Source organism: Bradyrhizobium sp. GW821-FHT13H05 (assembly GCF_058804065.1).
Genome location: NZ_JBXAPO010000001.1, coordinates 569505 through 682416, shown reverse-complemented (window position 1 = coordinate 682416; position 112912 = coordinate 569505). Strand labels below are relative to the sequence as shown.

The following is a 112912-nucleotide window of genomic DNA, read 5'->3' as shown; positions in this document are numbered from 1 at the left end:
CGCGATCACGAACAGCGCATGCTCGAACAAATTGGCATTGCGCGCCCCGTCGGTGACGTTTTTGGCGTAGTCGGCGTCCATGAAAATATAGGAGCCGGCCTGCAATTCGTTCCAGATGCCGCTCGCGCCTTCGAGTTCGAACGTCCCGGTTCCCGCGCCTCCAATCGTCCGGCATTGAAAGCCTGCTTCCTTGAGGACGCGAAGTGTCTCCATGGTCGCGTTCGCGGCGCTGGCGATGGCAGCGCGCCGCTCCTCCGGCGTGCGCAGGTGTTGGGCGGAGCCGTGGTAGGCCTGCAAGCCGCCGAACGACAGGAAGCGTGACCCCGCCACCTGCCGCGCCAGGCCGGCTGCGGCTGGCCCCGGCTTGACGCCGCAGCGACCGGCGCCGACGTCGACCTCGACCAGGACTTCGATCTGCGCGCCGGCCCGTTCCGCGGCGCGTGCCAGTTGCTCAAGCGCGATCGAATCGTCGACGCAAACGCTGATGCGCGCGTGGCGCGCAAGGGACGCGAGCCGTTCCAGCTTCCGCAGACCCACGACCTCATTGCTGACGAGGACGTCACGCACCCCGCCCGCCACCAGGATCTCGGCCTCGGCAACCTTCTGGCAACACATGCCAACCGCGCCGCGCGCGATCTGCTTGGCCGCGATGATCGGCGACTTATGGGTCTTCGCATGCGGACGCAACCGAACGCCGAGCTTGCCGACCGCTGCCGCCATCGTGTCGAGATTGCGCTCGAAGGCATCGAGGTCGATGATCAGCGCCGGTGTATCGATCTCGGAAAGCGGCGCGCCGATTTGGGTGGGTGGAAGGGACATCGAAAACCAACTGATTGTGTTCGGGCTCGCGCCCCGAACGTGCGGCGGCCTTTCTATGGCAACAACGGCCGCCACACCAGTGCCGGCGGCAGCCCTTCCCCGCAAGTGCGATTTCGGAATATTAGTATTCTACCCCTGTTTTGCCCGACGGGTCAAGGGTTCGTCAGGCGCTTGCGTGCGATGAGGCATAAGCCGTTGATTCCGCACGCCCCGGCTACTGTGCATGGGGTTGTTTTCGAAATTTTGATGTGAGGGCTGCCGGGAGCGCCGTCAGCTCTGCCGGAATCCCATCCGGAAGGCGCCCCAGTGCTTGCCGCGGACCATGACCGGCGAGGACAGGTCCTTCATCAGCACGAACTGTCCGCCGCCCATGTCGCGGCGGTAGGTCTGGAGCAGGAACGGCTTGGTGCTGCCTGCGACCTTCTTCACCGTGCGATCGGTGAAGAGGCGGCGGTTGCGGCAATTGGCGTTGTTCCAGACCGGGTCCTTGCCCTGCGGCAGGCGGTAGTTCGGATTGTGGGTCGGCAGATAGCCGCTCCTGGCCCAGGCGACGCAGTAGACGATGCGCGGATCCGATTTCTGGAGCGGGTCCTGGATCGCGGGCAGCACGCGGTCGGTGAAGTCGACGTAGTTGGTGAGGTACTGCTTTGGATCGGTGCCGGGAATTTCGCGATAGGTCTCGTCCATGAGCTGGTCGAGCGTCATCTCGCCGCGATCGATGGCCGCCTCGAACTCGGCCGAGATCCGCTTGGCGGTGTCGACCACGATTCGGATCAGCGGCGTGTCCGACGTCTCCACGCCGCTGTCGGCGATCAGTGCGATCAGGCCTTCGGAGGTGTCGAGCAGCTTCGTCACCCGCTGATCGGCGCTCTTGAGATCGCGCGAGGAGAGGTCGACGCCCTTGGCGAGCTCGCTGAGCTCGCTGATGACGGTGTCGCAATGGCCGAGATTGGAGGTCGCGGCGCGCGTGACGCTGTCGATCTCCGCCTCCACCGAGGCAAAGCCCTGCTGGACGCGCGAGATGATGCCGGAGATCGCTTGCGCGCCTTCGCCGGCGGTCTTGGCACGCTGCGAGGCGTCGCTGCTCTCGCCGATCAGGCCTTCGATCTGGCCGTCGAGATCGCGCACGGTGTCGGAGATCTGATGCGTGGCCTGGCGGGTTGCTTCCGCGAGGTTCTTGACCTCGCTGGCCACCACCGCGAAGCCGCGGCCTGCGTTGCCGGCGCGTGCGGCTTCGATGGTTGCGTTCAGGGCGAGCAGATTGGTCTGTTTCGCGATCGCCTCGATCGAGCCGGACACCTTTGCCACCTGCGCCAGCGCCGAGCCGACGGCGGAGAGGCGCGCCTCGATCCGCTCCACGGCCGCGACAAGCTCGGAGATGTGGCTGACCGCGGCATCGACCGCGCCGCGTGACTGCGCGATCTCGCCGACCGCGGCGGACGTGGTCGTCTGCACCGCCTGCGAGGCGTTGGCGATGTCGTGGTTGGCCGAGACCATCGTCTCGGCCGTCTTCTGGAGGTGATGGAACCGTTCCGACTGGTTGGCGACGCGGCTTGCGACTTCCTGGACGTTACCGGCAATGTCGGCGAGCTCCACGCCAAGACCGCCGATGCGGTCGGCGAGCTGGTCGATCAGCCGCTCGGCCAGCGTCCGGTTCGATCCGGTATCCAGGACTGCAAGTTGTGCGAGGGACATGTACGGGTTTTCTCCAGTCAGAGCCGTCGATCGGCTCTCCGCGGCATTCCCAGTCCAATTTCGACCTTAGAGGATGATTCGCGCCGGGCGTCTTGCCTGAGCGTGCACTAGAGCTTGTACGCGGTGCGGAATCCGCCCCAGTGCCGGCCCTGCACGCGGATCGGGACGTCGATCTCGCGCATCATCACGGTATTCCCGTTGCCCATGTCGCGCGCATAGCTCTGAACCAGGTACGAGCGCAGGTTGCGTGCGGCAGCCAGCCCCGCCGGATCGTTGAAGATGCGCCGGTTGCGGCTGTTGGCGGTATTCCAGGCGACGTCGCCCGGCCGCTGCGCATGCGAATAGATCTTGTTGTGCACCGGCAAAAAGCCGTTGCGGTCGACCATGGCGCAGAACGCCATGCGCGATTCCCTGGCGAGAAAGGCTTCCTGGAACGGCGGCAGCGCGCGGTCGGCCCAGTCGAGATATCTGGTGCGGTACTGCTGCGGGTTGGTGCCGGCGATCTCCGCATAATCAGTGTCGAAGAGGTCGTCGATCTTGATCTCGCCGCGCGCGACCGCCTGTTCGAAGATCGCGGTCAGCGCGCTGCCCGCTTCCATGGCGCGGGTGACGAACTCGGTATTCTCCTCGTGGATCGACCACAGCCTGTCCTCGATCTTCTCGCGGAGCTCGGCATTGGGACTGGCGAATTGCGCGCGGGCGCCGGCCTTGGACTGCTCGACAACGCGCAGGCGGCAGGCGCCGACCTGTTCGAGCGTGCCTTCGATCATCGCTTGTGGTGCAAGCCGGCCTGCGTCCGCGCCGCCGATCAGCACGCCGTCCATCGCGATCTCGTAGACCGGCATCACGCCGCGCGCGGTCTCGAATTTGAGATGGCAGGGCAGCCGCTCGGTCTTGCGGCGGTCGTCGTGCTCGCTCTGCTTGAGGAGCACGGCGCAGCGCGACTTCAGCTTCCGGGCGAAGGTGGTGACGGCCTTGCCGGCGCTGGCGACGTTGTCGCCATGGGTCTCGGCCGCCTTGGTCGCGGCATCGATCTCGGCGGCGCTCTCGCCGACCGAGATGATGAAGTCCGAGGCGCTGGCCGCGTTGCCGGAGATTTCGCTGGTGGTGGCGTTCTGCTCGGCGACCGCGCCGTTGACGGTCTCGAATACCGGGCGGATCGCCTCGATCGCCTGCGAGATGCGGTGCACGGCATCGGCGGAGCCGGCGGCATCGCGCTGCAGCGCGTCGATCTTCCTGGTGATCTCTTCGGTGGCGCCCTGGGTCTGCACCGCGAGGGCCTTGACCTCGGTGGCGACCACCGCGAAGCCCTTGCCCGCGGCGCCCGCACGCGCGGCCTCGATGGTCGAGTTGAGCGCGAGCAGCGTCGTCTGCCGCGCGATCTGCGCGATCAGGTTGACGACGTTGCCGATGGCGGCGGAGGATTCGCGCAGGCGGTCGACATTGGCGCGGGCTTCCTGCGCCGCGGCGCTGGCCTCGTCGGCGAGCTTGCCGGCGGCGCGGACCTGCGCCCCGATGCCCAGCGCGGATTGGGTGAACTTGTCGGCGGCATGGGCGAAGGTGGACGCGGTCGACTGTGCGGCGTTGGTGCGGCCGGTGAGGGCGTCGGTGCGGTCGCGAATGGCGGCAAGCGTGGTGGCGGTCGCCTCGGCGCCGCCGGCCACCGAATTGGCGGCACGCTCGAGCTGGCGAATCATCGCGCCGAGCTCGAGTTCCAGCAGCTCCAGGATTTCCCTGGCGGAATCGCTCTCCGCGGCCGGGGCAGGCGCGGAATCGGCCGGCGACTGCGCAGGCTGCGGCGCTGCGGCGGGCGCAGGCACGTCCGGCAGACGCTTCCGAAATAGTCCGAACGCCATCAGGTCTCTCTTGTGGGGGAACCGTCGGGCGTTATTTTCGCAGGCTGGAATGAAATCAGGGTTAACGGTGCCTGACATCTAGGCACGGGCCGTTACGGTGGCTACCTTTACAGTGCTACCTTAACGCGGCATGGCCCTTTGATTCCGGTGGGTTGGCAGCCTATAAGGCCGCGCTTCCCACGCTCACCTCATGGCAGACGATTCCCTAGAGAAGACCACGCATGGCCGGACATTCCCAATTCAAGAACATCATGCACCGCAAGGGGCGGCAGGATGCCCAGAAGTCGAAATTGTTCGGCAAGCTGGCGCGGGAAATCACCGTCGCCGCCAAGCTGGGGGCGCCCGACCCCAACATGAACCCGCGCCTGCGCGCGGCGATCATCGCGGCGCGCCAGGAGAACATGCCGAAGGACAATATCGAGCGCGCCGTCAAGAAAGCGCTCGGCAATGAGGGCGAGAACTATGACGAGATCCGCTACGAGGGCTACGGCCCCGGCGGCGTCGCCGTCATCGTCGAGGCACTGACCGACAACCGCAATCGCGCCGCCTCCGACATCCGCTCCTTCTTCACCAAGTCCGGCGGCAATCTCGGCGAAACCGGCTCGGTCTCCTTCATGTTCGACCGCACCGGCATCATCGAATATGACCGCAGCGTCGCCGATGACGACGCGGTGCTCGATGCCGCGATCGAGGCCGGTGCCGACGACGTGATCTCCAGCGAAGGCGGCCACGAGATCTACGCCTCGACCGAAGGCTATCGCGACGTCGCCAAGGCGCTGGAAGCCAGGTTCGGCGAGCCGCGCAAGGCCGCGCTGATCTGGAAGCCGCAGAACACGGTCGCCGTCGACGACGAGACCGGCGAGAAGCTGCTCAAGCTGATGGACCTGCTCAACGAGCATGACGACGTCCAGCAGGTCTACGCCAATTTCGAGGTGTCGGACGCGCTGATGGCGAAGATGGGCGGCTGAGGCCGCCCTCGTGTCCCGGACGCGCTGCAGCGTGAAACGCTGCTGCGCAGAGCCGGGACCCATGGCGCCTCAAGTGCCGGCGGCGACATGGGCCCCGGTTCTGCAACGCATCACTTCGTGCTGCGCCGCGCCCGGGGCACGAGACCGCCTTTCTTCGGGGACTTCCGTTCTGTTTCTGTTTCCCCCACGGCGGCCAGCCGCTATCACTGGCCCATGACCGTGCTCCCGATTCGTGGCCCCGTTCGCATCATCGGCATCGACCCCGGCCTGCGCCGCACCGGCTGGGGCGTGATCGAGGCCGACGGCAATCGCCTGATCTATGTCGCCTGCGGCTCGGTGGAACCGCCGGACGATCTGCCGCTGGCGAGCCGGCTGCTCGCGATCCATGAGGGGCTCGCGGCCGTTCTGTCCGATCACAAGCCAATGGAAGCCGCGGTCGAGCAGACCTTTGTTAACAAGGACGGCGTTGCGACGCTGAAGCTCGGCCAGGCCCGCGGCGTCGCCATGCTGGCGCCCGCAATGTTCGGCATCAGTGTCGCCGAGTATGCGCCGAACCAGGTCAAGAAGACCGTGGTCGGCGCGGGTCACGCCGACAAGCACCAGATCGCGATGATGCTGAAGATCTTGCTGCCGAAAGCCGAGCCGCCGTCCGCGGACGCTGCCGACGCGCTCGCCATCGCCATCACCCACGCCCATCACCGCCAGAGCACGGCACTGCGGCTGAAGGTGGTCGGAATATGATCGGCAAGCTCAAGGGCCTGATCGATTCCTACGGCGAGGATTATGTCCTCCTCGACGTTGGCGGCGTCGGCTACCAGGTGCATTGCTCGGCCCGCACGCTGCAGCATCTGCCCTCGCCCGGCGAAGCTGCCGTACTGTCGATCGAGACTTACGTCCGCGAGGACCAGATCAAACTGTTCGGCTTCCGCACCGACCAGGAGCGTGAATGGTTTCGCCTGCTCCAGACCGTGCAGGGCGTCGGCGCCAAGGTCGCGCTCGCGGTGCTCGGCACGCTGGCGCCCTCCGATCTCGCCAATGCCATCGCGCTGCGCGACAAGGCCGCGGTGGCGCGCACGCCCGGTGTCGGTCCCAAGGTCGCCGAACGCATCGTCACCGAATTGAAGGACAAGGCGCCGGCCTTCGCCAATGTCGATCCTGCGGTGGTGCATCTCGCCGGCGCCATCGACGACCAGCGCGCGCCGCGCCCGGTCGCGGATGCGATCTCCGCGCTGGTCAATCTCGGTTACGGCCAGCCGCAGGCCGCTGCGGCCATCGCATCGGCCTCGCGCAGTGCGGGTGAGAATGCCGAGACGGCGCAGCTGATCCGGCTCGGGCTGAAGGAGCTCGCGAAGTGAGCGATCCCAAGGCCAATCGCATGGTGTCGCCCGAGCGCCGCAGCGACGATGTCGGCGATACTGCGCTACGCCCGCAATCGCTGTCCGACTTCGTCGGCCAGCAGCAGGCGCGCAAGAACCTGTCGATCTTCATCGAGGCGGCGCGCAAGCGCGGCGAGGCGCTGGATCACGTGCTGTTCGTCGGGCCCCCCGGCCTGGGCAAGACCACGCTGGCGCAAATCGTGGCCAAAGAGCTCGGCGTCGGCTTTCGCGCCACCTCAGGTCCCGTGATCGCCAAGGCCGGCGACCTCGCCGCCCTTCTCACCAATCTCGAAGAGCGCGACGTGCTCTTTATCGACGAGATCCACCGCCTGAGCCCCGCGGTGGAAGAAGTGCTCTATCCCGCGATGGAGGATTTTCAGCTCGACCTCATCATCGGCGAGGGCCCGGCGGCGCGGTCGGTGAAGATCGAGTTGTCGAAATTCACCCTGGTCGGCGCCACCACCCGCGCCGGCCTGCTCACCAATCCCCTGCGCGACCGCTTCGGCATTCCGGTGCGGCTGAATTTCTACACCATCGAAGAGCTGGAAAGCATCGTCAGCCGCGGCGCGCGCGTGCTCAATGTCGGCATGAGCGCGGACGGCGCCAACGAGATCGCGCGCCGCGCCCGCGGCACGCCGCGCATCGCCGGCCGCCTGCTGCGGCGTGTACGCGATTTCGCCTCGGCGGCGGATGCCGACACGATCGATCGCAAGATCGCCGATCATGCACTGAGTGCGCTCGAGGTCGACGCCGCGGGCCTCGATGCCATGGATCGCCGCTATCTCTCGACCATCGCGCTCAACTATGGCGGCGGACCCGTCGGTGTCGAGACCATGGCCGCCGCGCTCTCCGAGCCGCGCGATGCGATCGAGGACATCATCGAGCCCTATCTGATCCAGTGCGGTTATCTCCAGCGCACCCCGCGCGGCCGTCTGCTCACCTCGCACGCCTTCCGCCATCTCGGCCTCGCCGAGCCCTCGCGCGATGCGGCGACACAGTTCGGCCTGTTCGGCACCGACGAGAGCGACGACTGAGCTGCGCGACTGCAAAGCGCTCCGGCCGTCATGAACTTCCGGTAATCTCCGTGCTAACCATCTGCACGGAGATGCAGACGGTCTGCACGAGCGCACCCCAATTCCGCTCCAATCGGGCCGCATCAAGAAAGCACATCACCATCGGACTTCCATGATCACGCGCCGTCATCTCATCCGTTCCATCAGCGGCCTGTCCGTCCTGGGCGTCTCGACCGCTGCCTACGGAGTCGGCATCGAGCCGCAGCGGCTACGCGTCACCCGCTATCATCCGACCCCGCGGCAATGGCCGGCGGATTTTTCGCTCAAGATCGCCGTCGTCGCCGACATTCACGCCTGCGATCCCTGGATGTCGCTGGAGCGGATCGAGGGCATCGTCGACCGCACCAATGCGCTCAAGCCTGATATCATCGTGCTGCTCGGCGATTATGTCGCCGGTGTTCACCAGGTCACGCGCATCATTCCGTCGAGCGAATGGGCCAGGGTGCTCGCGGGCCTCAAGGCGCCACTCGGCGTCCATGCCGTCATGGGCAATCACGACTATTGGGTCGACAGGGCCGTGCAGCTGGCCGGGCACGGGCCGACGGTGGCGCATCGCGCGCTGGAGGCGGCCGGTATTCCGGTTTACGAGAACGACGCCGTGCGCCTCACCAAGGACGGACGCTCCTTCTGGCTCGCCGGTCTCGGCGACCAGCTCGCCTTTCTGCCGGCGCGACGCTTCCGGAGCACGGGCCGCTTCGGTGCCGACGATCTCACTGCGACGCTCGCCAAGGTGACCGACGATGCGCCTGTGATCCTGCTCGCACACGAGCCCAACATCGCGCCGCTCGTACCCGCGCGGGTCGCGCTGCAACTGTCCGGCCACACCCATGGCGGCCAGGTTCGCCTGCTCGGCTGGTCGCCGGCCGTCTCGGCCAAGCACGGGCTGCGCCTCGCCTACGGTCATTTCCGGCTGAAATGCGACCTCATCGTTTCCGGCGGCCTCGGTTGCAGCCTCATGCCGATCCGCGTCGGCGTACCGCCGGAGATCGTCGAGGTGACGCTGGGAAGGACGCCAGCCGTTGCATAACCCGCGCTTGCGCGGCTGGCCGTTTTTGCGCAAAACGGGCCGGTTGCAAAAAGCGAAGAGGCTCGCGACGTGACTGCCCATCTCGACGGCGAGATCCGCGACGGCCGCCACCACATGCAGGTCCGCGTCTATTACGAGGACACGGATTTCTCCGGCATCGTCTATCACGCCAACTATCTGCGCTACATGGAGCGCGGGCGCACCAATCATTTGCGGTTGATGGGCGCCGAGCAGCAGGCCCTGTTCGAACAGGTCGAAACGGAGGGCGCGGGCTTTGCTTTCGTCGTGCGCTCGATGCACCTCGACTTCCTGAGACCCGCGCGCATGGATGACGTGCTCGATGTCGTGACCTGGCCGGTCGCGGTGAAGGGCGCCTCGATCATGCTGGCGCAGGAGGTGCGGCGCGGCGAGGATGTGCTGGTGAAAGCCGAAGTGCGCGTCGCCTTCATCAGCGGCGGCCGTGCCCAGCCGATCCCGAAATCGATCCGTACGCTGATGAAGGCCGATCTGATTTCGTGATCGCCCGATAGGGGATCGCCTCTCGACTCCGCGGCATGCAGCGGTAGATTGCGGCCTCAATTAATCGATGAGGCCACCATGTCGCGCCCGCCGCTTCCGCCCTTCACCCGTGAGACCGCTGCGCAGAAAGCGCGCATGGCCGAGGACGCGTGGAATTCACGCGATCCGGTGCGCGTTTCGCTCGCCTATACCGAGGACAGCCGCTGGCGCAATCGCTCGGAAGTGTTCCAGGGCCGCGAGGCCATCGTCGCCTTCCTCACCCGCAAATGGGAGAAGGAGCAGGAGTATCGCCTGATCAAGGATCTCTGGGCCTTCGACGGCAACCACATCGCGGTGCGCTTCCAGTACGAATGGCACGATGCCGGGGGCCAGTGGTATCGCTCCTACGGCAACGAGCAGTGGGAATTTGACGAACACGGCCTGATGAAGCGGCGCGAGGCGTCGATCAACGACATCATGATTGCGGAGAAGGATCGCCGGTTTCACTGGGCAGCGCCCGGGCCGCGGCCGGCGGATGTGCAGGGGCTGGGGACGGATCCGTTCTGAGCCGAGGAAGTGACTCTCCCCCTCATGGTGAGGAGCCGCGAAGCGGCGTCTCGAACCATGCAGGCCCCGCTGCTGCATCCGGGCCTCTATCCTTCGAGACGCGCGCGAGAGCGCGCTCCTCAGGATGAGGGGATGGATTTGCGCGCCAGAAACCGCGTAATCGCCCCACCGAGCTTCGCATTGTCCAGCGGCTGCGCGAGAGAATCCCGCGCCGTCGCGACGACATTCTCCGGCGCCTTGCCGTCGCGCAGCTCGCAGCACACTTGCGCAAACTCCACGTCGAACTCCGGATGCGGCTGCACGGTCAGCGTCGCCCCGTTGGCGTAGAGCAGGCCGGCATGCGGGGTGAATTCGGACGAGAGGATCGTCAGCGCATCACTGGGCGCCTCGATCACCTGGTCCTGATGCGAGCAGGCGATGGCGACCGCTTCACCATCGACGACGCCGTTCTCCGGCAGCACCTGATAGACGTGGCGGCCGATGCCCCAACCCTTCTCAGATTTGCGCACGGTGCCGCCCAATGCCTGCGCGATCAACTGATGGCCGAAGCAGATTCCGACCATGGGCGTCTTGTTCGCATAGGCGGTGCGGACGAAATCTTCCAGCGGTGCAATCCAGTCGAGCCCGTCATAGACACCGGCGGCGGCTCCCGTGATCAGCACGGCTTCGAGCTTGCCCGGATCGGGAAGCGCGTCGCCATTCGGGATGCTGACGACGTCCACCGTGGCCGTCGGGTCCTCGGCGCGAACCATGCGTTCGAACATGTCGGGAAACGAGCCGTGCTGCTCGCGGTATTTTTGCGGGACCTTTCCGGTCTCGATGATGGTGATGCGTGCCATGTGCTCCCCGGTCAAAAGGTTGCGACGCTAGTCGCTTTCTGCCCCATGTTGCTGGTGTGGCGCTGTGCGCTCCAGCAGCGCGCTTTCCTTGCGCACCTCGTTGAGGAAGGCTTTTGCCAGACGCGACAGCGGCTCGGCTTCCGACCATAGCATATAGGCGACAGCGCGAGTCGTTGGCGTGAACGGCCGGACGACGAGGCCGTGGCCGCCATTCTGGCGCGGCGAGAAGGGGTCGACCACCGCGGCGCCGACGCCGGCACTTGCGAGCACGCAGGCCGTGTTGCAGTAGCGCACCTCGACGGTCGGCCGGAACGGCGCGCCCGCGCGGGCAAAGCTGTCGCGTACGGCCTCGCCGAGCCGGGTGCCGCGCTCGAGCCCGATAAAGGGCAGGCCGGAGAGATCGGCGGCCGAGATGACCGGCCGATCTGCGAGCGGGTGCTTCGGCGGCAGCACGCAGACCATCTCGCCGGTATGCACGACTTCATGCGCGATGCCGGGATGATGCGTCAGCCCGAGCGCGAAGCCGAGCTCGGCGACGCGGCTCAGCACGCCCTCGATGATGCCCTCATAGCGCCGCACGTCGAAGAACACGCGCGTCTCCGGGCGGCGGCGCAGGAAGCCTGATAGTGCCGAAGGAATGATGCTGTAAGCGAGCGGTGGTGTCGCCACGAGCGCGAGATGGCCGGAGCGGTTCTCGCGCAGATCGCGGACGCGGTTCTCGAGCTTGGCGTGCAGCGCGAAGATCGCCTCGCTCTCCTTGTAGAGTGCCATCGCCTCCGCGGTCGGAAACAGCCGGTTGTTGACGCGCTCGAACAGCGCAAAGCCCGCCTGCGCCTCCATCGTCTTCAGCGCGTTGCTGACCGCGGGCTGCGACAGCGCCAGCTCGTCGGCCGCCGCCACCGTGGTGCGGTGGCGGATGACGGCGCGCAGGATCTCGAGCTGACGCAGGTTCATATCACTGTCGATTATACTCAGGGCCAAAACATCATAGCAGAACGAATTGATTTTGCAGCCCCGCTTCCGCGTAATGGCAGCGGATTTGCGCGTCGCTTCAAAGGGTTCATTCGCCCATTGAGGCAGCACTGCGCACAGATTGGAGGCAATCTTGGTTCGTGTCCTTCGCGCCGCCGCCGCCCAGATGGGGCCGACGCAAAAAGCCGATACGCGTGAGCATACGCTGGCGCGGATGCTCGACATGCTGGAGGAGGCCGCCGGCCGCGGCGCCAGCCTCGTGGTGTTTCCGGAGCTGGCCTTCACCACCTTCTTCCCGCGCTGGCTGCTCGAAGGCGCCGAACTCGACCATTATTTCGAGCGCGGCATGCCAAACCCGGCGGTGGCAAAACTGTTCGATCGTGCGCGCGCGTTGCGCGTCGGCTTCTATGTCGGCTATGCCGAGCTGACGCCGGACGGCCGCCGATTCAATTGCGCCATCCTGGTCGATCGCGACGGTGAGATTCTCGGCCGCTATCGCAAGGTGCATCTGCCGGGCTCGGTCGAGCCGCGGCCGGGCGCGCGCTACCAGCAGTTGGAGAAGCGCTATTTCGAATATGGCGACCTCGGCTTTCCCGCCTTCCGCGCCGGATCGGCCTGGGCGCACGCCATCATGGGCATGATGATCTGCAACGACCGCCGCTGGCCGGAATCCTGGCGCGTGCTCGGCCTGCAAGGCGTTGAGCTCGTCTGCATCGGCTACAATTCGGCGGCCTATGATCCCAATGGCGGCACGACGGAAGACGGCGCGCTCCGCACCTTCCACTCGACGCTGGTGACGCAGGCCAACGCCTACATGAACGCGACTTGGGCGATCTCGGTGGCGAAGGCGGGCGAGGAGGACGGCTCCGGGCTGATCGGCGGCTCCTGCATCGTCGATCCCAATGGCCGCATCGTCGCGCAAGCGCAGACGCTCGCGGACGAGGTGATCGTCGCGGACATCGATCTCGACCTTTGCCGCCAGGGCAAGGACAAGATGTTCAACTTCGCCGCCCATCGGCGGCCGGAGCAATACAGGGTGATCACCGAGCGCGCCGGCATCATCGAGCCGGCGGTTCTCGACGCCGACTAGCTAAGTGGCACGGCGCTGGCAAGCGTCGTCAAAGGGAAAAGATCGGCAAAGGAAAAAGGTTGGAGCTGACATGACACGCCTCTCGCTTTCTCTCGGCCTTGCCGCGCTGGCCGCAATCGCCTCCGCACAAGCCGCCGAACTGCCGGCGGAGATCAAGCAGGCGGGCGCGTTGAAGCTCACGGTCAACTCCACCTACGCACCGATGGAATATCGCGATCCCGCCACCAACGAGCTGGTCGGCCTCGATATCGATCTGGCCAACGAGCTCGCCAAGCGGCTCGGCGGCCTCAAGATCGTCTGGAGCGAGACGCCGTTTGCCGAGCTGATCCCTTCGCTCCAGACCAAGCGCGCCGATTTCATCATTAGCGGCATCTCCGACCGCGCCTCGCGGCGCGAGACTGCCGATTTCGTCGATTACCTCGCAACCGGCCCGCAGTTCTTCGTGATGGCGGAGAGCGAAGCCAAGGCCGCGATCGATCTCTGCGGCAAGAAGGTCGGCACCACCCGCAGCACCAGCTTCCCGGTCGAGATCGAGAAGTGGAGCAAGCAGAATTGCGAGACGGCCGGCAAGCCGGCGATCCAGTACGTCCCGGGTGAGAACTCGATCGACGTCCGCAACCAGCTCAAGCAGGGCCGTATCGACGCCGCCGTGCAGGGCAGCGAGACGCTGCCTTATGCGCAGACCCAGGAGCCCGGAAAATACCGCGTCGTCGGTGAGGCCTTCGCCAGGGGCTACCAGGGCATCATGTTCCGCAAGGACGATACGGTCCTGCGCGAGGTCGTGACCGAGAAGCTCACCGCCATGATCGCCGACGGCTCCTACAAGGCCGTTCTCGACAAATGGGGCCTCGGCGCCAACGCGGTCGCACAGCCCATGCTGAACGCGGCGCCGCAATGAAGCCGGCGCCGGCACTCGCGGAGGGTTTCCCTGATCTGTCGGGGATGCGGATCGCGCGCGAGCCGCACTGGTTCCGCTGGCTCAGCGCGGCCCTGATCGTCCTCGTGCTGGCGGCGATTGTGCGCGCGTTTGCCAATGGTCAGATCGAATGGTCCTATGTCAGCCGCTTCCTGACCGTGAAGGTCATCCTCGAAGGCATCGTCAACACCATGGTGATGGCGGTGCTGGCGATGGCGCTCGGCATCTTCCTCGGCATCGTGGTTGCGGTCATGCGGCTGTCGCCCAATCCGGTGCTGAAGACGGTCGCGGCCGGCTACACCTGGCTATTCCGCGGCACGCCGCTGATCCTGCAATTGCTGTTGTGGTTCAATCTCGCGCTGGTGTTTCCGACCATCGGCATTCCCGGTCTGTGGAGTGGCCGCGCCGTCGATGTCATGACGCCGTTCCTCGCCGCGCTGCTCGGGCTCGGCATCAACCAGGGCGCCTATACCTCCGAGGTGATGCGCGCCGGCATGCTCTCGGTCGACATCGGGCAGTATGAGGCCGCGCAGGCGATCGGCATGGGACGGCTGCGCGCGTTGCGGAGGATCGTGCTGCCGCAGGCGATGCGCGTGGTGATTCCGCCGCTCGGCAACGAGTTCATCGGCATGGTGAAGGCGACCTCGCTCGCAAGCGTCATCCAGTATCCGGAATTGCTGCACAACGCCGAAAACATCTATTACGCCAATTCCCGCGTCATCGAGCTCTTGATCGTCGCCGGGCTCTGGTACCTGCTCGTCGTCTCGATCCTGACCCCGCTCCAGATGCTGCTCGAACGCCGTTTTGCACGCGGCACATTGCGGCTCGCGCGATGACAAAACCCCTCGTCGCGATCCGCTCCGTGAGCAAGAATTTTGGAGAGTTCCAGGCTCTCAAAAACGTCTCGCTCGACGTCTGGCCCGGCGAGGTGATGTGTCTGATCGGCGCCTCCGGCTCTGGCAAGACCACGCTGCTTCGTTGCATCAACCAACTGGCCGCGATCGACAGTGGTGGCATCTGGCTTGACGGCGAGCTGCTCGGCGTGCGCGAGCAAAGCGGACGGCTGCATCGCCTCAGCGAGGGCGAGATCGGACGGCAGCGGCTGAAGACCGGCATGGTGTTCCAGCGCTTCAATCTGTTTCCGCACAAGACCGCGCTCGAAAACATCACCGAAGGCCCAACCCAGGTTCAGGGGCGCAAAGCCGATGAGGTGCGCGCCGAGGCGCTCGAATTGCTCCGTCGCGTCGGACTTGCGGCCAAGGCGGACTCATATCCCGCGCAGCTTTCCGGCGGCCAGCAGCAGCGCGTGGCGATTGCGCGGGCGCTCGCCATGAAGCCGATGCTGATGCTGTTCGACGAGCCGACCAGCGCGCTCGATCCCGAGCTCGTCGGCGAGGTGCTCGCGGTCATGAAGGAGCTGGCGAAGAGCGGCATGACCATGATGGTTGTGACGCACGAGCTTGGCTTCGCGCGAGAGGTCGCCGACCGCGTCGTCTACATGGACCAGGGTGCAATCGTCGAACAGGGGCGCGCATCCGACGTGCTGGGCGCGCCGCGCGAGGAGCGCACAAAAGCATTTCTTTCGGCAGTAATCTGAAATTGGGGGCGTGTTGATGAAGAGACTTTGGGTTGCTGCGGCGCTGTTCGGCGCCATGACTGTTTCGGCTTTAAGTGTTCAGGCTTGGGCCATCGAGTTGCCGGCTGAAATCGCCAAGCGCGGCAGCATCAAGGTCGCGCTGGTGCCGAACTATCCGCCGATGGAGTTCCGCGATCCCGCCACCAACGCGCTGTCCGGCTTCGACATCGACCTCGGCGAGGCGATCGGACGCAAGCTCGGCATCAAGATCGAATGGCAGGAGACCAGCTTCGATCAGTTCATGCCGTCGATCTCGACAGGCCGTGTGGACGCGATCCTCTCGGGCTTTACGGACTATGCGAGCCGGCATGAGACGGCGAGCTTCGTCGACTATCTCAAGAGCGGTCCGAACTTCTTTGTGCAGCAGTCGCGTGCGGCCGAGTTCAAGGACCTGGTCTCGCTCTGCGGCAAGAAGGTCGGCGCCAGCCGCCGCACCAAGTTTCCGGTCGAGATCGCGGCCTGGAGCGAGAAGAACTGCGGCAGCAATCCGATCGTCTTCGTCGGCACCGACGGCTCGGGCGATGCCCGCACCCAGCTCAAGCAGGGCCGCATCGACGCCGCCGTGCAGGGCAACGAGACGCTGCCTTACATCATGGATCTCGAGCCCGGCGCGTATGCACCTGTTGGCACGCCCATCTCGCAGCAATTCACTGGCATCGCCCTGCCGGTCAAGGAAAAGGCACTTCAGCAGGCCATGCTGGAGGCCGTCGACGCGCTGATTGCCGACGGCACCTATCGTACCCTGCTCGCCAAATGGAAACTGAGCGACAACGCAATAGAGAAGGCGACCATCAATGCTGGACAGTAAGGCACTCAAGAGCATCCCGCTCGTTCCGGCCAACACCGCGGATCCCGCGCCCGAATATCCCTGGCCGAAGCCCTACAATTCGGCGATGTTCCTGTCGTTCGACGTGGACGCGGAGAGCGCCTGGACCAGCAAGGACGCGGTGCACGCGCAGCGGCTTATCACCATGAGCTATGGCGGCTATGAGGCGCGCGTCGGCACGCCGAAACTCCTGGAGCTGCTCGACCAGCTCGACCTCAAGGCGACCTTCTTTGTGACGGGGTGGTCGGTCGACGCGCATCCGGCGATGGCGGAGTCGATCCTCAAGGCTGGCCATGAGATCGGCCATCACGGTTATCACCACCTGTTGCCCGATCCCGGCGATCCCTGGATCGAGGAGGAGTTGGAGCGCGGTTTCGAGGCGCTGAAGCGCCGGCTCGGCGTCAAGCCGACCGGCTATCGCGCGCCTTACGGTGAGTTCACCGAGGAACTGCGCGTCGCGCTGGTGCGGCACGGCATCGTCTATACGTCTTCCTTCCGCGACGACGTTCGGCCCTATCGCCACCGCCTCGCCGACGGCAAGCCCGGCACGATCGAGCTGCCGGTGACGGCGAGCTACGACGACTGGATGCACGGCCTCTCTGCCCGCTTCAGCCCGCGCTCGATCTTCCCCAAGGAGCACGTGCTCTCGATCTGGAAGGACGAGCTCGACGAAACCAGAGACTGGGGCGCGATGGTGACGACCGTGCTGCATCCGCAATGCAGCGGCCGTCCGATGCGGCTGCGCCTGCTGCGCGAGTTCCTGACCTACGCAAAATCCTGCCCGGATGTGTGGATCACGACCGGCGAGAAGATCGCGGAAAATTTCCTGCGCCATGAGGCCGGTAACCGCTGAGTAGTACCATGACCCGCATCCTCGTCATCAACCCCAACTCTTCGGCGTCGGTGACCGCCGCGATCGACGACGCGGTTGCGCCGCTGCGGATATCAGGCGGACCTGATATCGAGGTGGTCGGTCTTGCCGAGGGACCGCCGGGCATCAGCTCGCAGCGCGATGCCGACAGCGTCGTGATGCCGCTGGTCAGCCGCGTGTCGCGCGACGATGCAGATGCCTTCGTGCTCGCCTGCTTCAGTGATCCCGGCCTGCATGCGGTGCGCGAGGCGGCCGGTGGCCGCCCGGTGATGGGTATCGCCGAATGCGGCATCTTTCGCGCGCTGATGCTCGGCGAACGCTTCGGCATCATCGCGCTGTCGCCGTCGAGCATCCGCCGCCAGCAGCGCATGGCGCGGGTGATGGGCGTTGACAGCCGCTACGCCGGAAGCTGGTCGGTCGGTGCGAGCGCGGCGGAAACGGCTGGCGCCGACATCCGGGGAAGGTTGATCGAAGCCGGTCGCGCCCTAGTCACCCAATGCCGCGCCGACGTCGTGGTGATGGGCTGCGCCGGCATGGCGTCGCATCGGTCGGCGATTGCGGATGCGATCGGCGTGCCTGTGGTCGAGCCGGCACAGCAGGCGGTGGCCGCGGCGATCGGCGCGGTCTTGTTGAACACATAAGAAGAAACGATTCAGGAGCCTCTTGTAATGCCTATCTCTCGCCGCTCGCTCCTTGGGGCTGCCGCAGCAATGCCGGCGCTGTCGTTTCCCGGCATCGTCCGCGCCGAATCCCAGACCACGCTGCGCTTCATTCCCGTGATCGACCTTGCCTTCGTCGATCCCATCTATTCGACCGCGCAGGTGTCGCGAAACCATGGCTTCATGGTCTATGACACGCTCTACGGCATGAGCTCATCGCTCCAGGTCTCGCCGCAGATGCTGTCGGGCCACGTCATCTCCGGCGACCAGCTGCAATGGGACCTCAGCTTGCGTGATGGCCTGTTCTGGCATGACGGCGAGCGCGTGCTCGCCCGCGACTGCGTCGCCAGCATCCGTCGCTGGGCGGCACGCGACGGTTTTGGCGGCGAGTTGATCGAGGCGACCGCCGAGTTGTCCGCTACTGACGATCGCACCATCCGTTTCCGCCTCAAGCGACCGTTCCCGTTGCTGCCGCAGGCCCTTGGCAAGGCCGCGATCAACCCCTGCTTCATGATGCCGGAGCGGCTGGCGAGCCAGGACCCGTTCAAGCCGCTGACCGAAGTCGTTGGCAGCGGTCCATTCCGCTATCTCGCCGACGAGCGCGTGCAGGGCGCCCGCAACGCCTATGCCAAATTCGACCGCTATCAGCCGCGCACCGACGGCAAGCCGGATTGGACCGCGGGTCCGAAGATCGTGCATTACGACCGCGTGGTCTGGACCACCACGCCCGATGCCGGCACCGGCGTCGCCGCGCTCCAGACCGGCGAGCAGGATTGGCAGGAGACCACGCCGCACGATCTGTTGCCGATCATCAAGGCCGCCGGCGATATCGAGACGCGCATCCTCGATCCCCGCGGCTACGCCTGCATGCTGCGACTCAATCATCTGCAGCCGCCGTTCGACAATCCCGCCATCCGCCGCGCGTTGCTGGGGGCGATTGATCAGTCTGCGTTCATGACGGCGGTGGCCGGCACTGATCCCGCCTTCCAGATGTCGCCGATCGGCTTCTTCGCGCCGGGCACGCCAATGGCGAGCGAGGTCGGTCTCGACGTGTTCCGCGGTCCGCGCAACTACGACAAGGTCAAGGCCGATCTGAAGGCCGCCGGGTACAACGGCGAGAAGATCGTGCTGCTCGTCCCCACCAACTCGCTGGCGCAAAAGCCGCTCGGCGAGATCGCTGCCGACACGCTGCGCAAGGCCGGCATGAACGTTGAATATGCCGGGCTCGATTTCGCCGTCGTGTTGCAGCGCCAGCTCAAGAAGGATCCGATCGGGCAGGGCGGCTGGAGCGCCGCGGTCGGCAATTGGCAGGGCATCGACTGGCTCAACCCGGCCGGCAACACCAACATCCGTGGCGAGGGCAAGGTCGCCGGCTGGTATGCGAGCACGAAGATGGGCGAGTTGCGCAGCCAGTGGCTGGCGGCCTCCGAACTCGCCGAGCAGCAGCGTATCTGCCGCGAGATCCAGGCGGTCGCGTTCGAGGAAATCCCCTATATTCCGATCGGGCTGTACAAGCAGCCGACCGCCTATCGCAAAGCCATCACCGGCATTCTCGACGGCACCGCCGTCTTCTGGAACGTACGCCCCGCATGAGCACCACGGCAATTTTCGGCAGCTATGTGCTGTCACGGAAAGACGGCGCGCAGGATGTGCTGCGCGACCATTGGGTTCTGGTCGAAGGCAAGAAGATCGCCGCGGTGACGCGCGACAGACCGAGTGCGGATCAGGTCTACGATCGTCCCGGCCGCTTCGTGCTGCCGGGCCTGCTGAACCTGCACAATCACTGCTTCTCTGAAGCCGTGGCGCGCAGCCACAGCGAGGACGGCAACGGCCGCAAGAACAGCCAGAGCATCGTCTATACGGTGCTGCTGCCGCTGACCAAGCGCGGTGCCGAAATCCTGTCAGCAGAGGAGCGGCTCGCGGTCGCCCGGCTCGGCATTCTCCAGCTCCTGAAGGGCGGCGCCACCACGGTGATGGAGCCGTTCCGCAACTCGATCCCGGAGATGTTCGACGCTGCGGAAGAGATGGGTATCCGCTTCTACGGCGCGCCCTATCTGTTCTCGACGTCGGATGCCAAGGCCGGCGCCGATGGCGTGGTCCGCTATTCCGGCGACGACGGCGCCGCCGACATGGCGACATGGGACGCGCTCTACCAGCGCTGGAACAATCGCGGCGATGGTCGCATCAGTCTTGCGATGAGCCCGCATGCGACCGACACTTGCGGTCCCGATCTCTTGAAGGCCTGCGCGACGCGCGCGCGCGAGCTCGGCGTACCCATCACGACGCACATGGCGCAGAGCCGCGGCGAGGTCGAGACCATCGGCAAGCGCTATGGCGGCCGCACGCCGGCGCAATATCTGGACTGGCTCGGGTTGCTCGCGCCCGATCTCATGGCGGCACATTGCATGTTCAGCTCGGACGATGACCTCAAGCTGATGGCCGCGCGCGGCATGACCGTGCTGAACTGCCCACGCGTGTTCGCGCGTGCGGGCATTACCGCAGCCTTCAGCCGGTTCGCCGAGCATGGCGTCCGCACCGTGGTCGGCACCGACGGTTACAACATGGACCTGCTCGGCGAGCTCAACGCGGCTTCGCTGATTTCCAAGGTCATTTCGGCGCGTGCCGATGTCGCCAACTCGCCCGAGCTGATCGAGGCGAATACGGCTGTTGCCGCCGACGTCATCAAGCGGCCGGATCTCGGCCGGATCGAGCCCGGCGCCACCGCCGACCTCACAATCGTCGATCTCACCCATCCCCATCTTCAGCCGCTGTTCGATCCGCGCCGCGCGCTGATCGCACTCGCCAACCGCGCCAATATCGATCAGGTCATGGTCGACGGCCGCATGCTGGTCGATGCCGGGCGTTATCTCGGCGCTGACGAGGCGGCGATCACCGCGGCTGGCACCGCGGCAATCGGCAAGATCTGGGACCTGCCGGAAGCACAGGCCGCGTTCAACGGCTGAGCGCCGCCTCGGGCAGATCGTCGAATTCGGCCAGCGCCTTGCGCATGGTCTCGACCAGATCCAGCGCCACCGGCGAGGGGCTGCGTTGCGCCGGAAACACCGCGGAGAATTCGAAGTCGATGCGCGGCAGGAAGCGACGCACGACGACGCCGCGGGTGGAGAACTCCTGCGCGGTGAAGGGATCGCAGATGGCGACCCCTAGTCCCGACGACACCATGCCGCACATGATCTCCGACAGCGTGGTTTCGACCCGGAGCACGCGGCGGACATCGTGGCGATGGAAGACCTGGTCGACGAGATGCCGGCTCGACGATCCCGCCGACAGCGAAATGAACGTCTCGCCCTCGAAGTCGCGCGGCTCCAGCACTTCCTTCTCCGCGAGACGGTGACCGGTCGGCAGCACCGCGACGCGGGCCGGCGCCGGCAGCCGCTGGCTTGGCAAGCCGGAATGCGCGATCGGCACCTCGGCAAAGCCGACGTCGCACTGGTTGTTCAACACCCAATCGACCACGATCGGCGAGATCACGCCGAAGAAGGCAAGGTTGAGGTTCGGCCGTTCTTTCAGAAATTGTCCGGTGAGTCGCGGCAGATAGCCGTTCGACAGCGCCGGCAGTGCTGCGATGCGCAGCGAGCCGGTGCGGCGTCCGCGGATTTCTTCCGCCGCCGCGGTGATGCGTTCGAGGCCGACGAAGGAGCGCTCCACTTCAGTATAGAGCGCCATCGCCGCAGCGGTCGGCACGAGGCCGGTGCCACGCCGCTCGAACAGCTCCATCTTGAGCAACGCCTGGAGGTCACGCAGCAACCGGCTGACCGCCGGCTGCGTCACCTTCATCAGCGCCGCCGCCTCGGTCACGCTGCCCGTGAGCATTGTCGCGCGGAAGGCCTCCACCTGCCGCGAATTGATCCGGGCCATATCCGATTCCATTCATAACATTTAGGCATGCAGAGGGTGCCATTATTCATTGGACGATGGAAGCCCGAGTTTGCGATCTTTTTCATCAGGACTGGAGACAGCCCGCTTTTTCGGCAGATTGGAGGGATTCGAACCTCCAGATCGCGCCAGAACCCGCCGAGCAGGGGCCGGAGCCCTGATCGGAGATGGGTTTGCGCGGAAGGAAATGCGGCAACGCGCTTCAGCCAGCGAGACTCGTCGGCACGTCACCTCATTCCGGTATTGGAGATCGGTCCATATGAAGACTCTTCGCCTTCTGACAGCGGTCAGCATCGCGGCACTCATTGCCGCCCCGTCGGTCGCATCGGCCCAGCAGAAAACGCTCTATGTCGCCGGCTACGGCGGCTCGTTCGAGAAGACCATCCGCGACGAGGTGATCCCGGCCTTCGAGAAGGAGAACGGCGTCAAGGTCGAGTACGTGGCTGGCAACTCCACCGACACGCTGGCCAAGCTCCAGGCGCAGAAGGGCAACCAGCAGATCGACGTCGCCATCGTCGACGACGGCCCGATGTACCAGGCGATCCAGCTCGGCTTCTGCGGCAAGCTCGACAGCCTCCCGGCCGATCTCTACGACACCGCCCGCTTCAAGGACGATCGCGCCGTCGCGATCGGCATCGTCGCGACAGGCCTGATGTACAACACCAAGGTGTTTGCGGAAAAAGGCTGGGCGCCACCGACCTCGTGGAACGACTTGAAGGACACGAAATACGCCAAGCAGCTCGTCATCCCGCCGATCAACAACACCTATGGCCTCGAAGCGCTGGTGATGCTGTCGAAGATGAACGGCGGCGGCGAGTCCAATGTCGATTCCGGCTTCAAGATCTTCAAGGAGCAGATCAATCCGAACGTGCTGGCCTACGAGCCGTCGCCGGGCAAGATGACCGAGCTGTTCCAGTCTGGCCAGGCCGTGATCGCGGTGTGGGGCACCGGCCGCGTGCAGAGCTTTGCCAATACCGGTTTTCCTGTCGACTTCGTCTATCCGAAAGAGGGCGCGGCGACGCTGCTGACGACCGCCTGTCCGATCACCAAGCCGAACGCCTCGCCACTCGCCTCCAGCTTCGTCAAGATGCTGCTCGAACCCAAGATCCAGCTCGTGATGCTCAAGGAATACGGCTACGGCCCGGTGCTGAAGTCGCTGGTGGTGCCGCCGGAGTTCGGCAAGATGGCCCCGATCGGCGAGCGCGCGGCAAAACTCTATAATCCGGACTGGACCGTCATCAACGAGAAGCGCGAGGAGTGGACCAAGCGCTGGAATCGCGAGGTCGAACGCTGATCGTTCGTAGCGGAGACAGCGTCATGGCCTATCTCGAGCTCGATCGGGTCGCAAAACAGTTCGGCGCGCAGACTGTGGTCGACGACTTCAGTCTGTCGGTGGGGAAGGGGGAGTTCATCTCCTTCCTCGGCCCGTCCGGCTGCGGCAAGACCACGACCCTCCAGATGATCGCGGGCTTCCTTGACCCCTCACGCGGCGCGATCCGCCTCGAGGGCAAGGACCTTGCCGCGATCCATCCGGCCAAACGCGGGCTCGGGATCGTGTTCCAGAGCTACGCGCTGTTTCCGCACATGACCGCGGCGGAGAACGTCGCCTTCGGCCTCGAGATGCGCAACGTGCCGCGCGGTGAGCGGGCCGAGCGCGTTCGCGCCGCGCTCGCGATGGTCGGCCTTGCCGGCTACGAGGGCCGCCATCCGCGCCGGATGTCCGGCGGTCAGCAACAGCGCGTCGCACTGGCGCGCGCATTGGTGATCAAGCCGAGCGTGCTGCTGCTTGACGAGCCGCTGTCGAACCTCGACGCAAAACTGCGCGAGGAGATGCAGATCGAGCTGCGCCAGATCCAGCGCACGATCGGCACCACCACGATCCTGGTCACCCACGATCAGAACGAGGCGATGTCGCTGTCCGACCGCATCGTGGTGATGAGCCAGGGCAAGATCGAGCAGATCGGCACGCCGCAGGAGACTTATGAGAAGCCGGCCTCGGCCTTCGTCTCGCAATTTTTGGGCAAGACCAACGACTTTGCCGCGACGATCGATCGGACCGCGGCGCCCGCGCGCGTGGTGGCGGGCTCCTGGAGCGCGCCGGCACCGGTTGGCCTCAGCGGTCCCGTGACCGTCAGTATTCGCCCTGAAAGGATCGGCTTTGGCGATGCCGGCCTCAGCGCGAAGATCGTCACCCGCATTTTCCAGGGCAATCACTGGCTGTTCCAGTGCGAGAGCGAATGTGGTCCTGCGATCGTGATCCGCCAGAACGACGGCCAGTCGCAGCCGACGGAAGGCGCGGCGGTCTATCTCGCCTGGCGGCCTGAAGACATGAGCGTGCGCACTGGGGCTGCCGCATGAGCGCGGTCGCAGACACGTCTCCGCAGGGGGCCGCCGATGCGCGAATTGCACGCGCGCCATGGCTGCTCTCGGCACCCGCCTTGATGCTGTTCGTCGGCGTGCTGCTGATTCCGCTGGCGATGACCGTGATGCTGTCGTTCCACGATTGGGGCCAGTACAAGGGCATCGAGCCGGTCTTCATCCTCAAGAACTGGCGCGAGATTGCGACCGATCCCTATTACGCGGAAATGTTCTGGCGGACGTTTCGCATCGCCATCCTGACCACGCTGCTCACCGCATTGCTCGGCGCGCCCGAAGCCTACATCCTCAACCGGATGGACGGCCGCTGGAAGAGTTTTTTCCTGCTGGTCATCCTCGGGCCGCTGCTGATCTCCGTCGTGGCGCGCACGCTCGGCTGGGCGCTGCTGTTCGGCGGCAACAACGGCCTCGTCAACAAGCTGCTGATGTCGGCCGGGCTGATCCGTTCTCCCATTCCCTTCATGTTCACCGAAACAGGCATGGTGATCGCGCTCGCGCATGTGATGATGCCGTTCATGGTGCTGTCGGTGTGGGCGGCGCTGCAGCGGCTCGATCCGCAGATCGAGAATGCCGCGATGTCGCTTGGCGCAGGCCCCGTGACCATCATCCGCCGCATCATCATGCCGCAGATCATGCCGGGCGTGCTGTCGGGCGCGATCATCGTTTTCTCGCTGTCGGCCAGCGCCTTCGCGACACCCGCGATCATCGGCGGCCGCCGACTCAAGGTCGCGGCGACACTCGCCTATGACGAGTTTCTCAACACGCTGGACTGGCCGCTGGGGGCCGCGGTCGCCACGCTCTTGCTGGTGGCGCTGGTCTTGATCGTCGTCGGCAGCAACGCGCTGATCGAACGCCGCTATGCGGAGGTGTTCCGATGAGACGGAACGGCCCGCTCGCGCTGATCTTCCACACTGTCTTCGTCATCGTCATGGTGGCGCCGATCCTGGTGGTCTGCCTCGTCGCCTTCACGCCCGAAGGCTTTTTGTCGCTGCCGACCAATGGCTTCTCGCTGCGCTGGTTCAGGGCGATCGGTAACTATCCCGAATTCATCCACGCCTTCTGGGTTAGCCTTGGGCTCGGCGCGCTGTCCTCCTTCGTGGCGCTGCTGTTCGCCGTGCCTGCGGCGCTTGCGCTCGCGCGCTATCGCTTCCGCGGGCGTGATGCGCTCGCGGCGCTGTTCCTGTCGCCGCTGATGATCCCGCATGTCGTGCTCGGCATCGCCTTCCTGCGCTTCTTCACCTCGGCGGGCCTCGGCGGCAGCTTTGCCGCGCTGATCATCGCCCATGTCATCATCGTGTTTCCGTTCGCGCTGCGGCTGACGCTGGCGGCCGCGACCGGCATGGACCTCTCGGTCGAAATGGCGGCGGTTTCGCTCGGCGCCAATGGCTGGACGCTGTTCCGCCGCGTGACCTTGCCGCTGATCCTGCCCGGCGTCATCAGCGGCTGGGCGCTCGCCTTCATCCAGTCCTTCGACGATCTCACCATGACCGTCTTCCTCGCGGCACCCGGCACCGAGACGTTGCCGGTACGCATGTTCCTTTATATCCAGGACAACATCGATCCGCTGGTGACGTCGGTCTCGGCCTGCGTGATCGCTGTTACCATGACCGCCCTCATTTTGCTCGATCGCTTCTACGGGCTCGACCGTGTGCTCGCCGGCAAGGGCGATACGGGACGATAGGAGAACTCATGTCAGGGGATTACGACGTCGCCGTCGTCGGCGGCGGATTGCTCGGCTCCGCCATTGCCTGGGGCCTTGGAAGGCTCGGCAAGAAGGTGGCCGTGCTCGACGAAGGTGACATCACCAAGCGCGCCTCGCGAGCGAATTTTGCGCTGGTCTGGGTCCAGAGCAAGGGGCTCGGCATGCCGGCCTATACGGTGTGGACCGTGCAGGCGTCGCAGGCGTGGGGCCGGCTTGCTTCCGAGCTGAAACAGCAGACTGGGCTCGACGTCAGCCTGCAGCAGAATGGCGGCTTCCATCTGACGCTTGGCGAGGACGAATTCGGCCAGCGCACCGAGCTGGTCAAGCGCATGCACAACCAGACGGGTGCGGCCGACTACAAGATGGAGATGCTCTCCGCGTCCGAGGTGAAGAAGTCGCTGCCGCTGATCGGGCCAGAGGTCTCCGGCGGCAGCTATTGCCCGCTCGACGGCCACGTCAATTCGCTACGCACGTTCCGAGCCTTCCACACCGGCTTCAAGGAATTCGGCATCGACTATTTCCCGGAGCGTCCGGTCTCGGCGATCAGCAAGAGTGGCGGCGAGTTCCGCCTGACCACGCCGAAGGGCGAGCTGCGCGCTGCCAAGATCGTGCTCGCCGCCGGCAATGCCAACCAGACGCTGGCGCCGATGGTCGGCCTCTACGCGCCAATGGGCCCGACCCGCGGCCAGATCGTGGTGACCGAGCGTACCATGCCGTTCCTGCCGCATCCCCTGACCACGATCCGCCAGACCGACGAAGGCACGGTGATGATCGGCGACAGCAAGGAGGACGAGCTGGATGATCGCACGCTCAAGCATTCGATCAGCGCCGTGATGACCGATCGTGCCCAGCGCATGTTCCCGCATCTGTCGCGGCTCAACGTGGTCAGAAGCTGGGCCGGCATCCGCGTCATGCCGCAGGACGGCTTTCCGATCTACGACCAGTCGGAGACGCATCCCGGCGCCTTCGTCGCCTGCTGCCATTCCGGCGTGACGCTCGCTTCCAACCACGCTTTCGAGATCGCCCGCATGGTTGCGCAAGGCGCGCTCGAGCCCGAGCTGGTCGGTGCGTTCTCGGCCAGTCGCTTTGGCGGTGCGGGCGCGGCGAACACCAGCGGCTATTAGAGATATCAAGGAGCCAAGAGGCATCCCATGTTTAGACGATCCGAACAGGATAAACGGCCGCAAGTGCAGATCTTCGTCGACGGCGTCGCCGTCCCGGCGCGGCAGGGTGACACCGTCTCCGCTGCGCTGCTGGCCTCGAGTTGCGACGCACGCCGTTCCACCGCGGTGAGCGGCGCGCCGCGGCTGCCCTATTGCATGATGGGCGTGTGCTTTGACTGCCTCGTCACCATCGACGGCGTCGGCAACCGCCAGGGCTGCCTCGTGCCCGTCGCCGAGGGCATGCAGATCGAAATCCAGAAGGGCAAGCGGGAGATCGGAAAATGACTGTGGCTCCCAAGCGCGAAGACTACGACGTCGTGGTGATCGGCGCCGGCCCCGCGGGCCTCGCTGCCGCCGCGACATCTGCCGAAGCCGGCCTGTCCACGCTGCTGCTCGACGAGAACGTCGGCCCCGGCGGCCAGGTGTTTCGCGCCATCGCTTCGACGCCGGTAACTGAACGCAGCCAGCTCGGTGCTGACTATTGGGTCGGTGCCGATCTCGTGCAGGCGCTGCGTGCGAGCAATGCCGAAATCATCCATCGCGCCACGGTCTGGAGTCTCGATCGCAATCTCGACATCGCGGTCTCCGTCGGCGGAGCCTCTGCCTTCGTCAAGGCCAAGCGCGTGATCCTCGCGACCGGTGCGCTGGAGCGGCCGTTCCCGATTCCCGGCTGGACCTTGCCGGGCGTGATGACCGCGGGCGCCGCGCAGACGATGTTGAAATCATCGGCGCTGGTGCCCGATGGCCGCACGGTGATCGCGGGGCAGGGGCCACTGCTCTGGCTGCTCGCCGCGCAGATCCTGCGTCTCGGCGGCCGCATCGATCGCATCCTCGATACCACCGAGCGCGGCAATTATTTCGCGGCGCTCCCGCACGCCTTCGCATTCTTGACCTCGCCCTATTTCGTCAAGGGCCTGTCGATGATGCGCGAGGTGAAGGCGAAGGTGCAGGTTGTCTCCGGCGTCACAGAACTCGCTGCGGCCGGTGATGGCCAGCTCGCGAGCGTCAGCTATGTCGCCGGTGGCAAGCGCGAGACCATTCCGGCCGATCTGCTGTTGCTGCATCAGGGCGTGGTGCCCAACGTGAACCTCGCGATGTCGGCGGGAATCGAGCATCGCTGGGACGAGCTGCAATTGTGCTGGTCGCCGGTGCTGGATGCGAGCGGCAATTCGTCGGTCGCGGGCATTGCGATCGCCGGTGACGGGGCCGGCATCGGCGGCGCGAACGCTGCCGTGGTGCGTGGCCGCATAGCGGCGCGTGCGGCGGTGGAAGCGCTGGCACCCGCAGCTGCGGCAAAACTTGCGTCGACGGCAACGCTCCGTGCCGATCTTGCCAAGGCCGAGCGTGGCCGTCTCTTCCTCGACACACTGTTTCGGCCCGCGCCGCAGTTCCGCATTCCCTCGGGCGACACCATCGTCTGCCGCTGCGAGGAAGTGACGGCAAAGGACGTTCTCGATTCCGTCGCGATCGGCGCGACCGGACCGAACCAGCTCAAGGCCTATCGCCGCACTGGCATGGGCCCGTGCCAGGGCCGGCTCTGCGGCCTCACCGTCACCGAGCTGATGGCGCAGGCGCGCGGGAAGACTCCGCAGGAGATCGGCTATTACCGGCTGCGCGCGCCGGTGAAGCCGATCACGCTCGCCGAGCTCGCCGCCGTCCCGAAGTCCGAGGCCGATATCAAGGCCGTGGTGCGCGGATGACCACAAACGTGGATGCGATCGTCATCGGCGGCGGCATCCACGGATGCTCGACCACGCTGCATCTGTGCCTCGCCGGCCTGAAGCCGTTGCTGATCGAGAAGGACTACGCCGGCCGCCATGCTTCCGGCGTCAACGCCGGCGGTGTCCGCCAGCTCGCGCGGCACATCCCCGAAATCCCGCTCTCGATCCGCTCGATGGGGATCTGGGAGAAGATTTCAGATCTTCTTGACGACGATTGCAGCTTCGAAAGCTACGGCCAGGTGCTGGTCGCCGAGAACGAGGAGGAGCTCGCGGTCTGCCGCGCACGTGTCGCCGAGCTCAACGCGCTCGGCTTCACCCATGAGGAGCTGATCGACGCCGCCGAGCTGCAACGGCTTGTACCTGCGGTCGCCGACACTTGCCCCGGCGGCGTGGTCTCGCGCCGTGACGGCGCCGCCAATCCGGCGCAGACGACGACGGCGTTCCGGCGCAAGGCCCAGCAGCTCGGCGCTACTGTGCGCGAAGGCGTAGCCGCCACCAACATCCGTTACATCAACGGCTTGTGGTACGTCGATGTCGGCAGCGAAACCTTTGCCGCACCGGTGCTCGTCAACGCCGCCGGCGCCTGGGCCGGCAAGATCGCAGCTGCGCTTGGCGAGCCCGTTCCGGTCGAGACCGTGGCGCCGATGCTGATGATCACCTCGCGCGTGCCGCATTTCATCGATCCCGTCGTGATCCTGCGCGGCCGCAAACTCTCCTTCAAGCAATTCAAGAACGGCACCGTGCTGATCGGCGGCGGCCATCTGGCGAGGCCCTATCAGGACCGCAACGAGACGGTGCTGGACTGGAAGAGCCTCGCGACCAGCGCCCGCACCGTGTTCGAGCTGTTTCCGGTGATGCGCAGCGCGACGATCGTTCGCGCCTGGGCCGGCATCGAGGCCAAGATGAAGGACGACATCCCGGTATTCGGGCCGAGCTCCCGCCACAGGGGCCTCTACCACCAGTTCGGCTTCTCGCTGCACGGCTTCCAGCTCGGCCCCGGCGCCGGCGCCGTGATGGCGGAGCTGATTGTCAATGGCGGTACCCAGACCCGCGTCAGCGATCTCGGCATCGACCGCTTCCATCCTTCCACGCTCTAGCAATACGAGGACATCATGAGCATCACCCGCAGCATCCGCACGCCCATCATGCATCGCGCCGTCGAAGCCAACGGCTTCGTCTTCGTCGGCGGCACCATCGCCGACGACACCTCGGTCTCGATGGGCGACCAGACCCGCAACATCCTCGGCAAGATCGCCGGCTATCTGAAGGAAGCCGGCACCGACAAGAGCCGCGTCGTCAGCGCCTCGATCTTCGTCACAGACCTCTCCAAGAAGAAGGAGATGGACGCGGCCTGGACCGAGTTCTTCGGCGACAATCTGCCGACCCGCGCCACCGTCGGCGTCGCCGATCTCGGCGGCGGCGCGCTGATCGAGGTCGTCGTCACAGCGCTCAAGGGCTGATAACGTCTTCGCTCTTCCACCTTGCCGGCGCCGGCGCGGGGGAGCGCTGCAACATGACGAAGATGTAATGGTTTGGAGCTGCCGCGGGACTTTGATCCGCGGCAGTTTCCTTTTATCGATAGGGCACTCGGCTGGAATGCCCAATGTCCTCGCAGACCAATAACAACAAGCTCGCGATCAAATTTCGCTGCCCCAGGGAGCTCGAAGGCCTGCTGCCACAGCCGGTCCCGGCCAATCTCGGCGTTCCTGAGTGGCTCAAGGCGATGCCGACGACGGCCTTCAGCGCTCTCAATCAGCAGGATGACGAGACGGTCAAACGCTGCCCGCCCTTCATTGACGCGATGACATGCGGATTCCTGATCCCGCTGATCTGCGACCTCAAGGTCGAGGATGGCGAGATGAGCTGGGACAACGATATCCCACCCGGCGGCGAGATCGATTTTCCGCGCTCGCCGGTCAGCTTCCATGATCAGGGCCAGCTCACCGGCTCACCGCTGTTCGAGGCCGACCGCTTCGTCATCAAGTTTCACAATCTCTGGACTATCGATGTGCCGGAAGGCTATTCGCTGTTCTTCACGCATCCGGTCAATCGCTTCGACCTGCCGTTCACCACGCTGAGCGGCCTCGTCGATTGCGATCGCTATCGCGACAACTGGATCCATTTTCCGGCGCATTGGCACAACACCGGCTTTCGCGGCGTGCTGCCCAAGGGCACGCCGATCGCGCAGTGCATTCCGGTCAAGCGCGAGGACTGGACGCGGCAGACCTCCGCCTTCACCGAGGACGAAGCGCAGAAGGTTCATGCCTTGCGCGCCGCGCTGAAGCGCGAGCCGGGCCTGTACCGGCGGAAATTCAGGGCGTAGCCGCCCGTTCGGGCTCGCGCTCCAGAAACTTCGCCGCCGCGCTCGGCCGGAAAAAGAAGCGGCCGTGCGACGACGCCGCCATCGCGAAGGCGGCGCGGCCGAGCATATGCGGCCGCCCGCGAAACACCGAACGCAGCGCGGCCTCGCCATTGTTGCGCTCGCCTATCTCCATGAGGCAGATCGCGAGATTGGCCCGGGAGAGCGTGTCGTCCGGGCGAAGCCCGAGCGCGTGGCGGTAGGTGTCGGCGGCTTCTGCATAGGCGCCGTCGAGGAGCTCCGCCCAGGCAAGTTCGGTCAGGATGTCGGCGCGCCCCGGCGCGGCTTTGCGCGCAGCAGTCAGGACGCGGCGCGCCTCGGCGCGGTTGTTGTTCCGTACATGCATGCGGCCGAGGTCGAGTTGCAGGTCGATGCTGGCAGGGGCGAGCGCGAGAGCGTCCTCGATGATTCCCACCGCCTCTCCGACCTCTCCGGCGTTCGCAAGCTGGCCGGCCAGCTCCTGAAAGGCCGGCAGATAGGCCGGTCGGCGTGCAGCGGTTCGGCGCAATTGCGCGAGGCCATCCACGATGCGCCTTGCGCCGCACAGGGCATGGCCCAGCAGCGTCTCGATTTCCGGATCGCCATTGCGCTTTGCGGCTTTCTCCAGCGGCCCGATCGCCTCCTGCGCGCGCTCCTGGCCGAGCAGGGCATGGGCCAGGATCAGCACGGCATTCCGGTCGGTGCGATTTGATTTCAGGGCTTCGGTCGCAAGCTGCCTTGCGATGTCGAACTGCTTGGCTCGCAGTGCCAGAAAAGCCTGCTGAAGCAGTTGGGCGACGTTGTTCGGCTTGCCGCTCACGGGGTGGCCTCTTCATTTGAGACACGTTGATTTTCCCGGTGCTTACCGCGTCCCCGTTGAAGCGTCCATCAACAGGTTCGTGAGGCGTCGGCAGCGGCGTCGCCCGGAATGCGGCCTTGATCTCATCGCCCAGCGGGATTATGAGCGAGACTTCAACCAGGAATTTCGCAGCCATGGATTTGACCCCGACCGCAACGCCCATCCGCCTTGCTCACGGGGAATTCCATGCCTGCATCGATCATCCTGTCGAACCTGTCGCTGTCCACGCCTGACGGCCGTCCTCTTCTTTCCAATCTCAACCTGACATTCGGCACTGAGCGGGCCGGTCTTGTCGGCCGCAATGGCGTCGGCAAGACAACGCTGCTCGCTGCGATCACGGGAGAGCATGTCCCTCAGTCGGGACGCGTTCTCATTGGCGGAACCTTGGGTCTGCTGCGCCAGGATGCCAGGCTCCCCGAGGGTGCCACGGTGATCGACCTGTTCGGCGCGCGTGCGGCGCTGGCGCTGCTTCGCCGCGCCGAGCGTGGCGATGCTTCGGCCGACGAGGTCGCCGACGTCGACTGGACGCTCGAAGCGCGGCTAGCGTCGGCGCTCGCGCGTGTCGGATTCGATCCTGGTCCCGACACGGAGCTGGATCATTTGTCGGGCGGACAGGTCACGCGGATCCGTCTTGCCGCGCTGGTCTTCGCCGAGCCGGATGTCCTGCTGCTGGACGAGCCCACCAATAATCTCGATCGGGATGGACGCGGTGCCGTGGTCGACTTGCTGGCGGGCTGGCGGCGCGGTGCGATCGTGGTCAGCCACGATCGGGATCTGCTCGAGACCATGGATGCTATCGTCGAGTTGACGTCGCTCGGGGCAAGACGATATGGCGGCAATTGGAGCAGGTACCGCGAGCAGAGGGCCGTTGAGCTCGCGGCTGTCAGGCACGACCTTGCGCATGCCGAGAAGCATCTCGCCGAGATCGACGGCAAGGCGCAGGAAGCCGCGGAGCGGAAGGCGCGCAAGGACAGCGGCGGCAGGAAGAAGGGCGCGAGGGGCGATATCCCGCGCATCCTGGCCGGTGCCCGCAAGGATCGCAGCGAGGACAGCGGCGGAAAGACCGCGCAGATCGCCGAAAGGCGCCGCGCGGAGGCCATCGATGCGCTCGACACGGCACGCCGGCGTATCGAGATTCTTCAGCCGTTGTCCGTGAAATTGCCCTCGACCAACCTGCCGGCGGGCAGGGAGGTGGTTTGGCTCGACCGGATCAGTGCCGGCTATCATCCGGAGCGCGCGATCCTGCGCGATCTGTCTTTGGCGATGGTCGGGCCCGAGCGCGTTGCCATCGTCGGGCCGAACGGCTCCGGCAAGACAACCCTGCTGAAACTCATTACGGGAGAAATCTGCCCTCTTGCGGGCACGTTGCGGGTCCGGCCCGACTTCGCGCTGTTCGACCAGAAGATCAGCCTGCTCGATCCCGCGGTCTCCATCCTGGATAATTTCAGGCGTCTCAATCCAAAGGCGGGCACGAACGAATGCCATGCCGCCCTGGCCCGTTTCATGTTTCGCGCCGACGCCGCCTTGCAGATCGTCGGAAGCCTGAGCGGCGGGCAGCTGCTTCGTGCCGGCCTTGCCTGCGTGTTTGGCGGCGCGACACCGCCGTCCCTGCTGATCCTGGATGAGCCGACCAATCATCTGGACATCGAGTCCATCGAAGCCGTCGAAGCGGGCTTGCGGGCCTATGACGGCGCGTTGCTCGTCGTCAGTCATGACGAGGCGTTCCTGCAGGCGATCGGGATCGCGCGGCGGCTCGATCTTGGCGCCAGGGTGCAACGCGGGCATGGCGGGATCATCTGATCCCGCCTCGCGGTTCGGCGTGACAACAGGTCTTGGCAGAGATTTTCAAAAACCCGACGCCCTGCCCCCAGCGCGTCGGGTGGAAAGAAATGAGTATCAATCGGTGATCCCAACGCATGTGTTGTGACGCGTACCTCACCGATTTACCATTCCGGGAAACTACCGCGTCGGAACCGGGTTGCTCGTGGTGTCGATGCGCGCGGCGTTACGCGCCGCCGCCCGGTTCCAGCGACTCGCCGATCTCCAGCGGATGCGCCATGGTCTCGTGCAGCGCCTCGCGGTCGAGCTCGCCTTCGGAGATGCTGATGACGACGCAGGCGACGCCGTTGCCGATCAGGTTGGTCAGCGCGCGGCACTCGCTCATGAACTTGTCGATGCCGACCAGGATCGCGATCGACTGGATCGGGATGTCGGGCACGATCGAGAGCGTCGCGGCGAGTGTGATGAAGCCGGCGCCCGTGACGCCCGAAGCCCCCTTCGAGGTGATCATGGCGATGCCCAGGATGCCGAGCTCCTGCCAGATCGTCAGATGCGTGTTGGTGGCCTGCGCCAGGAACAGCGTCGCCAGCGTCATGTAGATGTTGGTGCCGTCGAGATTGAAGCTGTAGCCGGTCGGAATGACGAGGCCGACCACCGAGCGCGAGGCGCCGAGATGCTCCATCTTCTGGATCATCTGCGGCAGCACCGTCTCCGACGACGAGGTGCCGAGCACGATCAGGAGCTCGTCCTTGATGTAGGCGATGAAACGCAGGATCGAGAAGCCGGCGAGCCGCGCGATCGAGCCCAGCACGATCAGCACGAACAGGATGCTGGTGAGATAGAACGTGCCGATCAGGGCGGCGAGGTTGAGCAGCGAGCCGAGACCGTAGGCGCCGACGGTGAACGCCATGGCGCCGAATGCGCCGATCGGCGCGACGCGCACGATGATGCGGATGATGCCGAAGAACATCTTTGCGGCCTTGTCGATCGCCTCCGCGATCGGCTCGCCGGCCTTGCCGAGGAAGGCGATGGCAAAGCCCGAGAGGATCGAGACCAGCAGCACCTGCAACAGGTCGCCGCGCGCGATCGCGCCCACATAGCTGTCGGGGATGATCGCCATCAGATGGGCGACGATGCCTTCCTCCTTGGCCTTGGTGACATAGGTCGCGACCGACTTCGGGTCGATGGTGGCGGGATCGATGTTGAAGCCGTGGCCGGGCTGGAGAATCTCGCCGACCAAAAGGCCGATGGCGAGCGCGACGGTCGAGACCGTCTCGAAATAGATCAGCGACTTCAGCCCGACCCGGCCGACGCGCTTGAGGTCGCCCATCGAGGAGATGCCGTGCACCACGGTGCAGAAGATCACCGGTGCGATCATCATCTTGATCAGCGCGATGAAGCCGTCGCCGAGCGGCTTCAGGGCCTTGCCAAGATCGGGATAGACATAGCCGATCAGCACCCCCAATGCGATCGCGATCAGCACCTGGACGTAGAGGATCTTGTACCAGGGCTGATGCCGGCGATGGATGGCTGGCTGGATCGCAATCTGTGTCATAGTCTCGGCCCCGGAACGCATTGATCTGGCAAAGCAAGATTCGAATATTGCAAGCGTTGAATCTTGTATGTGTTCCATCATGTGATGGCCGCCGCAGAAGCGACAATCACATTTTTGTCGGATCGCACGAAGATCAATCGCTGCACCGCAACGGGGGGAACATGACGATCTCGACAGGCTCGGGCGAGCAGGCACAGGACCGTTCTTCGCAAGGCTATTTTCCGCGTTGGACACTCAAGACCTCGGGCGTGATCATGCCGGAGGAGCGGCTGTCATGGGGCCAGACCGTCGTCTCCGGTCTTCAGCATTGCGTCGCAATGTCGGGTTCGACGATCATCGCGCCGCTGCTGATGGGGTTCGATCCCAATGTTGCAGTCCTGTTCTCCGGCATCGGCACGCTGATCTTTTTCGTCATCGTCGCGGGGCGTGTGCCGAGCTATCTCGGCTCGAGCTTCGCGTTCATCGCCGTCGTCCTCGCTGCCACCGGCTATGCCGGGCAGGGGCCGAATCCGAACTTGTCGGTTGCGCTCGGCGGCATCGTCGGAGCCGGGGTGCTGTACGGCCTGATAGCGCTGGTCGTGATGTGGTCGGGCATCGGTTGGGTCGAGCGCCTGATGCCACCGGCGGTCACCGGCGCTGTGGTCGCCGCCATCGGCCTCAACCTCGCGCCGGTCGCGGTCAAGGCGGTGAGCGCCAATGCGTTCGAGACCTGGATCGGGCTCGCGACCGTTCTGGTCATCGGCGTGGTTGCCGTCGCCGCACCTGGCCTGTGGCGCCGCCTGCCGATCATCCTCGGCGCGATCGGCGGATATCTTTTGTATTTTCTGTTCGCGAACGGCCTCGGCTTCGGCAAGCCGATCGACTTCACCCAGCTTGCGGCCGCGCCGTGGTTCGGCTTGCCGAACTTCACCACGCCGACCTTCCAGGCCGATGCGATCTTTCTGATCGCGCCGGTCGCGGTCATCCTCGTCGCCGAGAACCTCGGTCACATCAAGGCCGTCGGCGCCATGACGGGCCGCAGCCTCGACGGCTATCTCGGTCGCGCTTTGTTCGCCGACAGCCTCGCAACCATCGTGGCGGCCTGCGGCGGCGGCACCGGCGTCACGACCTATGCCGAGAACATCGGCGTCATGGCGGCGACCAAGGTCTATTCGACCTTGCTGTTCGCGTTCGCGGCCACCGTGTCGATCCTGCTCGGCTTCTCGCCGAAATTCGGCGCGCTGATCCTGTCTATTCCGGGTCCCGTCATCGGTGGCCTCTCGATCGTGCTGTTCGGATTGATCGCCGCGATGGCGGGCAGGATCTGGGTCGAGAACAAGGTCGACTTCGCCAATCCCGCGAACCTGATCACCGTCGCCGTCGCACTCACCGCGGGCGCGGGCGATCTCACGCTCAAATTCGGCGCATTCACGCTCGGCGGGATCGGCACGGCGACCTTCGGCGCCATCATCCTCTATCAGATCCTGACCTCGCCGCTGGCGTGCCGCGCGGAATGAATCCCAGCGATGCGCTGCGGGATGGAACAAAACACCGGTTCCATCCATGATGAAGCATCCCGGAGAAAGCTCATGCCACAGACCGATCGCTCGACCACATTTTCCTCGCGCCTCGTCGGCCAATATGCGCTGGTGACCGGTGCCTCCCAAGGCATCGGCCGCGCGGTCGCCGTCAGGCTGGCCCAGGAAGGCGCAACCGTCGCCATCAATTATGTCGATCACCCCGAGAAGGCCGAGGAAACACTTGCAGCTGCAAAAACGGGATCGAGCGATCGCGGTCATGGCAAGCTTGACCATGTCATCGTCAAGGCCGACGTCAGCAATGAGCAGGAGGTCGCTGCGATGTTCGAGACCATCCTGGCGCGCTGGAAGCGCCTCGACTGTCTCGTCAACAATGCCGGCTTCCAGCGGGAGTCGCCGAGCGAGGCGCTCGACATCGATACCTATCGCCGCATTATCGACGTCAATCTCAACGGTGCCGTGCTCTGCGCGCAGAAGGCGCTGGCGCATTTCGTCGCGCGTGGTGGAGGCGGCAGCATCATCAATTGCTCCAGCGTCCACCAGATCATTCCCAAACCTGGCTATCTCGCTTATTCGATCAGCAAAGGCGGCATCGCCAATCTGACGCGCACGCTGGCGCTGGAGTTCGGCGGCCGCGGCATTCGCGTCAATGCTGTCGGTCCCGGCGCGATCGACACGCCGATCAACGCGGCGTGGACCGGCGATCCGGAAAAGCGCGGCGTCGTCACCAGCCACATTCCGCTTGGCCGTGTCGGCACGCCGGAAGAGATCGCCGCCGTGTTCGCGTTCCTCGCCTCGGATGAAGCGGGCTACATCACGGGCCAAACCATTTATGCCTGCGGGGGCCTGACGCTATTCCCTGAGTTTCGCGAGAACTGGGCGAGCTAGAACCGTGGAGCCACGACCGAAACCACCAACTCATCACCCCCTGTGTCGACCGGTTCAAAAATCTGCTGCGAGCAGGTCGTAAGAGCCTCGGCTGCCGCGAACATACTTCCGGGCCGCGGTGGCACATATCAAGTCGCGGTTGGAATCGAATGCGATCAGAAATCCCGATTCGCTGGAATGGGTGCCCGGTTGAATCCGCTTCAATGCGCCTTCGTCTATGAAGAACGAGGCCTCGATGGCGCTGTCGTGCCCCCAGAACCGCACGGCATGCCGCGTCCGGTCATATGAGCGGCTGTGATTTGGGAAGTCGATCATGGTTGAGGCCGATCAGGTTGCAGGTGCCGCGCGTCGGCCTTTTCGCGGTTTGAGTCGGGGCACGCTGGGGGGCCGACGTTCGACCTGCGTATGTCAGGAACACGGACGCTTCGTCGAGACGGGTCGCGCCTTTTATGGAGATGATGATTTGGCAACAGGGTTACAACCCGGTTGGATGCCGGTCGCGACAAATAGTTCTCGGTAAGCCTCGCTATTCGGCGAAGGACTACTACATAGAGCCTATCACCGCTCGCCCCTCGGCTGTTATCGGTGACTGAGAGCATTGCGCTCCCGCCGGAACCACAGGCGGTAGGCATGTCGGATTCCCCAAGATTCAGTGCTCGTGAGTGGCTCGTGCCTCCGGTCTTGCTGCCGATCTTCTTCGTGCTGCTGGTCGCTGCATCGATGCTCATCCAATGGTAGTCGCTCTCGGCGTGCCTTCGCCGCCGGCTCAGGCAGGCGGCTCGTCAGAGCCAATCCAGGCCTCGTTGGCTTGCGAGTTGAGCTCCAGGGCGATCGACGCTCTCGATCGAGCCCGCGAGATGCCGTCGGGAGACAAGCGCATTGCGGCAATGCGCAAGGCAGCGATCCTCGGAAACGCTGCTGAAATCCTCGCGTATTTTTCGCCAGCGAAGGCGCCCAAGCAAGATCACGACGCCGCTGAAATCCCGCCCTTGTGACGTAACGTTCCACTGAAATCAGGTCCGGCAGCAACCCTCGTGACACAGTCGCCAATGCTCGAGATCGATCTCCGCGCGGGCCAGCAGCTCGGCGGCGGAGAATCGTATGAGGATGCTCTGGCGGCGGAGAATGTCAGCCTGCGGCTTCTCCTTGCCCAGGCCGAGATCAACACGAAGGGCCTGCTTGCCAGGGCGGGCATCGACGCCAGGGAGCGCGAGACGTCCGACAAGCTGCAAAAGCTGATCCTCGAAGAGCTGCATCACCGCATCAAGAACACGCTCGCGACCGTCTCCGGCATCGTCTCCCAGAGCTTGCGCGGCGAGCAGGGCGTGGCGCACGCACAGCAGGCCATCGCGGGCCGGCTGCTTGCGCTTGGCCGTGCGCACGATCTGCTCGTGCGGGCGAGTTGGTCGAGCGCCGATCTCGGGGCGGTCGTCCGCAGCGCCATCGAAGCTTTCGACGATCCCGCTGAATCGAAGTTTTCGATTTCGGGGCCCGATATCCGGATCAATTCCAGTACTGTGATCGCCATCGCGATGACGCTCAATGAGCTTTGCACCAACGCCACGAAATACGGTGCCTTTTCAGTTCCAAAGGGGCGCGTCGACCTCCGCTGGTCGATCGAGCAGCAGACGCAACGCTTGTGTTTGGCCTGGATCGAGAAGGATGGTCCGTTGATCCAGCGCCCTGCAAAGCGCAGCTTTGGAACGCGATTGATCGAAACGCTCGGGCGCCAGCTCCAGGGCGACGTTCAATTGACCTACGCGGAGAGTGGCTTCGCGTACATGTTCGACGCTCCACTGGCTTTTTTGACTGTCCCGACACTGGCCTAGCCGGCAAGTGGCAGGCTGAACACGCGGAGACTTTCGAAAAAAGGAGCCCGCATGTTCAAATTTCTTCAGTATCGTGCAAAGGCGGCCGCGTATGGCGAACTGGCGAGTAGCTCGCCGGGCAGGGCTGATACCCACAAACACTGCCGGCGAGACGGAGCGACTGCGTGGCGCAGCCCTCGCGGCGGAGGAAGAGCGCGTTTTGCGCTGCCTCGGCGCGGCCGTCATCATGCAATGGAATTCGTTGCCGACGACGCTTCAGCGGGAGATCTTCGACACCGCCGGATCGGTCGGAACATTGCTGGATCTCGCGGCCGTCGTGACGCGCGGTGACGTTCGCCGTCGCGGCACGTTCCGAGGCAATTCAGCAACAGTCTGCAAAAAGTAAAATCCCAGCGGCAGGTTCCCGGCCGACTTCAACCGAATGGTTGATGTTGGCCCTGGCGCCTTGGGTCACATTCGCGGCGGCCATCGCCAATGCCGGCGGCGGTATCGGCCACGAACGCAACGTTCCCGGTGGCCGCGGCTCCGTATCAATCCAGTGGTAGGTAGAATTCGCTCGCATGACGCTGCGATGGTTGAGTGCAGGCCTCGGGCTTCTGAACCTGGGCGCGGTGACGACATCCGCGCAGCAGACGCCGCCGCAACCGCACCCGGCATCGTCGTCGCAGCAGGCGGCGCCCAAGCTTGCCAGCATCGACCGCAACGGCGTGCTGATGCTGATCCGCTCGACGCTGCTCGCGCTCGACCACGCTAACAAGACCGGCAATTACACAGTGCTGCGCGATCTCGGTGCCCCCGGATTCCAGGTGAACACCGCAGCAGGGCTGGCGGAGATTTTTGCCGAGCAGCGCGGCGACAAGCTCGATCTGTCCGGCGTCGCGGTCATCGACCCGCAATTGTCGCTGTTGCCGCAGATCGAGCCGAACGGTCTGCTGCGCATGGCAGGATTTTTTCCGTCGGTGCCGACGCAGGTGAATTTCGAATTGCTGTTCGCGCCGGTCGAAGGACAATGGCGCGTGTTCGGTGTGTCCTTGTCGGTCGGTCAGTCCGCGCCGGTTGCACCCAGCGCGCCCGAGGCGTCGCCCGGCAAGGCGGTCGTCTCGCAGAAACAGGCCCCGCCGCCGAAACGGGTGTGCCTGCGAAATAGCCGGCCGCCCTCAACGCAACGATTGTCGAGCAAGATTGAACGCGGCTTGCTTAAGAACGGAGCATAGCAGTCGTCCCGTGATTCATGTCCGCGATCGCATGCCGCTTCGTCGCGCAACGCGCTTCTCAATATTCGTGCACGCGAAGTTTTGCGCTCGTCGCGAGCCCTGTGGTAGATTGCTTCTGGAGGCGCCAATGCCCCACATGTCGTTTGGGATGAAGAGTTGGTCGTGACGTCTGAAGCTGCTCTGCTGTCAGAGCTGATCGGCCTCGTTTATGACGCCGCGCTCGATCCCACTTTGTGGCCGCGTGCTCTTGAGCAGGCCTGCCTGTTCGTCGGCGGCTCCTCCGGAAACCTGTTCTGGCACGACGCGACAACCGGGCAATCCGCGGTGCTTCATCTCTTCAACGAAGAGCCGCAGTACACGAAGCTCTATTTCGAGAAATATCTTCCCTTGAATCCGTGCTTTCCGGCCGCGACCTTCTTCGATGCCGGCGTGGTCTACGGATCGACCGATCTCATTCCCTTCGAGGAAATGGTCGAGACCAGCTTCTATGACGGGTGGATGAAGCCGCAGGGCATCATCGATGGGCTGGCGGCAAATCTGGAGAGGAGCGCCACCAGCTCGTCAGTGATCAGCGTTCGCATGCACGAGAGGGACGGCCTCGTCGATGCCGACGATCGCCGACGGCTTGCGCTGATCGTTCCGCATTTCCAGCGCGCCGTCTCGATCGGACGACTGTTCGACCAGAGCAAGGCGACGCAGGCGGTGTTGACCCAGACGCTCGACAGCGTCGCGGCCGCCGTCTTCCTGGTTGGCCCGGGCGGTCGCCTGGTCTTCACCAATGTGCCGGGGCGCGCCATGCTGGACGAAGCCTCGCTGCTGACCGAGAGAAACGGCACGTTGGCCGCCGCCGCGCCGGAGGCGCAGCGGGCTTTGCGCGATGCGCTCGCGGCCGCTGAGAACGGCAATGCCTCGGCCGGCGGTGGCGGCCCGATTCCGCTTTCGGCGGCGCTGCCCGGCCGCTGGTTTGCCAATGTGCTGCCGCTGACCACGGGCGACCGGCAGCGCACCGGTGCATTGCATTCCGCCATTGCCGCGGTTTTCATCGGCAAGACCTCGCCGGCAAGTCCGCCGCCGCTGGAGGCGCTGGCAAAGCTCTACAAGCTCACGGCGAGCGAGATCCGCGTGATCGACGCCGTCATGAAGGTGAGCGGGGTGAAAGCCCTGGCCGACCTGCTCGGGTTGACCCAGGCCACCGTCAAGACGCATCTCCACAACGTCTTCCGCAAGACCGGAACCGCACGGCAGAGTGAGCTCGTCAAGCTGATTGCCGGCTTCGAGCCGCCTGCGCGGGAGTGATCTGGCAAAACCGGCCGGCGCAGACTACATCTGCGCCATGACAAGCTCTCCGGTGGCAAATTCCCCGCTCGAAGATTTCGTCGGCCGGCACGAACGTCTGTTCGTGCTGACCGGCGCCGGCTGTAGCACCAATTCGGGCATTCCCGACTATCGCGACAGCCATGGCAATTGGAAGCGGACCCAGCCGGTCAATTTCCAGGCCTTCATGTCGGAAGAGCATACGCGACAGCGCTATTGGGCGCGCAGCCTGATCGGCTGGCGGCGGTTCGGCCAGGCGAGGCCGAATGATGCACATCATGCGCTCGCCCGCCTCGAGGCGAGCGGGCGCTGCGAGATGCTGCTGACCCAGAATGTCGACCGGCTGCATCAATCCGCCGGCCATCGGCAGGTGATCGACCTGCATGGTCGGCTGGACCTCGTCCGCTGCATGGGCTGCGGAGCGAAGATTCCGCGCAACGAATTCCAGGATGCGCTCGGCCGCGCCAATGCAGAATGGCTCACGCTCGATGCCGCGGATGCGCCGGACGGCGACGCGGATCTTGAGCACGCGGATTTTTCGTCGTTCAAGGTGCCTTCTTGCGAAGCCTGCGGCGGCATCCTCAAGCCCGACGTCGTGTTCTTCGGCGAGAACGTGCCGCGCGAAATTGTCGCCACCGCGCAGGACCATCTGTCGCAGGCCGACGCGATGCTGATCGTCGGCTCCTCGCTGATGGTCTATTCCGGCTTTCGCTTCGTGCAGGCGGCCGCGCAGCGGCAGATTCCGATCGCTGCGGTCAATCTCGGACGCACCCGCGCCGACGATCTGCTCACGCTCAAGGTCGAGGAGCGCTGCGAAGCGGCGCTTGCATTCCTGCTCTGATCATACGGGCGGCGAACACGCCTTGCCTATTGCATGGGTGCCAAGCAGAATGGCGGGGCGCAGCATGCTTGGCACGCCTCATGGCACGGAAATTGCTGCGTTTTTGACGCCAATCCTGACGATCAGCCGGAGAATTTTGGAATGCTTGAGGGAGCCGAGGTACGGCTTGCCGTCGATATCGGTGGCACGTTCACCGACATCGTGCTGGACATGGGTTTGGAGCGCAAGACGCGCAAGGTGCTGACGACGCCGCAGCGCCCCGAACAGGCGGTGCTGGACGGGATGCGTCTCATTCTCGCCGATGCGCGCGCCCATATCAGCGACATCGACGTCTTCATTCACGGCACGACGCTGGCGACCAACGCGATCATCGAGCGCCGCGGCGCCAAGACGGCGCTGATCGCGACCGAGGGCTTTCGCGATGTGCTCGATATCGGCACCGAGAGCCGCTACGACCAGTACGATCTCAGCATCGACAAGCCAAAACCGCTGGCGCCGCGTTCGCTTCGGTTCACCGTGCCCGAGCGCATCGACGCGCATGGCGCCATCCGTCTCCCGCTCGACGAAGCGTCGGTGCGCGCACTCGCGCCGAAATTGCGCGAATTGAAGGTCGAGAGCGTCGCGATCGCCTTTCTGCACTCCTATGCCAATCCCGAGCACGAGCGGCGCGCGGCCGCGATCATCAGTGAGGAGATGCCTGGAATTTCCGTGACGGTGTCGTCGGCCGTGTGTCCGGAGATTCGCGAATATGAGCGCACCTCCACAGCGGTCGCCAATGCCTATGTGCAACCCCTGATCGACGGCTATCTCGCCCGCATGGCGGATGCCTTGCAGGTCGAGCAGTTCCGCGGCGCGATCTATCTCGTCACATCAGGCGGCGGCGTCACCTCGATCGAGACGGCGCGGCGCTTTCCGGTGCGTCTCGTCGAATCCGGTCCGGCCGGCGGCGCCATCTTCGCGGCGCAGATCGCAGCGCGGCTCGGCGAGAGCAAGGTGCTGTCCTTCGACATGGGCGGCACCACGGCCAAGATCTGCCTGATCGAGAAGTATCAGCCCGAGACCTCGCGTGTGTTCGAGGTCGATCGCGCGGCGCGCTTCCTGAAGGGCTCCGGCCTGCCGGTGCGCATCCCCGTGATCGAGATGGTCGAGATCGGCGCCGGCGGCGGCTCGATCGCGCATGTCGACGCGATGAAGCGCGTCACCGTCGGCCCCGAGAGTGCCTCGTCGGAGCCGGGGCCGGCCTGCTACGGCCGCGGCGGCCAGCGTCCCGCGGTGACGGATGCGGACGTTGCACTCGGCATGATCGATCCCGACGCGTTTGCGGGCGGTACGATCAAGCTCGACCCGGAACTCTCGAAGCAGGCGTTGCTGCGCATCGTCGGCGAGCCGCTGGGCCTGTCGGCGGAAACGGCCGCCTATGCCGTGCACGAGGTCGTCTGCGAGAACATGGCGAGCGCGGCGCGCGTGCATGCGGTCGAGCGCGGCGAGATCGTCGGCCAGCACACGCTGATTGCGTTCGGCGGCGCCGCGCCGCTGCATGCGGCGCGCGTTGCCGAAAAGATCGGTGTTTCCCGGGTGATCGTGCCGTCGAATGCCGGCGTCGGCTCGGCGGTCGGATTCCTTGCGGCTCCGATCGCCTATGAGCTGGTGCGCAGCCGCCATGTCCGGCTCGACGATTTCGACACCGCAGCGGTCTCCGACTTGCTTCAGGAGATGGCGACTGAAACGCGTGCGCTGGTCGAGCCTGGTGCTGCCGGAGCGCCGGTGCGCGAGCGCCGCGCCGCCTTCATGCGCTATGTCGGCCAGGGCCACGAGATCACGATCGAGCTGCCGAACCGGCCGCTGACATCGGCCGATCTTGCCGGCCTGCGCCAGAAGTTCGAGGCGGATTACTCCGCGATGTTCGAGCGGTCGATTCCGGGCGCCGCGATCGAGGTCTTGAGCTGGTCGGTGCTTGCAACCACCGATGCGCGCAATCCCTCCGTCGTCGCGTCGGTCGTGCGCACACCCGCAGGCAAGGCCTCCGGCAGCCGCAAATTCTTCGACGGACGCGCGGGGGAAGTGATCGAGATCCCGCTCTATCGCCGCGAGGACATGGCGCCGGGCGCGACCATCGCGGGCCCCGCCGTGATCGCCGAGGACGAGACTTCCACCTTCGTCTCCAACAGTTTTGACGCCCATATCGACGGTGCCGGCAGCATCGTCATGGAACGGAAGGCGGCCTGATCATGAGCAAGGCAAATGGCGCGAGCCTGATCGACCTTCAGATCATGTGGCACCGGCTGATCGCCGTGGTCGAGGAGCAGGCGCAGGTGCTGCTCCGCACCGCCTTCAGCCCGATCGTGCGTGAATGCGGCGACCTCTCGGCCGGCGTGTTCGACCTCAAGGGGCGGATGCTGGCGCAGGCGGTGACGGGCACGCCCGGTCACGTCAACTCGATGGCGGAATCGGTCAAGCACTTCATCGCGAAATTCCCGATCGAGACGATGAAGGAAGGCGATGCCTACATCACCAACGATCCCTGGATGGGCACCGGCCATCTCAACGACTTCGTCGTGACCACGCCCTGCTTCAAGGACGGCAAGCCGGTCGCGCTGTTCTCCTGCACCAGCCATCTCATGGACATCGGCGGCATTGGCTTCGGGCCTGACGCCACCGACGTGTTCATGGAGGGGCTCTACATCCCCATGCTGAAGCTGATCGACCAGGGCGTCGTCAACGAGACGCTGATGGCGATGATCCGCACCAACACGCGGCTGCCGATCGACACCGAGGGCGACACCTATTCGCTCGCCGGCTGCAACGACGTCGGCTGCGAGCGCCTGGTCGAAATGATGACCGAGTTCGGCATCGATACGCTCGACGAGCTCGGCGATTACATCTGCGACCGTTCGCGCGAGGCCGTGCTGGCCGAGATCGCAAAGCTGCCGAAGGGCAGCTGGCGCAACACCATGGTCGTCGACGGTTATGACGCACCGGTGACGCTGGCGGCGACGCTGACGATCTCGGATACGGGCATCCACGTCGATTTCGACGGCACTTCGGTGGCTTCGAAGTTCGGCATCAACGTGCCGCTCTCCTACACCACGGCCTACACCGTGTTCGGCCTCGGCTGCGTCGTCGCCTCGCAAGTCCCGAACAATGCCGGTTCGCTCTCGCCGCTGACGGTGTCGGCTCCCCCTGGTGCGATCCTCAACGCGCCGAAGCCCGCACCGGTCGCCTCGCGCCACATCATCGGCCAGATGCTGCCCGACGTGGTGTTCGGCTGCCTGCGCCAGATCATTCCGGAGCGTGTGCCGGCGGAAGGCACCTCGTGCCTGTGGAATCTCAACGTGCGCGGCCAGACCCGCTCGGGCGCCGGCGGCAATTACGGATTCTCGATGGCGGTGACCTCCAACGGCGGCACCGGCGCGCGCTTTGCGAAGGACGGCCTGTCGGCCACCGCCTATCCCAGCGGAGTGCGCGGCACGCCGGTCGAGATCGCGGAGACGCAGACGCCCTTGATCTTCTGGCGCAAGGAGCTGCGGCCGGACTCCGGCGGAGCCGGGCGCAGCCGCGGCGGCCTCGGCCAGATCATCGAGGTCGGCAGCGGTGTCGATGCGCCATTCGACATTCTGGCGGCGTTCGACCGCATCGATCATCCGCCGCGCGGGCGCGATGGCGGCAAGAACGGCGAGGCCGGCTATGTCGGCCTCAAATCCGGAAAGAAGTTGCGCGGCAAGGGTTTTCAGCAGGTGCCGCCGGATGACCGGCTGGTGGTGATGACGCCCGGTGGCGCCGGCATCGGTGCGCCCACCGAGCGTGATCATGCAGCGGTGAAGGACGACATCGAGAGCGGGCTCGTGTCGGCCGACAACGCAATTGAGGTTTATGGGTACGCGCGCTGATACGTCAGCGCGCCTGGTAGCAAACGGAGGGGCTCGATGATCACGCGACGTAACTTCACTGCGGGCGCAGCGACGCTGCTCGCCGCCGGCCACATCTCGACCCGCGCGCGGGCCGCGACCGTAAGCTGGGACATGTCGACGGTCTGGCCCGACGGCAATTTCCATACTCAGAACGCAATGGCCTTCGCCGACGAGGTGAAGAAGCGGAGCGGAGGCTCCGTCGCCATCACCGTGAAGGCGGGCGGCCAGCTCGGCTTCAAGGGCCCCGAGCATCTGCGCGCCGTGCGCGACGGTCTTGTGCCGCTCGCCGACGTCCTCAACATCCAGCAGGTCGGCGACGAGCCCTTCATGGGCGTCGAGAGCATTCCCTTCCTGTGCGGCTCGATGGACGAGCTCAAGGTGCTGCACAAATATGTGCGGCCCGAATACGAGAAGGTCGCCGCGCGCAACAACCAGAAGATCCTCTACATCGTGCCGTGGCCGACGCAGTATCTGCACCTCAAGGTCAAGGTCGCCGATGTGGATGGCCTGAAGAACATCAAGATCCGCGTGCCCGACAAGAACGCCGTCGACATGCTGGCGGTGGTCGGCATGGCGCCGGTGATGATCCCCTGGGGCGAGACGATCCCGGCGCTGGCGTCGGGGGCGGTCTCTGGCGTCTCCACTTCCGCAGTGTCGGGCGTCGACGGCAAGTTCTGGGAATTCCTGAAGTACATCTACCCGACCAATCATGTCTGGTCGTCGCAGATGCTGACGGTCAATCTCGATTCCTGGAAGGCGCTCAGCGCCGACCAGCAGAAGCTCGTCGCGGATATCGCCGCGAAGATGGAGCCGGCCTTCTGGGAAAATTCGCTCAAGGCCGACGTCGACAGCCTCAACCGCCTCAAGGAGGGCGGCATGGAGGTGGTGCCGGTCTCGCAGGCGATGATGACGGACATCCGCAGCAAAACCGCGCCGCAGCTCGACGCGTTCCTCAAGCGCGTGCCGGCGGCAGACAAGCCGGTGCGGGCCTATCTCGCCGAAATGAAGCGCTGAGAACCAGTCATGGTCAGCGCTTCGCCCGCGGCTCCGCAAAGTCTCAACGCAGCGGCGCCGGCGCCGCTGCGCATCCTGCTGGACGGCATCGACCGTCTCGGCCGGCTCGATGGCTGGATCGGCGGCGGCTGTCTGCTGACGCTGACGCTGTTGATGCTGTGCGAGGTCGCAACGCGCTTCCTCTCGAACTTCCTGCCGTTCTTCCCGCCGACGATCTCGATCGCCTGGGAATACTCTTCCTATCTGATGGCGGCGTCCTTCACTTTCGGCGCCGCGATGACGCTGCGCGTCGGCGGCCACATTCGTGTCGTGCTGCTTCTGAAGAACGTCCCTGCGCCGTTTCAACGTGCGATCGAGATCCTCTCGGCCACCGCCGGCTTCGCGTTCATGGCGTTCCTGACGTCCTCAATGGCAAAGTTCGCCTTCGGCGCCTATGTGCGTGGCCAGGTCTCGACATCGAGCGATACGCCGCTGTGGTTTCCGGAAGCGGTGGTCACTTTCGGCATGCTGCTGCTGACGCTCCAGTTCCTCGCACGCGCGATCCAGGCTGTGCTCGGCCTGCCGCTGGAGGATCATCGCATGAAGGCCTCGCCCGTCGAATGACCGCCTTGCTCGCCATCGGATTCAAGATCGCATGACCATCGAAGTCGTCGCCCTGTTCGGGATCCTGTTCGCGCTGCTGGCGGGCGGCGTCTGGATCGGCCTCACGCTCGCGCTCACCGCCACGTTGCTGCTGGCGATGTTCCGTTCGATCCCGCTCGACAAGCTGCTGCCGCAATATGCCTGGAACATCCTGACGACGCAGGAGCTGCTGGCGCTGCCGCTGTTCATCCTGATGGGCGAGCTGTTGTTTCGCACCCGCCTGTCGCGCTCGCTGTTTCAGGGGCTCGCACCCTGGGCTGGCCTTCTGCCGGGCCGCCTGCTGCATGTGAACGTGATCGGCTGCACCATCTTCGCGGCGATCTCGGGCTCGTCGGCTGCGACCACGCAGGTCATCGGCCGCATGTCGCTCAACGAATTGCTGCGCCGTGGCTATTCCCGCGACATCGCGATCGGCTCGCTCGCCGGCGCCGGCACGCTCGGCTTCCTGATTCCGCCGTCCAACATCATGATCATCTACGGCGTGCTCGGCGACGTCTCCATTCTCAAGCTCTTCACCGCCGGCGTGCTGCCGGGCCTGCTGCTGGCGGCGACTTTCATGGGCTGGGTGATGCTGCACACGACGCTCAAGCCCTCGATGGTGCCGGAGGCGGAAGCCAAGCTCTCGCAGGTGCCGTGGGGCGAGCGCTTCGCCGCCTTGAAGGATCTCGCACCGGCATTGTTCCTGATCGCCTGCGTGCTCGGATCAATGTATGGCGGGCTCGCAACGCCGTCGGAGGCCGCAGCCGTCGGCGTGCTCGGCGCGGCGCTGGTCGCCTGGGCGCAAGGCTCGATGTCGCAGCAGGTGATGCGCGACGTGCTGATCGGCTCGGTCGTGACCTGCTCGATGATCGCGCTGATCGTGTTAGGGGCCTCGATCCTCGGCAACGCGGCCGCCTTCCTCGGCATTCCGCAGGCCGTGGCCGCCTTCGTCAAGGGCCTCGGCCTGTCGCCCTTCATGCTGATCGTGGTGCTGATCATCTTCTACCTGATCCTCGGCTGCTTCCTCGACGGCTTCTCGATGATCGTGATGACGCTGCCGATCGTGCTGCCGATCGTGAAGGGCGCGGGCTTCGACGAGATCTGGTTCGGCATCTTCCTCGTGCTCGCGGTCGAGATGGCGCAGATCACCCCGCCCGTAGGCTTCAACCTGTTCGTGATCCAGGGCCTGACTGAAGACGGCCTCGGCTACATCGCGCGCGTCACGATGCCATATCTCATGATCATGGTCGGCTTCGTGCTGCTGCTGACGCTGTGGCCGGGGATCGTCACGATATTGCCGCGGGTGCTGTACGGGTAAACACCTCTCCCCATCGGGGAGAGGTCGGCGCGCAGCGCCGGGTGAGGGGGCGCGGCAAACTCGCCAGGCCGTGTATCCATAGACTTAGCGGCGTTGCGCACGAACGCAATGTCCGCTTCGCCCCCGAAGCGGCTGAGTTCGTGCGGCGGCGCAATATTTCGCGAAGGGCCAGAAGCCGTCATCGCATCCGGGTAATCTACCAGCAACCATAAGGAGTGGACGCGGAGCAATTCCTTCTGAACCTGAATGGATGTTTTTCCGTCTCTCGATAATCTGGGCTGGCGTTATCTAGGTGCAGCATGCAACCTCGCGCGAACTCCGGACTGCCGGTGCTGCGGGTGACAACTCCGGCCGGCGCCGGTGGAGACTAGACATGGTCGACGAGGCAGCAAGGTGCGCCAAGGTCGCGCGCAAGCCGAAGGGACGCAAATACTACAAAATGAATGTCGACTACGTTCACGGGGGGAAACCGGGATTCAGGCTGGAGAACGCCGACACGGTCGAGCGCTATCTATATGCCCTGGATGACCCCTACTATTCGAAACTGCCGGAACGGCCGCGTTTTCTGTTCGACAAGAAACTTGGCCGTCCTCCGCGCGATCTTGAGGGCTACGTCGGACACTGGCTCGTCTCCGAAAGCATGAAAGCGGTTTTGGAGGAAGTCGATCGTGACGCCTTCGGCTTCGTCTCTTGCGAGGTGTTGATGGCCGATGGTACGGCCGGGCCCGACCGCTGGTTGTGCAATGTGGTTCGCGTGCTCGATGCGCTGGACGAGCAGCAATCGGAGCTGCGAATTTTCGAAGATGCGGGGCAGAAGGAATATCTGCTCACGGGGCCACACGATTGATCTTCCGCGAAGATGTCGTCGGGTTCGCACATGTCTTTCGAATGCGCTTCATGGAGGTGACGGTCATCTGCGACCAGGCCATGAAAGACGCCTGCCGGCAGGCGGGGTTGAAGGGAATCTACTTCAGGGACGTGGGTAAGAAATAAGAAATTCAACGCTTGTCAGATAGGCGCGTGAGCGACCGTTCATAGAAATGACAGATCTAACTGCCTGAGCTTCGAACCGCGATATTTGGCAGGCCTGCGTCGACTTGACTTCCGCTTTGGGTCATTTTCGACCGTTTCGACAGGGATTGTCGTACGGCCGATGTCCGCTTCTGCCTGCAAGCGCCCCCGCCGGCCACTCGATGGGAACGGTTACGTGGTGGCATAACGAACAAAATTGATGCGTCCTTGATCGCGGTTATGAGGTCCCACTGGCTGACGCTGTGGCCCGGCATCGTCACGATCCTGCCGCGCGTGCTGTACGGGTAAAACCTCTCCCTCCGGGAGAGGTGCAAGCCGATGCTGCTGCGCTGGCGCTTGCCTCCACCATCCATTGTGCTGCCCGACGGGCAAAACACCCCAGCGCTGGGTCTATCCCGTTGCCCGAAAATATTCGAATTTATAGAAGTTCGGTTTTGCCGTATGTACCCGCCATCCCGCCCGCCACGAGGGGCGTTTCGCGATCGTCACGAGACGCGGGCCGGGATGCGAAGGCCGCGACGGCGTCGCGCGCGCGATGGAGCTGCAGGGCGGGCAATCGTGAGCGGCGACAGGCGCGATACGACACGGCGCTGACAGCGTTCTCGCATGGCCTCGACGGTGAGCGCACGCCAGCCGTGGAGGACCCAGCGCGGACGTGCGCGGACGGAGAAGTCGTGTGGTCCCGGCGCCCGGAGTCTGGCGTCAAGTCCTGTGGTGATGTCGCGGCCAACCGGCACGCATCTGAAATCCGCAAGACGACGGGGGCAATAGTGCAACGCTCCCCGAGGAGAGCACGAAGGACACCGTGAAAACCATCGCGCAGGGAAGGCCGGGCGACCGGCACACCTGTCGTCCACCCCCGTGCGCGCTCTTGAGCACACGCGGGACCTCGGGTGCATCCGGCACCCGGCCTTCCCTGCGCCCTTGCTTCGGATCAAGGGGGCAAGACACCAGCAAAGCTCGGGCAACGCGTCGCGAGAACGGGAAGCCATGTCCATCGGCAGAACATCCATCGAAAAACACCGCTCCCGTGCCCCGGACGCAGCGCAGCGCGCCGCATCTTCGCGGCGTGGTGCACTGCAGAGCCGGGGCCCACGCATCAGCGTAGCGCGGCGTCTACTGGGTCCCGGCTCTGCGCAGCGTCACTACGTGCCGCAGCGCGTCCGGGACACGAGAGACTTGGCATGGCCAAATGTTCGGCCTTAAGCCGCGGCTTTCTTCCGCGCCTGCTCGGCCTTGTACAGCTCGAACTCCTCGGCGATCGCCTTGGCGATCGACGGACGCTGGCGCAGGCGCTCGTAATACGCCTTCAGGTTCGGCCATTTGGCGAGCTCGATCGGCGGCGTCGCCATGGTCCAGTTGATGACCGTGACGAGATAGGCATCGGCCACGCTGAAATGGTCGAGCAGGAAGTCGCGGCCCTTCAGGTGGTTTTCCACATAGTCGAGCCGCGACAGGTTCTTCTCCAGTGCATAGGCCTTCATCTCCTGCGGCGCCTTGCGGTCGAGCACGGGGATGAACAGCCCCTTATGCAGCTCGGTCCCGATGAAGCAGAGCCATTGATGCAACCGCGTGCGATCGATGCCCGCGGCCGCGCCGAGGCCGGATTGCGGGAAGCGGTCGGCGACATATTGCAGGATCGCCGCGTTCTCGGTCAGCACCACGCCCTCGTCGGTGCGCAGCGTCGGCACGAGACCGATCGGGTTCACGGTGCGGAAGTCGGTGCCGTCGTTGAGCACCGTCTTGGTCGGGGAATCGACTTCGAAATAGTTCGCCTCGGCGCCGGCTTCATAGAGCGCAACGCGCGTCGCCATCGAACAGGCGAGCGGTGAGAAATAAAGATCCATCCTGGGCCTCCTTGGGCAATTCCTCTTTGGGTGTCGCTCAACCTGGCCAGATTGATTTTTGTACCATCTTGCATAATATGAGGTCGGTCAAGGATTAATTTGCGAGATGGTACAAAAATCGAAGCCGCCAACTGCTGCCAATGAGCCCAAGCGCCGCGGCCGTCCGCGCGCCTATGAGCCCGAGGTCGCGCTCGGCAAGGCGCTCGACCTGTTCCGCAGGCAGGGCTTTGCCGCGACCTCGCTCGACGATCTCAGCGAAGCCACCGGCATGAACCGGCCGAGCCTCTACGGTGCCTTCGGCGACAAGCGCGAGCTCTACATCAAAAGCTACCAGCGTTATCGCGAGGAAGCGCGCGCATCGATGGTGGAGATCTTCCGCCAGGAGATGCCGCTGCGCCAGCGGCTGGAGCGCATCTACGCCTGCGCGCTGAACATCTATCTCTCCGGCGAGACGGGGCCGCGCGGCTGCTTCACGGTGGTCACCGCGGCGTCCGAGGCGGTGGGCGATCCCGAGATTCGCGCGATGGTGCTCGATGGACTGAGCGAACTCGACAAGGCCTTCACGAGTTGCTTCCGCCGCGCCAGGGAGAAGGGCGAGTTGCCCGAGAGTGCCGACCCCGCCGTGCTGGCGCAGGTCGCGTCCGCAACCGTGCACTCCATCGCCATCCGCTCCCGCGCGCGCGTCTCGCGGAAAGATCTGGAAGCGATCGTGAAGGGCGCGATCGACGTGATGGTGGGATCAGGGGCTAAAATCTAGCCACCGTGCCGGACAAGTGCGCGCCGGGTCGCGATCCCGCGCCTGACTAGGCCGCCCGAATATGCGCCAGGAAGCGGTCGACCTCGTCGCGCAGCCGCTGCGACTGCTTGGACAGCTCGATTGCCGAGCCCAGCACTTCCTCGGCCGCCGTGCCCGTCGCGGCGATGCCGTCGGTGACGCCCGCGATGTTCTGGGAGACCTCGCCGGTGCGGGCCGCGGCCTGCTGGACGTTCTGCGCGATCTCCTGTGTCGCCGTGCCCTGCTGGCCGACGGCGGCGGCGATCGCGGCCGAGATTTCGTCGACCTGCTGGATCGTCGCGCAGATCGACTGGATGCCCTCCACCGCGCCGGTGGTTTCGCCCTGCACGGCTGTCACCTGCGCGCCGATTTCTTCCGTTGCCTTCGCCGTCTGGGTCGCCAGCGCCTTGACCTCGGAGGCGACCACGGCGAAGCCGCGGCCGGCCTCGCCCGCTCGCGCCGCCTCGATCGTCGCGTTGAGCGCGAGAAGATTTGTCTGCCCGGCGATGCCGTTGATGAAGGAGACGACGTCGCCGATCTTTTGCGCGGCATCCGCCAGGCTCTGCACCCGCGCATTCGACGCGCGTCCGTCGCTTGCGGCCTTGCCGACCACTTCGGTCGCATGCGCCAGGCGGCGGCTGATCTCGGTCATCGACGAGGACAATTCTTCCGCGGCGGCCGCGACCGTCTGCACATTCTCCGAGGCCAGCGCCGAGGCCGAGGACACCGTGCGGGTCTGCTCGCGCGACTGCTCGACGATATCAGACATCGAGCGCGCGGTGTGCTCCATCTCGACCGCGGCCGAGGACACCGTCGTGACGACATCGCGGATCGAAGCTTCGAAATTGTCGGCGAGCGCCGCGAAGGCGCGCCGCTTCTCCGCCTCGGATTGCGCCTTGGCTTCGAGCTGATCGGCCTGAAGCTTGCTGAAATTCACCGCATTGTCGCGGAACACCGCGACCGCCTTCACCATGGCGCCGACCTCGTCGCTCGCCTTGCTGGCGGGCACGGCCACATCGAGCCGGCCGTCCGCGAGCTCACGCATCACGCTGGTGATCGAGATGATCGGCCGCGAGATGCTGCGGGCGATGAGGTAGCCGACGATCCCGGCCAGCACGAGCCCGAGCGCGGCGATGGCGATCGCCAGCATCCAGGCGCGGTCGGCGGACGCCTCGTAATCGGCGTTGTCCATCACGAGCTCGACCGCGCCGAGCGGCTTGCCGGAGAAATCCCTGATCGGCCCGAGCAGCGCGGCGACCGGCGTGTTGTCGAGCTTGGCTCGCCGCACCGTGAAGTCGCCGCTGGCGGCGCGGTTATAGTCGGCCGCATCGAAGAAGCTCTTGCCCTTCAGCGTACCGCCGAACAGCTTGAAGCCTGAGCCGTCGGCGAGATGGAAAGCGACGTCGACATGGCGGTTGGCCTTGAAGTCATCGAGGAACGGCTGGCCGAAGGTCAGGCCGAATTCGACGCTGCCGAGATGTGTGCTGCCTTGCGCGACCGGAACCACGCCACGGATGCCGAGCCCGGCGACGCCGCCCTCGAGGCCGACCACGACCTTGCGCTCCTGGTTGGCGACGAGAACCGTCTTGCGGAAGCCGGAGAGGTCGTCGCCAAATTTCGCCGCCTGGTGCACGCGCAGGAAGGACGTTGCCGGTGGCACGTGGAACTGGAACTGGTCGACCCCGTATTCCGACTTGGTCGCGGCAAACACCGGCCCGAACAAGCGCATCAGGGTCTCACGATCTTGCTTCGCCATCGCCTCCTGCGCCGCCGGCATCGCCGCCACCACCGCGCTCATCGCGGCGGCGCGGCGTGATTCCTCGGCGATGCGCGATTGCAGGGCGTCGTAATGGCTGCGCAGCTCGCGCTGGTCGGCGCGGTCGATGATGCCTGCGATGATCCACATCGCCCCCAGCACCGCAAACAGGGCGGTCGCCGCGGCCGTCACCGCCAGCGCGACCGTGATCCGCATCCTGAGGCCGAGGCTCGCGCGCATATCCGACTCGTTCTTTGAGCGTTGGTTAACAACGCCTATCAACTTCTCGCTAAGAGAGGGTGAACGGGGCGGGTGCGTACCTCCTTCGGCCAGGCAGACCGGTCAATATCCCCGGACCCGGTCCACCACATTCTCCAGTGCGCCGCCCGCCTCGAATTTTGCGATCTGCTCGGCGACGTAGGCCGAGATTGCGTCCGCGTCGGTGTCGGCGGCGTTGTGCGGGGTCAGCAGCACCTTGGGGTGGGTCCAGAAGCGACTGTCTTTCGGCTGCGGCTCCTGCACGAAGACGTCGAGCGAGGCAGCGCCCAGCGTGCCGTCGTCGAGGCAGGCCAGGATGTCCGCTTCGTTCTGCAAGCCGCCGCGGCCGGCGTTGATCAGGACCGGCGCGCCGAACGGGCCCTTGCGGTTGAGCTTTGTGAAGACATCGCGGTTGAGGATGCCATGGGTATCAGGAGTCAGCGGCAACAGGCTGACGAGGATGTCGGTCGTGCGCAGGAACGCATCCATTCCGGCGGTGCCGTGGAAGCATTCGACGCCCTCGATGGTGCGCGGGCTACGACTCCAGCCGGTGACGCGGAAGCCGAGCCGCCGCAGCACGTCGGCAGCATCAGCGCCGAGCGTGCCGAGGCCCATGACGCCGACGGTGACGGCGCTTGCCGGCCATTGATATTTCGGCTCCCAGCGCTTCACGCGCTGCGAGTCCCGCAAGTACAGCTCCTGGCGGTGGTGCATCAGCACGTGCAGCACGACATATTCGGTCATGCGGTTGGTGAGATCAGGCACCGCGACGCGGACCAGCGGCACGTCGGGCAGGCTCTTGTCCGCCATCAGCGCATCGACGCCCGCACCCAGATTGAAGATCGCCCGCAGATTGGGAAAGGCGCCGAGATCGCCCGGCACCGGCTTCCACACCGCGGCATAGTGCACCTCGGCCGGATCGAGCCCGGAATTGGGCAGCAGCACCACGCGGCGGCCGCCGCAGACCGACTCGAACCGGGCCTTCCAGCGCTCCGGCAGCCAGTTCTGCTGCGTGCTGTTGATCAGGACGGCCAGTGTGCCTTTGGTCATTCGAAGTGCCTCGTCGGGTTCCGCTTTTGAAGGCCCTCCTTGGCACGATCTGCCGGATTTTTCTTGCAAATTTTTTCCGCAGCCCTGTCGGGGCGGGGCATATTGGATCGTCTTCAAAACAAGAGGTCGGGGAAGGTGCTGCCCATGCTTTATGCGATCCTTTGCTATCACGATGAGGACTTCGTTGGCTCCTGGAGCAAGGACCAGGACGAGGCCGTGATGAAGAAGCTCGCCGTGGTGCAGGAGAGGCTTACCCAACAGGGCCGGCTCGGCCCGGTGGCGCGGCTGCTGCCGACCACGGCGGCGGCGACGTTGCGCAAAGAGGACCCGCCGCTGGTGCTCGACGGCCCCTATGCCGAGACCAAGGAGCAGTTGCTCGGCTTCTACATCGTGGATTGCAAGAATCTCGACGATGCACTCGACGTTGCGCGTGACCTCGGCGCGGCTAATCCCGGCGGCGCCTATGAGGTGCGTCCCGTCGGCGTGTTCCGGCCCGGAGGAATTTCGGCGTGAGCGAGGCCGATACCGCCTGGATCGAGACCGCGCTGACGTCGGCGCGACCCCAGGCAGTCGGCGCGCTCCTGCGCTATTTCCGCGATCTCGACACGGCCGAGGAGGCTTTTCAGAACGCCTGCCTGCGCGCCCTGAAAACCTGGCCGCAGAACGGGCCGCCACGCGATCCCGCGGCCTGGCTGATCATGGTCGGCCGCAACGTCGCGATCGACGAGGTGCGCCGGGCCCGCAAGCAGCAGCCGTTGCCCGAGGACGACCAGGCCATCTCCGACCTCGACGACGCCGAGGGCGCGCTCGCCGAGCGGCTCGACGGCTCGCATTATCGCGACGACATCCTGCGGCTGATGTTCATCTGTTGCCATCCGCAGCTGCCGGCGACGCAGCAGATCGCGCTTGCCTTGCGCATCGTCTCGGGTCTCACCGTGAAGCAGATCGCGCGCGCCTTCCTGGTTTCGGACGCCGCGATGGAGCAACGCATCACCCGTGCCAAGGCGAAGGTCGCCGAGGCCGGGACGCCGTTCGAGACTCCGGGCGCAATCGAGCGTTCGGAACGGCTCGTCGGCGTCGCGGCAATGATCTATCTGATCTTCAACGAGGGCTATTCGACGAGCGGCGATACCGCCGAGATCAGAAAGCCGCTCTGCGAGGAGGCGATCCGGCTGGCGCGGTTGCTGCTGCGGTTGTTCCAGAGCGAACCGGAGATCATGGGGCTCGCCGCGCTGTTGCTGTTGCAGCATGCGCGCAGTGCCGCGCGCTTTGCCGCGGACGGTTCGCTGATCCTGCTGGATGACCAGGACCGCTCGCTGTGGAACGGCACCATGATCGCAGAAGGCCTGGCGCTGATCGACAAGGCGATGCGCCACCGCCGCAGCGGTCCCTATCAGATCCAGGCGGCGATCGCCGCGCTGCATGCGCGCGCCGCGACGCCGGCTGAAACCGACTGGACCCAGATCGACCTGCTCTACGGCGCGCTGGAGCTGGTGCAGCCCTCGCCCGTGGTGACGCTCAACCGCGCGGTCGCGGTGTCCAAGGTGCGCGGGCCGCAAGCCGCCCTCGACCTGATCGAGCCGCTGGCGCCAAAGCTCGCCAACTACTTCCATTTCTACGGCGTGCGCGGCGCCTTCCTGATGCAGCTCGGCCGCAATGACGAAGCCCGCATCGCCTTCGACCGCGCCATCGCGCTCGCCAACACCTCGGCCGAAGCCGCGCACATCCGCATGCATCTGGATCGCCTGATCCGGGACAGCCAGCCGAAGGGGACCAATGGCGGCGCCAGGCAGGGCGCAAAGGCGAAGTAGGGCGACCCTGCACCCTCTGCTCGCGAAAATTTTCTGTTCCGGATTGTCGGTCCCAGCCCGTCCCCTTCGTCTTACTCCATATCCAGGGAGCCGTTCATGCTGAAAGCCGTTGCCATCATCGCCGTTATGCTCGCAATCGGACTCGCGGGTGTTCTCGTCTTTGCCCTGACCAAGCCCGACACGTTCCGCGTCGAACGCTCGCTCGCGCTGAAGGCGCCGGCCGGAGCGATCTATCCGCTGGTCGCCGATTTCCATCTCTGGACGACCTGGTCGCCTTATGAGAACCGCGATCCCGCCATGAAGCGCAGCTTCGGTGGAACTGCATCGGGCAAGGGCGCGACCTATGCCTGGGACGGCAACAACAATGTCGGCGCCGGCCGCATGGAGATCCTCGAGGCGAATTCGCCGTCGAAGCTGCGCATCAAGCTCGATTTCGAGCGGCCGTTCGAAGGCCACAACACCGCCGAGTTCACCTTTGTGCCGCAAGGCGATGCCACGCTGGTGACATGGGCGATGTCCGGTCCGGCGCCGTTCATGTCCAAGGTGATGCAGGTCTTCATCAACATGGACAGCATGATCGGCAGGGACTTTGAGGCCGGCCTCGCCAGCCTGAAGAAGCTCACCGACAAGTAACGCCGACGATTTCCCCAAGGAATCGAAAAAGGAAACGAAGAGGAGAGAAACGATGCTCAATCCCTATCTGTTCTATCAGGACACCTGCGAAGCGGCGTTCAACTATTACGCCAAGGTTCTCGGCGGCAAGATCGACGCCTTGATGCGCGTCTCCGACGCGCCACCATCGGACATGCCCCCCGGCCCGTCCGGCCGTGAGAAGACGATCGTGCATGCGCGGATGTCGCTGCCCGGCGGCGCCGTGCTGATGGCCTCCGACGTGCCGCCAGAGCATTTCAACAAGCCCCAGGGCTTTTCGATCTCGCTCACGGTGACGGACCCCGCGGATGGCGAGCGCAAGTTCAACGCGCTCGCCGACGGCGGCACCGTCACCATGCCCTTCAGCAAGACCTTCTGGGCCAAGGGCTTTGGCATGTGCGTCGACAAGTTCGGTATTCCCTGGATGGTGAACTGCCCGGCAGAGGGAATGTGACGGGCGCGATCGCCTGACACATCAAACGGTGCCCCTCTCTCGATTGTTGCGGGTGAGGGGCAAGCCCAAGCCGCTCACGTCATGGCCGGATCGGCCGTTTGCGCTCTCAACGGATCGATCCGGTCACGTCTTCACCCGGTGACGGCGACTGGACGCAGCGCGGGCAGATTACGAGCTTCGTGCCGAGCTGCCTGTCATTCTCCGCTTCGATCTCGTCATGGACCGCCCACCACGCCTCGGAGTAGGGGCGCAAGGTGCCGAGCACGCGCTCGCGTTCCCCATTGGGATTGCTCGCCGCAGGTGTGTGATCGGTCGCGCGGCGCTTTGTGACAACAGGCCGGTTCGGGTTCTGGCCAAGGCCGTCCCATGCGATCGGACGACGCTCTTGCGCCGGCGCCGCCGCGCAGCCCATGAGCGTTGCGCAAAAAGTAAGCAAGATGAAGCCGTGTCGCATCATGCCGAACCCTCGGTGCGGTACGCGACACGCAAAATCCGCGTGAGAGACTTTGCATCGCGTCGGTTAATTGGAACCTAAGGGAAACGACGTGACCGAATATGGAGTCTCCATTCGCACGACTTTGCGAAGGCAGTGGGGCCGCTTCGTGAAATGATGAGGACCGCATCGCACAACAACTGGCGCAATATTAGGCTGTGAACGGCGGGTCAAAATCGCTAATCATCCATTCATAAATTCTACACACCGGGATGGACGTGACTTGGAAGGGGGCGACCGATGGCGGCGGCGCTGGAAATCAATTTTGCACTTTGGGGTATGCTGATCTGCGCAAGCGTGAAGCTGGCGCCGTTGATTCAGTCTCTCTTCTAGAAAATCACCGACGCGTTGCGTGCGAGCTCACGAGCAATGCGATGAACGTGAAGCCGACGCTTGCGATCACGACGGTCGGACGGAATTCTGCAAAATCGCCTGATTGCCGGACAGCGGCGGATTCGATCCGCTTGCACGGCTGGCTGCTGCCTGATCCTCAGCGGCAGCGCGGATAGATCGCGGCGAGGTCGCGCCCCTTCAACAACAGCAGCCGCGAGGTGAGACCGCCGCGGCGGCTGATCCAGTCGCGCACCGGGCCCGGGTAGGCAGCAAGCACCGCTTCAGAGGCTTCCGGCTCGGCATAGAAGCGCCCGCGCCGGTCGACCGAACGTGCCGCATGGAAGCCGAGCACGGCGCGCCTGGTGACGCAGATGCGCTCGCCCGGCACGATGCTCAGCACCAGCGTGCAGGCGGACAGGCAGGGACCGTCGATCACCACGCGCTCGCCGCTCTCGCGCACCTTCTCGAACAAATCGAGGAATGGCCCGACCTGCCCGCCCGGCGACTGGATGATGCGGATTTCGGCCGCGGCGGGCGCGGCGGCGAGCAGGGCGGTCGCGAGCATCAAGGCTTTGAGGGCAACGCGTTGCATGAACTCTCCGCACATTCGACGTCGTAGGGTGAGCAAAGCGTAGCGTGCCCACCCTTGGCACCGCAAATCCGGAGAGAGGGTGGGCACGGCGCAAGAGCGCCTTTGCCACCCTGCAAGCTTCTACCCGTTCCGCCTTTGCCCGCGCAGCGTCGGCAGGCCGATGCCGGCGGCATCGAAGCCGCCATCGACGGCCAAAATTTGACCGGTGATGTAGCTCGCATTGCCTGAGCACAGGAAGAAGATCGCCTCTGCGAGTTCCTCTTCCAGGCCGTAGCGGTTCAGCGGAATGGCGTCGTGATAGTCGGCGCGGATCTCCTTGGTGTGCACCTGCTTGGCCATCGCGGTGTCGACCGGTCCGGGCGCGACCGCGTTGACGCGGATGTTGAGCGAGGCGAGCTCGACCGCGAGCTGCTTGGTCAGGTGCGCGAGTCCCGCCTTGCTGGTGCCGTAGGCCGAGCGCAAGGTCGAGGCGCGCACCGCCGAGATCGAGGTGATGTTGACGATGGCGCCGCCGTCGCTGTCGCGCATCAAGGGCACCGCGGCCTTGGTGCAGAGGAACGGGCCGGTGAGGTTGACCTCGAGCACGCGGCGCCAATCGGCGTCCGACGTCTCCATCAGCGGCGCGAACACGGCGATGCCGGCATTGTTGACGAGCGCGTCGAGCCGGCCGAACTTCTGCGCGACCGCCGTCATCGCGGCGCCGACCGCGGCTGTGTCCGAGACGTCGCAGGTCAGCGCCAGCGTCGCCTCGCTTTGGCCGATCTCGGCGACCGCACGGCCGAGCAACTCGCCCTCGATGTCGAGCAGCGCCACGCGCCAGCCTTCGCCAAGGAACTTCTTCGCGGTCGCAAGCCCGATGCCGCGCGCGGCTCCGGTGACGAGGGCGACTTTTTGCGGGGCCTGCGGCATCTGCTATTCTGTCCTGTGTTCGAAAGGGACGCGCGGCGCCCCTCGGTTCGGTCTTTTACTTCGCTTTGGTCCCGACGAGAAAGGCCCTGACCATGCTTATCGATCCCCGCGCGGCCCCGCTTGAGGAATGGCGGCCGGGTGTGAAGACGCGCATGCTGACATCCGCGCGCAATGGCGCAGCCGCGCTTTGCATCTTCGAGCAATGGGTCGATCCCGGCGCTGGCGCGCCGACGCACAGCCATCCGGTCGAGGAGGTGCTGACGGTGCGGGAGGGCGAGGCCGAGATGTGGATCGGGGACGAAATTGTCGCGGTCACGGCCGGCCAGTCGCTGCTGGTTCCCGCCGGCCGCAAGCACGGTTTTCGCAATTCGGGCGCGGCGACGCTGCACGTCCATGCCGTGCTGGCCGCGCCGATCTTCGAGGCGTTGCCGGAAGGGGCGGATGAAGCGACGCGGCGGTGGGAGCGGTAGGGTTCGGCAGCCTCAATCGTGATCCGTCACCCTGGGGTGCCGGAGCGAAGCGGAGGCCTCGAAGGGCGGCCGCCCGTCTGCTTCCGGGCCGATTCATCCTTCGAGGCTCACCGCGCTTTGCACGGTGAGTGCCTCAGAATGACGGGGTTAGTGACAAGGCGAGAGGCTAAGACAGCTCCGCCGAGGCGCGTTGCATGTTGGCCGACATGTCCGCCGTCACTGCGCTCTGCTCCTCGACCGCGGCGGCGGTGGAGGCGATGAACTCATTGACGCCGGCGATCGCGACCTTGATCGCGGTCAAAGAACTCGCAACGTCGCCTGAGATGGTGTTCAGCGCGTCGATTTCGGACGTGATCGTGTCGGTCGCCTGCTTGGCCTGGCCCGCGAGGTTCTTCACCTCGGAGGCGACCACGGCGAAGCCGCGGCCGGCTTCGCCGGCGCGCGCCGATTCGATCGTGGCGTTGAGCGCGAGCAGGTTGATCTGGCTGGTGATGCCGGCGATCATCTCGACGATCCCGCTCATGGCCTGCGCGGCTGCGTTCAGCTTCTGCGCCTGGCCGTCGGCGGCATCGACGCGGGTGGTCGCGACCTTGGAAGTCTCGCGCGACTTCGCCATGGTCTCGGAGATCTCACGGATCGAGGCGCTCATCTCTTCGCTGCCGGCCGCAACCGCCTCGATCAGCCCGCGCGCATTGTCCGCCTTCTTGCGGCCGATCGCCTGGGCGGTGATGTCGGTGGCGTATTTCACCACCTTGTACGGCTTGCCGTTGAGGTCGAGGATCGGATTGTAGGACGCCTGGATCCAGATCTCGCGGCCGCCCTTGGCGATCCGCTTGTATTCGGCGGCCTGGTATTCGCCGCGATTGAGCGTCTCCCAGAACTGGCGGTAGGCGGGCGTGTTCTTCTGGTTCGGCTCGACGAACATGGAGTGGTGCTGGCCCTTGATCTCGGACAGCGAATAACCCATCGCGTTCAGGAAGTTCTGGTTGGCGGTGCGGATCGTGCCGTCCATGTTGAACTCGATCACCGCCTGCGATTTCTGGATCGCGGCGAGCTGGCCGTCATTGTCGGCCGCCTTCATCTTCTGCGCGGTGACGTCGGTTGCGAACTTCACCACCTTGAACGGCCTGCCCATCTCGTCGAGGATCGGGTTGTAGGTCGCCAGAATCCAGATCTCCTTGCCGCCCTTGCCGATCCGCTTGTATTCGGCGGCCTCGAACTGGCCGCGGTTCAGCCGTGCCCAGAAATCGGCATAGGCGGAGCTGGCGCGATCCTCGGGCGTCACGAACATGCTGTGGTGCTTGCCCTGGATCTCGTCCAGCGAATAGCCCATCGCGTTCAGGAAATTCTCGTTGGCGGTGACGATGGTGCCGTCCATGTTGAACTCGATCACGGCCTGCGCGCGGCTGATCGCGGCGATCTTGCCCGCATCCTCGATGGTCCGCATCTTGTAGGCCGTGATGTCGGTGGCGAATTTGATGAAGCTGACGACCTTGCCGCTCTCGTCGAGCAGCGGCGCGTAGGAGGCGTGGACCCAGAGTTCCTTGCCGTTCTTGCCGTAGCGCCTGTATTGCGTGGTCTGGAATTCACCGCGGTTCAGGCTGGCCCAGAAGTCGCGATAGCGGGCGCTCTCGCGCTCGGCCGGGCTGACGAAGATGCTGTGGTGCTTGCCCTTGATCTCTGCGAGCGTATAGCCGCTCATCTTCAGGAGGTTCTCGTTGGCATTGAGGATGGTGCCGTCGAGGCCGAATTCGATCACGGCCTGCGATCGGTCGAGCGCCTCGACCTCCGCAACTGCGTGCCTGACTTTCTTGCTTTGGAAATTGAACACGTAAGCTCCGCAATGTCCGGAACACGAAGCGGCAGAATTGCCATATCGTTTCTCCCAAGTTGAAAAATTGCAGGCCGTTCTTGAGTAACTGTAAATCCCTTCAAAACTCGGCATTGGTTCCGTAGTTCCACGTTCGCGGGCCATGTTGCTCAGCTCACAAGCATTCTCGATTCATATGCACGCCGGTGTTCACAAAACCGGGCCGTATTTGTACGGGAGTTTATTTGCATTATTTTTCGCGTCACGATGACGGCAGAGCCGATACCGGCTGGATCGCGCGCCACGACATCGACCGCATCTTCGTCATCGGCGACGAGGCCTTCGTCACCTATCTCTGCCTGGCAACAGATGGCAGGAGGTTTCGCAACACCGAGTTCTTCACCTTGGCCGCCGGCAAGGTCCGCCGGAGCGAGGTCTATGTCGGCGCCGCCTTCCAGGGTGACCGGTTCCTGCTGCAGCCGCGCTAGCGGCTTGCGCAATAACCGTGCGAATAATTTTCGTCGCCTTGTCGGCTCTGCAAAGCTTCGTTCGTCTTGAAGGGGAACTTGGGCCGGCTTGGCCCGCCGCTCTCGCTGTCATCCCGGCACGGTGACCCGGAACGACGCTGTAAAGTGAGGAAGCCCCCATGCGATTCATGATGCTGATGATCCCGCTCGGCTACGAGACCGCGCCGCCGGACGTGCAACTCGATCCCGAACGCGTTGCCGCGATGATGCGTTACAACGAGGCGCTCAAGGATGCCGGCGTGCTGATCACGCTCGACGGTCTGCACCCGCCCTCGATGGGCGCGCGCGTGTCGTTTGCGACCGGCGTGCCTGTCGTGACCGATGGCCCCTTCGCTGAAGCCAAGGAAGTTCTGGGTGGCTACTGGATGATCGAGGTGGACTCGCGCGCGGAGGCGATCGCGTGGGCCAAGAGGTGCCCGGCCTCGGCCAACGAGGTCATCGAGATCCGGCAGGTGCAGGAGATGGCCGACTTTCCGCCGGAGGTACAGGCGGCCGCTGCCGGTTTCGGCGATCTGAAGAAGTAGTCAGCTGCGGACGGCTGCAGTCCATCGTTCAACAAGGGAGAGACCAAAGATGAGCACCGACACCTATCTCGCCGTTTTCCTCGGCAGCAAGACCAGTCCGAAATGGGCGGCGTGGAACGCGATGTCCGACGCCGAGCGCCGGGCGAAGGAGCAGGAGGGCATCGCCGCCTGGAAGGGCTGGGTCGAGAAGCATCAAGGTGCGATCCAGGCGATGGGCGGTCCGCTCGGCAAGACCAAGCGGGTCGATGACAAGGGCCTCGTCGATATCGCCAACGAGATGGGTGCGTTCACCGTGGTCCGTGCCGCCTCCCACGAAGCCGCGGCCAAGATGTTCGAGAACCATCCGCACTTTGCCATCTTCCCCGGCGAGCGCGTCGAGATCATGCCGGTGCTGCCGATCCCGGGCGGCTAGGGCTCCAGACGCCGCCACGGACTGCGGGACATGCGGGTTAATCAAATCCCGCCAGCGCTAGTGACCTTCACGCCCGGCTCATGTAAAGCTCGTTCACATGAGCTGGCGCAAGGAACAGCGCCGCGCCGAGCGCGGCTACCACCACGGCAATCTGAAAGAAGCCCTGCTGCAGGCCGCCCTCGGGCTGATCGCCGAGAAGGGCGCGGCCGGCTTCACCTTCGCCGATGCCGCGCGCATGGCCGGCGTCAGTGCTGCCGCGCCTTACCGGCATTTCCGCGATCGCGACGAGCTCCTGTCCTCGATCGCCCAGCGCGGTTTTGAGCAGTTCGAGGCGCGTCTCACGGCGGCCTGGGACGACGGGCGGCCCGACACGGTCACCGCGTTCGAGCGCGTCGGCAGGGCCTATCTCGCCTTCGCCCGCGACGAGCCGGCGTTCTACAACGCGATGTTCGAATCGGGCCTGCCGGTCGACGCCAATCCGGCGCTTCAGGCTGCGAGTGAGCGTGCTTTCAACATCATTCGCGCCGCCGCCGAGCGGCTTGCAGCACTTGCGCCGCCCGGCGCGCCGCGTCCGCCGGCGATGATGATGGCGCTGCACATCTGGTCGATGGCGCATGGCGTCGCCTCGCTGTTTTCCCGAGGCGATGCCGCGCGGCGAAAACTGCCGATGTCGCCGGATGAGCTGCTGGAGGCCGAGGTGCTGATCTATCTGCGCGGTCTCGGCTTCCCGACCGACCGCCGGCCGCCGGCAAAGAGCGCCGAGCCGCCGCCGGTGCCACCGGAGGCCTCCTCCGGTTCTGGCGTGCCCCCGGGCGGCCCCTGGGGCAAGCCGAAATAAAATTGCGCAAATAATTCGGCGACCTTGTCAGGCGGCCGGCTTGACAAAATCGCGGGATGGTCTAGCTATGTAAATGTTATTTACATTCACAACGGCGCTGGTGCCGTGATGGAGATGGAAATGGCCTACACCGCTGATGTCAATCGTTGGCGCGGTTCCCCGGACGAACGCTATGAGCGCCCCCACATGCTCGACACGCCCTGGCATCCCGGCTGGATCGCCGTGACCATCCTCGGCTTCATCATCTGGTGGCCGATCGGACTTGCCCTTCTCTTTTTCACACTCGGGAGCAGAAAAATGGGTTGCTGGAGCCACCAGGATCGCTGGCAGAACAAGATGGAGCGGATGCAGTACAAGATGGACCGCATGCGCGGCCGCATGGAGCGCCGTGGTTTCGGCTTCGGCTTCGGGCCGCCCTCGAGCGGCAATCGTGCCTTCGACGAATACCGCACCGAGACGCTGCAGCGGCTCGAGGAGGAGCAGGTCGAGTTCAAGAACTTCCTCGACCGTCTGCGCCACGCCAAGGACAAGGAAGAGTTCGACCAGTTCATGGCGCAGCACAAGACGCGTCCGACCCCGCCGCCGACTGACCAGCCGCAGAGCTGATCCTGAACGGCTGATCCGGACACCTCTCAAAGCCTTCAGGCGCATGCCCCCAAAGTCCTGATGGCCCCGAGCCGCCCGTCTGCGCAACCCGCAGGCGGGCGGTTTGGTTTTGTGGGGGCTTTTCTAATCCGTTTCACACAGAAGACGGTCGTCATGGCCGGGACAAGCCCGGCCATGACGGTGCGGAAACGCGCGCGCGTCGGGCCCTAGAACCTAGACTTGGCCAAGCGACACCAAGACTTGCGCGCGCCACTCACTCCGCCGCGCAGCTCACATTCGGACGACACGCATCATGGACCTCTACACCCGCCTGCTGCTCGGCCTCACCGCCGTCGCGGTGCTGGGCTATATCAGCTTCGTCTATGGCAGCTGCGCGTCCGATCCCGACTGCCATTTTCGCCTCTGCGCCGGCGGGCGTTCGTTCTGCGGCGTTGATCACGCACATGTGCAGGATCGCTAGAACCCGATCAGCGCCGGGCCCGACCAAGCCCTGACGGCGCCTTCTGCGGCGCCAAACGGGTACGACCATGACCAACGCCGAACGTAAGGAGATCAGACAGCGGCTCGCGCTTCTCGAGCGTGCGTCTGCGCTGTTCGATCGATTCGGCGTTTCAGTGCCGCTCGCGGTCGCGTTCCTCAACCACTGGCCGACGGAGATCAAGTCCTATCAGGACCTCGTGACCACGGATGCCTGGAAGATCTTTCTCAGCTGCGCCCTCTACGAGCTTGCCGCGTTCGCGCTGCGGCGCGCCGTCAAGTTTGCGACAGCGGACCTTGCCCCATGATCCTGCTCCGCGATTTCGCGCTTTACGTCCTGCCGGTCCTCGTCGCAGGCGGTGGCTGGCTGTATGCGCTGTGCCTGCGCAAGCGGGCGCGGTCGGGCCGCGCCCCCGAGCGGCGTTACGTCCCCCCGGCATCACTGGCGCCTTGATCCGGACCGCCTATATGCGCCTGCACAAACGAAGGGCGGACCGGAGGCGACAATGGCGAAAGCTGCGATCACGGCGAGCGACAGCCTCTGGCAGCAGGTCCGCAGCGAGGCGCAGCGCGCGGCTGATGCCGACCCCGTGTTCGGCAAGGCCCTTGCGAGCGCCATTCTGGCTCATGATGATTTCGCCGCCGCTTTGGCCGATCTGATCGGTCAGCGGCTCGGCAGCGGCGCCACCGAGTGCGCGCGCTTCACGTCTTATTCCCGCGACGCCTTTCGAGGCGAGCCGGACCTGATCGAAACCGCCAGCCGGGACTTGCAGGCCATCGCACTGCGCGATCCCGCCATCGCCGACCTGCTGCCGCCGCTGCTGCATTACAAGGGCTATGTCGCGCTGCAAGCCTGGCGCGTCTCGAACCGGCTCTGGCGCCGCGGCCATCGCGATGCGGCGCTGCTGTTCCAGAACGAGGCGTCCAACCTGCTGCAGGTCAGCATTCATCCGGCTGCCCACATCGGATCGTCCGTCTATCTCGACCACGCCACCGGCATCGTGATCGGGGCGAATGTCGTGATCGACGACGAGGTCACCATCCTCCAGAACGTCAGTATCGGCCGTCGCGGTGAACTGCCGGCGCGCTCGCCGCGCATCGGCCGCGGCGTCTACATCGGCGGCGGCGCGACCATTCTCGGCGACATCAGGATCGGCGATTTCGCAAAGATCGGCGCCGGCGCTGTTGTGACCGCTGACGTGCCCGCTGGCTGCACCGCGGTCGGCAATCCCGCGCGCCTGACCAATTGCCCCGAGCCCGCCTCGGCGGCCTGAGCCGCGCATCGTTTCGCTACCTCCCCGACGTCGTCCTGGCCTTCGCCAGGCCGACCTCGGGGAACCTGCACGGGCCATTTCCGGGACCAGTGCCTGCGGGCCCCACCCATCCCTCTGCTCTGCCACCCTTTCCCGCAGCCAAATTCGCCTGCGGTAACCTCGCATTAACCATCGCTGGGCTCTGGTAATTGCGGACAATCGCGCCCAAAGCCGTGGTGAAGGCCCATAGTTTTGACATCTTGGCAGGGAATGCAGACGGCCGGCTTTGGACGAGCCCCTGCACCCCAGAAAGACAAGGCTTTGAGCGGGCTTGCCGGCCGCGCCGGTTCTAGCGCGGCTGTTGGGGAACCGGCAGCCATTTGCTGCCGCGGAACATCGGATAACGATCGCCTTGAGAGGATACTGCTTATGAATCCGGCCGACGTGGCTCAGTCAGCCCTTCCGGTTGCCGCTTCCGCGGACGTGTCGCTGATTGCGCTGTTCTGGCAGGCTCACTGGATCGTGAAAGCGGTGATGCTGGGACTTCTGGCCTGCTCGGTCTGGGTCTGGGCGATCGCCATCGACAAGATTTTCCTGTTTTCCCGCACCCGCCGCTCGATGGACCGTTTCGAACAGGCGTTCTGGTCCGGCGAGTCGATCGAGGAGCTCTATCGCACGCTCTCGGCCAAGCCGACGCATTCGATGGCGGCCTGCTTCGTCGCGGCGATGCGCGAGTGGAAGCGCTCGTTCGAGAACCAGGCCCGCTCGGTCGCGGGCCTTCAGATGCGCATCGACAAGGTGATGAACGTCTCGATCGCGCGCGAGGTCGAGCGGCTGGAACGCCGGCTGCTGGTGCTCGCCACCGTCGGCTCCGCCGGTCCCTTCGTCGGCCTGTTCGGTACGGTCTGGGGCATCATGTCGAGCTTCCAGTCGATCGCGGCGTCGAAAAATACCTCTTTGGCGGTGGTGGCCCCGGGTATCGCCGAAGCGCTGTTTGCGACCGCGGTCGGCCTTATCGCCGCCATTCCTGCCACTATTTTCTACAATAAGTTCACGTCCGAGGTGAACCGGCAGGCCCAGCGGCTCGAAGGCTTCGCTGATGAATTTTCAGCCATCCTGTCCCGTCAGATCGACGAGCGGGGCTGACGGACGGCATGTATAGTGTGAAGGGCAATTTGGGCACTCGATCATGGCGATGAACGTAGCCAGTTCGTCCGGAGGCGGCGGGCGCCGCGGCCGGCGCAAGCCCGTCGTGGCCGAGATCAACGTCACGCCGATGGTCGACGTGATGCTGGTGCTGCTCATCATCTTCATGGTGTCGGCGCCGATGTTGACCGTCGGTGTGCCGCTCGACCTGCCGAAGACCCAGGCCAAGAGCCTCGAGAACAACGACCAGAAGCCGCTGCAGATGTCGATCGACATCAAGGGCAAGGTCTTCATCAACGATGCCGAGGTCGAGCTGAACGATCTGGTGCCGAAGCTGAAGGCGATCACGGATGCGCGCGGCGGGCTCGAGGAGCGCATCTATCTGCGCGCCGACAAGAAGGCGGATTACGGAACGGTAGCCAGGGTCATGGGCCTGCTGTCCGGCGCGGGCTTCAAGAAGCTGGCGCTCGTGACTGAGGCGGATCAGGGGTAATCCGGTGAAGGTGAACGTCGACAAGACACTTGTTGCGTCGATTGCCCTCCACGTCCTCGTGCTTGGATGGGGACTGGTCACCTTTAGCAGCCGGGCTTTCGTCCCGGCGGAAGAGTCGCTGCCGATCGACATCATCTCCTCCGACCAGCTCGCCAAGATGATGGCGGGGCAGAAGACCGGCGAGAAGGACAAGCCGAAGCCCAAGGTCGAGAAGATTGCGGAAGCCAAGCCCGAGGAAGACGCCGTCGGCAAGGTCACCGAGAAGAAAGAGCTGATCAAGACCAACTCGCAGCCCGACCCGCCGCCGAAGCCGGTGGAGAAGCCGGTCGAGAAGAAGCCGGAGCCGCCGAAGCCCGTGGCGGAGGCGAAGCCGAAGGAAGAGCCCAAGCCGCCGGAAAAGAAGCCTGATCCGGCCAAGGAAGATCCGATCGCCGAGCTCCAGAAGAAGCTGGAGACCAAGAAGCCGCCGCCCAAGCCGGTGGAGCAGAAGGTCGCGGCCGTGCAGCCGCAGCAGCAGCCCAAGCCCAAGGAGCGCAGCTTCGATCCCGCGCAGATCCAGCGCGACCTCGACAAGCGCGCTGCGACCCGGCACGAGCTCACCGGCTCGGCGCTGAATGCGTCCGCCGCGCTGGGATCGGCGACCGGGACGGCCGCCAACAACGTCGCGACCTGGCGAGGTGCATTCCAGGGCGCGGTCAAGCGCTGCTTCACGCCGACCTATAACGGGCAGGACGCCGACCAGTACGAAGCCGACATCGACATTCCCATGAAGATCGACGGATCGCTCGCGTCCGAGCCCGTCGTCGTCGCGGTGCGGGGGCCGTCGCGCTCGATCGCCCAGGCGGTGGCCGAGAGCGCCAAGCGCGCCATCGTGCAGTGCCAGGTCTATTCGTTCATGCCGAAGCAGCAATACGAGAGCTGGAAGCTCATCCCGATGACTTTCGGCCTGAAAGACATGTTGTGACATCCGAACAAAAGAATTTTGCGATGAATGACGTTCGATCGATGAACCGCCGCCGCTTCATGACCCTGACCGGGTCGACGCTCGCGATGCTCGGAGGCGGGCAAGCCTTTGCTCAAGCCCCGCAGGGGCGGCTTCGCATCGATCCCACCGAGTTTCGGCCGATCCCGATCGCGATCACCAGCTTCGTGCCGGGCTCGCCCGCCGACGGCGACGTCGGCAACGGCGTCACGCAGGTCATCACCAACAATCTGAAACGCTCGGGCCTGTTTGCCCCGGTCGACCAGGCCGCCTTCATCGAGCGCATCAGCAACATCGACGTCGCGCCGCAATTCGAGAACTGGAAGACCCTCAACGCCCAGGCCCTCGTCACCGGCCGCATGACGCGGCAGCCGGACGGCCGCCTCAAGGCCGAATTCCGCCTGTGGGACGTGGTCACCGGCCAGCAGCTCGCAGGACAGCAATATTTCACCTCGCCGGAATATTGGCGCCGCATCGCCCACATCATCTCCGATCAGATCTATGAGAAGTTGACCGGCGAGAAGGGCTATTTTGACAGCCGCGTGGTGTTCGTCGACGAGACCGGGCCGAAGGAGCGCCGCGTCAAGCGGCTCGCGATGATGGACCAGGACGGCGCCAATGTGCGCTATCTGACCCGCGGCGCCGACCTCGTGCTGACGCCGCGCTTCTCGCCGAACTCGCAAGAGATCACCTACATGGAGTTCGGGCAGGGCGATCCGAAGGTCTATCTCTTCAATATCGAGACCGGCCAGCGCGAGATCGTCGGCAATTTCCCCGGCATGACCTTCGCACCGCGCTTCTCGCCGGACGGCCAGCGCGTCATCATGAGCCTGCAGCAGGGCGGCAATTCCAACCTGTTCGTGATGGATCTGCGCTCGCGCTCGACCACGCGCCTCACCGACACGCCGGCGATCGACACGTCTCCGTCCTACTCGCCGGACGGCACCCGCATCTGCTTCGAATCCGATCGCGGCGGCAGGTCGCAGATCTATGTGATGGCCGCGGGCGGCGGAGCTGCGCAGCGCATCTCCTTCTCCAAGGACGATACCAACGCCACCTATTCGACGCCGGTGTGGTCGCCGCGCGGCGACTACATCGCCTTCACCAGGCAGGGCGGCGGACAGTTCTCGATCGGCGTCATGAAGCCGGACGGCTCCGGCGAGCGGCTGCTCACATCGGGCTATCACAATGAAGGTCCGACCTTCTCGCCGAACGGCCGCGTGCTGATGTTCTTCCGCGATCCCGGCGGCAGCGGCGGACCGTCGCTGTTCTCCGTCGACATCTCCGGCCGCAACGAGCTGAAGGTGCCGACGCCGGGCTTCGCCTCCGACCCGGCGTGGTCGCCGCTATTGTCTTCCACGGCAGGTCAATAGAGCGTTTTCGAGCGAAGTGGGTACCGGTTCGCGTAAAGAAAACGCGTCAAACAAGAATCGAGAACCGCGTTTCGAGTCCATCGGAACGTGGTTCTCGTAGCGCGCGTTTGGACGCGCGATCTTTTCGAAAAAACGCGCCGATTTTTTCGGGTTCGATGAGGAAAGCAAGCTTTCCTTCACCTTGTGCCCGGCAACGCTTGCCTAGTTGCTTGATATTTCAGCGGAAACAGGTTCGCTATTGCCGAAAAACAACTCGACTTTAACGATGTTCCCTCAGAAAGACTTCATCTCGGCTGGGTAAAAGTACGCGCCAAACAGGACGCGTAACAGGCAATGCAGCTGGCTGACCAGAAGCAGAGCGATCGAGACGAGCTGGAGCCAATACTCTACGCCGCTCTCATCAACTCTATGGTTCAGAATTTCTGGGCGATCTTTCTGGGCTCGGCCTCCGCGGCCGTAGCCGCGGTCATGACTGCGCTGAAGACCGGCGATGTCTGGCTGTGGCCGCTCGCATTTCTGCTGATCGCCATTGGCACCGCGCGAGCGTTCCAGATGCGCGGATACGAAAACCGTACGCACCCACTGTCATTCGAAGAAGCCAAATATCTGGAGCCGCGCTACTGGATCGGCGCCCTCAGCTATGCGGCGGTGCTCGGCATCTGGGCCTTCGTCGTCATCTACAACAACGAGGATCCGGTCGCCGACATGCTCTGTGTCGCCATCGGCATCGGTTACACCGCGGGCGGCGCCGCCCGCAATTACGGCCAGCCCCGGGTGATCCAGTGGCACGTCGCGCTCGCTTGCGGTCCGATGTCGCTCGCGCTGCTGCTGCACGGCGGCTTCTACCATATCGGGCTTGCCATCCTGCTCGTGTTCTTCTTCATCGGCCTGAAGAACATCAACCTCAGCCTGCATGCCATCTTCGTCAAGGCGCTGACCTCGAGCTTCCGCGAATCCGCGCTGGCGAGCCAGTTCGACACCGCGCTCAACAACATGCCGCACGGCCTGTGCATGTTCCGCGCCGACGGACGCCTTGCGGTGATGAACCATCGCTTCGGCGAGCTGATGAGCTTGCCCGAGGATTTGGTCAAGCGCGGTGCCACCGCGGTCGACATCGTCGCGGCCTGCGTCGCCGCAGGCTCCATCTCGGCGGAGAGCGGCAACCAGATTCTGACCGAGATCGCGCATGCGCGGATCTGCGAAATCGTCACCGCCGATCCGGATTCTTCGCGGGGCCGTACGCTGGCCTGGACGTTCCAGCCGATGACCGGCGGCGGCACCGTGCTGCTGTTGGAAGACATCACCGAACGCACCAACGCCGAAGCCCGGATCAGCCATCTCGCCCGCTATGACGAACTCACCGCGCTGCCCAACCGGGTCTCTTTCCGCGACGAGATCGGCCGGCTCCTGGCAAACGCGCTCCACGCCGAACGGCTTTCCGCCCTGCTGTTCGTCGACCTCGACCAGTTCAAGCAGGTCAACGACACGCTCGGCCATCCCTGCGGCGACCAGCTGTTGTGCGCGGTCGCCAATCGCCTGCGCGAGATGCTGCGGCCGGAGGACTTCGTCGCCCGTTTCGGCGGTGATGAATTCGTCGTGTTTCAGCAGAACATCAATGCGCCGGAGGATGCCGCGAGCCTCGCCCGCCGCATCGTCGAACGCTTGAGCGAGCGCTACCGCATCGACAATCATCTGGTTGAGATCGGCGCCAGTGTCGGCATCGCGCTGACCTCGCGAGACGGTGACGTCAGCGCCGATACGCTGCTCAAGAACGCCGACATGGCGCTGTACCGCGCCAAGGCCGACGGCCGCGGCACCTTCTGCTTCTTCCGCGACGAGATGGCGGCGACCGTCGAGGCCCGCCGCATCCTCGAGCTCGACCTGCGCAAGGCGCTCGCCAACGAGGAGTTCGAGCTGTTCTACCAGCCGCTGGTCAATCTCAAGTCCGGCAAGATCACCACTTGCGAGGCGCTGCTGCGCTGGAATCATCCGGTGCGCGGCACGGTCTCGCCGGTCGACATCATCCCGGTCGCCGAGGACATGGGCTTGATCGTCGATCTCGGCCGCTGGATCCTGCGCCGCGCCTGCATGGAATGCATGAAGTGGCCGGAGGGCGTCAGCGTCGCCGTCAACTTCTCGCCGCAGCAATTCCACCAGCGCGACGTGCTCAGCGAGATCCGCTACGCACTCGAAGTGTCCGGCCTGCCGGCGCATCGCCTCGAGATCGAGATCACCGAATCCTCGCTGCTGCGCAACACCCAGCTGACCCACGACATCCTCTCGCAGCTCCATGCGCTCGGCGTGCGCATCTCGCTGGACGATTTCGGCACCGGCTATTCGAGCCTCAGCTATCTGCACAATTTCCCGATGCAGAAGGTGAAGATCGACCGCTCCTTCCTGGAAGGCATCGACACCGACCGGCCGCTGACGCTGCTCCGCGGCGTCGCCCGCCTGTCCGCCGATCTCGGCATGGCCGTCGTGGTCGAGGGTATCGAGACCAACGAGCAGCTCGAGCTGATCAGCGCCGACGGCACCGTCTCGGAGGCGCAGGGCTATTTGTTCAGCCGTCCGGTGCCCGCCGTGCGGATGCGCCAGCTGCTCAACGCCTCGCATGGACGGCGCGGTGAGAGCCTGCTCCAGGTCGTCGGCTCGCGTTCCTTCGCTTAAGCCCGCTATCGGTAATTCCCTGTCGTTTCAGTCTGTTGCTGAGCACCGTAGTCCTACGGGGGGTTAACCCTAACCGTTCGATTGCTTTGCGTCGCTATTAAGAAGCTGTTAATAATTGATCTCGCGCGTGGAGGTTGTTCTGCGCGATTGCGTTGAGCGGTGGTGGGTAAGGAGTTGGAATGCAGTCCTCAGCCAGAGCGATCATTTCGGCTGTTGGACGGGGTGCGGAACTCCTGACCGACGTCGATTATCATCTTGCGGAAACGGCCGCGGAGAAGGAGGAGATCTACAACCTCCGTTACCGCGCCTACTTGCGCGAAGGTGCCGTCAAGGAATCGGCGGAAGCACGGGTCACCGATCGCTACGACGAACTGCCGAACGCGTGGACCTTCGGCGTCTATCTCCGTGGCCAGCTTTGCAGCTCGGTGCGCATCAGCGTGCTCACCTCGGAATGGCGCGAGTCCACGTCGTCCGATGTCTTCCCGGAAATCCTGCTGCCGCGGCTTGATCGCGGCGAGGTCATGATCGATCCGACCCGCTTCGTCGCAGATCCCGATCAGGTCAAGCGCGTTCCGGAATTGCCGTACCTCACGACGCGGCTGGCCTACATGGCCTGCGAGCATTTCAATGCCGATCTCGGCCTTGCGATCGTGCGTCCCGAGCATCAGGCCTTCTATCGCCGAGTGTTCTTGCATGAGACCATCGCCGAGCCCCGGCTCGTGCCCGGTCTCACCAAGGCGTTCGGCCTGATGGCGGCTGATTTTCCGACCTTCCGCAAGAAGGTGTTCGAGCGCTATCCGATCATGCGCTCCACCGCCTTCGAGCGGCGGATGCTGTTCGGGCGCGGCGGCCAGCGCCAGGTCCCGCAGCGGCCGGTGCTGGTGGCGGACGCCGCCCACGCCTGAGGTCTGGCGGGCCTGCCTCTCCCCGGGGCGCGCCGCGCTTTCCGTCCTCTGGGCCCAAAATTCAAGCAAAGCCAGCGATTTTGCCGGTTAACGCGGCTTGCCTTCACCCTCGCGCCACATTTACAACCCATTAACCATGACGGGTGCTTTTCGCTGGTTGGGGGCATTTGACCGGCTGAGGCAAGGTTCCGTCAAGGTTGACGGAACGTTCGCTTAACCAACCCCCTGTAGACCGGACAGCAGTGGACTAACGTGAGCGTGGAGGCTCCGGAATGAAACATCCTATGCGTATCCTCCAGGGATTGAAGCTGGCCGCGGTGCTTGCCGTCGCGCTGTCGATGGGCGCCTGCGCCAACAAGAACTCTGCTGCGGATGCGATGGCCAACGCCGCGACGCCGGGCAGTCAGCAGGACTTCGTCGTCAACGTGGGCGACCGCGTGTTCTTCGAAAGCGACCAGACCGATCTGACCCCGCAGGCGATCGTGACCCTGGAGAAGCAGGCGCAGTGGCTCCAGAGCTATCCGCGCTACTCCTTCACCATCGAAGGTCATGCCGACGAGCGCGGCACCCGCGAATACAACATCGCGCTCGGCGCCCGCCGTGCCCAGTCGGTGCGTTCGTTCCTCGCCTCGCGCGGCATCGATCCGAACCGCATGCGCACGATCTCCTACGGCAAGGAGCGGCCGGTGGCCGTCTGTAACGACATCTCCTGCTGGTCGCAGAACCGTCGCGCCGTTACCGTGCTGAACGCGAGCTCCTGACGTCCAGTCAGGCGCCGTTCATCTTCAGAAACCGATGATGCCGGCGCCCTCTCGGGCGCCGGTTTCGTTTCAGCATTCTGTGACAGAAACCCCTTTGTAGCAGTCACATTTTTGGCGTACTCCGCTTCAATGTGTGGCGCGTCGAAGGTTCCGTCGCAGGCCATTTCGCTTTCGTCGTCAGGGCAAGATGTCATCCAGATTGAAGGTCTTTACCGGCACCGTGGCGACCGCCGCGCTGCTCTCCTTGTGCTCGCCCGTTTTCGCGCAGTCGGATGATGATCCGGAGATCCGGATCGAGCGGCTGGAGAACCAGCTGCGCCAGCTCACCGGCCAGAACGAAGAGCTGCAATACCGCAACCGTCAGCTCGAGGAGCGCCTGCGAGCGCTCGAAGGCGGCGCGCCGGTGGCGCCCGGGCAGGCGCCGCTCCAGCCCAACGTCGCGGCCATGCCGCCCGCGCAGGTCGCGCCGGCCTATCGTCAGCAGCAGCCCGCCCAGCAGCCGGGCTACGAGCAGCCCCAGATTGCTGCGCCCGCGCCGATCATTCAGGAGGCGCCGCCGCCCGGCGCACCGGGGACGCGCCGCCGCGGCGACGCCTTCGACCCGGGCCAGAATCCGAGCGCGCCCGGCGCGCCGCGGGCACTTGGCGGCGGGCAGCAGCCGATCCCGGCAGGAGCCCCGGTCGGCGCGCCCGGCGGGCGCAATGCCGGTGAGCCGCTCGATCTCGGCAACACCGCTGGCCGCTATCCGCAAGCGGCCGCGCCGCAGGCGGCACAGCCGGGCTATCCGCCGGCCCAGTCCGGTTACCCAGCGCCGGCAGGCGGCACGGCCCTTGCGACACTGCCGCCCTCGGCAACGCCGCGCGACGAGTTCGACCTCGGCATCGGCTACATGCAGCGCAAGGACTATGCGCTCGCCGAGCAGACCATGAAGAATTTCGCGCAGAAATACCCGAGTGACCCGCTGCTCGGCGACGCGCAATACTGGCTCGGCGAAAGCTATTTCCAGCGCCAGCAATATCGCGACTCCGCGGAAGCCTTCCTTGCCGTCACCACCAAATACGACAAATCGGCCAAGGCGCCGGACGCGCTGCTTCGGCTCGGCCAGTCGCTGGCCGCACTGAAGGAGAAGGAAGCCGCCTGCGCCGCCTTCGGCGAGGTCGGCCGCAAATATCCGCGCGCCTCCGCCGGCGTCAAAGCGGCGGTCGACCGTGAACAGAAGCGGGTGAAGTGCTGATCCGCTGACAAAGCGGATGGCGTTGCGCTAAACAGTCGATCCATCCGCGGACGATTGCAGCGTCATGTCAGACGACGACAATTCACCGATCTCGGCGCGCGAAGCGAAGCAGCTCTTCGCCGAGCTCAGAGGCGCACCCGGACTGGTGCTCGCCGTCTCCGGCGGGCCTGACTCGGTCGCGCTGATGTGGCTCGCGGCGCGCTGGCGGCGCAGCCTTGGGCGTGGCCCGCTTCTCACCGTCGTCACCGTCGATCATGGCCTGCGGGTGGAAGCGGCGCGCGAGGCGCGCGAGGTCAAACGGCTCGCGACCGAGCTCGGTCTGCCGCACCGGACCCTGCGCTGGCGCGGCGCCAAGCCGAAGACCGGACTGCCCGCGGCCGCGCGCGAAGCCCGCTACCACCTGCTTGCGCAGGCCGCACGCAAGGCCGGCGCGAGCCATGTGCTGACCGCCCACACCCGCGACGACCAGGCCGAGACGCTGTTGATGCGGATGCTCCGCGGCAGCGGGCTGGCCGGGCTGTCGGCGATGGCGCGCCTCACGGAGCGCGACGGCATTGTGCTGGCGCGTCCGCTGCTCGACGTTCCGAAATCTCAGCTGATCGCGACCTTGAAGCGGGCGAAGATCGGCTTTGCCGACGATCCCACCAACCGTGACACTGCCTTCACCCGGCCGCGGCTGCGTGCGCTGCTGCCGCAGCTCGCGGCCGAGGGTGGTGACAGCAGGAGCCTTGCGCGGCTCGCGGCGCGTCTCTCACGCGCCAATGCGGCGGTCGAGGTGTTGGTCGATGGTGCCGAGCGTTTCCTTCAGCTTCGCCCGCGCGGCGATGCGCCGCAGGCGGGCCTTCGCAGCTTCGAGGCCCAAATTGTCTTCGACGCCGAAGCCTTTGCCCTCCTGCCGGAGGAGGTCCGGCTGCGGCTGCTGCTGCGGGCCGTCAATGCGCTCGGCCATGAGGGGCCGGCGGAACTCGGCAAGGTCGAGACCCTCCTGGCCGCGCTCGATCAGGCCGTCGCCACCGGTATGGCCGCGGGCCCCCGCACAGCCGCAAATGGCCGTGCGATCCTGAAGCAGACCCTTGCGGGAGCCTTGATCAGCCTTGCTGGCGGGCGTATCCACGTCGCGCCCGCGCCGGCCCGGCGGTCCAAAGGGATTTGAAGGGCGGATGAGGGCGGATCATGACACCGGCCGTTTCCAGGCGGCGCCGTCAGGACACCTTAACCAGGCAGGAAAAACCCCGGTCAGGTCGCCATTATTTCAGCGGGAATCGCTCTAAGATGGGATAAATAGTCCCATCTCGTTCCCTTGGCAGCGACCAGGGCCGCACCTAGATTGTATGCGTCTAACCAAGAGGATTCCTTGGGGATTTCCTCGCATAGCTCAAGTCACTGCCCAAGGATCAGGGTCGCGATCCGCGCGACCACGAAGGAAGATCGATGAACGCCAATCTGCGCAATTTCGCCCTCTGGGTCATCATTGTCTTGCTGCTGTTGGCGTTGTTCACGCTCTTCCAGAATCCGGGGCAGCGCGCCTCCTCGCAGGACATCGCCTTCTCCCAGCTCCTGAGCGAAGTTGACCGCGGCAATGTGCGCGACGTCGTGATCCAGGGGCCTGATATCCATGGCACCTTCACCAACGGCTCCAGCTTCCAGACCTATGCGCCGAACGATCCGACGCTGGTCAAGCGCCTCTATGACAGCAAGGTCCAGATCACCGCGAAGCCGCCCGGCGACAACGTGCCGTGGTTCGTCTCGCTCTTGGTCTCCTGGCTGCCCTTCATCGCGCTGATCGGCGTCTGGATATTCCTGTCGCGGCAGATGCAGGGCGGCGCCGGCAAGGCGATGGGCTTTGGCAAGTCGCGCGCGAAGATGCTGACCGAAGCGCATGGCCGCGTCACCTTCGAGGACGTCGCCGGCGTGGACGAAGCCAAGCAGGACCTCCAGGAGATCGTCGAATTCCTCCGCGACCCCGGCAAATTCCAGCGCCTCGGCGGTCGCATTCCGCGCGGCGTGCTGCTGGTCGGCCCTCCCGGCACCGGTAAGACCCTGATCGCGCGTGCGGTTGCGGGTGAAGCCAACGTGCCGTTCTTCACCATTTCGGGTTCGGACTTCGTCGAAATGTTCGTCGGCGTCGGCGCGAGCCGCGTCCGTGACATGTTCGAGCAGGCCAAGAAGAACGCCCCCTGCATCATCTTCATCGACGAAATCGATGCCGTCGGTCGTCACCGTGGCGCCGGCCTTGGCGGCGGCAATGACGAGCGCGAGCAGACGCTGAACCAGCTGCTGGTCGAGATGGATGGCTTCGAGGCGAACGAGGGCGTCATCCTGATCGCCGCGACCAACCGCCCTGACGTGCTCGATCCCGCGCTGCTGCGTCCCGGCCGCTTCGACCGCCAGGTCGTGGTGCCGAATCCCGATGTCGTCGGCCGCGAGCAGATCCTCAAGGTCCATGTCCGCAAGGTGCCGCTGGCCCCCGATATCAACCTCAAGACCATCGCGCGCGGCACCCCGGGCTTTTCCGGCGCCGACCTGATGAACCTCGTCAACGAAGCCGCCCTGACCGCCGCCCGCCGCAACAAGCGGATGGTGACGCAGGCCGAGTTCGAAGAGGCCAAGGACAAGGTGATGATGGGCGCCGAGCGCAAGTCGCTCGTCATGACCGAGGAAGAGAAGCTGCTGACGGCCTATCACGAGGGCGGTCACGCCATCGTCGGCCTCAACGTCGTCGCGACCGATCCGATCCACAAGGCGACCATCATTCCGCGCGGCCGTGCGCTCGGCATGGTGATGCAGCTGCCGGAGCGCGACAAGCTGTCGATGTCGCTGGAGCAGATGACCTCGCGCCTCGCCATCATGATGGGCGGCCGCGTCGCCGAAGAGCTGATCTTCGGCCGCGAGAAGGTGACTTCGGGTGCGTCCTCCGACATCGAGCAGGCCACGCGCCTTGCTCGCATGATGGTGACGCGCTGGGGCCTGTCCGAGGCGCTCGGCACCGTGTCTTATGGCGAAAACCAGGACGAGGTGTTCCTGGGCATGTCGGTGTCGCGCACCCAGAACGCTTCGGAAGCCACGGTCCAGAAGATCGACACCGAGATCCGGCGTTTCGTCGAGGAGGGCTACAACGAAGCGACCCGCATTCTCACCGAGAAGCGTGCCGACCTCGAAGCCCTCGCCAAGGGCCTGCTCGAGTTCGAGACGCTGTCCGGTGACGAGATCGTCGACCTGCTCAAGGGCAAGAAGCCGAACCGCGAGTCCGTGCTCGAGCCGACCACGCCGCGCGCCTCCGCCGTGCCCCCGGCCGGCAAGTCGCGCCCGCGGCCCGATCCGGATCCCGGTCTGGAGCCGCAGCCGCAGGCCTAAGTCCTGCGCGGGCCATGGCCGGCTATTCCGGCAAACCGTTAGTGCAAAAGCTCGGCATCAAGCCGGGCTTTTGTATTTTCGTGGACGGTCTTTCGACGCCCTATCGCGATCTCGTTGGTGAATTGCCTGACGACGTCAGGATCGCAAAGACGGCCAAGGCGCCGCTCGACATGGTGCATGTCTTCGCGACCGAAGCCAAAGGCTTCGCCGCCAGGCTGCGCAGCTACCGCAAGGTGATCGCGCCCGACGGAACGATCTGGGCGTCATGGCCGAAGAAGGCGTCGGGTGTCGCGACTGACGTGACGGAAACGCTGGTGCGCAAGACCGCGCTCGCAAACGGCCTCGTCGACATCAAGGTCTGCGCCGTCGACGACATCTGGTCCGGCCTCAAGCTCGTGATCCCCGTGAAGGATCGCGCCAAGCTCGCGAAATAGCGCGGACTCCGGTGAGGGATGCGAGCCATAGCCGCACATTCCGTCATTGCAAGCGCAGCGAAGCAATCCAGAGTCTTTCCGCAGTGACAGTCTGGATTGCTTCGCTGCGCTCGCAATGACTTGTCGGCAGTTTCGCAGGTAGACAAAGGCGCTCTTGCGCTTTGCCCACCCTGGATCGACGTCGCTTATAATGATTGGAGTCCGCAGCGATGTCATGGCATGCTGTCCTCAAATAAAGGTGCGGCGCGACCGCACCGGCAAAAGGGGAGGGGAGGCCGATGCGTCTTGCGACGGCATTGGGCGCGCTTGGCGCCGTTTCAATCCTGTTCCAGCCTGTTGCTTCCCCTGCCGCCGAGATGCGCGGCGTCACCGCGACCGAAATCAGGATCGGCCAGACCATGCCCTATAGCGGGCCAGTGTCCGCCTTCGGCGCGCTTGGCAAGGGTGAAGTCGGCTATTTCAGGATGCTGAACGAGAAGGGCGGCATCAACGGCCGCAAGGTCAACCTGATCTCGCTCGACGACAGCTATGCGCCGCCGAAATCGGTCGAGCAGACCCGCAGGCTGGTCGAGAGCGACGAGGTCGCGCTGATCTTCTCCTCGATCGGCACCGCCCACAACACCGCGATCGCAAAATATCTTCAATCCAAGAACGTGCCGCAGCTTTTCATCGGCTCCGGCGCCTCGAAATTCGCAGACATCGCGCAATATCCGCAGGCGACGATGGGCGTGCAGGCGCCGTTCCGCTACGAGGCGCGGCTCTATGCGCGTTATGCGCTGGCGAAGAATCCGAACGCGACGTTCGCCGTGATCTCGCAGAACGACGATTACGGCCGCGACTATCTCGCCGGCCTCAAGGACGTGCTCGGCGAGAAATACGAGTCCGTCGTCACCAATGCGACCTACGAGATCCAGGACCCGACCATCGATTCCCAGATCGTGAAGTTGAAGGCCTCAGGCGCCGACGTGTTCGTGATCGCGGCGACGCCGAAATTCGCGGCGCAAGCCATCCGCAAATCCTTCGAGATCAACTGGCGTCCGATGACGTTCTTGTCCAACGTGGCGGTATGGGTCTCGACCGTGATGGAGCCTGCGGGCCTGGAGGCCGGCACCGGGATCATCTCCACCGCCTATGTGAAGGACCCCGACGATCCCGCCTGGAAGGACGACCCCGGCGTCAAGGGCTGGCGCGCGTTCATGACGAAATACGTGCCGGAGGCCGACCAGCACGACACCAATTACGTCAACGCCTACAACAGTGCGATGGCGCTGGAGGCGGTGCTGAAAGCCTGCGGCGACGATCTGTCGACCGAGAACATTTTGAAGCAGGCCTACGCGATCCGCGATCTCGAATTGCCGATGCTGCTGCCCGGCATCAAGGTCAATACCAGCCCGACCGATCACGTCCCGGTCGACCAGATGCAGTTGATGCGCTTCAACGGCAGGAGCTGGGAGCGCTTCGGCGAGTTGCAGACGGGGAACTGACGCGTCCCGGACCGCATCGACCGGTTTGCTTGTTAGCTGAACATTTACCATCAGGGCAGCGGGCCCATCCCGGAAGGTCGATTAATTCGCCATTAGAGTTTGCGGTCTAGTTTTGTTGCTGTTCGTTCCCATCGCTCCTGCGGGCGCGGGACGTCCGGACGCCGAGGACGGATCGTCGAAACGGCGCTCAACCGAGGCTGATCCGCAGCCGTCACTTCCTCCGGTGCCCGAATGGCGGACGTCAACGTCACCTCTGACTTGGGCTGCCGCGATCGCGCGGCCAGCATCCCGAACTTCTGGGTCGAGACACTTTCGGTTGCCGTTTTCGCGGCGGCGATATCCGTATTGCGCACCGGATTCGTTTTTGGAATAACAAACAACATCAATTATTTGCCGATCGTCGCCCGTCTCTACAACGAGCCGCAATATCATGACGACGGGTTTATCCAGTCGTTGCGCTATTTCGCGTCCGGCGTCTGGCTTGTGTTGAGCGGCGTCGAAAAATATTTCGACAACGTTCCGCTGCTGTTCTTCGTTCTGTTTTTTCTCTCCCGGGTGCTCAGTTTTGTCGGGTTCCTGTGCTGCGCCTCCCTGCTGGGGGTGACGGAAAGACGCGACAAGATCATCTTCAGTCTGATTGTCTGTTTCATCGCGTTTCTCGACGGCTACAGTTATGCCGGCTCCGGGGGCTTGTTCATCAACTACTTCAGCCATTCGGAGATAGCGAATGGCGTCGCACTTCTGGCGATCTACCTTGCCGCTCGAGGCCGCTACACCGCAGCAGTCGTCGCTGCTGGCATAGCATTCTTCGTCAATGCCTTCTTTGCGGTCTGGCTCGTGCTGCCGCTGACGCTGATCGGGATCTGTCACCTGTCGCAGCGGAAAGCGACGATCGGTCAAATCTCCTCGCGCGTGCTGATCGGCCTCATCCTGTGCTCGCCGCTCGTGCTTGTCGTGGCCAATGGATTTCTCGCAAATCCGGAGTTTGGTCGTCCGTCCAGCCTCGACCTTGCGAGTTTCCTTCGCCAGTATTACGCGGGCCACGTGCTGATCGATTCGATTTCGCTCGGCGACATCGTGGGGCTCTTGGGCGTCACCCTGATCGGAGCGCTCGCGCTGTTTTGGCCGAGGCAGGCCGCCGCTTCCGAATTGCGGGCAGCCTATTTGGGTGCAATTCTGGTCTATCTGATCGGCATCGTCGTGCCGTTCGTGACCGGATCGTCGCTGATGCTCAACCTTCATCTGCTGCGATCGAGCACGGTCATTCACCTGCTTGCTGCCCTCGCAATCGCGGCGTTGGCGACGAACTGGCTGCGGCGCGACAAGGAGGCGGTTTTCCTTCCGGCCTGTCTTATCGTGCTGTTCTTGACCCTTGACGGCTGGACCGGTCTGGGTTTGGTCACGGCCGTTTTGATATTTGCTCTTCTGACAATTGTGCCGAGACCGGTCCCATCCTATCAGCGTACCATGGGCTATCTGGTGCTTGGTATCGCTGTCCTGGTCGCAGGCCCGCTCGCGATCCGGTCCGGCCTCGACTTCCAACGAATCTGCAGTGAGGCGGTCGCGGAGTGGACCGAAATCGGCAAGTGGGCGCGCAACAACACGCCATTGACCGCAACATTCCTCATTCCAAGAAGGCCGGAGCTTGACGGTCGAGCCGAAGTGAGCGTCGCCGATATGGCGCTCGATCACCAGGGCGTGTTTGAATTCGTCTCACATCGTCGCATCTGGGTCGATTTCAAGCGTGGCGGATCGGTGGTGTTGACGCCTTCGTATTACCCGACGTGGCGAAGCAGGTTGACGGATGTCGAGGGCTTGAATTCGCTTGCGGAGCGCACCGACTACGCGTCGCGTAACGGCATCGGCTATGTCATCGATATCTGCCAGAGCCCGGAAGTGCCGAAGGGTGTGATCTACCGGACCAAGCGGCTCTGCGTATTTTCAGTGAGCGCAAACGGATCTGCGGCAGGGAAGGACGCGCCGCCGTCGACGGAGCGATCTGCCGGTTGAGCCATCGTCCCGCTCGGAATTCGACGCGACCGGCTCACGCCAACGGGCGTGGTCAGCCCGCATGGGCAAATGCGAGAAACGTTAAATATGAGCTTAACGCTTGCGCTCTACTTTGATCCGCAATGACCGACCAGGCCGTCCACAGCGCGGTTCAACCGCTTTCGGTACGTGCAGCGCTCCCGTGGCTGGTGAGCCTTGGCGTCTATGCTCTGTTGCTGATCGTTGCGCCGCGGCTGCTCGGTGATCCCGACAGCTATTCTCACATCGAGGTCGGGCGCTGGATCATGGCGCACGGCGCCCTGCCGGCGACCGACCCATTTTCCTTTTCGATGCACGGCGCGCACTGGATCGCCTTTGAATGGCTCTCGGAGGTCATTTATGCCGCAGCCTACGCGCTGTCCGGCTGGCCTGGTGTCATCGTCGTGGCCGCGGCGGCGATAGCGCTCGCCTTCGGCCTGTTCACGTTCTTCCTGTTGCGCGAGCTTTCACCAACCTTGACGCTGCTCATGGTGATCGCGGCCGTCATCCTGCTGGCGCCGCATATGCTGGCGCGGCCACACGTGTTGGTGTTGCCGGTGATGGTGATTTGGGCGGCTGCCCTGGTGCGCTGCATGGATCGTGGCGGGCCTCTGCCATACTGGGCCCTGCCACTGCTGGTGCTGTGGGCCAATCTGCACGGCAGTGTGGTGCTGGCGATTGGACTGATTGGCCCTGCGGGACTCGAGGCGCTATTGCGTGAGAAGCGCAGCCAATGGCCGCGCGTGCTGCTGCGATGGCTCCCATTCACGGCACTCGCCGTCGCGGCGTCCTGCTTGACGCCCCACGGCCCGGAACCGCTGCTGATGCCGCTCACGACACTCGGTCTTGGTCCCGCACTCGCCTGGATCTCGGAATGGCGGCCGCAGGATTTCAGCCACATCGGTGGCTTCGAGTTGCTGCTGCTGGCCGGTATCTTCGCGCTGTCGCGCGGTGTGACGCTGCCGCTCGTGAGAGCCCTGGTGGTGATTGGCTTGCTCCATTTCGCGCTAGCGCAGATACGCAATGCCGATCTGTTGGCCATGCTGGCGCCGCTCTATCTGGCGGCCCCGCTGGGACGCAAGTTCGGTGGACCGGTCCGAGCCGATGCGACCGTCGAATCCCGGGGCATGAATCTGGGCGCGTTCGGTCTGTTGATCTTGATGAGCGGGATCGCCTTGGCGCGCGACGTGCGGCCGGCTCCGATCATCACGCCTGAAGCCGCCATCGCTCAAGCCGACCTCGCCAGGACGGGGCCCGTGCTCAACGATTATTCCTTCGGCGGCTATCTGATCTTCGCCGGCATTCCCACCTTCATCGATGGTCGCGGCGAACTGTACGGGGGAGCGTTCATCGACCGCTACAACCGCGCCGTAGCGCTGGTCGACCTCGCCGATTTTCTCAAGCTGCTCGATGAATACAAGATCGGCGCGACGCTGCTAGCGCCGCAGACGCCGGCAATCGCGATGCTCGACCGGTTGCCCCAGTGGCAGCGCGTCTACAGCGACGACGTGGCGGTCGTGCACAAGCGGCGAGATATCCCGCCAAGATAGGTCAAGCGGCTCCGAAAGCGGCGTATTGGCCGCCGAGCGGCACACCGCCCAGAGCGTCTTCGAGGCGCCGCGCCGGCTTGGTGTCCCAGGGCAGCAACAGGAAATGGCGCGAGTCGATCTCGCGCAAGCCGCCGGCGGCCATCAATTTCCGGGTTGTGCCCGCACCGAGCAGGACCGCGTCCCGGTCGAACTCGCAGCGCGAGACGGCAAGGCGTGTCAGCGGGTTGTACGGATTGTGCTCGATCACACAGACGAGCCCCCCGGGACGCGTCACGCGCCGCATCTCGGCGACGAACTGCGCCCATTCGCCCGGCACGACATGGTGCATCACGCAGATGGCCGTGACCAGATCGAAGCTGGCATCGTCGAAAGGAAAAGTGCGGCCGTCATACTCACGGTAGTCGACCCCACCGTTGTCAACGCGCGCCTGCGCCAGGCTCGCCGAAGATACGTCGATGCCGCTCAAGCGGCCGACCATGCCGCGCAGCAGCGGGTGAAGGCTACCGACGCCGCAGCCGACGTCCAGCATTTCAGGCCTCTTCGCATCCAGCCGCTGCGCGATCAGATCGCGCAGGAGATCGGCCTTGGCGCGCATGAAGAAATGATGCGGTAAGCCCGAAAAATCGATCGATGACTGGACCACGTCGCGATAGTTGTCGTGATAGCCGTCGAAGAGCTCGGTCATGCGCGGGGTCACTCGTTGACGGCGTGGATCGCGGGTGCCGCGGTTGCGGCCTCGCTGCGATCGAAGCCCGCCCGCGTCTGCACCACGTAGAGCGGGCGCTGTTTCACCTCGGCATGGATGCGGCCGACATAAAGCCCCACGATGCCCGTCATCAGCATGTTGATTCCGCACAGCAGGGACACGACGACGATCGTCGAGGACCAGCCGGTCGCGAGATGACTGTCCTTGCTCAGCCACAACAGGATCACCCAGCCACCATAGAGCAGCGCGAGGCCCGAGACCGTCAGTCCGCACCAGATCGCAAGCCGCAAGGGTAGATCGGAGAAGCCAAGGGCGGCGTTCATGGCGAGCCGCACCATCTTGAACAGCGGGTACTTGGTTTCGCCCGCGGCGCGCTCGAGGCGGTGGAAAGCGACCTCGGCCTGTCGGAAGCCGAGCCAGGCGATCATGCCGCGCACGAAGCGGTCCCGCTCCGGCATCTGCCGGAGTGCCTCGAGTACCTTGCGATCGATCAGGCGGAAGTCGCCGACATCGGCGGGGATGCCGACTGAGGACATCTTGCCGAGAAGCCGGTAGAATAGATGCGCGGTCGCACGCTTGAACTGGCTTTCGCCCTCGCGCGACAGGCGGCGAGCGTGAACGATTTCGTTGCCTTCCTGCCATTTTGCGATCAATTGCTCGATCACTTCGGGCGGATCCTGCAGATCGGCATCCATCACGATGATCGCGTCACCTCGCGCCGCGTCCATGCCGGCGGTGATGGCGATCTGATGGCCGAAATTTCGCGACAAGCCGATATAGCGGAAGCGTGGATCGCGCGAGGCGAGCGCCTGCAGCACGATCGAGCTGGAATCGCTGCTGCCGTCGTCGACGAAAATGGCTTCCGCCGGCCCGTCGAGCCGGGACAATACCAGGTCGAGGCGGCGCAGCAGGACCGGCAGCACGGCTTCCTCGTTGAATACGGGGATGACGAGGCTGTAGCGGATCGATCTGAAATTGGCCGCCATGCGGGGGAGTCCAACCTGGTTGCAGGAGCGGAAGTCTAGTGCGTGGTAGTTAAGGCGGCCTTGCGCAACCGCTGAGGATTTGAAGTGCCCGCTGCTGGTGAATGTGCGAAAGCTCGCAGAGGCCAGGAGTCGCGCCGTAGATGCCGAGGTGAAAGGAAATGCGCCGCAAACGGCGCAGCGACGGCCGACGAAGCCGCCCTGCGCCGCCTTTGGCAATGCCAGCGCCGCCGGCAGGCTCGGCCATCGCGGCGCCGCGCGCAATTCCGGAGAGTGTTGATTAATCCCGCGTTAGCGTTTGCGGTCTAGTTCTGCTGTTGTCCGGTTTTGTAGCTCCGCGAGCGCGGGCCAACCAGGCGTTTTGGACAAGTTGTCGATACGGCGCTTCACCAAGGCAGATCCGCAGCCCTCGCTTTCTCCGGGAACTCACATGGCGGATATCAACGTCGCCTCTGATATGGCTGATCGCAACCGCGTAGCCAGTATCCCCAATTCCTGGGTCGAGACCATCTCGGTGGCCGTCTTGGCGTCGGCGGTGTCGGTATTGCATACCGGATTTGTCTTCGGCATCATCAACAACCAGTATCATTTGCCGATCGTCGCGGGGCTCTACAACGAGCCTCAGTATCACGACGACGCATTCATCCAATCGCTGCGCTATTTCGCCTCCGGCGTCTGGCTGGTGCTGAGCGGCGTCGAGAAATACTTCCACGACATTCCGCTGCTGTTCTTCATCCTGTTTTTCCTCTCCCGCCTGCTCACCTTTGTCGGGTTCCTCTGCTGCGCCTCGCTGCTGGGCATCACCGAGCGCCGCGACAAGATCGTCTTCAGCCTGATCGTCTGCTTCATCGCCCTTCTCAACGGCTACAGCTATGCCGGCACCGGCGGGCTGTTCATCAACTACTTTACGCATTCCGAAATCGCGAATGGCACGGCCCTTCTCGCGATCTATTTTGCCGCAAGAGGCCGCTTTGCCGCGGCAGCCGTCGCGGTCGGCGTGACGTTCTTCATCAATGCGTTCTTTGCGGTCTGGCTCGTGCTGCCGTTGGTGCTGATCGGCATCAGTCTTCTGGTGCAGCGGAAGGTGACCGTCAGGGAATTTGTTTTGCGTACCCTGGCCGGCCTCGTTCTCTGCGTGCCGCTTGTGGCTTTCGTCCTGTATGGTTTCGTCTCGAATCCGGAGTTCGGAAGTCCGCTCGGCTTCGACTATGCGACGTTCCTCCGTCAGTATTTTCCAGGCCATGTGCTGATCGATTCGACGCAGCTGGGTGACCTCCTGACGCTCCTGGGCGTCACGCTTGTCGGCGCGGCCGGCCTCCTGTGGTTCGGGCGGAGCGCCACGCAGCTTCAGGCAGCCTATCTTGGCGCAGTCCTGGTTTATGTGGTCGGCATCGGCGTCCCGTTCGTGACCGGCTCGCCCTTGGTTCTCAACCTTCATCTGTTGCGGTCGGGCACGGTCATTCATCTGCTGGCTGGGCTGGCCATGGCCGCATTGGCGACAAGCTGGCTGCGCCGCGACAAGGAAGGCACTTTCCTGCCGGCGTGCCTCATTGTGCTGTTCTTGAGTCTTGATGACCTCGCCAGCCTGGCCTCCATCCTGTTCATTCTGGCCTTTGTCTTTCTGAAGGTCGGGCCCGGTCCCGCGCCGGCCTACCTGCGCACGATGGGTTATCTTGTGCTTGCTACCGCTGTGATGGCGATTTGGCCGCTCTCGACCTGGTACAACGTCAAATTCAATCGGCTCTATACCGACGCAGTCGAGGAGTGGACGGACGTCGGCAATTGGGCGCGCAACGCAACCCCTGCGACGGCCATGTTCCTCGTTCCGAACACGCCGAAGTTCGATCCGGCGTTGGAATCGAGCGCCGCCGATATCGCGCTCTCGCGGGCCGTCGTTTTCGAATTCGTCTCGCATCGCCGCATCTGGATCGATTTCAGGCGGGGCGGATCGTCGATGCTGACGCCCTCTTATTATCAGACATGGCGGAGCAGGTTGACGGATGTCGAGGGCTTGCATTCGCTGGCGGAGCGAATGGCTTACGCATCGCGCAATGGCATCGGCTATGTCGTCGATATCTGCCAAGGCCCGGAAGCGGGGAGCGGCGTCATCTATCGGACGAAGCGGCTCTGCGTATTTTCGACGGACGCAAACGGTCCTGTGATGCGGAAGGACGCATCAGCGCTGGAGCGATCTTCAGGTTGAGCGATCCGGCGTCGCGCGCGTGATCCGGCACGGGGCACTGAGGATACTCGCCAACGCGAGCAGCTGATCTCAGTCACAAGGCGGCGGCAATTTGCAGCGACCGCAGCGGGGGGCCGTAGCGATCCGAAGCGCCGCGAGATCGCGCCCTCAATGATCGATCGACACGCAATCTGCGGGCGGGATCGTCATGGTGAGGGGGCCGCGGCGTCCTCCCGCACATGGATCACCGCAATGTCGTCGGCATAGATCCGCTTCCAGCCCTTGAGATGATCGAGGATCTGAGGGCCCGGAGCATCGGCAACCAGCAGCGTAGCGTCGATCTTGTGCTCGTCGAGCAGCCGGGGAAGGAGCTCGGGCTGCCTTCCCTCCGTCGCCTTGAAGAAGTCCATCACGAATTTCTCGCCATAGAGCTCGGCGCGGCCGTCGACGAAGACCGGGACATCACGCGAGATCAGGTAGCCGCCGAACTGGTAAGCGTTGAAGAGACGCTGCACCTTGCGCTTCTGGAGCAGGTCGACGGCGGCAACCGGTGTCTGCGCCATCGTGAAGGTGAAGCGGTGATGCGACATGTAGATCGAGGTCGAGGTCCATGCCGCGGCGACGATCATCAGCGCGCCCGTGATGGTGACGTAGCGGGCCGGCCAGCTGTCGGAGCTTCGCGCATCCGGCGGCGGCAGCGGAGATGTCTCGCCGAGCGGCTTGGCCAGCACCAGCGGCACCAGGAAGGCGAAGGCGTCGATGCTCCTGACATGGCTCAGCGCCATCCAGGTCAGCAGCAGGATCAGCAGGATGCGCGGCGGCGACAGCGTCAGGCCGCGATAGAGCCCGATCGCGATCAGGCCGAGCAGGGCGCCTTCGAATCCGGTGAAGGACGCGAAGTTCGCGGGCATCCATTCGGAAATGACGATCAGCAGCTCGCCGAGATTGAGGATGTTGGTCGCGCCCAGCAATGTGCGCCAGCCATAGGGCGTGACGCAGCTCGCGGCCAGCGCCGCGACGCCGAACAGAAACCAGCGCAGCAGCAGCCTGACCTGCTTGCCGGAATCAAGACCCCAGAGCGCCACGAACGACATCGGGCCGATCAGCGCCAGGCCCAGCACGAAACCGCCATGCAGGTTCGACCACAGCGACATCAGCGGCAGCCAATACCATGATGGTGTGCCCTTGCGATCCGCCGCCGCCATCAGCATGCCGACCCACGCAATCATAACCGGGAGCGCCAGGATGTGCGGCCGCGCCAGGATGTGATGCAGCGAAAGCGCCACCGCCAGCATCGCGAACAGCACCGAGCGCGGCATCTCCAGATGTGCGTCGAGCAGGTCGACGAGGATCGCCGCCGACAATGCGACCGCAAGCGCGGTGAGGATCACCGGCCCGGCCCAGTCCCATTGCGCATAGGACAGGGCGAACAGGGCCTGCGACAACCATGAGGTCGAAACCCAGGGCGCCCCGGGCCGCGTGAAGGAATAGAAGTCCGTATAGGGAAGGGCACGGTGATCGAGGATCCATTGCCCGATCTTGATCTGCCAGAACGAGTCGGAGTCCTGAAGCAGCGTATCACCGACATAGAGGAAGAAGAGATAGGCGCCCGCTCCGACGCAGAGCGGCACCAGCGCCCGCGCGCGGCTCTGCACCGCGATGCTGTTGGCAAAGGAAAGGGACATGCCGCCTCGTCGTCCTGCTTGTTCTTATCGGGTTGGCGCGATGAGATCGCACTTTATTTTCCGAGCATGGTCTTTTCGGAAAACCGCTTCGCACGTTGCGCTAACGCGGCCCTTCGGGTCCGGATCATGCTCGGCCAGCATCAGACCACGGCGGTCATAACTTCCAGTAAATCGGCGGGACGCGGCTGTAGTGATGTCCGGACAATTTAACCGATTGTTTTCAATTTCGGTTTACCATCGGCCAATACACCCAAACCGCTCCGTGTTTACGCAGTCGAATTAACTGCGGCGAAATTCTTTGCCTCTACGTTCGGTTCCATGGTCGGGCGGCGCTGGGAAGCCGAAGAGACCAGACCACTTGTAGCCTTGTGTACATTTTTGGGAGCACTCTATGAAGAACCTCGTTGCGCGTTTCGTGAAGGATGAATCCGGCGCCACCGCCATTGAATACGGCCTGATCGCTGCCGGCATCGCGCTGGCGATCATCACCGTCGTCAATCAGCTCGGCGGCACGCTGAACACCAAGTTCGGCTCGATCTCGAGCAGCCTCAAGTAAGACTGGTCGACCTGAGAATTCTAAGAGCCCCGTCTTCGACGGGGCTCTTTTCTTTTGGGCGCCCGGCGTCATCTTCAGGCCAACCCATCGACACCGTCACCCTCTGAGGTGGCCGCGAAGCAAGCGTCTCGAAGGGCGGCGGCCCGGCTGCATCTCGGCCTTTCATTCTTCGGGGCTTCGAGCGCAGTGCTGTGCACTGCGCTCTTCGCACCTCAGGATGGCGGTATGGAAATCGTAGAAGCGGGCGCAATGACGTTGGAAACACCGTGCCTGTCGGCGCGCTGGTGATGGTGGGCACGCTGGGCTTTGCCCACTCCAGGGCAGCGGGCCGCTGATCAAGACGATCGCGCCGTCATTCTGCCAGGCTGGGCTGCCAGACCGGCGCAGGCGCGGCAGACACGGACGACGTGTGGTCGAGCCGCTGGACGTAGAACTTCGTCACCCAGATCGACGCTGCGGCAACCGCGATGCCGCCGACGACATCGACGAGGTAATGCGCGCCGATCGCCGGCGTTGCCGCGATCATCAACAGATTGAGCGCGGCGGCGATGCCGCCGATGCCGCGCACCGGCCATAGCGCCCACATGTAGAGCACGGCGGATGCGGCGTGAAAGCTCGGAAACGAGACGATGCCGGAGAGGAAGAACAGCCGCAGCTCATGCAGGCTGCCGTCGCGCAGTGCGAGGATGTCGCGCAACTGTCCGGCATAGACCGCGGTGTTGATCTCGGGGAAATGCGCGGCCGGCAATTGCAGCCCGTAATAGGTGCCGATCGCCGGCACCATGGCGGAGATCGCGATGGTGACCACGAGCGCAAGACTCATCGCGAGCATGAACACCTGCAGCCGCACGTAGCGCGCCGTCAGTGTCAGCACGACGGGAATGCCGAGCAGCGGCCATTTGATTAATCCATAGCCGCGCGCCAGGAGGTCGGCGAGCCAGGGATGGTCGTTGACGAAGCGCGCGAGCGGTTCGGGATCGAGGCCGAGTGCGCGGTCGATCGCCAGGAGCGCGTCGTCCTGGAGCGGCCAGTTCATCTTGCCCGCGACGTAGCTCAAAGGTCCGGCGATGGCGCAGGTGAGAAGGACCTGTCCGATCGTGCCGAGCGCGAACACCAGCTTCGGGTCGGCGCGCTCGCCTCTGGCGATCCGGTGACCATAGGCGATTGCGACCAGGACGGCCGCGATTGCGAGCGTAATGCTGTAGGCGACGGGCTCGAGACTGAGACCGGCGTAGGGCAGGCCGAGCGCCAGCAGGCAGCCCATGGCGGCGACAGGTAGCCAGTTCAGATGGAAGAGCTGCCAGGCGGTCCGGGCGTCCGTATCGAGCATTCTGCACCGAGGTAGAGTTGCAGTATCGCGGTACAGTCGCGGGCCTGCTTTAAGATGGCGGTAACAATCGTGGTTAGCCGCTCGCCAACCGGCTCTGTGCATTTGCGCGAAGTCGCCCTGCGCCGCTGGGCATGACGCTTCACGCAAATGCATCTTGTCATCTACCCTGAATAGTTGTTCAGTCCTTGCGGGGCGATTTGCATCTCGTGCAGTGACGAAGCGTTCGGCCGCAGGGCGTGCGGCTAGCGTGTGGGACAGGAAGCGCGCCATGGTTTATCGGCGGACGCATCAAGTGGTTAAGCGCCTTGCGGCCAGGCGCAGTGCGATCCTCGCGGCGGCGCGGGAGGCTGCGGCGGAAGGCGGGATGGCGGCGGTTCAGATCGCGCCGGTCGCGGTCCGGGCTAACGTCGCGGCGGGCACCGTCTATCGATATTTTCCCTCCAAGGCCGAGCTGATCTCCGAATTGATCTCCGAGGTTTCGCGGGACGAGCTTGCGGCGATCCGCAGGGCGGCGGATGCCGCGCCGGGCCCGTCCTCGGCGCTGGCGGCGGCCGTCACCACGGTGGCGGTCCATACCCTGTCGCAGCGCCGGCTGGCCTGGGGCATCCTGGCCGAGCCTGTCGATGTCGATGTCAGCGCGTCCCGTCTGGCGAGCCGGCGCGAGATCGCCGGCGAGATCGCAGGCCGGATCGACGCGGCCGTGCGCGCCGGTCATTTGCCGGCGCAGGACACCGCGCTCGCCGCCACCGCGCTGCTTGGCGCACTGCATGAGGCGCTGGTCGGGCCGCTCGCGCCCGACAATCTCGAAGATCCCGTCAAGATGCGCGATGCGGTGCAGACCGTGACGCTGCTGGCGCTGCGCGCCGTCGGCGTCATGGACGCCCGCGCCCGCGGCCTGGTGGTGCAGCAGACGCTGTTGCCGACGACCAAGGCGCTGGTCGGGGCCTAAAAAGCAGGGCGTGACCGGGGCCGAGACCTGATCGCGCGCAGGTCATTCCCTGCGCATGGCTTTTCGCAAAACCGCAGCAAAATAGCCGGACGAGCCGGCTACTGTGCATGGGGTTGTTTTCGACTTTTTTGTTTTGGCCGCGCTTGGCGGCCTCAGATATTCGCGTCGCCCTCGGGGCCGACCGAGGCGATGCGCACCATGTTGGTGGTGCCGGGGATGCCGAGCGGCACGCCGGCGACGATGATCACGCGCTGGCCGGCGCGGACGAAACCGTCGCGGAATGCGATCTGGCCGGCGCGGCTGACCATGTCGTCCTGGTCGCGCGCGTCGTCCGCCACCACGCAATGCACGCCCCAGACCACCGCGAGCCGGCGCCCGGCGTTGATGTTGGGCGTGATCGCCACGATCGGCGGCTTTGGCCGCTCGCGCGCCACACGCACCGCGGTCGAGCCGGAGCTGGTCCAGCAGATCAAAGCGGGCAGGTCCAGCGTCTCGGCGATCTGCCGTGCGGCATCGGCGATGGCGTCGCCTGCGGTGGCTTCGGGGGCGGGGCGCTGCGCTGTGAGCACCGAGCGATAGATCGGGTCGCGCTCGACCTCCTCGCCGATACGGTTCATGGTCGAGACCGCCTCGACCGGGAATTTGCCGGCCGCCGATTCCGCCGACAGCATGATGGCGTCGGCGCCTTCATAGACGGCGGTGGCGACGTCGGAGACCTCGGCGCGGGTCGGCACCGGCGACTGGATCATCGATTCCAGCATCTGGGTCGCGATCACCACCGGTTTGCCGGCGCGGCGCGCCATCCGCGTCATCTGCTTCTGCAGGCTCGGCACGCGCTCCAGCGGCAGCTCGACGCCGAGGTCGCCGCGCGCCACCATCAGCGCATCGGAGGCCTCGAGGATGTCGGCGAGGCGGTCGATCGCCTGCGGCTTCTCGATCTTGGCCATCACGGCGGCGCGGCCGCGGATCATCTTCTTGGCCTCGATGACGTCGTCGGCACGCTGCACGAAGGACAGCGCGATCCAGTCGACGCCGGTGACCAGCGCGGCCTCGAGGTCGGCGCGGTCCTTCGGCGTCATCGCCGAAACAGGCAAATCGGTGTCGGGCAGGCTGACGCCCTTGCGGTCGGACATCCGGCCGCCGACCACGACGCGCGTCACCGCGTGGTCCTTCGTGGTCTCCTCCGCGATCAGCCGCACCTTGCCGTCGTCGAGCAGCAGCGAATGGCCGGGCCGCAGCGCGGCCAGGATCTCCGGATGCGGGAGATTGACGCGCGTGGCATCGCCCGGTGTCTTGTCCGAATCGAGCGTGAAGGTCTGGCCGTTCTGGAGCTGCACCGCGCCTTCCGCGAAGGCGCCGAGCCGGAGCTTCGGGCCCTGGAGGTCGACCAGGATGCCGATCGGCCGGCCGTAGCTCGATTCGACATTGCGGATCGTCGCCACCAGCTCCCGCATCTTGTCGTGCGGGGTGTGGCTCATGTTGATGCGGAACAGGTCGGCGCCGGCCTCGAACAGGCGGCGGATCATCGCGAGGTCCGAAGAAGCAGGTCCGAGCGTCGCGAGAATCTTGATACGGCGAAGACGCCTCATGGCTTATTTCCAGGCGGGGGTGGCAGGCCGGGCGAGCCCGGGGGCGTAGCACCGGGCGGGCTATTGGGCAAACCCGGGACACCGCCCGGGCCGAGAGGACCGGGCAGGCCAGGCACGCGCTGCTGCGCCGGCTGTTCGTTGGCATCGGTAAGCTGGACCGTCCAGGCGCGCTGCTCGCCGGTATCGACCTCGAAATAGCCGGTCCGGTCATAGCCACGCGCGAGGCAATCCTCGGTGCCGCGGATGGTGAATTCCTTGTCGCGCGAGCACATGAAGGCCTGCCCCGACCATTCGCCACCGCGGTCATAGTCGATGGCGTAGATGTAATAGTAACGGGCGACCAGCGTTCCCCGCAGCAGCGTCTCGCAGGAGCGGGACGAGATGTTCCACCAGCCCTCGGTGGTCCAGCCCTCGGCGTCCTTGTAGCCGAGCGCAATGCCGACCCGGCTCGAGGTGTTGTTGCAGAGCCGGAAATCGGCGGCGGCCGGGCTGGCCCAGAGGCACAGCAGGCCAACCACCAGCACCGGGACCAACCGGGCGAGCAGGCGAAGGGGGAGGCGGGGAGATTCGGCGATCATTGTCGCGGAACGTATACCAGATGATTGACGATTTGGCGTAGGGCCGGGGAACTGCCGCGAGAGGCGGCTTTGGGCCCGTTTGCGCCGCGATATGGCAAAATCTGTGACGGGACCCTACCTGATCCCGTAAGGGTGACGACATCAGGGCCAGCCGAGGGATCCAGCCATGGCAATCGACGACAAAACCAGAACGGAGCTCGAGGCGGCCGCTTTCCGGCGCCTGGTCGACCATTTGCGGGAGCGGACCGACGTCCAGAACATCGACCTGATGAATCTGGCGGGTTTCTGCCGCAACTGCCTGTCCAACTGGCTCAAGGACGCTGCCGACGCCCAAGGCGTGAACTTAAGCAAGGACGAGAGCCGCGAGGCCGTCTACGGCATGCCCTACGAGACCTGGAAATCGAAGCACCAGGGCACGGCCACGCCCGAGCAGATCGAGGCGATGAAGAAGGTCCATCCCCACGGGCACTGAGCCGATGGTCCGCGGCGCGCGCTGAGTCGCACCACACAACAGCTTTCTTCGCCCCGGCGCAGGAAGGTGTGGGCGCGCTGTGGACGAGCGCGATGCTTGCTTGAACGCCAGGGGCGCTAACGCTTAAGGGTCTACCCAGCACGCGCGGTGAGGTTGCCGGCGTCACCTCGTTTTGCCAGTTCCATTTGGAGTACCAAGATGGCCACCACCGCCGCCGTCCGCGACGACGAGCCCGCGACGAAATTTGCCAAGGACCAGCTCAAATCCATCATCGAGCGCATCGAGCGGCTGGAGGAAGAGAAGAAGGCGATCTCCGACGACATCCGCGACGTCTATGCCGAGAGCAAGGGCAACGGCTACGACGTCAAGGCGCTGCGCACCATCGTGCGGATGCGCAAGCAGGACCCGAACGAGCGCGCCGAGGCCGAGACGATTCTCGAGACCTACATGCAGGCGCTGGGAATGCTCTGAGGCGTCTCGCCTCAGACACCGCTGTCGTAGCCTGGATGGAGCGGAAGCGAAATCCGGGCTACGAGACTGAGTTCGTGGAAATGGCGAGGGCTATAAGCCTCAGCGCAGCGCGGCCGTCCGCACGACGAACGATGTCGTCTCGAGCTTCGCGGTCGCGCTGCCCGTAAAGCTGTCGCAGGACAGGCCCTGCATCGGATCGTCGGTGAAGCCCATGGCGACCACCGCCTGTGGCTTGACGAAGTAGGCGCGCATCGCGGTCGTATCGAGCTCGCCCATCAGCGTGACCGACATCGCGCGGCTGGCGCTCGGCGACAGCATCACGATCTTCAACCAGATGCTCTCGCCCTTGGCCGCGGACAGCCGGGTCGCGGTCGCGATCATGCCGTCGGTGCTCTTGCCGACCACCGTGTTGATTCCGGTCGCAGGCGCGAGGCTGCGCGTCGCCGCGGCGGGACGGGCGGAACGCGGGATCGGCGCGGAGGCGGCGACGACATTGGCACGGTCGACCGGGGAGGCGGCCGGCGCGTAAGCCAGCGCCTGAAGCGTAGCGTTGGAGACGCTCGCGGTTGCCTGCGGATCGGTGGCGGCGGCGAGCGCCTGGCGGGCCTTCAGCGCGGCGATCTGCGCGGGCGTTGCCTGCTGCGGCGTAGCCGGGGCATCCCAGAAGCCGCGGGCGTTGATGATGTCGGCCGGGGTCTCCGGCTTGCCGGCAGCGGGCTTGTCAGCCACGGGCGCAGGCTTCGGCTTGGGCGGCGCAACGAGCTGCGCGTCGGCTGAGGCGAGCTGGATCGCGGCGGCAACTGACGGCTTGGCGCGGGGCGTCGGCACCGGATCGGCGGGTTTGGATGCGGCGGCGACCACGATCGGCGCCACGGGCTTGGCGGCCGGGGCGGTCGCGCCCTCGTCATCCTCGTCGCCGCTCGCAGCTGCCGGAGCCGGCTTGCCCTTGAACAAAGCGGCGAAGAAGCCCGGCTTGCTGCTGCCGGCATCGTCGCCGGTGCCGCGGCGCTCGATCTCGGCCTTGGCGAGCTCATAGCCCTTCAGTGGTGTGCCGTCGGTCGGCACATGCACCGTTTTTCCGTCCGGGAAGACGCGGGCGAGCTGGTCATGCGTCATGCGCGGCCAGTGCCGGATGCTGCCGGTGTCGAGGTGCACGAAGGGCGAGCCGGAGGTCGGGTAGAAGCCGACGCCGCCGCGCTGCAGGTGCAGGCCGGCGAAGCGGATCTGCTCCAGCGGTACGTTCGGAATGTAGAAGTCCATCGCATGCCCCAGCATGTGCTGGCTGAAGCGCGCCACACCGGAGGAGCGGCGGCGGAGCATGGCGTTGGTGGCGGGGGAGCGATAGGAGGAGATGATCTGGATCGGCTGCTTGCCGTCGACGTCGCGATAGACTTCCCAGAGGATGTCGAAGAGGTGACGGTCCATGACCGTCTCGTCCTGGGTGCGCCAGTCGCGCAGGAAGTGGTTGAGCTGCTTCAGCGCCGCCTCGTCGTAGCGGCCATCGCGCTTGAAGGTGATGGTGAGGTCTTCGCCGGAATGGGTGTGGTGGAAGGAGAGGGTCTTGGTCTCGTTCAGCGCGGCGGCGTTGTGGACCGAGCCTGCGGCAGCAAGCAGCAATACGGAAGCGAGGCCGATCCTGGAACCAGCCTTCACTCCCGCATGGGACAACGACAGCACAGCGAATTGGCGTGCGAGACCAGTCAGCACGTTAGAGCCCACCCAGTCGACCAGCGTTCAAAATGGACTCCCTCGCCAACCCCGTTAGCGCGCGAAAGAGGATGAACGCTTTGTTAAAGCGAGAAGGTTAATTTGAGGTTGACCTTCTCGCCCCCAAACCAAGTCAGAATACAAACCTAAACGGTTGAGTGTGGCAAAAAAACGCCCGCTGCCCGAGATCGGGTGGAGAATGGTTAACGTTAAGCGACCCCATCCAGGGGATGAGGTCGCTGATTTTATTGCAGAATCTCAGGAAGTGACGCGCCAGGCAGGGCTCAGCGGGTGAACACCCGCTGCGGCTTGCGGCCGACAGGGGCCGGCGGCTGGGCAGGGGCCCCGCCGCCGAACAGGCGCTCGAAGAAGTTCGGGCCGGACGAGCCGCCATTGTTGGCCACTGCCACGCCGGGCGGCAGCGTCGTCGACGGACGCGAATAGCTCGGCTGCGAGTGGGCCACGATGTTCTCGAGATCCTTGCCGCGGCCGTTCTTCAGGATGTTGATCATGGTCGCGTCGCGGCCATAGACGTCCTTGCGGAATTGCAGCTTGCCACCATCGTCCACGAACGCGGTCTGATAGGTGATGTTGACCGGGATCGGGGTCGGGAATTTCAGGTCGATCTCGCTCTTGCCGTACATGCTGCGCACGCGCTCCGGCGTGTACTTCTCGTTCGGCAGCGCGATGTTGAGCAGCACGGAGGCGTACTGATCCGGGTTCTGCACGCGCATGCAGCCGTGGCTGAAGGCGCGGTCTTCCTTGGCGAACAGGTTCTTGTCCGGCGTGTCGTGCTGATAGACCAGGAACTTGTTCGGGAAGTTGAAGCGGATGCGGCCAAGCGCATTGGCTTCACCGGGCGGCTGCGAGATATGCACCGAGCCGTCGCGGTTCTGCTCGAGCTTGAGGCCCATGCGCTGCAGCACGGTCGGGTCCTGCTGAAGCGCCGGCAGATATTCGTTGTAGACGATCGACGGCGGCACGTTCCAGGTCGGATTGACCGTGATGTACTTCATCGTCTCGGTGAGCAGCGGGGTCGCGTGCTGGCCCGGCTTGCCGGTGACGACGCGGGTGGTCCAGACCTGCTGGCCGCGCTGCATCACCTTCAGCGTGTAGTCGGGAATATTGAGGATGACATAGGCATCGCCCAGCGAGGGCACGCCGAGGTCGCGCGGCAGCCAGCGCCAGCGCTCCATGTTCACCAGCACCGTGTCGATCTGCTTGTCGCGCTTCGGGGTGTTGATCGCCTTGACGGTCTTGTCGTCGAGGATGCCGGTCACCTTGAGCTCGGCGCTGTTCTGGAACTTTCGCACGGCCTCCGCGACCGTTGCGTCATAGCGGGTGTCGCTGGCGTTCTCGGTGAGGCCGAGCTTGGCGCGCAGCTGCGGCACGCGCGGATCTTCCACCACGATTTCAGCCTGCTTCTTGCCGGCCGGAGTGTATTTCAGCGCCGGACCGTCGGTGATCTCGATCACCGGGCCGCTGCCCTGGCCGCGGAGCTCCGCGAGCTTGGCCTTCAGCTCCTTGTAGAGCTTCTGCGGCGGGTTGTAGCTGTCGAGCGCCGCGGAGGCGTCAGCCGCGGTCGTGATCTTGGTCAGGACCTCGCTCGGGTCGACCGGATGCTCCGGATAGAGGATGTCGGCGCTGACCTGCGACCAGTGCATGCGGCCGCTCTGCGCCTGGCGCGCATAGTCGAACATGCTGGCGGTGAGCTTGAGCTCGGCATCAGCGAGCGCATCGGGGTTCGTCGCAGCGGCAAAATCCGGCACGGGATAGTCGGCCGGGTTGAGGCCGTCCGAGGCGGCGTCCTTCAGCCGCGCGATCACGCCCTTGGCGGCAGCGGTCAGGCTGCCGGCTTGTGTCCACACCGGCGCAAAGTCACGCGCGCCGTAAAACTTCTCGATCGCCGCACGCTCGTTCTTGCGGTCGAAATGGCGCGAGGTCTTGGCGCCGATGATGTCCTTGAGCTTGTCGGCGACCGGCTGGTCGGCGGCGGGCACGGTGCTCGCAGTCTTGACAGGCTCGGCGGCAGGAGCCGCTGCGGTCGCGGGAGCCGCGGGCGCAGCCGGCGTCGTCGTCGCAGTATCGGCCTTGGCAGGCTCGGTCTTCGCGGGTTCCGTTTTAGCCGTCTCGCTCTTCGGCGCCTCGATGGCGGGCGTCGTGGCGACGTCGGAGGGCTTGGTCTCGACCTTGTCCGGCGCGGGAGCGGCTTCGGCCTTTACGGGTTCCTTGGCGGTCTCCTTCGCGGAGTCCTGAACCGTGGCGGTGGTGTCGAGCTTGATGTCAGAGGCGGTCGGAGGCGGGACGTTGGCAGGCTCGGGGCGCGGGATCGCGGCTTCGATCGCGAGCTCGGCGGCGCTGCTGCGCGCCTGGTCCTGCGCCAGCGCCGAGCCGGCCGATACCGTGAGGAAGGTCGCCGCGACCGTCATCAGGACGCGGTCAAAGCCTGCACGGTGATTCAAACAGTCACGCATTGTGTCGCACCCCTTGGGTGAACTGTTCCTCGTGGAACAGCTTCGTTATCGCCTAGTGAGCTTCGGCTAAACCGCGCCGGCCTCTCGAAAGTTGCACGCCTGCACGCAACGATTCTTACGCAGACGATATACAGGCCCCGATTTTGCAGCCAGCGCTACCCGGGACAACTCACGACAAACTGACTTCAAGGGAGCCTCTTGGCAACGGATTGTGCGCCTGCACCACGCGCTTTTCCCTCTGTCTGTCACTTCCAAGTCACGGTTCAAGTCGCGCTCGGATTCTGCCGTCATGCGAACGGCTTACGGCCGTCCCGCATGGTCGCGCGAACCTCCGTTCGCATGAGGCTCAGTGCGTCTCCTCGCCGCTTTTGCCGCCATGGCCGGGAACCCCGGCTTCGTCGAGTTTTCGGTAGAGAGTGGACCGGCCGATTTTGAGGCGGCGGGCCACTTCAGACATCTGCCCGCGATAATGCGAGATGGCGAAGCGGATGATCTCGTTCTCCATGTCCTCCAGCGGACGGACATCGCCGGTCGGGGTCAGCATGGAGAGGCTCCCCGCCAGGGGAAGCGGCGCGATCGGTATTTCGCTACCCGATATGACCGAGGGCGCCGCGATCGGCTCAATCATCAACGGCGCGGTCGGAATGTCGGTCCCGGGATGCGGCTGCGTGGCGAGCAGGGGGAAGTCGCCAAGGCCGAGCTGGTCGCCCTCGCTCATCACCACGGCGCGATAGATCGCGTTTTCGAGCTGGCGGATGTTGCCGGGCCAGTCGAGCTGGGCGAGGTGCGCGACGGCCTCGCCGCTGATGCCGGAGATGGGGCGGTTCTCCTCGGCGGCAAAGCGCGCCAGGAAATGCCGCAGCAGATGCGGGATGTCCTCGCGCCGGGCGCGCAGCGAGGGGATCGTCAGCGGCAGCACGTGGAGCCGATAGAACAGGTCTTCGCGGAAATGGCCCTGCTTCACCCGCTCCAGCAGCCTGCGGTTGGTTGCCGAGATGATACGGACATCGACCTTCACCGGCTTGCGGCCGCCGACGGCCTCGACCGCGCCTTCCTGGAGCGCGCGGAGCAACTTGACCTGCGCGGCCAGCGGCAGCTCGCTGACCTCGTCCAGGAACAGCGTGCCGCCATGGGCCTCGACGAACTTGCCGGTGTGACGTTCGGTGGCGCCCGTGAAGGCGCCCTTCTCGTGGCCGAACAGGATGGACTCGACGAGGTTGTCGGGGATCGCGCCGCAATTGACTGCGACGAAGGGCTTTGCCTTGCGTTCGCCGCTGCCATGGATGGCGCGCGCGAACATCTCCTTGCCGACGCCGGACTCGCCCTCGATCAGCACGGGGATCGACGAGCCCGCCGCCTTCTGCGCGGTGCGCATCACGCCCGCCATCGCCTCAGCGCGCGTGATGATGTCGGAAAAGGTCAGCCGGCCCTCGCGGCTGTGACGGATGCGCTGCAATTCGCCCTTGAGCGCGGAAGCATTGAGCGCGTTGCGCAAGCTGACCTGGAGCCGCTCCATGCCGACCGGCTTGACCACGAAATCGGCCGCGCCCGCGCGCATCGCCGAGATCACATTGTCGATGCCGCCATGGGCGGTCTGCACGATGACGGGCACGGTGAGGCCGGCTTCGCGGATTTTCGCCAGCACGCCCATGCCGTCGAGGCCGGGCATCACGAGATCGAGGATGACGCCGTCGATAACAGGTGCATCGGGTGCGGTGAGGGCGGCGATCGCGGCGTCGCCAGACTCCACGACGATCGTCTCATAGCCGCATTTCTGCACCATGTTCTCGACCAGCCGGCGGGCTACAGCGTCGTCGTCGGCGATCAAAATACTGGCAGCCATGGTGTTCCCCGCACGCTACTACTATCTGTCTCGAATCGGGGCACTCTGGCCGAAGCCGATTAACGCACTCTTAAACCTTGATGCCCCCGCCCGCCGTCGCGATTGTTGAACACAGGTTTCCCACACAATGAATTCGCGCTCCAAGACTGCTCTTAAAAAGCCCGCACTTCGCAAGCCTGCCACCAAGACATCCGCCGCCAAGAAATCTGCCGTCAAGGCAAGGCCCTCCAAATCTTCGCCCGCAAAGCCTGCGAGCAAGGCCGGCAAGCTTCCGGAGTGGAACCTGGCCGACCTCTATTCCGGGATCGATGCGCCGGAAGTGGCGCGCGATCTCGAAAAGATGGATGCCGATTGCGTCGCGTTCGAGACCGACTACAAGGGCAAGCTCGCAACAGGGACAGCAAACGAAGATGGCGGAAAATGGCTCGCCGAGGCGGTGCGACGCTATGAGGCGATCGACGATCTCGCCGGCCGTCTCGGCTCCTATGCCGGTCTCGTCCATGCCGGCGACAGCGTTGATCCCAAGATTTCAAAGTTTTACGGCGATGTGTCGGAGCGGCTGACGGCTGCGTCGACGCATTTGCTGTTCTTCGCGCTCGAGCTGAACCGTGTCGATGACGATATTTTGAACCGCGCGATGCAGGCGCCCGGGCTGGCGTATTATCGCCCGTGGATCGAGGACCTGCGCAAGGAGAAGCCGTATCAGCTCGACGACAAGCTCGAGCAGCTCTTCCTGGAGAAGTCGCAAACCGGCTATTCCGCCTTCAACCGGCTGTTCGACCAGACCATCTCCGGTCTGCGCTTCAAGGTCGGCGCAAAAGAGCTCGCGATCGAGCCGACGCTCAATTTCCTGGCCGACCGCGACGGCGCCAAGCGCAAGGCGGCGGCGGAAGCCCTGGCCAAGACGTTCAAGGCCAATGAGCGCACCTTCGCGCTGATCACCAACACGCTGGCCAAGGACAAGGACATCTCCGACCGCTGGCGCGGCTTCAAGGACGTCGCGGATTCGCGCCACCTCAACAACCGCGTCGAGCGCGAAGTGGTGGATGCGCTGGTCGCCTCGGTGCGCGCGGCATACCCAAAGCTGTCGCATCGCTATTACGCGCTGAAGGCGAAGTGGTTCGGCAAGAAGCGGCTCGCCTATTGGGATCGCAACGCGCCGCTGCCGTTTGCGGCGACCGACGTGATCGGCTGGCCCGATGCGCGGAACATGGTGCTGACGGCCTATCGCGGCTTCTCGCCAAAAATGGCCGACATCGCCGAGCGCTTCTTCACCGACCGCTGGATCGACGCGCCGGTGCGTCCGGGCAAGGCGCCGGGCGCGTTCTCGCATCCGACCACGCCGTCGGCGCATCCCTACGTGCTGATGAACTACCAGGGCAAGCCGCGCGACGTGATGACGCTCGCGCATGAGCTTGGCCACGGCGTGCATCAGGTGCTGGCGGCCAAGAACGGCGCGCTGATGGCGCCGACGCCGCTGACGCTGGCGGAGACCGCGAGCGTGTTCGGCGAGATGCTGACGTTCCGGCGGCTGCTGGCGCAGACCAAGAGCCCCAAGCAGCGTCAGGCGCTGCTCGCCGGCAAGGTCGAGGACATGATCAACACCGTGGTGCGGCAGATCGCGTTCTATTCGTTCGAGCGCGCGGTCCACACCGAGCGCAAGAACGGCGAGCTGACCGCGACGCGGCTCGGCGAGATCTGGCTGTCGGTGCAGGGCGAGAGCCTCGGGCCGGCGATCGAGATCAAGGCGGGCTACGAGAACTACTGGATGTACATTCCGCACTTCATCCATTCGCCGTTCTACGTCTACGCCTACGCGTTCGGCGACTGCCTCGTGAACTCGCTCTACGCGGTCTACGAGAACGCAGCCGAAGGCTTTGCCGAGCGCTATCTCGACATGCTCGCCGCCGGCGGCACCAAGCATTATTCCGAGCTGCTGCGGCCGTTCGGGCTCGACGCCAAGGATCCCAAATTCTGGGACGGCGGTCTTTCGGTCATTGCCGGGATGATCGACGAGCTGGAGGCGATGGGCTGAGGCAGCGGCGCCCTTGGGGCGCGGCTGGCTTGCTCTGCGTCGGCTGTTCCGCCCAGTTTTCGGACGTTCAGGTGGGTTTCGGAGAGCTTGCTACGCTGGATTGAACGTTTGTGCCGTCTGCAAGACTAATCTGAACGGCACTGGCCCTCCATATTGCAGCTATTGATTGATTTAGGCCCGTGCCTCAAGGGGAGGCGAGGATGGCCGAGCAGGCCCGCGCCCCCGGCGACGATCACGCGCCGAGTGCGGGTGTTGTTGATTTTCGGCCCTGGGGCGAGAAACACCACGATCTCATTAAGTGTGAGATCGAAGCCATCAATACGCGTCGTGAGCCCGAGCGCCGGATTGAGACGGCGCAGCTCAAGCCCGGACAGATCATCGACGTCGTTGGTCTCTCGCTCTCGGGTGGCGGCATTCGATCTTCCGCCGTTTGTCTCGGTGTGCTTCAGGCGCTGAACCATCACGACGTGATCAAGCGGATCGATTACCTCTCCACCGTGTCCGGGGGCGGCTATATCGGCAGCTCGCTGACGGCGACGATGACGGTTGGAAAGCGCTTCGTGTTCGGCCAGCCGCCCAATCCCGGCGCGAAGAGCGCAAAGGCCAATGAGGTCAGCGATACGCCCGAGGTCGGTCACATCCGCAACTATTCGAACTACCTCGTCCCGGCCGGTGCGCGCGACCTTTTGACCGGCTTTGGAATCGTGGTTCGTGGGCTGGTGGCCAATGTCGGTCTCACCCTGCCGATCGTTCTGATGCTGGCCATCATCACCATCATCTCGAACCCGGCCCGGTCGGCGCTCTATGCGGCGAACGTCTTCGGCGTGTCGGTCAACAACGATTGCAACCGGCTGCACTGGATTTCCAACTGGTTCGGCGTCTTCACCTTGATCGGCGCGCTGCTCGCTGGGGCGATCCTCGGCCTCAGCCGCTACCGCTACGGGCCGCCGTCACGGCAATATGGCGATGTCTTTGACGACATCAGGCGGGATCGCCGGGAGTTGCTCGCCTATGTCGCGGGCGTCGCGTTCACGTTGGGGCTGATCTGCGATCTGGCGCGGTTCATGCCGGTCGATCATTTTGGCCTGACGCTCACCGCGAGCATCGCTGGACTTGTGATGTTCTTCTGGTGGGCGATCTGGCGATCGTACCTCCCGGCGAACAGGCTGCAGGAGTTCCGCGGCCTCAGAACACAGCAGGACAACGGCGCAGGCGCGGTTCTGTTCAGTCGTCTGCCGACCATAGCCGCGACCTATCTCGTGCTGCTCTTCCTGATCGCCTTCTTCGAGTTTCAGCCGTTCATGATCGCCGAGATGTTCGACAATGCAGACGCAGCTTCGGACACTGGACTCGGCGTCGTCGCGGGCGTCGCCGTGACATGGCTGAAATCCCTGGCTGCCATCACCGCGCCGATAGCCGCGGCCGTCACGCTGTTCAGGCAGCAATTTGCGGACCTGCTGAAGGGAAAGGGGACTTCCAACCTGCTGGCGATCGTGCTTGCCCACTCCGCCAATCTGGCGATCTGGATCGCCGGCGCCGCGTTGCCGCTGCTGATCTGGATCACCTATCTCTATCTGACGTTCTGGGGCATCACCAACGACAGGCTCCTGGAAAACCGCGTTTGCGCGAACGCAGTCGAATGGCCCGTGCCGGACCAGATCGACACGGTCAGGAGATCGACGCCCCACCTCTCGGGCAAGCTGCAGTTCGACTCCGAGACGGGAACGCTGAACGCCGAGATCAAGCGCACGAGGACGAGGCGCACTCACACGAGAGAAAGCCGCGAAGGTGAGCAGATCAAGCATGCGCCGGGATGGGTGAATTCGGCCGCCGGAAACATATCTTCCGGGCTTCGCTGGCTCGGCCTCGGCCCCACGATCGATGCGGTCAAACCGGAGATCGACGTGAACGTGCGCTGGTCGGTGATTGCGCTGTATCTCGTCGTCGCGATCGTGCTGTTCCGCGGATCGTGGTGTCTCGCGCCGAACGCCAACTCGCTGCACCGTCTCTATCGGGACCGCCTGAGCAAGGCGTTCCTGTTCAAGCCGCTTCCGCGAAACGAGCATTCAGGTGATGCTGACGTTCGCCTCAAGCCGAAACCCAACGTCGCCAGCATCGATCAGGGGCGAGACCTCGAGCCTCTGGACGATCTCAAGCTCAGCTCCCTCTGCGCCCATGGCAAGCTTCATGCGCCCTATCACCTCATCAATACCGCGCTCAACATCCAAGGCTCCGATTTCGCCAACCGCAGGGGGCGCAACGCCGATTTCTTCGTATTCGCGCCGTTGTGTGTGGGGAGCGAGGCGACCGGCTACGCTTCGACGCTGAAATTCGAGAGCGGCGATCGCGGCCTCGATCTGGCGACGGCGCTGGCGATCTCGGGTGCGGCCGCCTCGTCCAACATGGGATCGGATTCCATCCGGGCGCTGACGCCGACCCTGGCGCTCCTCAATGTGCGTCTCGGCTTCTGGCTCAGGAATCCGCGCTATGCTGAAAGGAACGGAGAGGGCGGAGAGGGGCGGCGCAGACCGTCGCCGTTCTATCTCTGGTCGGAGATATCGGGCCGGCTCTACGAGAATAGCGATGCCGTCTATCTGACCGACGGTGGCCATATCGAGAATCTCGGAATCTACGAGCTGTTGCGGCGGCGCTGCAAGGTCATCATCGCCGTCGATGCGGAGGCGGATGCTCCGATGAACTTCTCCTCGCTGGTGACGCTGCAAAGGTATGCGCGCATTGACCTCGGCGTCCTCATCGATCTGCCGTGGTCGCCGATTCGAAACTGCACGCTGGGCTGGATGGCGTGCAGCGCCGGTAAGCCTCCGACGCCGGCGCCCGAAGCGTCCCACGGTCCGCACGTCGCGATCGGCACGATCGACTATGGCGGCGGCCAGACCGGCCATCTCGTCTACATCAAATCGTCGATCACCGGCGACGAGAACGACTACATCCGGGACTATGCGCGGCGTTACGAGCGCTTTCCGCACGAGTCCACCGGCGACCAGTTCTTCTCCGAGGAGCAGTTCGAGGTCTACCGGGCGCTCGGCTTCCACATGGCGCATCGATTCCTCGCCGGTCTCGACGACGTCGTCGTCAGGGGCAGCGATGATCGGTGCATGCGGAAGCGCTTCGACGACGAAAGCATCGAGCCGATCGCAAAAGTTCGTGCGGCGCTGGGGCTTCCCGGTCTGCCGCAGAAAACGGTCGAGCAGCCCTAGGCTGCGCCGCGCAGCTAGGAGCTGCGCCGCCGCACTGGAGGGACGCCACGGGCGCAAGCGCGGCGCTCATCGACGCGGTGCGTACGATTCTCGGGCGGTCAGCAGGCAATCCGCCCGGACCGCCATGAGGCCCGCCAATTCCCCCCAATCGGAATTCCAAATGACCCGATTTGCGGGAAAACCGCGCCCGCCTGCCGTTGCCCTGCCCGAAGGATTAAGGTATCCCAGCCCCAGAATTCGACTTTCGACTGGGGACAATCCATGGCTGACCATAGCGAAGTGGCGTACACCACTGCCGACGGCAACGACTATGTTGCCCACGAGCAGACCTATGAGGGCTTCATCAAGCTGGTGAAATACGGCACGGCTTCGGTCGCGCTCATCGTGATCCTGATGGCGATCTTCCTCACCTGATCCATCGTCTGTTGCACCGCCAGCGTCGTCGGTGCTCATAAAATTTGCATTCAAGCCGGTACCAAAACCGGTATCCAACGTTGCGGGAGTGACGCTAAGTTCGCGTGCGTGCTTTGTCCCGCGTCGCCGGAGGGCCTATGAAGATCGCCGTTGCCAAGGAAATCGATCCGTCGGAGCCGCGTGTCGCCGCTTCGCCTGATACGGTGAAGAAGTTCAAGGCGCTGGGCGCCGAGATCGCCGTCGAGCCGGGTGCCGGCATCAAGTCGGGCCTGCCGGATTCCGAATTCACCGCCGTGGGAGCCACTGTCAGTGCCGATGCGCTGAAGGATGCCGACATCATCATCAAGGTGAAGCGTCCTGAAGCCTCCGAGCTTGCGCAGTACAAGCGCGGCGCGCTCGTCATCGCCATCATGGACCCCTATGGCAACGAAGCCGCGCTGAAGACGATCGCCGATGCCGGCGTCGCCGCCTTCGCGATGGAATTGATGCCGCGCATCACCCGCGCGCAGGTGATGGACGTGCTGTCCTCGCAGGCCAACCTCGCCGGCTACCGCGCCGTGATCGAGGGCGCCGAGGCCTTCGGCCGTGCCTTCCCGATGATGATGACCGCCGCCGGTACCGTGCCCGCCGCCAAGGTGTTCGTGATGGGCGTCGGCGTTGCCGGCCTCCAGGCGATCGCGACCGCGCGGCGTCTCGGTGCCGTCGTCACCGCGACCGACGTGCGCCCTGCGACGAAGGAGCAGGTGGAATCGCTCGGTGCAAAGTTCCTCGCCGTCGAGGACGAGGAGTTCAAGAACGCGCAGACCGCCGGCGGCTACGCCAAGGAAATGTCCAAGGAGTACCAGGCCAAGCAGGCCGCGCTCACCGCCGAGCACATCAAGAAGCAGGACATCGTCATCACGACCGCGCTCATTCCAGGCCGGCCTGCGCCGAGGCTCGTCTCGGCCGAGATGGTCAAGTCGATGAAGCCGGGGTCGGTGCTGGTCGATCTCGCCGTCGAGCGCGGCGGCAATGTCGAGGGTGCAAGGCCGGGCGAGGTCGCCGAGGTCGATGGCATCAAGATCGTCGGCTACACCAATGTCGCCGGCCGTGTCGCGGCGTCGGCTTCCAGTCTCTACGCGCGCAACCTGTTCAATTTCATCGAGACCATGGTCGACAAGGGTACCAAGGCCCTCGCCGTGAACTGGGACGACGAGCTGGTCAAGGCCACCGCCCTGACCAGGGACGGCGCCGTGATCCACCCGAACTTCCAGCCCAAAGCGTAAGGAGAGCCGCCATGGAGCATGTTGCACAGGTCGTCGACCCCTTCGTCTTCCGGCTGTCGATTTTCGTTCTCGCCGTCTTCGTCGGCTATTTCGTGGTGTGGTCGGTGACGCCGGCGCTGCACACGCCGCTGATGAGCGTGACCAACGCGATCTCCTCGGTGATCGTGGTCGGCGCACTGCTGGCGGTCGGTGTCGGCATGATCTCGAGCGGCTCGGGCTGGGCGCGCGGCTTCGGCTTCGTCGCGCTCATCTTCGCCTGCGTGAACATCTTCGGCGGCTTCCTTGTCACCCAGCGCATGCTGGCGATGTACAAGAAGAAGTCGAAGTGAGCGGCCACCTCGGGCTGAAGGGACAGATGGGGACCTGAGATGAACGCCAATCTCTCTGCATTCTTGTATCTCGTGGCGGGGGTGCTGTTCATCCTGTCGCTGCGCGGGCTGTCGAGCCCGGCGACGTCGCGCCAGGGCAATTTGTTCGGCATGATCGGCATGGGGATCGCGGTCGCCACCACGCTCGCCAGCCATCCGCCGGCGGACGGTCTTGCCTGGATCCTCGTGATCCTCGGCATCGCGATCGGCGGCGCGATCGGCGCGGTGATCGCCCGCCGGGTGCCGATGACCTCGATGCCGGAACTGGTCGCCGCCTTCCATTCGCTGGTCGGCATGGCCGCGGTGCTGGTCGCCGCTGGCGCGTTCTACGCGCCCGAGGCCTTCGACATCGGAACCCCCGGCAACATCCATCCGCAGAGCCTGGTCGAGATGTCGCTCGGCGTCGCCATCGGCGCGCTGACCTTCACCGGCTCGGTGATCGCGTTCCTGAAGCTGTCCGCGCGCATGAGCGGCGCGCCGATCATCCTGCCGTTCCGCCACATCATCAACATCGCGCTCGCGATCGCGCTCGTCGTCTTCATCGTCGGGCTGGTGATGTCGGGCAGCGCGCTCGACTTCTGGCTGATCGTCATCATCGCGCTGGCGCTCGGCGTGCTCATGATCATCCCGATCGGCGGCGCCGACATGCCTGTCGTGATCTCGATGCTGAACTCCTACTCCGGCTGGGCCGCGGCCGGCATCGGCTTCACGCTCGGCAATTCCGCGCTGATCATCACCGGTGCGCTGGTCGGCTCCTCGGGCGCGATCCTGTCCTACATCATGTGCCACGCGATGAACCGGTCCTTCATCTCGGTCATCCTCGGTGGCTTCGGCGGCGAGACTGCAGCAGCCGGCGGTGGCGGCGGCGAGCAGAAGCCCGCCAAGCTCGGCTCGGCCGACGACGCCGCCTTCATCATGAAGAACGCGCAGAAGGTCATCATCGTGCCCGGCTACGGCATGGCGGTGGCGCAGGCCCAGCACGCGCTGCGCGAAATGGGCGACATCCTCAAGAAGGAGGGCGTCGAGGTGAAGTACGCCATTCACCCGGTCGCAGGCCGCATGCCCGGCCACATGAACGTGCTGCTTGCCGAGGCCAACGTCCCCTACGACGAGGTGTTCGAACTCGAGGACATCAACTCCGAATTCGCGCAGGCCGACATCGCCTTCGTGATCGGCGCCAACGATGTCACCAACCCGGCCGCCGAAGAGGACAAGACCTCGCCGATCTACGGCATGCCCGTGCTCCAGGTCTGGAAGGC

The 112912-nt window shown here is 64.7% G+C and carries 104 protein-coding genes and 1 pseudogene (2 of these 105 only partly in view); 80 read left to right on the top strand and 25 right to left on the bottom strand.

Annotated elements, in window-relative coordinates; genetic code table 11:
- The 3 genes from AC1RR3_RS03235 to AC1RR3_RS03225 form a co-directional block, all read right to left on the bottom strand.
- A protein-coding gene (locus tag AC1RR3_RS03235; protein ID WP_492819792.1) for a DSD1 family PLP-dependent enzyme crosses the window boundary here: on the bottom strand, positions 1 to 819 show its 5' portion. It extends 318 nt beyond the left edge of the window; the window shows 819 of its 1137 coding nt (coding positions 1-819); it begins with the start codon at positions 817 to 819; the stop codon falls past the left edge of the window.
- Between the two features lie 270 nt (positions 820 to 1089).
- Positions 1090 to 2514 (bottom strand): methyl-accepting chemotaxis protein, encoded by a 1425-nt coding sequence (locus tag AC1RR3_RS03230; RefSeq protein ID WP_492819258.1) that lies wholly within the window; start codon positions 2512 to 2514, stop codon positions 1090 to 1092.
- Between the two features lie 107 nt (positions 2515 to 2621).
- A complete protein-coding gene (locus AC1RR3_RS03225; protein WP_492819256.1) occupies positions 2622 to 4370 on the bottom strand; it encodes a methyl-accepting chemotaxis protein in 1749 nt (582 codons plus the stop codon).
- A 221-nt stretch (positions 4371 to 4591) separates the two neighbouring features.
- On the opposite strand from AC1RR3_RS03225, the gene AC1RR3_RS03220 reads away from it, so the two are divergent.
- The 7 genes from AC1RR3_RS03220 (at position 4592) to AC1RR3_RS03190 (ending at position 9879) form a co-directional block, all read left to right on the top strand.
- Positions 4592 to 5338, top strand: a complete 747-nt coding sequence (locus AC1RR3_RS03220; protein ID WP_492819254.1) for a YebC/PmpR family DNA-binding transcriptional regulator — start codon at positions 4592 to 4594, stop codon at positions 5336 to 5338.
- A gap of 213 nt (positions 5339 to 5551) precedes the next feature.
- A complete protein-coding gene (gene ruvC, locus AC1RR3_RS03215) occupies positions 5552 to 6079 on the top strand; it encodes a crossover junction endodeoxyribonuclease RuvC (protein WP_492819252.1) in 528 nt (175 codons plus the stop codon).
- Positions 6076 to 6693, top strand: a complete 618-nt coding sequence (gene ruvA, locus AC1RR3_RS03210; protein ID WP_492819250.1) for a Holliday junction branch migration protein RuvA — start codon at positions 6076 to 6078, stop codon at positions 6691 to 6693. The genes ruvC and ruvA overlap by 4 nt, the downstream gene beginning before the upstream one ends.
- A 20-nt stretch (positions 6694 to 6713) precedes the next feature.
- Positions 6714 to 7748 carry a Holliday junction branch migration DNA helicase RuvB gene (gene ruvB, locus AC1RR3_RS03205; RefSeq protein WP_492819790.1) on the top strand — a complete coding sequence of 345 codons (1035 nt, stop codon included), beginning with the start codon at positions 6714 to 6716 and terminating at the stop codon, positions 7746 to 7748.
- A gap of 151 nt (positions 7749 to 7899) precedes the next feature.
- Positions 7900 to 8814, top strand: coding sequence for a metallophosphoesterase (locus tag AC1RR3_RS03200; protein WP_492819248.1), 915 nt, complete (start codon positions 7900 to 7902; stop codon positions 8812 to 8814).
- Between the two features lie 69 nt (positions 8815 to 8883).
- Positions 8884 to 9333, top strand: coding sequence for a tol-pal system-associated acyl-CoA thioesterase (ybgC, locus tag AC1RR3_RS03195; RefSeq protein WP_492819246.1), 450 nt, complete (start codon positions 8884 to 8886; stop codon positions 9331 to 9333).
- Between the two features lie 78 nt (positions 9334 to 9411).
- Entirely contained in the window at positions 9412 to 9879 is a 468-nt protein-coding gene (locus tag AC1RR3_RS03190) for a nuclear transport factor 2 family protein (RefSeq protein WP_492819244.1), read from the top strand.
- A gap of 119 nt (positions 9880 to 9998) precedes the next feature.
- On the opposite strand, the gene AC1RR3_RS03185 is transcribed toward AC1RR3_RS03190, so the two are convergent.
- Together AC1RR3_RS03185 and AC1RR3_RS03180 are read right to left on the bottom strand one after the other, a co-directional pair.
- Complete coding sequence (locus tag AC1RR3_RS03185; protein WP_492819242.1) at positions 9999 to 10718, bottom strand: type 1 glutamine amidotransferase; 720 nt, start codon at positions 10716 to 10718, stop codon at positions 9999 to 10001.
- Between the two features lie 27 nt (positions 10719 to 10745).
- Positions 10746 to 11672 (bottom strand): LysR family transcriptional regulator, encoded by a 927-nt coding sequence (locus AC1RR3_RS03180; protein ID WP_492819239.1) that lies wholly within the window; start codon positions 11670 to 11672, stop codon positions 10746 to 10748.
- A 151-nt stretch (positions 11673 to 11823) separates the two neighbouring features.
- On the opposite strand from AC1RR3_RS03180, the gene AC1RR3_RS03175 reads away from it, so the two are divergent.
- The 9 genes from AC1RR3_RS03175 to AC1RR3_RS03135 all read left to right on the top strand — a co-directional run bounded on the left by AC1RR3_RS03175 (position 11824) and on the right by AC1RR3_RS03135 (position 20651).
- The gene (locus AC1RR3_RS03175; protein ID WP_492819237.1) at positions 11824 to 12780 is read left to right on the top strand and encodes an N-carbamoyl-D-amino-acid hydrolase; all 957 of its coding nucleotides are present in this window, start codon (positions 11824 to 11826) and stop codon (positions 12778 to 12780) included.
- A gap of 70 nt (positions 12781 to 12850) precedes the next feature.
- Entirely contained in the window at positions 12851 to 13678 is an 828-nt protein-coding gene (locus tag AC1RR3_RS03170) for an ABC transporter substrate-binding protein (RefSeq protein WP_492819235.1), read from the top strand.
- Positions 13675 to 14532 carry an amino acid ABC transporter permease gene (locus tag AC1RR3_RS03165; RefSeq protein WP_492819233.1) on the top strand — a complete coding sequence of 286 codons (858 nt, stop codon included), beginning with the start codon at positions 13675 to 13677 and terminating at the stop codon, positions 14530 to 14532. The genes AC1RR3_RS03170 and AC1RR3_RS03165 overlap by 4 nt, the downstream gene beginning before the upstream one ends.
- Positions 14529 to 15293 carry an amino acid ABC transporter ATP-binding protein gene (locus AC1RR3_RS03160; protein ID WP_492819231.1) on the top strand — a complete coding sequence of 255 codons (765 nt, stop codon included), beginning with the start codon at positions 14529 to 14531 and terminating at the stop codon, positions 15291 to 15293. The genes AC1RR3_RS03165 and AC1RR3_RS03160 overlap by 4 nt, the downstream gene beginning before the upstream one ends.
- A 16-nt stretch (positions 15294 to 15309) precedes the next feature.
- Complete coding sequence (locus AC1RR3_RS03155) at positions 15310 to 16140, top strand: ABC transporter substrate-binding protein (protein ID WP_492819229.1); 831 nt, start codon at positions 15310 to 15312, stop codon at positions 16138 to 16140.
- Positions 16127 to 17011 carry a polysaccharide deacetylase family protein gene (locus AC1RR3_RS03150; RefSeq protein ID WP_492819227.1) on the top strand — a complete coding sequence of 295 codons (885 nt, stop codon included), beginning with the start codon at positions 16127 to 16129 and terminating at the stop codon, positions 17009 to 17011. The genes AC1RR3_RS03155 and AC1RR3_RS03150 overlap by 14 nt, the downstream gene beginning before the upstream one ends.
- Positions 17012 to 17019: 8 nt before the next feature.
- The gene (locus tag AC1RR3_RS03145) at positions 17020 to 17670 is read left to right on the top strand and encodes an aspartate/glutamate racemase family protein (protein ID WP_492819225.1); all 651 of its coding nucleotides are present in this window, start codon (positions 17020 to 17022) and stop codon (positions 17668 to 17670) included.
- Between the two features lie 27 nt (positions 17671 to 17697).
- Positions 17698 to 19281: an ABC transporter substrate-binding protein gene (locus tag AC1RR3_RS03140; RefSeq protein WP_492819223.1), complete on the top strand. Its 1584-nt coding sequence runs from the start codon at positions 17698 to 17700 to the stop codon at positions 19279 to 19281.
- A complete protein-coding gene (locus AC1RR3_RS03135; RefSeq protein ID WP_492819221.1) occupies positions 19278 to 20651 on the top strand; it encodes an amidohydrolase family protein in 1374 nt (457 codons plus the stop codon). The genes AC1RR3_RS03140 and AC1RR3_RS03135 overlap by 4 nt, the downstream gene beginning before the upstream one ends.
- Here AC1RR3_RS03135 and AC1RR3_RS03130 read toward each other — a convergent pair.
- On the bottom strand, positions 20641 to 21564 hold the full coding sequence (locus tag AC1RR3_RS03130) for a LysR substrate-binding domain-containing protein (RefSeq protein ID WP_492819219.1): 924 nt from the start codon (positions 21562 to 21564) through the stop codon (positions 20641 to 20643). The two genes, AC1RR3_RS03135 and AC1RR3_RS03130, sit on opposite strands and share 11 nt — an antisense overlap.
- A 277-nt stretch (positions 21565 to 21841) precedes the next feature.
- Between AC1RR3_RS03130 and AC1RR3_RS03125 the strand changes: the two genes are divergently transcribed.
- The 10 genes from AC1RR3_RS03125 to AC1RR3_RS03080 all read left to right on the top strand — a co-directional run bounded on the left by AC1RR3_RS03125 (position 21842) and on the right by AC1RR3_RS03080 (position 30867).
- Positions 21842 to 22876: an ABC transporter substrate-binding protein gene (locus AC1RR3_RS03125; RefSeq protein WP_492819217.1), complete on the top strand. Its 1035-nt coding sequence runs from the start codon at positions 21842 to 21844 to the stop codon at positions 22874 to 22876.
- 23 nt (positions 22877 to 22899) lie between these two features.
- Positions 22900 to 23940: an ABC transporter ATP-binding protein gene (locus AC1RR3_RS03120; protein WP_492819215.1), complete on the top strand. Its 1041-nt coding sequence runs from the start codon at positions 22900 to 22902 to the stop codon at positions 23938 to 23940.
- Positions 23937 to 24836 carry an ABC transporter permease gene (locus AC1RR3_RS03115; protein ID WP_492819213.1) on the top strand — a complete coding sequence of 300 codons (900 nt, stop codon included), beginning with the start codon at positions 23937 to 23939 and terminating at the stop codon, positions 24834 to 24836. Before AC1RR3_RS03120 ends, AC1RR3_RS03115 begins: the two co-directional genes overlap by 4 nt.
- Complete coding sequence (locus tag AC1RR3_RS03110; protein WP_492819211.1) at positions 24833 to 25639, top strand: ABC transporter permease; 807 nt, start codon at positions 24833 to 24835, stop codon at positions 25637 to 25639. The genes AC1RR3_RS03115 and AC1RR3_RS03110 overlap by 4 nt, the downstream gene beginning before the upstream one ends.
- Positions 25640 to 25647: 8 nt before the next feature.
- Positions 25648 to 26784 carry an NAD(P)/FAD-dependent oxidoreductase gene (locus AC1RR3_RS03105; protein WP_492819209.1) on the top strand — a complete coding sequence of 379 codons (1137 nt, stop codon included), beginning with the start codon at positions 25648 to 25650 and terminating at the stop codon, positions 26782 to 26784.
- 27 nt (positions 26785 to 26811) lie between these two features.
- Positions 26812 to 27108: a (2Fe-2S)-binding protein gene (locus AC1RR3_RS03100; RefSeq protein WP_492819207.1), complete on the top strand. Its 297-nt coding sequence runs from the start codon at positions 26812 to 26814 to the stop codon at positions 27106 to 27108.
- Positions 27105 to 28523: an FAD/NAD(P)-dependent oxidoreductase gene (locus tag AC1RR3_RS03095; protein ID WP_492819205.1), complete on the top strand. Its 1419-nt coding sequence runs from the start codon at positions 27105 to 27107 to the stop codon at positions 28521 to 28523. The genes AC1RR3_RS03100 and AC1RR3_RS03095 overlap by 4 nt, the downstream gene beginning before the upstream one ends.
- Positions 28520 to 29641 carry an NAD(P)/FAD-dependent oxidoreductase gene (locus AC1RR3_RS03090; RefSeq protein WP_492819203.1) on the top strand — a complete coding sequence of 374 codons (1122 nt, stop codon included), beginning with the start codon at positions 28520 to 28522 and terminating at the stop codon, positions 29639 to 29641. Before AC1RR3_RS03095 ends, AC1RR3_RS03090 begins: the two co-directional genes overlap by 4 nt.
- A gap of 15 nt (positions 29642 to 29656) precedes the next feature.
- Entirely contained in the window at positions 29657 to 30004 is a 348-nt protein-coding gene (locus AC1RR3_RS03085) for a RidA family protein (protein ID WP_018641632.1), read from the top strand.
- Between the two features lie 143 nt (positions 30005 to 30147).
- Positions 30148 to 30867 carry a hypothetical protein gene (locus AC1RR3_RS03080; protein WP_492819201.1) on the top strand — a complete coding sequence of 240 codons (720 nt, stop codon included), beginning with the start codon at positions 30148 to 30150 and terminating at the stop codon, positions 30865 to 30867.
- Here the strand turns inward: AC1RR3_RS03080 and AC1RR3_RS03075 are convergent.
- Positions 30857 to 31702: a tetratricopeptide repeat protein gene (locus AC1RR3_RS03075; RefSeq protein WP_492819199.1), complete on the bottom strand. Its 846-nt coding sequence runs from the start codon at positions 31700 to 31702 to the stop codon at positions 30857 to 30859. The two genes, AC1RR3_RS03080 and AC1RR3_RS03075, sit on opposite strands and share 11 nt — an antisense overlap.
- A 225-nt stretch (positions 31703 to 31927) precedes the next feature.
- Between AC1RR3_RS03075 and AC1RR3_RS03070 the strand changes: the two genes are divergently transcribed.
- Entirely contained in the window at positions 31928 to 33541 is a 1614-nt protein-coding gene (locus AC1RR3_RS03070) for an ABC-F family ATP-binding cassette domain-containing protein (protein WP_492819197.1), read from the top strand.
- A gap of 205 nt (positions 33542 to 33746) precedes the next feature.
- Here the strand turns inward: AC1RR3_RS03070 and AC1RR3_RS03065 are convergent, their stop codons facing one another.
- Positions 33747 to 35075 carry a dicarboxylate/amino acid:cation symporter gene (locus tag AC1RR3_RS03065; protein ID WP_492819195.1) on the bottom strand — a complete coding sequence of 443 codons (1329 nt, stop codon included), beginning with the start codon at positions 35073 to 35075 and terminating at the stop codon, positions 33747 to 33749.
- Positions 35076 to 35236: 161 nt separating this feature from the next.
- Here AC1RR3_RS03065 and AC1RR3_RS03060 point away from each other — a divergent pair, with 161 nt between their 5' ends.
- Together AC1RR3_RS03060 and AC1RR3_RS03055 are read left to right on the top strand one after the other, a co-directional pair.
- Positions 35237 to 36571, top strand: a complete 1335-nt coding sequence (locus AC1RR3_RS03060) for a solute carrier family 23 protein (protein ID WP_492819193.1) — start codon at positions 35237 to 35239, stop codon at positions 36569 to 36571.
- Between the two features lie 72 nt (positions 36572 to 36643).
- A complete protein-coding gene (locus tag AC1RR3_RS03055) occupies positions 36644 to 37480 on the top strand; it encodes an SDR family oxidoreductase (RefSeq protein WP_492819191.1) in 837 nt (278 codons plus the stop codon).
- A 54-nt stretch (positions 37481 to 37534) separates the two neighbouring features.
- Here AC1RR3_RS03055 and AC1RR3_RS03050 read toward each other — a convergent pair whose 3' ends face one another.
- The gene (locus AC1RR3_RS03050; RefSeq protein WP_492819189.1) at positions 37535 to 37795 is read right to left on the bottom strand and encodes a DUF1488 family protein; all 261 of its coding nucleotides are present in this window, start codon (positions 37793 to 37795) and stop codon (positions 37535 to 37537) included.
- A 734-nt stretch (positions 37796 to 38529) separates the two neighbouring features.
- On the opposite strand from AC1RR3_RS03050, the gene AC1RR3_RS03045 reads away from it, so the two are divergent.
- From AC1RR3_RS03045 to AC1RR3_RS02995, 11 genes and pseudogenes are all read left to right on the top strand, one after another.
- Positions 38530 to 39309, top strand: a complete 780-nt coding sequence (locus tag AC1RR3_RS03045; RefSeq protein ID WP_492819788.1) for a sensor histidine kinase — start codon at positions 38530 to 38532, stop codon at positions 39307 to 39309.
- Positions 39310 to 39400: 91 nt separating this feature from the next.
- Positions 39401 to 39694, top strand: a complete 294-nt coding sequence (locus AC1RR3_RS03040) for a hypothetical protein (RefSeq protein ID WP_492819187.1) — start codon at positions 39401 to 39403, stop codon at positions 39692 to 39694.
- Between the two features lie 175 nt (positions 39695 to 39869).
- On the top strand, positions 39870 to 40523 hold the full coding sequence (locus tag AC1RR3_RS03035) for a hypothetical protein (RefSeq protein ID WP_492819185.1): 654 nt from the start codon (positions 39870 to 39872) through the stop codon (positions 40521 to 40523).
- A gap of 162 nt (positions 40524 to 40685) precedes the next feature.
- Positions 40686 to 41819: a helix-turn-helix transcriptional regulator gene (locus tag AC1RR3_RS03030; protein ID WP_492819183.1), complete on the top strand. Its 1134-nt coding sequence runs from the start codon at positions 40686 to 40688 to the stop codon at positions 41817 to 41819.
- Between the two features lie 37 nt (positions 41820 to 41856).
- Complete coding sequence (locus tag AC1RR3_RS03025) at positions 41857 to 42678, top strand: NAD-dependent protein deacetylase (RefSeq protein WP_492819181.1); 822 nt, start codon at positions 41857 to 41859, stop codon at positions 42676 to 42678.
- A gap of 141 nt (positions 42679 to 42819) precedes the next feature.
- Positions 42820 to 44904, top strand: coding sequence for a hydantoinase/oxoprolinase family protein (locus AC1RR3_RS03020; protein WP_492819179.1), 2085 nt, complete (start codon positions 42820 to 42822; stop codon positions 44902 to 44904).
- Positions 44905 to 44906: 2 nt separating this feature from the next.
- Positions 44907 to 46565, top strand: a complete 1659-nt coding sequence (locus AC1RR3_RS03015; RefSeq protein ID WP_492819177.1) for a hydantoinase B/oxoprolinase family protein — start codon at positions 44907 to 44909, stop codon at positions 46563 to 46565.
- Positions 46566 to 46601: 36 nt separating this feature from the next.
- Complete coding sequence (locus tag AC1RR3_RS03010) at positions 46602 to 47600, top strand: TRAP transporter substrate-binding protein (RefSeq protein WP_492819175.1); 999 nt, start codon at positions 46602 to 46604, stop codon at positions 47598 to 47600.
- A 9-nt stretch (positions 47601 to 47609) separates the two neighbouring features.
- Positions 47610 to 48203 carry a TRAP transporter small permease subunit gene (locus AC1RR3_RS03005; RefSeq protein WP_492819173.1) on the top strand — a complete coding sequence of 198 codons (594 nt, stop codon included), beginning with the start codon at positions 47610 to 47612 and terminating at the stop codon, positions 48201 to 48203.
- Between the two features lie 31 nt (positions 48204 to 48234).
- Positions 48235 to 49539, top strand: a complete 1305-nt coding sequence (locus tag AC1RR3_RS03000) for a TRAP transporter large permease (RefSeq protein WP_492819171.1) — start codon at positions 48235 to 48237, stop codon at positions 49537 to 49539.
- Positions 49540 to 49912: 373 nt separating this feature from the next.
- Positions 49913 to 50532 (top strand): annotated as a pseudogene (locus AC1RR3_RS02995) (imm11 family protein).
- Between the two features lie 1241 nt (positions 50533 to 51773).
- Here the strand turns inward: AC1RR3_RS02995 and AC1RR3_RS02990 are convergent.
- Positions 51774 to 52418 (bottom strand): glutathione binding-like protein, encoded by a 645-nt coding sequence (locus AC1RR3_RS02990; RefSeq protein WP_492819169.1) that lies wholly within the window; start codon positions 52416 to 52418, stop codon positions 51774 to 51776.
- Positions 52419 to 52524: 106 nt separating this feature from the next.
- On the opposite strand from AC1RR3_RS02990, the gene AC1RR3_RS02985 reads away from it, so the two are divergent.
- Positions 52525 to 53175, top strand: a complete 651-nt coding sequence (locus AC1RR3_RS02985; protein ID WP_492819167.1) for a TetR/AcrR family transcriptional regulator — start codon at positions 52525 to 52527, stop codon at positions 53173 to 53175.
- Positions 53176 to 53221: 46 nt separating this feature from the next.
- Here the strand turns inward: AC1RR3_RS02985 and AC1RR3_RS02980 are convergent, their stop codons facing one another.
- Positions 53222 to 55189 (bottom strand): methyl-accepting chemotaxis protein, encoded by a 1968-nt coding sequence (locus AC1RR3_RS02980; protein ID WP_492819165.1) that lies wholly within the window; start codon positions 55187 to 55189, stop codon positions 53222 to 53224.
- Between the two features lie 102 nt (positions 55190 to 55291).
- A complete protein-coding gene (locus AC1RR3_RS02975; protein WP_492819163.1) occupies positions 55292 to 56257 on the bottom strand; it encodes a 2-hydroxyacid dehydrogenase in 966 nt (321 codons plus the stop codon).
- Between the two features lie 144 nt (positions 56258 to 56401).
- On the opposite strand from AC1RR3_RS02975, the gene AC1RR3_RS02970 reads away from it, so the two are divergent.
- The 4 genes from AC1RR3_RS02970 (at position 56402) to AC1RR3_RS02955 (ending at position 59173) form a co-directional block, all read left to right on the top strand.
- Positions 56402 to 56770: a YciI family protein gene (locus AC1RR3_RS02970; RefSeq protein ID WP_188107425.1), complete on the top strand. Its 369-nt coding sequence runs from the start codon at positions 56402 to 56404 to the stop codon at positions 56768 to 56770.
- Positions 56767 to 58068 carry an RNA polymerase sigma factor gene (locus AC1RR3_RS02965; RefSeq protein WP_492819161.1) on the top strand — a complete coding sequence of 434 codons (1302 nt, stop codon included), beginning with the start codon at positions 56767 to 56769 and terminating at the stop codon, positions 58066 to 58068. The genes AC1RR3_RS02970 and AC1RR3_RS02965 overlap by 4 nt, the downstream gene beginning before the upstream one ends.
- 96 nt (positions 58069 to 58164) lie before the next feature.
- Positions 58165 to 58701: an SRPBCC family protein gene (locus tag AC1RR3_RS02960; RefSeq protein ID WP_492819159.1), complete on the top strand. Its 537-nt coding sequence runs from the start codon at positions 58165 to 58167 to the stop codon at positions 58699 to 58701.
- A gap of 52 nt (positions 58702 to 58753) precedes the next feature.
- Entirely contained in the window at positions 58754 to 59173 is a 420-nt protein-coding gene (locus tag AC1RR3_RS02955; protein ID WP_492819157.1) for a VOC family protein, read from the top strand.
- 106 nt (positions 59174 to 59279) lie between these two features.
- On the opposite strand, the gene AC1RR3_RS02950 is transcribed toward AC1RR3_RS02955, so the two are convergent.
- The 3 genes from AC1RR3_RS02950 to AC1RR3_RS02940 form a co-directional block, all read right to left on the bottom strand.
- Complete coding sequence (locus tag AC1RR3_RS02950) at positions 59280 to 59630, bottom strand: hypothetical protein (protein WP_492819155.1); 351 nt, start codon at positions 59628 to 59630, stop codon at positions 59280 to 59282.
- A gap of 526 nt (positions 59631 to 60156) precedes the next feature.
- Positions 60157 to 60591, bottom strand: a complete 435-nt coding sequence (locus AC1RR3_RS02945; protein WP_492819153.1) for a hypothetical protein — start codon at positions 60589 to 60591, stop codon at positions 60157 to 60159.
- Between the two features lie 120 nt (positions 60592 to 60711).
- Positions 60712 to 61500, bottom strand: coding sequence for an SDR family NAD(P)-dependent oxidoreductase (locus AC1RR3_RS02940; protein WP_492819151.1), 789 nt, complete (start codon positions 61498 to 61500; stop codon positions 60712 to 60714).
- A gap of 152 nt (positions 61501 to 61652) precedes the next feature.
- Here AC1RR3_RS02940 and AC1RR3_RS02935 point away from each other — a divergent pair, with 152 nt between their 5' ends.
- On the top strand, positions 61653 to 61970 hold the full coding sequence (locus AC1RR3_RS02935; RefSeq protein ID WP_492819149.1) for a cupin domain-containing protein: 318 nt from the start codon (positions 61653 to 61655) through the stop codon (positions 61968 to 61970).
- Between the two features lie 166 nt (positions 61971 to 62136).
- Here the strand turns inward: AC1RR3_RS02935 and AC1RR3_RS02930 are convergent, their stop codons facing one another.
- Complete coding sequence (locus AC1RR3_RS02930; protein ID WP_492819147.1) at positions 62137 to 63801, bottom strand: methyl-accepting chemotaxis protein; 1665 nt, start codon at positions 63799 to 63801, stop codon at positions 62137 to 62139.
- A 224-nt stretch (positions 63802 to 64025) separates the two neighbouring features.
- On the opposite strand from AC1RR3_RS02930, the gene AC1RR3_RS02925 reads away from it, so the two are divergent.
- From AC1RR3_RS02925 to AC1RR3_RS02815, 23 genes are all read left to right on the top strand, one after another.
- The gene (locus AC1RR3_RS02925; protein ID WP_492819145.1) at positions 64026 to 64268 is read left to right on the top strand and encodes a hypothetical protein; all 243 of its coding nucleotides are present in this window, start codon (positions 64026 to 64028) and stop codon (positions 64266 to 64268) included.
- 158 nt (positions 64269 to 64426) lie between these two features.
- The gene (locus AC1RR3_RS02920; protein WP_492819143.1) at positions 64427 to 64831 is read left to right on the top strand and encodes a YciI family protein; all 405 of its coding nucleotides are present in this window, start codon (positions 64427 to 64429) and stop codon (positions 64829 to 64831) included.
- A 49-nt stretch (positions 64832 to 64880) separates the two neighbouring features.
- The gene (locus tag AC1RR3_RS02915; RefSeq protein WP_492819141.1) at positions 64881 to 65243 is read left to right on the top strand and encodes a hypothetical protein; all 363 of its coding nucleotides are present in this window, start codon (positions 64881 to 64883) and stop codon (positions 65241 to 65243) included.
- Positions 65244 to 65340: 97 nt separating this feature from the next.
- Complete coding sequence (locus AC1RR3_RS02910) at positions 65341 to 66081, top strand: TetR/AcrR family transcriptional regulator (protein WP_492819139.1); 741 nt, start codon at positions 65341 to 65343, stop codon at positions 66079 to 66081.
- Between the two features lie 120 nt (positions 66082 to 66201).
- Entirely contained in the window at positions 66202 to 66687 is a 486-nt protein-coding gene (locus AC1RR3_RS02905; protein WP_492819137.1) for a DUF2852 domain-containing protein, read from the top strand.
- A 292-nt stretch (positions 66688 to 66979) separates the two neighbouring features.
- Positions 66980 to 67147 carry a hypothetical protein gene (locus tag AC1RR3_RS02900; protein ID WP_492819135.1) on the top strand — a complete coding sequence of 56 codons (168 nt, stop codon included), beginning with the start codon at positions 66980 to 66982 and terminating at the stop codon, positions 67145 to 67147.
- 67 nt (positions 67148 to 67214) lie between these two features.
- A complete protein-coding gene (locus AC1RR3_RS02895; protein WP_492819133.1) occupies positions 67215 to 67472 on the top strand; it encodes a hypothetical protein in 258 nt (85 codons plus the stop codon).
- Positions 67469 to 67618 (top strand): hypothetical protein, encoded by a 150-nt coding sequence (locus tag AC1RR3_RS02890; protein ID WP_492819131.1) that lies wholly within the window; start codon positions 67469 to 67471, stop codon positions 67616 to 67618. Before AC1RR3_RS02895 ends, AC1RR3_RS02890 begins: the two co-directional genes overlap by 4 nt.
- 52 nt (positions 67619 to 67670) lie before the next feature.
- A complete protein-coding gene (locus tag AC1RR3_RS02885) occupies positions 67671 to 68438 on the top strand; it encodes a serine acetyltransferase domain-containing protein (protein WP_492819129.1) in 768 nt (255 codons plus the stop codon).
- Between the two features lie 408 nt (positions 68439 to 68846).
- Positions 68847 to 69563, top strand: coding sequence for a protein TolQ (tolQ, locus tag AC1RR3_RS02880; protein ID WP_492819786.1), 717 nt, complete (start codon positions 68847 to 68849; stop codon positions 69561 to 69563).
- 43 nt (positions 69564 to 69606) lie between these two features.
- The gene (tolR, locus tag AC1RR3_RS02875; RefSeq protein WP_492819127.1) at positions 69607 to 70056 is read left to right on the top strand and encodes a protein TolR; all 450 of its coding nucleotides are present in this window, start codon (positions 69607 to 69609) and stop codon (positions 70054 to 70056) included.
- A 4-nt stretch (positions 70057 to 70060) separates the two neighbouring features.
- The gene (locus AC1RR3_RS02870; protein ID WP_492819125.1) at positions 70061 to 71020 is read left to right on the top strand and encodes a protein TolA; all 960 of its coding nucleotides are present in this window, start codon (positions 70061 to 70063) and stop codon (positions 71018 to 71020) included.
- Positions 71021 to 71061: 41 nt separating this feature from the next.
- Entirely contained in the window at positions 71062 to 72411 is a 1350-nt protein-coding gene (gene tolB / locus AC1RR3_RS02865) for a Tol-Pal system beta propeller repeat protein TolB (protein ID WP_492819784.1), read from the top strand.
- Between the two features lie 333 nt (positions 72412 to 72744).
- A complete protein-coding gene (locus AC1RR3_RS02860) occupies positions 72745 to 75078 on the top strand; it encodes a putative bifunctional diguanylate cyclase/phosphodiesterase (RefSeq protein ID WP_492819123.1) in 2334 nt (777 codons plus the stop codon).
- Positions 75079 to 75257: 179 nt separating this feature from the next.
- Positions 75258 to 75983, top strand: coding sequence for an N-acyl amino acid synthase FeeM domain-containing protein (locus AC1RR3_RS02855; RefSeq protein ID WP_492819121.1), 726 nt, complete (start codon positions 75258 to 75260; stop codon positions 75981 to 75983).
- 272 nt (positions 75984 to 76255) lie between these two features.
- On the top strand, positions 76256 to 76744 hold the full coding sequence (gene pal / locus AC1RR3_RS02850; protein WP_008136891.1) for a peptidoglycan-associated lipoprotein Pal: 489 nt from the start codon (positions 76256 to 76258) through the stop codon (positions 76742 to 76744).
- A gap of 187 nt (positions 76745 to 76931) precedes the next feature.
- Positions 76932 to 77978 carry a tol-pal system protein YbgF gene (gene ybgF / locus AC1RR3_RS02845; protein ID WP_492819118.1) on the top strand — a complete coding sequence of 349 codons (1047 nt, stop codon included), beginning with the start codon at positions 76932 to 76934 and terminating at the stop codon, positions 77976 to 77978.
- Between the two features lie 64 nt (positions 77979 to 78042).
- The gene (gene tilS, locus AC1RR3_RS02840) at positions 78043 to 79131 is read left to right on the top strand and encodes a tRNA lysidine(34) synthetase TilS (RefSeq protein ID WP_492819116.1); all 1089 of its coding nucleotides are present in this window, start codon (positions 78043 to 78045) and stop codon (positions 79129 to 79131) included.
- A 278-nt stretch (positions 79132 to 79409) separates the two neighbouring features.
- Complete coding sequence (gene ftsH, locus AC1RR3_RS02835) at positions 79410 to 81332, top strand: ATP-dependent zinc metalloprotease FtsH (RefSeq protein ID WP_008136887.1); 1923 nt, start codon at positions 79410 to 79412, stop codon at positions 81330 to 81332.
- Positions 81333 to 81346: 14 nt separating this feature from the next.
- The gene (locus AC1RR3_RS02830) at positions 81347 to 81766 is read left to right on the top strand and encodes a DUF3052 domain-containing protein (RefSeq protein WP_492819114.1); all 420 of its coding nucleotides are present in this window, start codon (positions 81347 to 81349) and stop codon (positions 81764 to 81766) included.
- Positions 81767 to 82044: 278 nt separating this feature from the next.
- Positions 82045 to 83250, top strand: coding sequence for an ABC transporter substrate-binding protein (locus AC1RR3_RS02825; RefSeq protein WP_492819112.1), 1206 nt, complete (start codon positions 82045 to 82047; stop codon positions 83248 to 83250).
- A 231-nt stretch (positions 83251 to 83481) separates the two neighbouring features.
- Complete coding sequence (locus AC1RR3_RS02820; protein WP_492819110.1) at positions 83482 to 85260, top strand: DUF6798 domain-containing protein; 1779 nt, start codon at positions 83482 to 83484, stop codon at positions 85258 to 85260.
- Between the two features lie 122 nt (positions 85261 to 85382).
- Entirely contained in the window at positions 85383 to 86828 is a 1446-nt protein-coding gene (locus AC1RR3_RS02815) for a hypothetical protein (protein WP_492819108.1), read from the top strand.
- Position 86829: 1 nt separating this feature from the next.
- Here AC1RR3_RS02815 and AC1RR3_RS02810 read toward each other — a convergent pair whose 3' ends face one another.
- Both AC1RR3_RS02810 and AC1RR3_RS02805 read right to left on the bottom strand, forming a co-directional pair.
- Positions 86830 to 87513, bottom strand: a complete 684-nt coding sequence (locus AC1RR3_RS02810; protein ID WP_492819106.1) for a class I SAM-dependent methyltransferase — start codon at positions 87511 to 87513, stop codon at positions 86830 to 86832.
- A gap of 8 nt (positions 87514 to 87521) precedes the next feature.
- Entirely contained in the window at positions 87522 to 88520 is a 999-nt protein-coding gene (locus AC1RR3_RS02805) for a glycosyltransferase family 2 protein (RefSeq protein ID WP_492819104.1), read from the bottom strand.
- Positions 88521 to 88947: 427 nt separating this feature from the next.
- Between AC1RR3_RS02805 and AC1RR3_RS02800 the strand changes: the two genes are divergently transcribed.
- Positions 88948 to 90720, top strand: coding sequence for a hypothetical protein (locus AC1RR3_RS02800; RefSeq protein ID WP_492819102.1), 1773 nt, complete (start codon positions 88948 to 88950; stop codon positions 90718 to 90720).
- 185 nt (positions 90721 to 90905) lie between these two features.
- On the opposite strand, the gene AC1RR3_RS02795 is transcribed toward AC1RR3_RS02800, so the two are convergent.
- The gene (locus AC1RR3_RS02795) at positions 90906 to 92384 is read right to left on the bottom strand and encodes a hypothetical protein (RefSeq protein WP_492819100.1); all 1479 of its coding nucleotides are present in this window, start codon (positions 92382 to 92384) and stop codon (positions 90906 to 90908) included.
- Between the two features lie 391 nt (positions 92385 to 92775).
- On the opposite strand from AC1RR3_RS02795, the gene AC1RR3_RS02790 reads away from it, so the two are divergent.
- Positions 92776 to 92940, top strand: coding sequence for a Flp family type IVb pilin (locus tag AC1RR3_RS02790; RefSeq protein ID WP_492819098.1), 165 nt, complete (start codon positions 92776 to 92778; stop codon positions 92938 to 92940).
- Positions 92941 to 93292: 352 nt separating this feature from the next.
- On the opposite strand, the gene AC1RR3_RS02785 is transcribed toward AC1RR3_RS02790, so the two are convergent.
- The gene (locus AC1RR3_RS02785) at positions 93293 to 94270 is read right to left on the bottom strand and encodes a phosphatase PAP2 family protein (protein ID WP_492819096.1); all 978 of its coding nucleotides are present in this window, start codon (positions 94268 to 94270) and stop codon (positions 93293 to 93295) included.
- A 268-nt stretch (positions 94271 to 94538) separates the two neighbouring features.
- Between AC1RR3_RS02785 and AC1RR3_RS02780 the strand changes: the two genes are divergently transcribed.
- Positions 94539 to 95219: a TetR/AcrR family transcriptional regulator gene (locus AC1RR3_RS02780; RefSeq protein WP_057757575.1), complete on the top strand. Its 681-nt coding sequence runs from the start codon at positions 94539 to 94541 to the stop codon at positions 95217 to 95219.
- A gap of 152 nt (positions 95220 to 95371) precedes the next feature.
- On the opposite strand, the gene pyk is transcribed toward AC1RR3_RS02780, so the two are convergent.
- Both pyk and AC1RR3_RS02770 read right to left on the bottom strand, forming a co-directional pair.
- Positions 95372 to 96808, bottom strand: coding sequence for a pyruvate kinase (gene pyk, locus AC1RR3_RS02775; RefSeq protein WP_492819093.1), 1437 nt, complete (start codon positions 96806 to 96808; stop codon positions 95372 to 95374).
- Positions 96805 to 97386 carry a DUF1036 domain-containing protein gene (locus tag AC1RR3_RS02770; protein WP_492819091.1) on the bottom strand — a complete coding sequence of 194 codons (582 nt, stop codon included), beginning with the start codon at positions 97384 to 97386 and terminating at the stop codon, positions 96805 to 96807. Before AC1RR3_RS02770 ends, pyk begins: the two co-directional genes overlap by 4 nt.
- 166 nt (positions 97387 to 97552) lie before the next feature.
- On the opposite strand from AC1RR3_RS02770, the gene AC1RR3_RS02765 reads away from it, so the two are divergent.
- Both AC1RR3_RS02765 and AC1RR3_RS02760 read left to right on the top strand, forming a co-directional pair.
- Entirely contained in the window at positions 97553 to 97858 is a 306-nt protein-coding gene (locus AC1RR3_RS02765) for a DUF1244 domain-containing protein (RefSeq protein ID WP_492819089.1), read from the top strand.
- A 198-nt stretch (positions 97859 to 98056) separates the two neighbouring features.
- Positions 98057 to 98329, top strand: coding sequence for a DUF2312 domain-containing protein (locus AC1RR3_RS02760; RefSeq protein ID WP_094976882.1), 273 nt, complete (start codon positions 98057 to 98059; stop codon positions 98327 to 98329).
- A gap of 99 nt (positions 98330 to 98428) precedes the next feature.
- Here AC1RR3_RS02760 and AC1RR3_RS02755 read toward each other — a convergent pair whose 3' ends face one another.
- From AC1RR3_RS02755 to AC1RR3_RS02745, 3 genes are all read right to left on the bottom strand, one after another.
- Entirely contained in the window at positions 98429 to 100036 is a 1608-nt protein-coding gene (locus AC1RR3_RS02755) for a peptidoglycan L,D-endopeptidase MepK (protein ID WP_492819086.1), read from the bottom strand.
- A gap of 284 nt (positions 100037 to 100320) precedes the next feature.
- Positions 100321 to 102510: a L,D-transpeptidase family protein gene (locus AC1RR3_RS02750; RefSeq protein WP_492819084.1), complete on the bottom strand. Its 2190-nt coding sequence runs from the start codon at positions 102508 to 102510 to the stop codon at positions 100321 to 100323.
- Between the two features lie 346 nt (positions 102511 to 102856).
- Positions 102857 to 104353, bottom strand: coding sequence for a sigma-54-dependent transcriptional regulator (locus AC1RR3_RS02745; RefSeq protein WP_492819082.1), 1497 nt, complete (start codon positions 104351 to 104353; stop codon positions 102857 to 102859).
- A 127-nt stretch (positions 104354 to 104480) separates the two neighbouring features.
- Here AC1RR3_RS02745 and AC1RR3_RS02740 point away from each other — a divergent pair, with 127 nt between their 5' ends.
- The 6 genes from AC1RR3_RS02740 to AC1RR3_RS02715 form a co-directional block, all read left to right on the top strand.
- A complete protein-coding gene (locus AC1RR3_RS02740) occupies positions 104481 to 106388 on the top strand; it encodes a M3 family oligoendopeptidase (protein ID WP_492819080.1) in 1908 nt (635 codons plus the stop codon).
- 200 nt (positions 106389 to 106588) lie between these two features.
- Positions 106589 to 109606, top strand: coding sequence for a patatin-like phospholipase family protein (locus AC1RR3_RS02735; protein WP_492819078.1), 3018 nt, complete (start codon positions 106589 to 106591; stop codon positions 109604 to 109606).
- Positions 109607 to 109867: 261 nt separating this feature from the next.
- Positions 109868 to 110020, top strand: coding sequence for an aa3-type cytochrome c oxidase subunit IV (locus AC1RR3_RS02730; RefSeq protein ID WP_008136857.1), 153 nt, complete (start codon positions 109868 to 109870; stop codon positions 110018 to 110020).
- A 137-nt stretch (positions 110021 to 110157) separates the two neighbouring features.
- Complete coding sequence (locus AC1RR3_RS02725; protein WP_492819075.1) at positions 110158 to 111285, top strand: Re/Si-specific NAD(P)(+) transhydrogenase subunit alpha; 1128 nt, start codon at positions 110158 to 110160, stop codon at positions 111283 to 111285.
- A gap of 11 nt (positions 111286 to 111296) precedes the next feature.
- Positions 111297 to 111614, top strand: coding sequence for a proton-translocating transhydrogenase family protein (locus tag AC1RR3_RS02720; RefSeq protein WP_247319717.1), 318 nt, complete (start codon positions 111297 to 111299; stop codon positions 111612 to 111614).
- Positions 111615 to 111653: 39 nt separating this feature from the next.
- On the top strand, positions 111654 to 112912 hold the 5' portion of the coding sequence (locus AC1RR3_RS02715) for an NAD(P)(+) transhydrogenase (Re/Si-specific) subunit beta (protein ID WP_492819073.1). It continues 139 nt past the right edge of the window; only the first 1259 of its 1398 coding nucleotides appear in the window; the start codon lies at positions 111654 to 111656; its stop codon lies beyond the right edge, outside the window.

Excerpts from the sequence above, each read along its gene's own strand:
- AC1RR3_RS02830 (WP_492819114.1), top strand. The coding sequence starts at position 81,347 with ATGGCCGGCTATTCCGGCAAACCGTTAGTGCAAAAGCTCGGCATCAAG.
- AC1RR3_RS02885 (WP_492819129.1), top strand. The coding sequence starts at position 67,671 with ATGGCGAAAGCTGCGATCACGGCGAGCGACAGCCTCTGGCAGCAGGTC.
- AC1RR3_RS03165 (WP_492819233.1), top strand. The coding sequence starts at position 13,675 with ATGAAGCCGGCGCCGGCACTCGCGGAGGGTTTCCCTGATCTGTCGGGG.
- AC1RR3_RS03145 (WP_492819225.1), top strand. The coding sequence starts at position 17,020 with ATGACCCGCATCCTCGTCATCAACCCCAACTCTTCGGCGTCGGTGACC.
- AC1RR3_RS02785 (WP_492819096.1), bottom strand. The coding sequence starts at position 94,270 with ATGCTCGATACGGACGCCCGGACCGCCTGGCAGCTCTTCCATCTGAAC.
- AC1RR3_RS02750 (WP_492819084.1), bottom strand. The coding sequence starts at position 102,510 with ATGCGTGACTGTTTGAATCACCGTGCAGGCTTTGACCGCGTCCTGATG.
- tilS (WP_492819116.1), top strand. The coding sequence starts at position 78,043 with ATGTCAGACGACGACAATTCACCGATCTCGGCGCGCGAAGCGAAGCAG.
- ruvA (WP_492819250.1), top strand. The coding sequence starts at position 6,076 with ATGATCGGCAAGCTCAAGGGCCTGATCGATTCCTACGGCGAGGATTAT.
- AC1RR3_RS03150 (WP_492819227.1), top strand. The coding sequence starts at position 16,127 with ATGCTGGACAGTAAGGCACTCAAGAGCATCCCGCTCGTTCCGGCCAAC.
- AC1RR3_RS02790 (WP_492819098.1), top strand. The coding sequence starts at position 92,776 with ATGAAGAACCTCGTTGCGCGTTTCGTGAAGGATGAATCCGGCGCCACC.
- AC1RR3_RS02970 (WP_188107425.1), top strand. The coding sequence starts at position 56,402 with ATGCTTTATGCGATCCTTTGCTATCACGATGAGGACTTCGTTGGCTCC.
- AC1RR3_RS03020 (WP_492819179.1), top strand. The coding sequence starts at position 42,820 with ATGCTTGAGGGAGCCGAGGTACGGCTTGCCGTCGATATCGGTGGCACG.
- AC1RR3_RS03140 (WP_492819223.1), top strand. The coding sequence starts at position 17,698 with ATGCCTATCTCTCGCCGCTCGCTCCTTGGGGCTGCCGCAGCAATGCCG.
- AC1RR3_RS02740 (WP_492819080.1), top strand. The coding sequence starts at position 104,481 with ATGAATTCGCGCTCCAAGACTGCTCTTAAAAAGCCCGCACTTCGCAAG.
- AC1RR3_RS02975 (WP_492819163.1), bottom strand. The coding sequence starts at position 56,257 with ATGACCAAAGGCACACTGGCCGTCCTGATCAACAGCACGCAGCAGAAC.
- AC1RR3_RS03135 (WP_492819221.1), top strand. The coding sequence starts at position 19,278 with ATGAGCACCACGGCAATTTTCGGCAGCTATGTGCTGTCACGGAAAGAC.
- ftsH (WP_008136887.1), top strand. The coding sequence starts at position 79,410 with ATGAACGCCAATCTGCGCAATTTCGCCCTCTGGGTCATCATTGTCTTG.
- AC1RR3_RS03005 (WP_492819173.1), top strand. The coding sequence starts at position 47,610 with ATGGTCAGCGCTTCGCCCGCGGCTCCGCAAAGTCTCAACGCAGCGGCG.
- AC1RR3_RS03010 (WP_492819175.1), top strand. The coding sequence starts at position 46,602 with ATGATCACGCGACGTAACTTCACTGCGGGCGCAGCGACGCTGCTCGCC.
- AC1RR3_RS03055 (WP_492819191.1), top strand. The coding sequence starts at position 36,644 with ATGCCACAGACCGATCGCTCGACCACATTTTCCTCGCGCCTCGTCGGC.
- AC1RR3_RS02860 (WP_492819123.1), top strand. The coding sequence starts at position 72,745 with ATGCAGCTGGCTGACCAGAAGCAGAGCGATCGAGACGAGCTGGAGCCA.
- AC1RR3_RS02810 (WP_492819106.1), bottom strand. The coding sequence starts at position 87,513 with ATGACCGAGCTCTTCGACGGCTATCACGACAACTATCGCGACGTGGTC.
- AC1RR3_RS02910 (WP_492819139.1), top strand. The coding sequence starts at position 65,341 with ATGAGCTGGCGCAAGGAACAGCGCCGCGCCGAGCGCGGCTACCACCAC.
- AC1RR3_RS03115 (WP_492819213.1), top strand. The coding sequence starts at position 23,937 with ATGAGCGCGGTCGCAGACACGTCTCCGCAGGGGGCCGCCGATGCGCGA.
- AC1RR3_RS02960 (WP_492819159.1), top strand. The coding sequence starts at position 58,165 with ATGCTGAAAGCCGTTGCCATCATCGCCGTTATGCTCGCAATCGGACTC.
- AC1RR3_RS03070 (WP_492819197.1), top strand. The coding sequence starts at position 31,928 with ATGCCTGCATCGATCATCCTGTCGAACCTGTCGCTGTCCACGCCTGAC.
- AC1RR3_RS03060 (WP_492819193.1), top strand. The coding sequence starts at position 35,237 with ATGACGATCTCGACAGGCTCGGGCGAGCAGGCACAGGACCGTTCTTCG.
- AC1RR3_RS02905 (WP_492819137.1), top strand. The coding sequence starts at position 66,202 with ATGGCCTACACCGCTGATGTCAATCGTTGGCGCGGTTCCCCGGACGAA.
- AC1RR3_RS03065 (WP_492819195.1), bottom strand. The coding sequence starts at position 35,075 with ATGACACAGATTGCGATCCAGCCAGCCATCCATCGCCGGCATCAGCCC.
- AC1RR3_RS03025 (WP_492819181.1), top strand. The coding sequence starts at position 41,857 with ATGACAAGCTCTCCGGTGGCAAATTCCCCGCTCGAAGATTTCGTCGGC.
- AC1RR3_RS02890 (WP_492819131.1), top strand. The coding sequence starts at position 67,469 with ATGATCCTGCTCCGCGATTTCGCGCTTTACGTCCTGCCGGTCCTCGTC.
- AC1RR3_RS03015 (WP_492819177.1), top strand. The coding sequence starts at position 44,907 with ATGAGCAAGGCAAATGGCGCGAGCCTGATCGACCTTCAGATCATGTGG.
- AC1RR3_RS03100 (WP_492819207.1), top strand. The coding sequence starts at position 26,812 with ATGTTTAGACGATCCGAACAGGATAAACGGCCGCAAGTGCAGATCTTC.
- AC1RR3_RS02920 (WP_492819143.1), top strand. The coding sequence starts at position 64,427 with ATGCGATTCATGATGCTGATGATCCCGCTCGGCTACGAGACCGCGCCG.
- AC1RR3_RS02985 (WP_492819167.1), top strand. The coding sequence starts at position 52,525 with ATGGTACAAAAATCGAAGCCGCCAACTGCTGCCAATGAGCCCAAGCGC.
- AC1RR3_RS03045 (WP_492819788.1), top strand. The coding sequence starts at position 38,530 with ATGCTCGAGATCGATCTCCGCGCGGGCCAGCAGCTCGGCGGCGGAGAA.
- AC1RR3_RS02955 (WP_492819157.1), top strand. The coding sequence starts at position 58,754 with ATGCTCAATCCCTATCTGTTCTATCAGGACACCTGCGAAGCGGCGTTC.
- AC1RR3_RS02805 (WP_492819104.1), bottom strand. The coding sequence starts at position 88,520 with ATGGCGGCCAATTTCAGATCGATCCGCTACAGCCTCGTCATCCCCGTA.
- AC1RR3_RS03160 (WP_492819231.1), top strand. The coding sequence starts at position 14,529 with ATGACAAAACCCCTCGTCGCGATCCGCTCCGTGAGCAAGAATTTTGGA.
- AC1RR3_RS03180 (WP_492819239.1), bottom strand. The coding sequence starts at position 11,672 with ATGAACCTGCGTCAGCTCGAGATCCTGCGCGCCGTCATCCGCCACCGC.
- tolB (WP_492819784.1), top strand. The coding sequence starts at position 71,062 with ATGAACCGCCGCCGCTTCATGACCCTGACCGGGTCGACGCTCGCGATG.
- AC1RR3_RS03230 (WP_492819258.1), bottom strand. The coding sequence starts at position 2,514 with ATGTCCCTCGCACAACTTGCAGTCCTGGATACCGGATCGAACCGGACG.
- AC1RR3_RS03125 (WP_492819217.1), top strand. The coding sequence starts at position 21,842 with ATGAAGACTCTTCGCCTTCTGACAGCGGTCAGCATCGCGGCACTCATT.
- AC1RR3_RS02795 (WP_492819100.1), bottom strand. The coding sequence starts at position 92,384 with ATGTCCCTTTCCTTTGCCAACAGCATCGCGGTGCAGAGCCGCGCGCGG.
- AC1RR3_RS02735 (WP_492819078.1), top strand. The coding sequence starts at position 106,589 with ATGGCCGAGCAGGCCCGCGCCCCCGGCGACGATCACGCGCCGAGTGCG.
- AC1RR3_RS02940 (WP_492819151.1), bottom strand. The coding sequence starts at position 61,500 with ATGCCGCAGGCCCCGCAAAAAGTCGCCCTCGTCACCGGAGCCGCGCGC.
- ybgF (WP_492819118.1), top strand. The coding sequence starts at position 76,932 with ATGTCATCCAGATTGAAGGTCTTTACCGGCACCGTGGCGACCGCCGCG.
- AC1RR3_RS03220 (WP_492819254.1), top strand. The coding sequence starts at position 4,592 with ATGGCCGGACATTCCCAATTCAAGAACATCATGCACCGCAAGGGGCGG.
- AC1RR3_RS02820 (WP_492819110.1), top strand. The coding sequence starts at position 83,482 with ATGGCGGACGTCAACGTCACCTCTGACTTGGGCTGCCGCGATCGCGCG.
- AC1RR3_RS02815 (WP_492819108.1), top strand. The coding sequence starts at position 85,383 with ATGACCGACCAGGCCGTCCACAGCGCGGTTCAACCGCTTTCGGTACGT.
- AC1RR3_RS02725 (WP_492819075.1), top strand. The coding sequence starts at position 110,158 with ATGAAGATCGCCGTTGCCAAGGAAATCGATCCGTCGGAGCCGCGTGTC.
- AC1RR3_RS02765 (WP_492819089.1), top strand. The coding sequence starts at position 97,553 with ATGGCAATCGACGACAAAACCAGAACGGAGCTCGAGGCGGCCGCTTTC.
- AC1RR3_RS03040 (WP_492819187.1), top strand. The coding sequence starts at position 39,401 with ATGGCGAACTGGCGAGTAGCTCGCCGGGCAGGGCTGATACCCACAAAC.
- ruvC (WP_492819252.1), top strand. The coding sequence starts at position 5,552 with ATGACCGTGCTCCCGATTCGTGGCCCCGTTCGCATCATCGGCATCGAC.
- AC1RR3_RS03225 (WP_492819256.1), bottom strand. The coding sequence starts at position 4,370 with ATGGCGTTCGGACTATTTCGGAAGCGTCTGCCGGACGTGCCTGCGCCC.
- AC1RR3_RS03110 (WP_492819211.1), top strand. The coding sequence starts at position 24,833 with ATGAGACGGAACGGCCCGCTCGCGCTGATCTTCCACACTGTCTTCGTC.
- AC1RR3_RS03190 (WP_492819244.1), top strand. The coding sequence starts at position 9,412 with ATGTCGCGCCCGCCGCTTCCGCCCTTCACCCGTGAGACCGCTGCGCAG.
- AC1RR3_RS03120 (WP_492819215.1), top strand. The coding sequence starts at position 22,900 with ATGGCCTATCTCGAGCTCGATCGGGTCGCAAAACAGTTCGGCGCGCAG.
- AC1RR3_RS02990 (WP_492819169.1), bottom strand. The coding sequence starts at position 52,418 with ATGGATCTTTATTTCTCACCGCTCGCCTGTTCGATGGCGACGCGCGTT.
- ruvB (WP_492819790.1), top strand. The coding sequence starts at position 6,714 with ATGGTGTCGCCCGAGCGCCGCAGCGACGATGTCGGCGATACTGCGCTA.
- AC1RR3_RS02950 (WP_492819155.1), bottom strand. The coding sequence starts at position 59,630 with ATGATGCGACACGGCTTCATCTTGCTTACTTTTTGCGCAACGCTCATG.
- AC1RR3_RS03080 (WP_492819201.1), top strand. The coding sequence starts at position 30,148 with ATGTCCTCGCAGACCAATAACAACAAGCTCGCGATCAAATTTCGCTGC.
- AC1RR3_RS03050 (WP_492819189.1), bottom strand. The coding sequence starts at position 37,795 with ATGATCGACTTCCCAAATCACAGCCGCTCATATGACCGGACGCGGCAT.
- AC1RR3_RS03035 (WP_492819185.1), top strand. The coding sequence starts at position 39,870 with ATGACGCTGCGATGGTTGAGTGCAGGCCTCGGGCTTCTGAACCTGGGC.
- AC1RR3_RS03200 (WP_492819248.1), top strand. The coding sequence starts at position 7,900 with ATGATCACGCGCCGTCATCTCATCCGTTCCATCAGCGGCCTGTCCGTC.
- AC1RR3_RS02935 (WP_492819149.1), top strand. The coding sequence starts at position 61,653 with ATGCTGACATCCGCGCGCAATGGCGCAGCCGCGCTTTGCATCTTCGAG.
- pal (WP_008136891.1), top strand. The coding sequence starts at position 76,256 with ATGAAACATCCTATGCGTATCCTCCAGGGATTGAAGCTGGCCGCGGTG.
- AC1RR3_RS03170 (WP_492819235.1), top strand. The coding sequence starts at position 12,851 with ATGACACGCCTCTCGCTTTCTCTCGGCCTTGCCGCGCTGGCCGCAATC.
- AC1RR3_RS02720 (WP_247319717.1), top strand. The coding sequence starts at position 111,297 with ATGGAGCATGTTGCACAGGTCGTCGACCCCTTCGTCTTCCGGCTGTCG.
- AC1RR3_RS03090 (WP_492819203.1), top strand. The coding sequence starts at position 28,520 with ATGACCACAAACGTGGATGCGATCGTCATCGGCGGCGGCATCCACGGA.
- AC1RR3_RS03105 (WP_492819209.1), top strand. The coding sequence starts at position 25,648 with ATGTCAGGGGATTACGACGTCGCCGTCGTCGGCGGCGGATTGCTCGGC.
- AC1RR3_RS02980 (WP_492819165.1), bottom strand. The coding sequence starts at position 55,189 with ATGCGCGCGAGCCTCGGCCTCAGGATGCGGATCACGGTCGCGCTGGCG.
- AC1RR3_RS03085 (WP_018641632.1), top strand. The coding sequence starts at position 29,657 with ATGAGCATCACCCGCAGCATCCGCACGCCCATCATGCATCGCGCCGTC.
- tolR (WP_492819127.1), top strand. The coding sequence starts at position 69,607 with ATGGCGATGAACGTAGCCAGTTCGTCCGGAGGCGGCGGGCGCCGCGGC.
- AC1RR3_RS03130 (WP_492819219.1), bottom strand. The coding sequence starts at position 21,564 with ATGGCCCGGATCAATTCGCGGCAGGTGGAGGCCTTCCGCGCGACAATG.
- AC1RR3_RS02895 (WP_492819133.1), top strand. The coding sequence starts at position 67,215 with ATGACCAACGCCGAACGTAAGGAGATCAGACAGCGGCTCGCGCTTCTC.
- AC1RR3_RS02730 (WP_008136857.1), top strand. The coding sequence starts at position 109,868 with ATGGCTGACCATAGCGAAGTGGCGTACACCACTGCCGACGGCAACGAC.
- AC1RR3_RS03185 (WP_492819242.1), bottom strand. The coding sequence starts at position 10,718 with ATGGCACGCATCACCATCATCGAGACCGGAAAGGTCCCGCAAAAATAC.
- AC1RR3_RS02745 (WP_492819082.1), bottom strand. The coding sequence starts at position 104,353 with ATGGCTGCCAGTATTTTGATCGCCGACGACGACGCTGTAGCCCGCCGG.
- AC1RR3_RS03095 (WP_492819205.1), top strand. The coding sequence starts at position 27,105 with ATGACTGTGGCTCCCAAGCGCGAAGACTACGACGTCGTGGTGATCGGC.
- AC1RR3_RS02945 (WP_492819153.1), bottom strand. The coding sequence starts at position 60,591 with ATGCAACGCGTTGCCCTCAAAGCCTTGATGCTCGCGACCGCCCTGCTC.
- AC1RR3_RS02900 (WP_492819135.1), top strand. The coding sequence starts at position 66,980 with ATGGACCTCTACACCCGCCTGCTGCTCGGCCTCACCGCCGTCGCGGTG.
- AC1RR3_RS02800 (WP_492819102.1), top strand. The coding sequence starts at position 88,948 with ATGGCGGATATCAACGTCGCCTCTGATATGGCTGATCGCAACCGCGTA.
- AC1RR3_RS02780 (WP_057757575.1), top strand. The coding sequence starts at position 94,539 with ATGGTTTATCGGCGGACGCATCAAGTGGTTAAGCGCCTTGCGGCCAGG.
- AC1RR3_RS02760 (WP_094976882.1), top strand. The coding sequence starts at position 98,057 with ATGGCCACCACCGCCGCCGTCCGCGACGACGAGCCCGCGACGAAATTT.
- AC1RR3_RS02825 (WP_492819112.1), top strand. The coding sequence starts at position 82,045 with ATGCGTCTTGCGACGGCATTGGGCGCGCTTGGCGCCGTTTCAATCCTG.
- AC1RR3_RS02855 (WP_492819121.1), top strand. The coding sequence starts at position 75,258 with ATGCAGTCCTCAGCCAGAGCGATCATTTCGGCTGTTGGACGGGGTGCG.
- AC1RR3_RS03000 (WP_492819171.1), top strand. The coding sequence starts at position 48,235 with ATGACCATCGAAGTCGTCGCCCTGTTCGGGATCCTGTTCGCGCTGCTG.
- AC1RR3_RS03155 (WP_492819229.1), top strand. The coding sequence starts at position 15,310 with ATGAAGAGACTTTGGGTTGCTGCGGCGCTGTTCGGCGCCATGACTGTT.
- tolQ (WP_492819786.1), top strand. The coding sequence starts at position 68,847 with ATGAATCCGGCCGACGTGGCTCAGTCAGCCCTTCCGGTTGCCGCTTCC.
- AC1RR3_RS02915 (WP_492819141.1), top strand. The coding sequence starts at position 64,881 with ATGAGCACCGACACCTATCTCGCCGTTTTCCTCGGCAGCAAGACCAGT.
- AC1RR3_RS02770 (WP_492819091.1), bottom strand. The coding sequence starts at position 97,386 with ATGATCGCCGAATCTCCCCGCCTCCCCCTTCGCCTGCTCGCCCGGTTG.
- pyk (WP_492819093.1), bottom strand. The coding sequence starts at position 96,808 with ATGAGGCGTCTTCGCCGTATCAAGATTCTCGCGACGCTCGGACCTGCT.